The sequence below is a fragment of the Tanticharoenia sakaeratensis NBRC 103193 genome, from assembly GCF_000963885.1.
GTDB lineage: Bacteria > Pseudomonadota > Alphaproteobacteria > Acetobacterales > Acetobacteraceae > Tanticharoenia > Tanticharoenia sakaeratensis.
Genome location: NZ_BALE01000002.1, coordinates 1 through 107408, shown reverse-complemented (window position 1 = coordinate 107408; position 107408 = coordinate 1). Strand labels below are relative to the sequence as shown.

Annotated in this window: 101 protein-coding genes, 1 other RNA gene and 1 pseudogene; 58 read left to right on the top strand and 45 right to left on the bottom strand. The window is 65.3% G+C overall.

Annotation, left to right across the window (positions count from 1 at the left end; genetic code table 11):
- The 11 genes from B8446_RS00685 to rimI all read left to right on the top strand — a co-directional run.
- The coding region (locus B8446_RS00685; RefSeq protein WP_048846158.1) for an energy transducer TonB at positions 1 to 469 on the top strand (469 nt) is incomplete at its 5' end.
- Between the two features lie 215 nt (positions 470 to 684).
- The gene (locus B8446_RS00680; RefSeq protein ID WP_084711939.1) at positions 685 to 1749 is read left to right on the top strand and encodes a MotA/TolQ/ExbB proton channel family protein; all 1065 of its coding nucleotides are present in this window, start codon (positions 685 to 687) and stop codon (positions 1747 to 1749) included.
- A 3-nt stretch (positions 1750 to 1752) separates the two neighbouring features.
- Positions 1753 to 2181: an ExbD/TolR family protein gene (locus tag B8446_RS00675; RefSeq protein WP_048846155.1), complete on the top strand. Its 429-nt coding sequence runs from the start codon at positions 1753 to 1755 to the stop codon at positions 2179 to 2181.
- 120 nt (positions 2182 to 2301) lie between these two features.
- A complete protein-coding gene (locus B8446_RS00670) occupies positions 2302 to 2736 on the top strand; it encodes an ExbD/TolR family protein (RefSeq protein WP_048846152.1) in 435 nt (144 codons plus the stop codon).
- 2 nt (positions 2737 to 2738) lie between these two features.
- A complete protein-coding gene (locus B8446_RS00665; protein WP_241767564.1) occupies positions 2739 to 4010 on the top strand; it encodes a hypothetical protein in 1272 nt (423 codons plus the stop codon).
- 90 nt (positions 4011 to 4100) lie between these two features.
- Complete coding sequence (locus B8446_RS00660) at positions 4101 to 4874, top strand: response regulator (RefSeq protein ID WP_048846151.1); 774 nt, start codon at positions 4101 to 4103, stop codon at positions 4872 to 4874.
- A 77-nt stretch (positions 4875 to 4951) separates the two neighbouring features.
- A complete protein-coding gene (locus B8446_RS00655) occupies positions 4952 to 6283 on the top strand; it encodes an ATP-binding protein (protein WP_241767563.1) in 1332 nt (443 codons plus the stop codon).
- 124 nt (positions 6284 to 6407) lie between these two features.
- Positions 6408 to 6983, top strand: coding sequence for a NifU family protein (locus B8446_RS00650; protein ID WP_048846147.1), 576 nt, complete (start codon positions 6408 to 6410; stop codon positions 6981 to 6983).
- Between the two features lie 86 nt (positions 6984 to 7069).
- The gene (locus B8446_RS00645; RefSeq protein WP_048846194.1) at positions 7070 to 7681 is read left to right on the top strand and encodes a malonic semialdehyde reductase; all 612 of its coding nucleotides are present in this window, start codon (positions 7070 to 7072) and stop codon (positions 7679 to 7681) included.
- Entirely contained in the window at positions 7672 to 8331 is a 660-nt protein-coding gene (gene tsaB, locus B8446_RS00640; protein WP_158507504.1) for a tRNA (adenosine(37)-N6)-threonylcarbamoyltransferase complex dimerization subunit type 1 TsaB, read from the top strand. Before B8446_RS00645 ends, tsaB begins: the two co-directional genes overlap by 10 nt.
- A complete protein-coding gene (gene rimI, locus B8446_RS00635; RefSeq protein ID WP_048846145.1) occupies positions 8328 to 8783 on the top strand; it encodes a ribosomal protein S18-alanine N-acetyltransferase in 456 nt (151 codons plus the stop codon). The genes tsaB and rimI overlap by 4 nt, the downstream gene beginning before the upstream one ends.
- A gap of 42 nt (positions 8784 to 8825) precedes the next feature.
- On the opposite strand, the gene B8446_RS00630 is transcribed toward rimI, so the two are convergent.
- The gene (locus B8446_RS00630; protein ID WP_241767562.1) at positions 8826 to 9059 is read right to left on the bottom strand and encodes a sulfurtransferase TusA family protein; all 234 of its coding nucleotides are present in this window, start codon (positions 9057 to 9059) and stop codon (positions 8826 to 8828) included.
- Positions 9060 to 9145: 86 nt separating this feature from the next.
- On the opposite strand from B8446_RS00630, the gene B8446_RS00625 reads away from it, so the two are divergent.
- The 5 genes from B8446_RS00625 (at position 9146) to B8446_RS00605 (ending at position 13276) form a co-directional block, all read left to right on the top strand.
- Positions 9146 to 9553, top strand: coding sequence for a MucR family transcriptional regulator (locus B8446_RS00625; protein ID WP_048846141.1), 408 nt, complete (start codon positions 9146 to 9148; stop codon positions 9551 to 9553).
- A 133-nt stretch (positions 9554 to 9686) separates the two neighbouring features.
- Positions 9687 to 10190 (top strand): Fur family transcriptional regulator, encoded by a 504-nt coding sequence (locus tag B8446_RS00620; protein ID WP_048846139.1) that lies wholly within the window; start codon positions 9687 to 9689, stop codon positions 10188 to 10190.
- On the top strand, positions 10187 to 11116 hold the full coding sequence (locus B8446_RS00615; RefSeq protein ID WP_084711937.1) for a GNAT family N-acetyltransferase: 930 nt from the start codon (positions 10187 to 10189) through the stop codon (positions 11114 to 11116). Before B8446_RS00620 ends, B8446_RS00615 begins: the two co-directional genes overlap by 4 nt.
- A complete protein-coding gene (lnt, locus tag B8446_RS00610; protein WP_048846136.1) occupies positions 11109 to 12680 on the top strand; it encodes an apolipoprotein N-acyltransferase in 1572 nt (523 codons plus the stop codon). Before B8446_RS00615 ends, lnt begins: the two co-directional genes overlap by 8 nt.
- Before the next feature lie 92 nt (positions 12681 to 12772).
- Entirely contained in the window at positions 12773 to 13276 is a 504-nt protein-coding gene (locus tag B8446_RS00605; protein ID WP_084711936.1) for a helix-turn-helix domain-containing protein, read from the top strand.
- Between the two features lie 21 nt (positions 13277 to 13297).
- On the opposite strand, the gene B8446_RS00600 is transcribed toward B8446_RS00605, so the two are convergent.
- A complete protein-coding gene (locus B8446_RS00600) occupies positions 13298 to 13960 on the bottom strand; it encodes a tyrosine-protein phosphatase (RefSeq protein WP_048846134.1) in 663 nt (220 codons plus the stop codon).
- Positions 13961 to 14100: 140 nt separating this feature from the next.
- Between B8446_RS00600 and B8446_RS00595 the strand changes: the two genes are divergently transcribed.
- Positions 14101 to 14460 carry a hypothetical protein gene (locus B8446_RS00595; protein ID WP_148505774.1) on the top strand — a complete coding sequence of 120 codons (360 nt, stop codon included), beginning with the start codon at positions 14101 to 14103 and terminating at the stop codon, positions 14458 to 14460.
- Positions 14461 to 14499: 39 nt separating this feature from the next.
- On the opposite strand, the gene B8446_RS00590 is transcribed toward B8446_RS00595, so the two are convergent.
- The 5 genes from B8446_RS00590 to cysG form a co-directional block, all read right to left on the bottom strand.
- The gene (locus B8446_RS00590; protein ID WP_158507503.1) at positions 14500 to 16482 is read right to left on the bottom strand and encodes a S9 family peptidase; all 1983 of its coding nucleotides are present in this window, start codon (positions 16480 to 16482) and stop codon (positions 14500 to 14502) included.
- A gap of 5 nt (positions 16483 to 16487) precedes the next feature.
- On the bottom strand, positions 16488 to 18686 hold the full coding sequence (locus tag B8446_RS00585) for a histidine kinase dimerization/phosphoacceptor domain -containing protein (RefSeq protein ID WP_241767561.1): 2199 nt from the start codon (positions 18684 to 18686) through the stop codon (positions 16488 to 16490).
- Between the two features lie 654 nt (positions 18687 to 19340).
- Positions 19341 to 20750, bottom strand: a complete 1410-nt coding sequence (locus tag B8446_RS00580) for a class II fumarate hydratase (protein ID WP_048846128.1) — start codon at positions 20748 to 20750, stop codon at positions 19341 to 19343.
- A 118-nt stretch (positions 20751 to 20868) separates the two neighbouring features.
- Positions 20869 to 21201 carry a UrcA family protein gene (locus tag B8446_RS00575; RefSeq protein ID WP_048846125.1) on the bottom strand — a complete coding sequence of 111 codons (333 nt, stop codon included), beginning with the start codon at positions 21199 to 21201 and terminating at the stop codon, positions 20869 to 20871.
- Positions 21202 to 21387: 186 nt separating this feature from the next.
- A complete protein-coding gene (cysG, locus tag B8446_RS00570; RefSeq protein WP_048846123.1) occupies positions 21388 to 22764 on the bottom strand; it encodes a siroheme synthase CysG in 1377 nt (458 codons plus the stop codon).
- A gap of 160 nt (positions 22765 to 22924) precedes the next feature.
- On the opposite strand from cysG, the gene B8446_RS00565 reads away from it, so the two are divergent.
- The 10 genes from B8446_RS00565 (at position 22925) to B8446_RS00520 (ending at position 32720) form a co-directional block, all read left to right on the top strand.
- Positions 22925 to 23605: a phosphoadenylyl-sulfate reductase gene (locus B8446_RS00565; RefSeq protein ID WP_048846121.1), complete on the top strand. Its 681-nt coding sequence runs from the start codon at positions 22925 to 22927 to the stop codon at positions 23603 to 23605.
- A gap of 112 nt (positions 23606 to 23717) precedes the next feature.
- Positions 23718 to 24512 (top strand): sulfate adenylyltransferase subunit CysD, encoded by a 795-nt coding sequence (gene cysD / locus B8446_RS00560; RefSeq protein WP_048846186.1) that lies wholly within the window; start codon positions 23718 to 23720, stop codon positions 24510 to 24512.
- Positions 24513 to 24521: 9 nt separating this feature from the next.
- Positions 24522 to 26417 (top strand): adenylyl-sulfate kinase, encoded by a 1896-nt coding sequence (cysC, locus tag B8446_RS00555; protein ID WP_148505776.1) that lies wholly within the window; start codon positions 24522 to 24524, stop codon positions 26415 to 26417.
- Positions 26407 to 27432 (top strand): sulfate ABC transporter substrate-binding protein, encoded by a 1026-nt coding sequence (locus B8446_RS00550; RefSeq protein WP_048846116.1) that lies wholly within the window; start codon positions 26407 to 26409, stop codon positions 27430 to 27432. The genes cysC and B8446_RS00550 overlap by 11 nt, the downstream gene beginning before the upstream one ends.
- 5 nt (positions 27433 to 27437) lie before the next feature.
- On the top strand, positions 27438 to 28268 hold the full coding sequence (gene cysT / locus B8446_RS00545; protein WP_048846114.1) for a sulfate ABC transporter permease subunit CysT: 831 nt from the start codon (positions 27438 to 27440) through the stop codon (positions 28266 to 28268).
- The gene (locus B8446_RS00540; protein WP_048846112.1) at positions 28265 to 29122 is read left to right on the top strand and encodes a sulfate ABC transporter permease; all 858 of its coding nucleotides are present in this window, start codon (positions 28265 to 28267) and stop codon (positions 29120 to 29122) included. The genes cysT and B8446_RS00540 overlap by 4 nt, the downstream gene beginning before the upstream one ends.
- A complete protein-coding gene (locus B8446_RS00535; protein WP_048846110.1) occupies positions 29119 to 30153 on the top strand; it encodes a sulfate/molybdate ABC transporter ATP-binding protein in 1035 nt (344 codons plus the stop codon). The genes B8446_RS00540 and B8446_RS00535 overlap by 4 nt, the downstream gene beginning before the upstream one ends.
- A gap of 87 nt (positions 30154 to 30240) precedes the next feature.
- A complete protein-coding gene (locus B8446_RS00530) occupies positions 30241 to 30564 on the top strand; it encodes a DUF2849 domain-containing protein (protein WP_048846108.1) in 324 nt (107 codons plus the stop codon).
- Positions 30557 to 32233, top strand: a complete 1677-nt coding sequence (locus tag B8446_RS00525; RefSeq protein WP_048846106.1) for a nitrite/sulfite reductase — start codon at positions 30557 to 30559, stop codon at positions 32231 to 32233. The genes B8446_RS00530 and B8446_RS00525 overlap by 8 nt, the downstream gene beginning before the upstream one ends.
- Entirely contained in the window at positions 32220 to 32720 is a 501-nt protein-coding gene (locus B8446_RS00520) for a DUF934 domain-containing protein (protein WP_048846104.1), read from the top strand. The genes B8446_RS00525 and B8446_RS00520 overlap by 14 nt, the downstream gene beginning before the upstream one ends.
- A gap of 199 nt (positions 32721 to 32919) precedes the next feature.
- Here B8446_RS00520 and acs read toward each other — a convergent pair whose 3' ends face one another.
- From acs to B8446_RS00470, 10 genes are all read right to left on the bottom strand, one after another.
- Complete coding sequence (gene acs / locus B8446_RS00515) at positions 32920 to 34818, bottom strand: acetate--CoA ligase (RefSeq protein ID WP_053053584.1); 1899 nt, start codon at positions 34816 to 34818, stop codon at positions 32920 to 32922.
- Positions 34819 to 34859: 41 nt separating this feature from the next.
- On the bottom strand, positions 34860 to 35633 hold the full coding sequence (locus tag B8446_RS00510; protein ID WP_048846102.1) for an SDR family NAD(P)-dependent oxidoreductase: 774 nt from the start codon (positions 35631 to 35633) through the stop codon (positions 34860 to 34862).
- Positions 35634 to 35661: 28 nt separating this feature from the next.
- The gene (locus B8446_RS00505) at positions 35662 to 36762 is read right to left on the bottom strand and encodes an ABC transporter ATP-binding protein (RefSeq protein ID WP_048846100.1); all 1101 of its coding nucleotides are present in this window, start codon (positions 36760 to 36762) and stop codon (positions 35662 to 35664) included.
- A gap of 47 nt (positions 36763 to 36809) precedes the next feature.
- Positions 36810 to 37637 carry a carbohydrate ABC transporter permease gene (locus tag B8446_RS00500; protein WP_048846098.1) on the bottom strand — a complete coding sequence of 276 codons (828 nt, stop codon included), beginning with the start codon at positions 37635 to 37637 and terminating at the stop codon, positions 36810 to 36812.
- Between the two features lies 1 nt (position 37638).
- The gene (locus B8446_RS00495) at positions 37639 to 38523 is read right to left on the bottom strand and encodes a carbohydrate ABC transporter permease (protein ID WP_048846096.1); all 885 of its coding nucleotides are present in this window, start codon (positions 38521 to 38523) and stop codon (positions 37639 to 37641) included.
- 10 nt (positions 38524 to 38533) lie between these two features.
- The gene (locus tag B8446_RS00490) at positions 38534 to 39880 is read right to left on the bottom strand and encodes an ABC transporter substrate-binding protein (RefSeq protein ID WP_048846094.1); all 1347 of its coding nucleotides are present in this window, start codon (positions 39878 to 39880) and stop codon (positions 38534 to 38536) included.
- Positions 39881 to 39953: 73 nt separating this feature from the next.
- The gene (locus tag B8446_RS00485; protein ID WP_084711934.1) at positions 39954 to 41615 is read right to left on the bottom strand and encodes an FGGY-family carbohydrate kinase; all 1662 of its coding nucleotides are present in this window, start codon (positions 41613 to 41615) and stop codon (positions 39954 to 39956) included.
- A gap of 102 nt (positions 41616 to 41717) precedes the next feature.
- Positions 41718 to 43205 (bottom strand): mannitol dehydrogenase family protein, encoded by a 1488-nt coding sequence (locus B8446_RS00480; RefSeq protein WP_048846091.1) that lies wholly within the window; start codon positions 43203 to 43205, stop codon positions 41718 to 41720.
- 123 nt (positions 43206 to 43328) lie between these two features.
- The gene (locus B8446_RS00475; protein WP_048846088.1) at positions 43329 to 44213 is read right to left on the bottom strand and encodes a DUF3667 domain-containing protein; all 885 of its coding nucleotides are present in this window, start codon (positions 44211 to 44213) and stop codon (positions 43329 to 43331) included.
- The gene (locus B8446_RS00470; RefSeq protein ID WP_048846085.1) at positions 44210 to 46273 is read right to left on the bottom strand and encodes a hypothetical protein; all 2064 of its coding nucleotides are present in this window, start codon (positions 46271 to 46273) and stop codon (positions 44210 to 44212) included. The genes B8446_RS00475 and B8446_RS00470 overlap by 4 nt, the downstream gene beginning before the upstream one ends.
- A 202-nt stretch (positions 46274 to 46475) precedes the next feature.
- Here B8446_RS00470 and B8446_RS00465 point away from each other — a divergent pair, with 202 nt between their 5' ends.
- Entirely contained in the window at positions 46476 to 48692 is a 2217-nt protein-coding gene (locus tag B8446_RS00465; protein ID WP_048846084.1) for a hypothetical protein, read from the top strand.
- Positions 48693 to 48704: 12 nt separating this feature from the next.
- On the opposite strand, the gene B8446_RS00460 is transcribed toward B8446_RS00465, so the two are convergent.
- From B8446_RS00460 to B8446_RS00435, 6 genes are all read right to left on the bottom strand, one after another.
- Complete coding sequence (locus B8446_RS00460) at positions 48705 to 49670, bottom strand: glycosyltransferase family 2 protein (protein WP_048846182.1); 966 nt, start codon at positions 49668 to 49670, stop codon at positions 48705 to 48707.
- Between the two features lie 126 nt (positions 49671 to 49796).
- Positions 49797 to 51194, bottom strand: coding sequence for a chloride channel protein (locus tag B8446_RS00455; protein ID WP_048846081.1), 1398 nt, complete (start codon positions 51192 to 51194; stop codon positions 49797 to 49799).
- A 166-nt stretch (positions 51195 to 51360) separates the two neighbouring features.
- Positions 51361 to 52584, bottom strand: a complete 1224-nt coding sequence (locus B8446_RS00450) for a DUF1501 domain-containing protein (protein WP_048846080.1) — start codon at positions 52582 to 52584, stop codon at positions 51361 to 51363.
- Complete coding sequence (locus tag B8446_RS00445; RefSeq protein WP_084711942.1) at positions 52584 to 53912, bottom strand: DUF1800 domain-containing protein; 1329 nt, start codon at positions 53910 to 53912, stop codon at positions 52584 to 52586. The genes B8446_RS00450 and B8446_RS00445 overlap by 1 nt, the downstream gene beginning before the upstream one ends.
- Before the next feature lie 123 nt (positions 53913 to 54035).
- Positions 54036 to 54929: a cation diffusion facilitator family transporter gene (locus B8446_RS00440; RefSeq protein ID WP_048846078.1), complete on the bottom strand. Its 894-nt coding sequence runs from the start codon at positions 54927 to 54929 to the stop codon at positions 54036 to 54038.
- Positions 54926 to 56017, bottom strand: a complete 1092-nt coding sequence (locus tag B8446_RS00435; protein ID WP_048846179.1) for a cation diffusion facilitator family transporter — start codon at positions 56015 to 56017, stop codon at positions 54926 to 54928. The genes B8446_RS00440 and B8446_RS00435 overlap by 4 nt, the downstream gene beginning before the upstream one ends.
- A 144-nt stretch (positions 56018 to 56161) precedes the next feature.
- Here B8446_RS00435 and B8446_RS00430 point away from each other — a divergent pair, with 144 nt between their 5' ends.
- From B8446_RS00430 to B8446_RS00410, 5 genes are all read left to right on the top strand, one after another.
- Positions 56162 to 56554 carry a VOC family protein gene (locus B8446_RS00430; protein ID WP_048846075.1) on the top strand — a complete coding sequence of 131 codons (393 nt, stop codon included), beginning with the start codon at positions 56162 to 56164 and terminating at the stop codon, positions 56552 to 56554.
- A 288-nt stretch (positions 56555 to 56842) separates the two neighbouring features.
- Positions 56843 to 57217, top strand: a complete 375-nt coding sequence (locus B8446_RS00425) for a hypothetical protein (RefSeq protein WP_199484017.1) — start codon at positions 56843 to 56845, stop codon at positions 57215 to 57217.
- A gap of 214 nt (positions 57218 to 57431) precedes the next feature.
- Positions 57432 to 59036 (top strand): NAD(P)/FAD-dependent oxidoreductase, encoded by a 1605-nt coding sequence (locus B8446_RS00420; protein ID WP_048846175.1) that lies wholly within the window; start codon positions 57432 to 57434, stop codon positions 59034 to 59036.
- A complete protein-coding gene (locus B8446_RS00415; protein ID WP_053053582.1) occupies positions 59033 to 59734 on the top strand; it encodes a helix-turn-helix transcriptional regulator in 702 nt (233 codons plus the stop codon). Before B8446_RS00420 ends, B8446_RS00415 begins: the two co-directional genes overlap by 4 nt.
- A 105-nt stretch (positions 59735 to 59839) precedes the next feature.
- Positions 59840 to 60649: a DUF1295 domain-containing protein gene (locus B8446_RS00410; protein WP_048846073.1), complete on the top strand. Its 810-nt coding sequence runs from the start codon at positions 59840 to 59842 to the stop codon at positions 60647 to 60649.
- On the opposite strand, the gene B8446_RS00405 is transcribed toward B8446_RS00410, so the two are convergent.
- The 6 genes from B8446_RS00405 to B8446_RS00380 form a co-directional block, all read right to left on the bottom strand.
- Positions 60627 to 61046, bottom strand: coding sequence for a DUF2177 family protein (locus B8446_RS00405; protein ID WP_048846071.1), 420 nt, complete (start codon positions 61044 to 61046; stop codon positions 60627 to 60629). The two genes, B8446_RS00410 and B8446_RS00405, sit on opposite strands and share 23 nt — an antisense overlap.
- A gap of 27 nt (positions 61047 to 61073) precedes the next feature.
- Complete coding sequence (locus tag B8446_RS00400) at positions 61074 to 62177, bottom strand: PLP-dependent cysteine synthase family protein (RefSeq protein WP_048846069.1); 1104 nt, start codon at positions 62175 to 62177, stop codon at positions 61074 to 61076.
- Between the two features lie 140 nt (positions 62178 to 62317).
- Positions 62318 to 63595 carry a mechanosensitive ion channel family protein gene (locus B8446_RS00395; RefSeq protein ID WP_048846067.1) on the bottom strand — a complete coding sequence of 426 codons (1278 nt, stop codon included), beginning with the start codon at positions 63593 to 63595 and terminating at the stop codon, positions 62318 to 62320.
- Between the two features lie 338 nt (positions 63596 to 63933).
- Entirely contained in the window at positions 63934 to 65481 is a 1548-nt protein-coding gene (locus B8446_RS00390; RefSeq protein WP_048846066.1) for a carbohydrate porin, read from the bottom strand.
- A gap of 115 nt (positions 65482 to 65596) precedes the next feature.
- The gene (locus tag B8446_RS00385; RefSeq protein WP_048846064.1) at positions 65597 to 66211 is read right to left on the bottom strand and encodes a YceI family protein; all 615 of its coding nucleotides are present in this window, start codon (positions 66209 to 66211) and stop codon (positions 65597 to 65599) included.
- A gap of 91 nt (positions 66212 to 66302) precedes the next feature.
- A complete protein-coding gene (locus B8446_RS00380; RefSeq protein ID WP_048846062.1) occupies positions 66303 to 66851 on the bottom strand; it encodes an FMN-dependent NADH-azoreductase in 549 nt (182 codons plus the stop codon).
- 128 nt (positions 66852 to 66979) lie between these two features.
- Here B8446_RS00380 and B8446_RS00375 point away from each other — a divergent pair, with 128 nt between their 5' ends.
- The 3 genes from B8446_RS00375 to B8446_RS00365 all read left to right on the top strand — a co-directional run bounded on the left by B8446_RS00375 (position 66980) and on the right by B8446_RS00365 (position 69981).
- Entirely contained in the window at positions 66980 to 67366 is a 387-nt protein-coding gene (locus B8446_RS00375; protein ID WP_048846060.1) for a winged helix-turn-helix transcriptional regulator, read from the top strand.
- 149 nt (positions 67367 to 67515) lie between these two features.
- Positions 67516 to 68916, top strand: a complete 1401-nt coding sequence (locus B8446_RS00370; protein ID WP_084711941.1) for an amidohydrolase family protein — start codon at positions 67516 to 67518, stop codon at positions 68914 to 68916.
- Between the two features lie 132 nt (positions 68917 to 69048).
- Positions 69049 to 69981, top strand: coding sequence for a Dyp-type peroxidase (locus tag B8446_RS00365; RefSeq protein WP_048846058.1), 933 nt, complete (start codon positions 69049 to 69051; stop codon positions 69979 to 69981).
- A gap of 26 nt (positions 69982 to 70007) precedes the next feature.
- Here B8446_RS00365 and B8446_RS00360 read toward each other — a convergent pair whose 3' ends face one another.
- The gene (locus B8446_RS00360; RefSeq protein WP_148505772.1) at positions 70008 to 71267 is read right to left on the bottom strand and encodes an MFS transporter; all 1260 of its coding nucleotides are present in this window, start codon (positions 71265 to 71267) and stop codon (positions 70008 to 70010) included.
- 307 nt (positions 71268 to 71574) lie between these two features.
- Here B8446_RS00360 and B8446_RS00355 point away from each other — a divergent pair, with 307 nt between their 5' ends.
- The 8 genes from B8446_RS00355 to B8446_RS00325 all read left to right on the top strand — a co-directional run bounded on the left by B8446_RS00355 (position 71575) and on the right by B8446_RS00325 (position 78580).
- Positions 71575 to 73173: an APC family permease gene (locus B8446_RS00355; RefSeq protein WP_048846054.1), complete on the top strand. Its 1599-nt coding sequence runs from the start codon at positions 71575 to 71577 to the stop codon at positions 73171 to 73173.
- Positions 73174 to 73244: 71 nt separating this feature from the next.
- Positions 73245 to 74837 carry a flavin monoamine oxidase family protein gene (locus tag B8446_RS00350; RefSeq protein WP_048846052.1) on the top strand — a complete coding sequence of 531 codons (1593 nt, stop codon included), beginning with the start codon at positions 73245 to 73247 and terminating at the stop codon, positions 74835 to 74837.
- A complete protein-coding gene (locus B8446_RS00345) occupies positions 74830 to 75231 on the top strand; it encodes a c-type cytochrome (RefSeq protein WP_048846170.1) in 402 nt (133 codons plus the stop codon). The genes B8446_RS00350 and B8446_RS00345 overlap by 8 nt, the downstream gene beginning before the upstream one ends.
- A 34-nt stretch (positions 75232 to 75265) precedes the next feature.
- On the top strand, positions 75266 to 75721 hold the full coding sequence (locus B8446_RS00340; protein WP_158507502.1) for a c-type cytochrome: 456 nt from the start codon (positions 75266 to 75268) through the stop codon (positions 75719 to 75721).
- An 87-nt stretch (positions 75722 to 75808) separates the two neighbouring features.
- On the top strand, positions 75809 to 76474 hold the full coding sequence (locus B8446_RS16505) for a catalase (RefSeq protein ID WP_241767559.1): 666 nt from the start codon (positions 75809 to 75811) through the stop codon (positions 76472 to 76474).
- A complete protein-coding gene (locus tag B8446_RS16500) occupies positions 76471 to 76974 on the top strand; it encodes a catalase family protein (protein WP_241767558.1) in 504 nt (167 codons plus the stop codon). The genes B8446_RS16505 and B8446_RS16500 overlap by 4 nt, the downstream gene beginning before the upstream one ends.
- Positions 76971 to 77528: a cytochrome b gene (locus B8446_RS00330; RefSeq protein WP_048846051.1), complete on the top strand. Its 558-nt coding sequence runs from the start codon at positions 76971 to 76973 to the stop codon at positions 77526 to 77528. The genes B8446_RS16500 and B8446_RS00330 overlap by 4 nt, the downstream gene beginning before the upstream one ends.
- Before the next feature lie 56 nt (positions 77529 to 77584).
- The gene (locus tag B8446_RS00325) at positions 77585 to 78580 is read left to right on the top strand and encodes an aldo/keto reductase (protein ID WP_048846048.1); all 996 of its coding nucleotides are present in this window, start codon (positions 77585 to 77587) and stop codon (positions 78578 to 78580) included.
- 147 nt (positions 78581 to 78727) lie between these two features.
- Here B8446_RS00325 and B8446_RS00320 read toward each other — a convergent pair whose 3' ends face one another.
- The 4 genes from B8446_RS00320 to B8446_RS16190 all read right to left on the bottom strand — a co-directional run bounded on the left by B8446_RS00320 (position 78728) and on the right by B8446_RS16190 (position 80627).
- Positions 78728 to 79120: a VOC family protein gene (locus tag B8446_RS00320; RefSeq protein WP_048846046.1), complete on the bottom strand. Its 393-nt coding sequence runs from the start codon at positions 79118 to 79120 to the stop codon at positions 78728 to 78730.
- A 49-nt stretch (positions 79121 to 79169) separates the two neighbouring features.
- The gene (locus tag B8446_RS00315; RefSeq protein ID WP_048846044.1) at positions 79170 to 79703 is read right to left on the bottom strand and encodes an SspB family protein; all 534 of its coding nucleotides are present in this window, start codon (positions 79701 to 79703) and stop codon (positions 79170 to 79172) included.
- Between the two features lie 153 nt (positions 79704 to 79856).
- Positions 79857 to 80190: a transfer-messenger RNA gene (ssrA, locus tag B8446_RS00310) on the bottom strand.
- A 221-nt stretch (positions 80191 to 80411) separates the two neighbouring features.
- A complete protein-coding gene (locus tag B8446_RS16190) occupies positions 80412 to 80627 on the bottom strand; it encodes a hypothetical protein (RefSeq protein ID WP_048846042.1) in 216 nt (71 codons plus the stop codon).
- Between the two features lie 292 nt (positions 80628 to 80919).
- On the opposite strand from B8446_RS16190, the gene B8446_RS16670 reads away from it, so the two are divergent.
- The 7 genes from B8446_RS16670 (at position 80920) to B8446_RS00270 (ending at position 86894) form a co-directional block, all read left to right on the top strand.
- Positions 80920 to 81051 (top strand): hypothetical protein, encoded by a 132-nt coding sequence (locus tag B8446_RS16670; RefSeq protein ID WP_264921656.1) that lies wholly within the window; start codon positions 80920 to 80922, stop codon positions 81049 to 81051.
- A 68-nt stretch (positions 81052 to 81119) separates the two neighbouring features.
- The gene (gene thyX / locus B8446_RS00300) at positions 81120 to 82037 is read left to right on the top strand and encodes an FAD-dependent thymidylate synthase (protein WP_048846040.1); all 918 of its coding nucleotides are present in this window, start codon (positions 81120 to 81122) and stop codon (positions 82035 to 82037) included.
- The gene (locus tag B8446_RS00295) at positions 82006 to 82269 is read left to right on the top strand and encodes a hypothetical protein (protein ID WP_048846038.1); all 264 of its coding nucleotides are present in this window, start codon (positions 82006 to 82008) and stop codon (positions 82267 to 82269) included. The genes thyX and B8446_RS00295 overlap by 32 nt, the downstream gene beginning before the upstream one ends.
- A gap of 62 nt (positions 82270 to 82331) precedes the next feature.
- Positions 82332 to 82784, top strand: coding sequence for a MarR family winged helix-turn-helix transcriptional regulator (locus B8446_RS00290; protein ID WP_048846036.1), 453 nt, complete (start codon positions 82332 to 82334; stop codon positions 82782 to 82784).
- 559 nt (positions 82785 to 83343) lie between these two features.
- Entirely contained in the window at positions 83344 to 84573 is a 1230-nt protein-coding gene (locus B8446_RS00280) for an MFS transporter (protein WP_048846032.1), read from the top strand.
- Between the two features lie 90 nt (positions 84574 to 84663).
- The gene (locus B8446_RS00275; protein ID WP_048846031.1) at positions 84664 to 86013 is read left to right on the top strand and encodes an FAD/NAD(P)-binding protein; all 1350 of its coding nucleotides are present in this window, start codon (positions 84664 to 84666) and stop codon (positions 86011 to 86013) included.
- Complete coding sequence (locus tag B8446_RS00270; RefSeq protein ID WP_048846029.1) at positions 86010 to 86894, top strand: LysR family transcriptional regulator; 885 nt, start codon at positions 86010 to 86012, stop codon at positions 86892 to 86894. Before B8446_RS00275 ends, B8446_RS00270 begins: the two co-directional genes overlap by 4 nt.
- 225 nt (positions 86895 to 87119) lie before the next feature.
- Here the strand turns inward: B8446_RS00270 and B8446_RS00265 are convergent, their stop codons facing one another.
- Together B8446_RS00265 and crcB are read right to left on the bottom strand one after the other, a co-directional pair.
- A complete protein-coding gene (locus tag B8446_RS00265; protein WP_048846027.1) occupies positions 87120 to 88022 on the bottom strand; it encodes an MBL fold metallo-hydrolase in 903 nt (300 codons plus the stop codon).
- 52 nt (positions 88023 to 88074) lie between these two features.
- Positions 88075 to 89238, bottom strand: coding sequence for a fluoride efflux transporter CrcB (gene crcB / locus B8446_RS00260; protein WP_084711931.1), 1164 nt, complete (start codon positions 89236 to 89238; stop codon positions 88075 to 88077).
- Between the two features lie 181 nt (positions 89239 to 89419).
- On the opposite strand from crcB, the gene B8446_RS00255 reads away from it, so the two are divergent.
- Positions 89420 to 89884, top strand: coding sequence for a nuclear transport factor 2 family protein (locus B8446_RS00255; RefSeq protein WP_048846164.1), 465 nt, complete (start codon positions 89420 to 89422; stop codon positions 89882 to 89884).
- Positions 89885 to 90487: 603 nt separating this feature from the next.
- Here the strand turns inward: B8446_RS00255 and B8446_RS00250 are convergent.
- On the bottom strand, positions 90488 to 91669 hold the full coding sequence (locus B8446_RS00250; RefSeq protein WP_158507501.1) for a family 20 glycosylhydrolase: 1182 nt from the start codon (positions 91667 to 91669) through the stop codon (positions 90488 to 90490).
- 17 nt (positions 91670 to 91686) lie between these two features.
- On the opposite strand from B8446_RS00250, the gene B8446_RS00245 reads away from it, so the two are divergent.
- The gene (locus B8446_RS00245) at positions 91687 to 93270 is read left to right on the top strand and encodes a S53 family peptidase (RefSeq protein ID WP_048846023.1); all 1584 of its coding nucleotides are present in this window, start codon (positions 91687 to 91689) and stop codon (positions 93268 to 93270) included.
- 739 nt (positions 93271 to 94009) lie between these two features.
- Here B8446_RS00245 and B8446_RS00240 read toward each other — a convergent pair.
- The 6 genes from B8446_RS00240 to pqqA all read right to left on the bottom strand — a co-directional run bounded on the left by B8446_RS00240 (position 94010) and on the right by pqqA (position 97825).
- Complete coding sequence (locus tag B8446_RS00240) at positions 94010 to 94528, bottom strand: cupin domain-containing protein (protein ID WP_053053578.1); 519 nt, start codon at positions 94526 to 94528, stop codon at positions 94010 to 94012.
- On the bottom strand, positions 94525 to 95625 hold the full coding sequence (pqqE, locus tag B8446_RS00235) for a pyrroloquinoline quinone biosynthesis protein PqqE (RefSeq protein WP_048846021.1): 1101 nt from the start codon (positions 95623 to 95625) through the stop codon (positions 94525 to 94527). The genes B8446_RS00240 and pqqE overlap by 4 nt, the downstream gene beginning before the upstream one ends.
- Positions 95622 to 95936 (bottom strand): pyrroloquinoline quinone biosynthesis peptide chaperone PqqD, encoded by a 315-nt coding sequence (gene pqqD, locus B8446_RS00230; protein WP_048846019.1) that lies wholly within the window; start codon positions 95934 to 95936, stop codon positions 95622 to 95624. The genes pqqE and pqqD overlap by 4 nt, the downstream gene beginning before the upstream one ends.
- On the bottom strand, positions 95933 to 96682 hold the full coding sequence (gene pqqC / locus B8446_RS00225) for a pyrroloquinoline-quinone synthase PqqC (RefSeq protein ID WP_048846017.1): 750 nt from the start codon (positions 96680 to 96682) through the stop codon (positions 95933 to 95935). The genes pqqD and pqqC overlap by 4 nt, the downstream gene beginning before the upstream one ends.
- Complete coding sequence (pqqB, locus tag B8446_RS00220; protein WP_048846015.1) at positions 96679 to 97605, bottom strand: pyrroloquinoline quinone biosynthesis protein PqqB; 927 nt, start codon at positions 97603 to 97605, stop codon at positions 96679 to 96681. Before pqqB ends, pqqC begins: the two co-directional genes overlap by 4 nt.
- Positions 97606 to 97744: 139 nt before the next feature.
- Positions 97745 to 97825 carry a pyrroloquinoline quinone precursor peptide PqqA gene (gene pqqA, locus B8446_RS00215; RefSeq protein WP_048846013.1) on the bottom strand — a complete coding sequence of 27 codons (81 nt, stop codon included), beginning with the start codon at positions 97823 to 97825 and terminating at the stop codon, positions 97745 to 97747.
- Between the two features lie 218 nt (positions 97826 to 98043).
- On the opposite strand from pqqA, the gene B8446_RS00210 reads away from it, so the two are divergent.
- On the top strand, positions 98044 to 99357 hold the full coding sequence (locus B8446_RS00210) for an AI-2E family transporter (RefSeq protein WP_053053577.1): 1314 nt from the start codon (positions 98044 to 98046) through the stop codon (positions 99355 to 99357).
- 6 nt (positions 99358 to 99363) lie between these two features.
- Here the strand turns inward: B8446_RS00210 and B8446_RS00205 are convergent, their stop codons facing one another.
- Together B8446_RS00205 and B8446_RS00200 are read right to left on the bottom strand one after the other, a co-directional pair.
- The gene (locus B8446_RS00205; RefSeq protein WP_048846012.1) at positions 99364 to 99801 is read right to left on the bottom strand and encodes a prepilin-type N-terminal cleavage/methylation domain-containing protein; all 438 of its coding nucleotides are present in this window, start codon (positions 99799 to 99801) and stop codon (positions 99364 to 99366) included.
- Positions 99783 to 101378 carry a hypothetical protein gene (locus B8446_RS00200; RefSeq protein WP_148505770.1) on the bottom strand — a complete coding sequence of 532 codons (1596 nt, stop codon included), beginning with the start codon at positions 101376 to 101378 and terminating at the stop codon, positions 99783 to 99785. The genes B8446_RS00205 and B8446_RS00200 overlap by 19 nt, the downstream gene beginning before the upstream one ends.
- A gap of 635 nt (positions 101379 to 102013) precedes the next feature.
- Between B8446_RS00200 and B8446_RS00195 the strand changes: the two genes are divergently transcribed.
- The 4 genes and pseudogenes from B8446_RS00195 to B8446_RS16495 all read left to right on the top strand — a co-directional run.
- Positions 102014 to 104527 (top strand): glycosyltransferase, encoded by a 2514-nt coding sequence (locus tag B8446_RS00195; protein WP_158507500.1) that lies wholly within the window; start codon positions 102014 to 102016, stop codon positions 104525 to 104527.
- Complete coding sequence (locus tag B8446_RS00190; protein ID WP_148505768.1) at positions 104524 to 105429, top strand: sulfotransferase family protein; 906 nt, start codon at positions 104524 to 104526, stop codon at positions 105427 to 105429. The genes B8446_RS00195 and B8446_RS00190 overlap by 4 nt, the downstream gene beginning before the upstream one ends.
- A gap of 66 nt (positions 105430 to 105495) precedes the next feature.
- Positions 105496 to 106695, top strand: a complete 1200-nt coding sequence (locus B8446_RS00185; protein ID WP_048846004.1) for an aromatic amino acid transaminase — start codon at positions 105496 to 105498, stop codon at positions 106693 to 106695.
- A gap of 91 nt (positions 106696 to 106786) precedes the next feature.
- Positions 106787 to 107408, top strand: a pseudogene (locus tag B8446_RS16495) (IS630 family transposase); the annotation flags it as partial.

The window sequence follows — 107408 nt, the reverse complement described above, 5'->3', positions numbered from 1 at the left end:
GCCGCCGACGATCACGCCGCCGCCGCCGCCGTTCGTGCCGCCGCCGAAGATTCAGATTCAGCCGCCGCCGAAGGCGATCCAGCGCGTGACGCACGTCAAGCCGCCGGTGAAGATCCCGCCGAGCCCGCTGCCGCCGGCACCGCCGTCGCCGCCGAGCAACGCGCCGCCGTCGCCGCCCGTGCCGGATCACATCGCGGGTGCAACGCCGATCAACGGTGCGAAGGTGGAATATCCTGAGGACATGCAGGAGGAGAACCGGGAGGGCGTGGCCCACGTGCTGTGCGACGTGGAAGCCGACGGACACACCAGCAACTGTCACGTGACCAGCGTCACGGGTGGTCATGAGTTCGCCGAAGCCGCGCTCGATTTCGTCCGCCGTGCCCGGTATCAGCCGGCGGTTCGCAATGGTGTGCCGGTGCGGGAGGCCAATCACCCCTACACCATCACCTTCCGCCTGGGTGACGAGTAAGACCGCCCTGCTTCCTCCGCCTTCGGGCGGAGGGGGCGGAGCGACGAAATGATACGTGCCGGATATTGATGCGGGATCGTAATCCTGATTGGTTTTCGGCTACTATCGGTGTGACGGTTCGTAAGGCCCGACGTACCTCAACTTCTAACGTGACCCTGCTACGGGTGCGCAGACGAACGCCCGGCCACGGGTGGATTTCAAAGGAAATGGAGTTCATGACGAGACTGTTCCGCCTTCCCGTCCTCGCCGCGCCGGCTCTCGCCGCGACGCTGGGCGCCGCGACCCTTGGCATCGCAACTCCGGTGATGGCGCTGGCGCAGGATGCATCGCAGCCGTCCAGTGCGCAGACTGCTCCCGCGTCCCCGCCTGCCGCCGCTCCGGACGCATCCGCGTCGAACGCTCCCGCGCCTGGCGCCCCTGCTCCGGACGCCGGCGCACCGCCGGCCGGTCAGACGCCTGCGCCGTCGGGCGATGCAGGCTCGGCGCCCGCACCGTCGTCCACGCCCGCTCCGGATGCCGCTCCCCCCGCAGCGCCGGCTCCGCAGACCGCTGCGTCGTCCAACCCGTACGGTCTGGCGGCTCTGTGGGTCAACGGCGACATCATCGACCGTGGCGTGCTGCTGATCCTCGTCATCATGTCGGTCGGCACGTGGCTGATCATGATCCTGAAGTTCTTCGAGCAGGGCCGCGTGTTCTCGGCTTCGAAAGAAGCGGCAGCCAAGTTCTGGAACAAGAGCTCGGTTCAGGAAGGCGCATCGTCGCTCAAGGAATCGTCGCCGTTCCGTTATGTCGCCGAAACCGGCATCGTTGCTGCGGAGCACCATGAAGGTTCGATGCGTGACGCGATCGACCTGCATTCGTGGACGGCAATGTCCATCGACCGCTCGGTCGCCACGATCAACACCCGTCTCCAGGGCGGTCTCGCGTTCCTCGGAACGGTCGGTTCGACGTCGCCGTTCGTCGGTCTGTTCGGCACGGTGTGGGGCATCTACCACGCACTGACCGCCATCGCGATTGCAGGCCAGCCGTCGATCGACAAGATCGCGGGCCCGGTCGGCGCCGCGCTGATCAACACCGCAATCGGTCTTGCCGTCGCCGTCCCGGCAGTGCTCGGCTACAACCTGCTCGTCCGTCGCAACAAGGGCGCGATGGATCGCGTCCGCAACTTCGCGGCCGACGTTCAGTCCGTCCTGATTGGTGGCTTCCGCCACGGCGTTGCCCCGGATGAAGGTCGTATGGACGTTCCCGTCACCACCACCACCAGCCAGCGGATTGCCTGAACCATGGCCATGCAAGTCGGAGATAGTGGCGGCGAAGACGATGTGGTGTCTGCCATCAACACCACTCCGCTTGTCGACGTCATGCTGGTGCTGCTCATCATCTTCCTGATCACGGTTCCGGTCGTCACGCATACGGTCAAGGTTCAGCTTCCCAAGGACGCGAACCAGCCGACGCAGACGAAGCCGAACAACGTGGTTCTGGCGGTGACGGATAACGGACAGGCCTACTGGAACACGACCCCGCTGCGCGGGCACGCGGACCTGATGGAACGTCTGAGTCATGTCGCCACGATGAAGCCGCAGCCGCAGATCCAGATCCGCGGCGACCAGAAGGCGCGTTACGAGGCGGTCGGCCGTCTCGTGGCCGCCTGCCAGGAAGCGGGCATCGGGCACGTGGACTTCATTACCGAGCAGCCGCACAGCAGCCCGTAAGGTGCGTGATCCGGGCGGTCGTCCGGGACCTGCAAGAACGGTCCCGCGACTGCCGCCTTCTTCATTCTCGCCGTGCTTGCGCGCGGCCGGGTTTCACCCAAAGCCAGAAAGTGATGCGCCATGGCCATGAGCGTCGGATCAGACAGCACCTCGGAAGACGAGGGCATCGTCGATATCAACACCACACCCTTGATCGACGTGATGCTCGTGCTGCTCATCATGTTGATCATCACGCTGCCTCTGCAGACCCATTCGGTTGCGCTCGACCTGCCGCAGGGGAATCCGCCGCCTTCGACCACGCTGCCGCAGGTCGTGACGGTGGGTATCGATTTCGATAATTCGATTACGTGGAACGGTCAGCCGGTCACCAGCGAAGATGATCTGCAGGCGCATTTCATCAATGCGGCCCACCAGCCGGACCAGCCTGAAATGCATATCGATCCAAATCGCCTTGCCGACTACAAGACGGTGGCGCACGTTCTGGCTGACGCCCAGCGCCTCGGCATCCTGAAGCTCGGGATCGTGGGTCAGGATCAGTATATGGAAGGACAGTAATAGTGATTTTTTCGCGTCTGCGTCATGCGCCGCTGAGCGTGCGTCCGGCTCGTGCGCCGCTGCTCGCGGCGACCATCCTCGCCGCGACACTTTCATGTCATCAGGGCGCCCGGGCTGCTGACGAACTGAGCATGGCCGTGGGCAAACCGCTTCAGCAGGCGCAGACCGCGCTGGCGGCCCGTGACTACACAAAAGCCATGGCAGGCGTGAATGCTGCCGACGCGGTCGCGAAAAAGACCGATTACGAAAGTTACACGATCGCGCAGATGCGCGCGGCGGTCGCCGCCCAGTCCGGCGACACCGCGTCCGCGATCAAGGCGTACGACGTGCTGATCGCATCGCCGCGTACGCCGGCGGCCAACAAGCCGCAGATGCTTCAGGCCGAAATCTCGATGGCCTACAGCGCGAAAAACTATCCGCAGGTCGTGACGCTCGCGCAGCAGTACCTGAAGAAATACCCGGACACGACAGGTAATGTCGGGACGACCCTGGTTCAGGCCTACTATCTGCAGAACGACTACGCCAATGCTGCAAAAGCGCAGCAGGCGCAGATCGATGCCGAGGCCAAGGCCGGCAAGAAGCCGACCGAGAACCAGCTGCAGTTCCTCGCGACCTGCTACACGCGTCTGAAGGACAGCTCGAACGAGACGCACGCGTTCGTTCAGCTCGTCCAGTATTATCCCAAGCCGGAATACTGGGCGAACCTGATCCACGGGCTGATGGTCAACCCGAAGATCCCGCCCCAGCTCCAGTTCGATATCGAGCGGATCAGGCTGGCCACGGGCGTCCTGCGCAACCCCTCCGATTACATGGACATGACGGAACGTGCCGTACAGGCCGGTCTGCCGCAGCTTGCCCTGAAACTGATGAACCAGGGATACGCCAACGGCGCCCTGGGGCATGACGCAGGGGCCGATCGTGAAGCGCGCCTTCATGCCATGGTCATCCAGCGTGCTAATGCCGACCATGCCAAGCTCGACGCCAATGCCGAGGCCGCCAAGAAGGACCCCGGCGCGGGCCCGCTGCTGACGGCCGGCTATGACATGGTTCTCAATGGCCAGGTCGATGAGGGACTGGCGCTGATGCGGGAAGGCATGACGCGCCATCCGCTGCATCCGGAGATTGCGCAGCTTGACTATGGTCTCGCGCAGATGGACGGCGGCCGCACGGCTGATGCCATCAAGACGCTTCAGGCCGTTACGGGAGATAATGGTCCACGCGACATCGCCGCAATGTGGGCTCTGCTTCTTCAGCATCCGCCCGCGGCCCACTGAGAAAACGCGGCATGGTCGTCAGCACGACTTGACGACCATGTCATCGCGGTGTTGAGAGCGAGATGCAACACGTGATAGCGTTTTCGAATCATGACACCAAACCTCTCGGATCCTGATCTCCCCGCCCGTGTTCTTCTCGTCGAAGACGACCCGGGCATGCGCACGCTTCTCCAGCGCGCCCTTCAGGGCGACGGGTTCCGTGTTCGTGGCGCATCCAATGCGGACGAAATGTGGGCGGCCCTGCAGGTCGCCCCGGTCGATCTGATCATTCTCGATGTGATGCTCCCTGGCGTGTCCGGGCTCGACATCCTCCGCATCCTGCGCAGCGGCGACGCGCCTGTTCCTCCCACCGATCCCGGCGAGACCCCGGTCGTGTCGACGCCCGTCATCATGGTGTCGGCGCGTGGCGAGGAGCGGGACCGTGTGCTCGGCCTGGAACTGGGTGCGGACGACTATGTTGCCAAGCCGTTCGGCCAGCGCGAGCTCCTTGCGCGTGTGCGCGCCGTGCTTCGACGCGGAACGGCAGCGACGCCGCTCGATCGAACCCGCAAGGAGACCGTCCGCTTCGCAGGATGGACCCTCGACCTGCGACGTCGCGAACTGACGGATCCGTCAGGTGCTGCGGTCGATATCTCCGGTGCCGAACACGACCTGCTGTGCAGCTTCCTGGACAACCCGCAGCGTGTAATCGCCCGTGACCGTCTTCTGGAACTGTCGCGCACGCGCCTGGGCGATGTTTCTGACCGCAGTGTGGACGTGCTGGTGAGCCGTCTGCGCCGCAAGCTCGGCAACGATGCGGACATGTTGATCCGAACCGTGCGCGGTCTTGGGTATATCTTTGTGCCCGAGGTTGAACGCATCTGAAAACGAGCGCTACGTCACGGCGGCGGGGCACATCTGAACGACTGATCCTCCTCTGGCCGAGGGGTTTAGTCGGTCGTGTGAGTCTCGTGCTGCTCGCGGCCGTGCTGCTCGTGTTTCTCGGCAGCAGCGTGGTCTATGAGGAAGCCGAATCCTACATTGTGGACGACGCCCGGACGTCGCAGCTCGCCGAGGCGTTGATGAGCGACGCGCGCGTGCTTGCCGCCGCGCCCGTTGGGCAGCGGCCGGTTCTCGCCGTCATGCTTTCCACGGATGATCTTGCCCTGACATGGCGTGCCGAAGGTTCCGCGCCACGCAAGGTTCGCCTGCGTCAGGCGGCCGGCCTCGACGAGCTTCGGCTTGGCATGATCCACACGGAAAACGCGCTCGGTCACGCAAGACTGGTGCTGGGCGTGCCCGTCGCTTCACCTTCGGACGTCAGCGGCGAGATCATGCTGCCGGACGGCTCCTGGCTCGATTTCACCGCACCCTCCATGGTTGGCCGGCACCATGTCACGCGCGGGCTCGCGTCCGCGGCGATCACCGCTGGCGCCGTGAGTCTTGCCGCCGCGATGCTGGTGCGTGCGCTCTCGACCCCGCTTCGCGCTTTGTCGGATCTTGCGGACGGCGTTGCGAGCAGCCCGGACGACATCGGCGAACAGGTGCATTTTTCCGAGCAGGGCCCGCGGGAGGTGCGTGGCCTCGCGCGGGCGATCAATGCCATGCAGGCCCGAATCCATCGGCTCGTCGAGGACCGGACAGAGATGCTGGCGGCGGTCTCGCATGATCTGCGCACGCCGTTGCAGAGACTGCGTCTGCGCGCGGGCTTCCTGAATGATCCGGAAGCGCAGGCGGCCATAGAAGCCGACGTCGCCGAAATGGAGGCGATGGTCAGCGGCGTTCTGGCGTATCTCGCTGGCGACCGGGACCCCGAGCCGCTTCGGCAGGCCGATCTCGCTGCCATTCTGGCGACGCTGGTCGACGAGCGCGCCGATCGCGGATGCGATGTTCGCTACGAGGGGCCGGATCGATGCGCCATGGCGCTCAGGCCGCTCGCCATGCGGCGTGTCTTTGCGAACCTGATCGACAACGCCCTGACATATGGCGGCAATGCTGAGGTGATCCTGACCGCGACCCCGCGAGGGTCGCAGGTGTCAGTCACTGATGACGGGCCCGGCATTCCGGATGCCGATCTCGACAGGGTGACGACCCCGTTCTTTCGCCTTGAAGGGTCGCGTTCACGGTCGACCGGCGGGATCGGCCTCGGCCTTGCGATCGTCAAGCGTGAGACGGAACGTGCGGGCGGAACGCTTGAGCTCTGCCGGGCGGAAGGGCGCGGCCTGCGTGCCATCGTGCGTCTCCCGTATGCCGCGGATACCGCTGCCGATGATGCGGCATCGGACCGACGTTGAACCGCAACCCTTGCAGCGGCGGCGCGCAGGGTTCATCTGAGAGGCCAATGCCCTCGAAGGGGCTTCCAACCATACGGATCTTCGTTGCGAACGCACACGAAGCCACACAGGATCGTTGACTGCCATGTTCATCGAGACCGAGACCACGCCAAATCCGGCGACGCTCAAGTTTCTGCCGGGCCGTGATGTGACCGGCATAGCCGGAACGGCGGATTTTGCTGACGCGCAGGCGGCGAGCGGCCGTTCACGCCTGGCGGATGCCCTTTTCACCCTGGACGGCGTGTCGCGCGTGTTTCTGGGTGCGGATTTCGTGTCCGTGACCAAGACCGATGCGGCCGACTGGCCGGAGTTGAAGCCGCAGGTGCTCGCGGTGATCGAAGAGCATTTCCGTGCGGGCCTGCCGGCATTCGAACAGGGCGCTCTTTCGGTCGAGGACGACATTGCACCGGAAGATGCCGAAATCGTGGCACAGATCCGCGACCTGCTGGACACCCGCGTGCGTCCGGCCGTGGCCGGCGATGGCGGGGACATCGTGTTCCGTGGATATCGCGACGGTATCGTGCGTCTGACCATGCAGGGCGCCTGCTCGGGCTGCCCGTCCTCGCGTGCGACGCTGAAGCATGGCGTCGAGAACATGCTGCGGCACTATGTGCCCGAGGTCGTGGCGGTAGAGCAGGTTGATGACTGGGCCGCGGCCTGATGACATCGTCTGATGGTCTGTCGTCTGACATCGCGGCGGATGCGGCCCTTGTCGCAGACGCCCCCGACGCGGCAGTGAAGGGGACGATGTCTACCGGATCGGCTCCGCCTTCGGGGCCGATCGACGATGCAGCCCTCGACGCATTGTTTCGGCGCGCGCGGACGCCACGAAGCTGGGCGGACCGCCCGGTCGGCGCCGAAACGCTCGCCGCGCTTTACGATCTCGTGAAAATGGGACCGACGTCCGGAAACTGCATGCCGGCGCGGTTTGTGTTCGTCGTGAGCGAGGATGCCCGGGCACGTCTGCGGCCCGCGCTCTCGGCGGGAAACGTTGTGCACTGCCTGGCGGCGCCGGTGGTTGCCATCGTCTGCCATGACCCGCTGTTCTTCGAACATCTGCCCAATCTGAACGACGAGCCAGGGCTGCGGGACTGGTTCGCAGGCGACGTGGGACTTGCGGAGGAAACGGCTTTCCGTAACGGGACCCTGCAGGGCGCCTATCTTCTCATGGCGGCTCGGGCTCTAGGCCTTGCGGCTGCACCGATGTCCGGTTTCGACGCATATCAGGTCGAGGATGCGCTGTTGGCCGGAACCGGCTGGCGCGCGAATTTCCTGATCGCGCTGGGTTATGCGGGCGACGAGACCGAACGTCCGCGTGCGCCGCGGCTGGATTTCGACACGACCTGCCTGTGTCTGTGAGTGCTCGCGGCGGCGTGCTGGTGCTCAATGCAGCGCCAGCAGGCGCCGAGGCCGATGTGCTGGTGGCTCTCGTCGGTGCCGATGGCAGGGTTGAAGCAAGCGAGGAAGCTCACGGCCTCGGCGCGGCAGACGGGATTGCGATTATGGCGCGATCGGTTCTGAACGCGGTGCCCCCGCCGGAGCGTATCGTCGTTGTCACAGGGCCGGGGTCGTTCACCGGCCTGCGGGCTTCCATCGCCTTGGCGCATGGGCTCGCCTTCGGTCTCGATGTCGCTCTTCTCGGGGTAAGCGTCGGACGGGCCTGCGCGGCTGTGGACGAATCCGAAGCGCCGTGGGTGTGTTTGAGCCTGGCGCGTCGGGGCCGCGTCTTTTGTGAACGAAGCGAAGGTGCGGTTACCGCCTTCGCACCCGAGCGCGTCGTCGATCAGAAATGGCCGGCCGGAACCGTCATTCACGGAGACGCTCAGGCAATCGTGTCCGAGGAACTCGCTGCCGTACGCGGTTGGCGTCTCAGCGGCATCAGGCGACCGGATGCCGCAGCGATACTGCGCGCCGCAGATTACTGGCCGTCTTCCGACGTGGTGCCGCTTTATATCGATCCTCCGGAAGCCAAACCACCGGCTGCGGGCCTGCGTCCAGCCCCGGTATGAGCAGGGCCATCGTGCCGATGGGGGCAGAAGCGAACGTTGTCCTTGCTGCGTTGCACGCCGACGCCTTCGCGGAGGGTGACGTCTGGTCCGGGCAGGCGATTGCCGAATTACTCGCCGTACCGGGTACCACTGCGCTTTGTCTGTGTGACGGGACGAACCCGCTTGGGTTCGTCATGATGCGCGTCGCGGCCGACGAAGGCGAGATCCTGACGATCGCCGTTCTGCAGGGCGCCCGGCGCTCAGGTGTGGGTCGGGCGCTGATAAAGGCGGCAGTCAAGGCCGCCGCCCCATCAGGGGTGGAGCGCCTGTTTCTGGATGTCGCCGAAAATAACGAGGCGGCACGGGCGCTCTACGCTGCGACAGGCTTCCGCGAAGTCGGGCGCCGACGCCAATACTATGCGGATGGGGCCGACGCGCGTGTCCTCATGGCATCTCTGGAAGAAGACATCTGAGCAACCGGAAACCGTACCGGTTTCGGCTCGTTCATGGCTTGTCTATTTGCGGATGACCAACCGTGCCCGATTGCCGGGCAGGGATTCGTCCGCTTCGATTACATGGCCGAGTGCTTGGGCTGAAGCGGCCACGTTGCGGCGCGCGTCTCCATCATTGAGGATAAGGACCAGCTTTTCTCCCGAGGTCATGCGATCAAGCGCCAGCCGGGTATGTACAAAGGTCATTGGACAGAAAAAGCTGGTGATATCCAGTGTCTGATCTTGAGTAATGTCCACGGCTGTATGTGCCCATTCGCTGGTGGTTGCGATTTATTAAGAATAAAAGGTATAATGCACAACTAACAGTGGAGGCTCTCTCAAGCATGACAACGGAACCCAATGAGGACCAGATCCGCAAACTTGTCGCGCAGATTGTAACGTCCTACGTTTCCGGCAACGAGATCGCACCAGAAGCGCTGCCGGCTCTCATCCGATCCATCTACACCACGCTCTCCGAGGTGAACCAGCCTGCCGTGGTTCCCGTCGAGAAACCCACCCCTGCGGTCTCTCCACGCAAGTCGGTGTTTCCCGACTATATCGTGTGCCTCGAGGATGGAAAAAAGCTCAAGCTTCTGCGCCGCCATCTGAAGACGGCATACAACATGACGCCGCAGCAATATCGTGAGCGCTGGGATCTCCCGGCCGAATACCCGATGGTTGCGCCGAATTACGCCAATCACCGTTCGTCCCTGGCGCGCAAGATCGGCCTTGGCACCCGCCGCGAAGGCTGACTGATCTTGATCTGTAGCTCCGGTGCGTACTGCTGTCGCACCGAGCAAGCGCCCTTGATCCGCTCATGAGCCCGGCCCGCTTTCGATTGCCCTGCATGGACAACATACCTGCTTTTCGGCTACGCCGCACAGTATGGTAGCAGGCGCGAAAATTGCGGACTCTCCGATCGGGCGACTGTGCGTCGAACGGGGCCTGAAGATGACCGGGCAGCGCCGGGTGATCGCTCAGGTGCTGTCTGATGCGGAAGACCATCCGGATGTCGAGGAACTCTATCGGCGCGCCGCAGCGCTGGATTCCAGGATCTCGGTTGCGACCGTCTATCGTACCGTCCGCCTCCTTGAGGAGCAGGGTATCCTCGAGCGACGCGACTTCGGCGGCGGCCGTGCCCGCTACGAGGCAAGCGAACACGGTCACCACTACCATCTGATCGATGTCGACACTGGCCGGGTCATCGAATTCGAGGACGCGGAACAGGAAGCCCTGATGCGGCGTCTGGCCGAGCGTCTGGGTTTCGATCTCGTATCACATCGACTGGAGCTGTTCGGGCGACGGCGCAATGCCGAAGCGGCAGAGACCGCGCGTTCAGTGCCAAAGGCCGACGCGCAGCGCGACGTTCAGGAGAGAGGCGGAGCATGAGCAAGGCGGAAACACTCGCGGCCCTTCTTCAGGCGGTGTCGCCGGACGATCCGCAGGCCGGGGAGCGGCTGCGTGCGCTGGCCACAAGCGGGCGGGACGGTGCGACCCTCTCCACGCTTGCGCTGGAGCGCAACGGCTTCCAGGAACTGCGTGGCGGCAATCTTGGCGTCCGCATCGCGGCGAATGATGCCGAGCGCGAGGCAGCCCAGGCCCTGCGCTATCGGGTCTTCTTCGAGGAAATGGGTGCCCGTCCTGACGAACGTGCAGCCCGCTCCAGGCGCGATATCGACGAGTACGATGAGGTCGCGGATCATCTGCTGGTGATCGATCATTCGATCTCGTCCGGTGCGGCGGGTGTCGTCGGCACCTATCGCCTTCTGCGGGATGATGCGGCCGCCAAGGTCGGCAAATACTATTCCGGCAGCGAATACGACCTGTCGCCGCTGATCGAGTTCCCGGGCAAGCTGCTGGAAGTCGGGCGGTCCTGTGTCGATCGCGATTACCGTGGCCGCAGCGCCATGCAGCTGCTGTGGCGCGGTATTGCGTCCTACATCTTCCTGCATCGGATCGATGTGCTGTTCGGCTGCGCGAGCCTGCCCGGGACCAATCCCGATGCGGTCGCCAACGAACTGACCTATCTTTACCACAACCATCTCGCACCTCCCGTCCTGCGGGTGAGCGCATTGCCGGACCGTCGGGTCGAAATGCTGAGGACCGATCCTCATACGCTCGACTACCGTTCCTGCCTTGCCAGGCTGCCGCCGCTCATCAAGGGCTACCTCCGACTGGGCGGCTATGTCGGCGACGGCGCGGTCGTGGATCACCAGTTCAACACGACGGATGTCGCAGTGCTGGTGAAGAGCGAGCTTCTGGCCGACAAATACTACCGTCACTACGAACGCAGGCTGCGCGACGCCCTTGAATGATCTTGGCCGCGTCACGCGCGCGACTGCGTCATCAGCTGTAGCCGTTACGTCCGAGCCGCCGCTCGGCCCGTGGCGTCGAGCGGCCGTCCTGTTGCTAGCCGGCGCCTGTGCGGCGCTTGCGTTGCCGCCGCTCTATCTGGTCCCGGTTCTGCCCGTCATGTTGTTCGTGCTGCTTCGCTTTGCGGAATCGGCGCGATCGTGGCGTGCCGCGGCCCTGTACGGTTTCTGGTTCGGGCTGGGCCTTCATACGGCGGGGCTATACTGGCTCACGAATGCGATCCTGACCCGCGTGGACACATTCTGGTGGGTCGTGCCGATCGCAGCACCCGGCTGCGCGCTCCTGCTGGCACCGTTCGCGGCCGTGCCCGCTGTTCTCTGTCGACTGGCACCGTCGGGTTGGCCGCGTGTTCTGGTGTTTGCAGGAGCCTGGACGTTCGCCGACATGGGGCGGGTCTTCCTGTTCACCGGTTTTCCATGGAACCCGCTCGGCAGCATCTGGGAATGGCCGGGGCGCGCGGGCGATGTCCTCATGCAGCCCGCAAGCATCGTCGGCGTGGATGGTCTGACACTGTTCGGCGTCGTCGCGGCTCTGGGCGTCTGGCAGGGCTGGCGGGCCATAGCGCTCGTTGCATGCGCCTTCGTCGCGTGGGTCGGGTTCGGAATCTGGCGACTGGATTCGGTGCGGCCGGTATCATTCGTCAATCCGGTGGTCGTGCTGGTCCAGGGTAACGTTTCCGAAAGCGAGAAGCTGGCCCGGAGCGATCTGGTGGCCGTGTTCCAGCGCTATCTGGATCTGACCCGGCAGGGCATGGCGCAAGCGCAGGTGCGCTACCCGGGACGAGCCATTGCCTTTGCCTGGCCCGAGACGGCTTTTCCCGGTCTTCTGGATGAGGACACGCTCGATCGTCAGGCGATCATGCGGGCGGGCGAGGGGGCAACTTATGGTCTGATCGGCACGCTGCGGGATGACGGGCGCGGACACTGGTTCAACAGCGTCATGGCCGTGGACCCGCGTGGCGCGGTGGCCGCAGCCTACGACAAGAGCACGCTGGTTCCGTTCGGCGAGTATCAGCCGGCCTTCATCCCGTTCAACATCCTGCCGGCGCAGTTGACGCCAGGGGCGGGTCTCAAGACGTGGCATCTGCCGGGGATCGGCGCGGTGGCGCCTCTCGTCTGTTATGAAGTCATCTTCTCGGGCCATGTTGCCCGCCGCGATGCACGTCCCGACTGGTTGCTGAACGTCACCAATGACGCCTGGTACGGGAACAGTGCCGGCCCGCGTCAGCATCTGGCGAGTGTCCGGATGCGCGCCGTGGAAGAGGGGCTTCCCATCGCCCGGGCGGCCAATACCGGTATATCTGCGGCTTACGGGCCCACGGGCCATGAACTGGGGCGCCTGGGCTGGGGTGTGCCGGGCAGCCTTCCGATCGGCCTCCCGTCGCCGCTGCCGCCGACTGTCTTCGCCAGATTCGGGCGCCTGATACCGATACTGCTCTCGCTGCTCTGCATTCTGGCAGGAATTGCCATGAGGCCTCGGAAAACGTCTCGGTTGAAAAACTACTGAAAGGTTAACGTTGACAATCCGAGGTTGTTAAAGCAATCAGTCGCTCGCATATCTGGTGTGCGGGCGGCAGGAGAGACAACGTGAGCGACGGAATGCGGGGACAACCGGACGACGCAAAGCCGGCAAGCGCCTCGGCCGCGACACCGGGACCGACCGATGTCCATATCGGGAACCGGATCCGTCTTCGTCGGACGTTGATGGGGCTGTCTCAGGAGAAGCTGGGTGAGGCGCTTGGCCTGACGTTCCAGCAGGTTCAGAAATACGAGCGCGGTGCGAACCGGGTCAGCGCGTCGCGCCTGCACGATATCGCACGCGTGCTCGATGTGCCGGTCGGGTTCTTCTATGACGATATGCCGGGCACCACGTCCCGGCCGGTGATGCAACCGGCTTCCATGCAGCCGGTCATGGGATTTGCGGAGACGCAGGCGCAGTTCGGCGCGCCGTCGCCCAAATCCATGGCAGCCGGCCTGGATCCGGCCGATCTCGCGCTGTTCGCCCGCAAGGACGCCGTGGAACTGGTGCGGGCCTTCTACGGGATTCCGGATGCCGCCGTCCGCAGGAAGATGCTGGATCTGGTGCGGAGCATGGCGGGCTGAAGCTCTTGGGCAGGCTCGCCGCTATTCTCGCCGCAGAACCTGATCCGTCAGGAACGACGCCAGTTTTCCTGCCACGAAGTCGCGCTTGAGGGCCACTTCGTCATATTCGTCGCGCACCCAGTCCATGAAGGCAATCCGGCCTTCGCCCTGCGCGCGATATCGCAGAAAGAATGCATCCAGAATCCCTGTGCGGGAGCGGTTGAAGTGGCCATAGCGCCAGGACAGTTGCCGAAGCGCGTCCTGTGTGGTGCCGCCCTCGAACATCAGGACGAGCCCCGCCGCAAGCCCCGTGCGATCGGCGCCGGACTTGCAATGCATCAGCATCGGCATCCCGATCGTGCGATACATCGCCTCGAACCGCAGGATGCGATCCCGGTGCGGCGCGCCACGGCTTTCGAACGCCATGTCCAGATGGGCCAGGCCGAGATCGGCCGCTGCCCGGCGTGACAGCGCATCCGATCCGCAATCGCGTTTGCCGCGCAGGTTGACGAGTGTTTTGAGCCCGAGACGACGTGTCAGCCGGGCCAGCCGCGCAGGCGTCGGATGATTACAGCGATAGACGCGGCCCGGGATGACGACCTGAAGATTGCTCCACGGCAGCCGGAAGATCGCATGATCCACGAACAGGCTTTCGCGCCAGGCGCGCCTGCGCTGGGCCGGCGTCTCGACACCGCCTAGAAACATGGATGGTCAGCCGTCAGGGCGATGTTCACGGTACGAATGTCCTCGTGAGGCGATTGTCAGCGGGCGTTATCAGGTCCCAGGCGCAGAGCGTCAATCGCGCGTGCCTTGCGGCGCGGGGACGGCTTGATAGGATGGACCTCATGCAATGGACGAAAGTGACCTTTGTGCCGGGGATGGTGGCCTGCCTGTGGCTTGGAGCGTGCGGCAGCGTCCAACAGATGATGGGTGATGGCCCGGCCGACATGACGGAGCACCTGCCGCCGCAAGGCCGTCCGGACCGGCACCACCATGCCACTCCGGGGGATGAGCCCGACTATGCCGAAGGCGCGCCGCCGTCCATGCCGCATCATGGTCCCTCGTCGGGGCCGGACAATGGATCCGATGGCGGGTTCGGGCCCCAGGGCGGTCATATCTCGCTGGGCGGAAACGGGGCCGACGTGACTCCGCGTCCGGCGACACCGGATACGGAAGTCAGCTACGGGCAGAATGGCGGGGCCTGACGGACCCACCGCTTGATCAGCAAGCCTGGCCCGGCCAGCTCAGCGCGCAGGCACGTAGGGATGATCGAACCATCGGGCGAGCCACGCCATGCTGCGCCTGTTCGAATCCTCGGTATCGGCGTGCGACAAGCCATGGCCCTGGCCGGGATAGACGACGAATTCGACCGGCACGCCGATGACATGCATCGCATGAGCATATTCCTGGCTCTGCTGCATCGGGCACTCGTCGTCCCGCTCGCCCACAAACGCGAAGACCGGCGTGCGCACCGACTTCATGTGCAGGATCGGCGACTGATCGAGATAGGGCTTCGGATCGTCCAGCAGATAGGACCCGAACACGGCCCGGCTCGCGTTCGGAATGCCGTTCTCACCTTCGAGCGACAGCCAGTCCGAAATGCCGCCGCCCGAGATCGTCGCGCGGAAGCGGCTGGTCTGGGTCGGCGCCCACATCGCCATGTAGCCACCGTAGGAGTAGCCCACGAGCGCCATTTTGGTCTCGTCGACCGGATGGGCCGGATCGGCGGCGTGCGCGGCCGTATCCAGGCCTGCGAGAATATCGCGCATGGGGCCCCGCGCCAGATCGCCCTGAACCGCGGCGGCAAAGGCTTCTCCCTGTCCGAACGACCCGCGCGGGTTGGGCAGGAAGATATCGTATCCGGCGGCAAGCATCTGATGCGTCAGACCGATATCGGCGGGATGGGGCTCGTTGGCGGCCGAAGGCCCACCATGCACGGACACGATCAGCGGCCGCGCGCCCAGTTTCCCGCCCTGCGGTTCGAGAAGCCAGCCCTGCACCGTGTAGGGCCCGCTGTGCCAGTGCAATGACCGGACGTGCAGTGGAATTTGCGGTCCGGGCTCGCTCTCGATAACTGTGGAGAAGGGACCGGGGTGTCCATGATCGAGTTGCGCGGTCGTCAGACGCGCAGCACCGGTGAACCCGCTGGTCGACAACGCGATCCGGTTGCCGCTGCACGACAGCACGCCAACAGATGCGGCATCGGCGCCACCGGGCGAACGCCACAATGTCGGCGGAGTGGCGGACGGCCGGTCGAGCGAGACAAGCGCGTCATGGTCGTCCTGCAGGACAAGGCCTGTCAGGCCTGTGCCGCAGTGTGTCATTAGGGCGCTGACGCTGGCGTGCATCCCGGGCGTGAGATTGCGGGGTGATCCGGGCTGGTCGAGCGGCAGGCTGTAGGCGTCGCCGCCTGTCGAGCCGAAATCGCTCATCAGCCCCTGGATGAAGGCGACGCTGTGACCGTCCGGAGTGACGTGCGGATCAGCGATCTGTCGATTGCCCGGCGGCGTGTAGATGATGCGATCATGGCCGTCGCTCCCGATGACATGGAGTTTCGCGATCCACCAATTGGCATCGCCGTCACCATTCGCGGCCGTCGCGACGAAGCCATGACCATCCGGCCGCCAGTCGTATTCATAGACGAACAGGTCCGCAGGCGAGACGAAATGAAGCGCACCGTGATCGACCAGTGCAATCCGCTGCTCGTCGATCACGGTGCCGACCTCTCCGGTCTGCACGGCGCTGGCTTCCGTGGCTCCGCCGAGCTTGTGCGGTGCGGCCGTGGCGAGCACGGCAAGCTGTCCGTCCGGCGCGAATCTGGGTTCGGCCAGCAGACCCGGAAAATCGAGAATTACGGTCGGTTTGGCGCCGGTCCGGTCCGTCGCATAGAGGCTGGCGCTCATGCTGTGAGGATGGGTGATGGTGAAGACCAGAGTGCGCCCGTCCGGCGACCAGGTCAGCGACCGCGCGCGACATCCGTCCTGCCCCTGACAGGGAAGGGTCACGGTCACGGCAGCGCCCCCGTGCGTCGGGCGGAGAGACACGGTGGTGGGCGCGCGATAGCCCAGGGCTGCGTCATGCGTCGTGATCGCAATCATCTCGCCATCCGGCGAGACCGCAACATCATTGAAGCCTGTTGCGGCGGCGCCTGCGACGCCCGGGCAGGCCACGGCCGTGGCCAGGATCAGCGCGGGCCACGTCCGCCCCGCTTTGCGCGGGGCCTTCATCTTCATCAATGCGGCAGACCCGTTTCCATCCCGTTCGGGAGCGCCTCGATCGGCAGCGAAACCACGGCGCGCAGACCGGGATTGAGGCGGTCGTATTTCAGGACGCCGGACAGGCTGGAGACGACGGCATTCATCATCCGCAGACCGAAGCCGCTGCTCTGCGGATCAGCGTCATGCTGGCCCCTGTCCGAGACAGAGACGGCCAGACGATCATCATGCAGCGTCAGCGCGATGCTGAGCGGCCCCGGCGCGCCGTCATAGGCGTATTTGCTCGTGTTGATGACGAGTTCCGTCACCACGAGGCCGATATTGATCGCGCGATCGGCGGAAATGAGCGCCGGCGTCAGGGACAGCGTCAGCTGTCGTGTCCAGTCCTCGCCGATCGACGAGCACAGCTCCAGGCAGAGCTCCTCGAGATAGCGCGAAAGATCGATCACGCCGAACGTCTCGTCGCGGTACAGCCTGCGATGCACGAGGCCGATGGCCGCGATCCGGCGCTGTGCTTCGGCAAGCGACGTGTTGGTCTCGTCGTTCTTCGTGCTTCTGGATTGCAGCTTGAGGAAGGACGCCACGAGCTGCAGACTGTTCTGGACGCGATGGTTCACTTCGCGGATCAGGAAGTCCTTCTGTCTCAGAAGCTTCTCGCGCTCCGTAAGGGTCACGTTCAGCGTCTGGTTCAGCTCCCGCAGCTGCACCGTGTGATGCGTCTCCATGAGAGAGCGTCGCAGCCGTCGTGCGGTCTGAAGCTGTTCATTGTTCCAGCGGGCCGACTGGCCGCGCACCGTTTCGCTCCACGTTTCGAACGAGGTCCGTGGCTGCAGGGGCGCGCCGCTGGGTGCGTCCGTCTTTGCGTGCGGATTACCCGCCCATTCGATCGTTTCCACGACCTCCGCGCGGAGCCAGAGCAGCAGGATGGGCGTGGGCAGCGGAAGGCTCACGGCCAGAACGCCTGACCCGCTCTCCCTGAAGGCGCGCGCTTCCGGATAAACGGAAGCCAGGTTGGCGCTGCTGAACACGCCCGCATCGTTGCGCTGCTCGATCCACCGACCGAGCGCGGCCAACGCCTCGGGGCTGGGGCAGATGCCGTCCCGGCGGATGTCATCGCCCTGCAGCACGGCAAATCCGTGCGACGGGAACATCGCCCGCAGATCCGGTGTCAGCGTGCGGATGAGATCCCGGACCGACAAATCGGGATCGGTCCGTGCCTGCAGCATGTCCATCGCGTTGCGCAGGCGCAGACGCTCCTGATAGGTCGCAAGCTCTTCCTTGGCCCGGAGCTGGCGCGACATCACGCCGGCCAGCGTGTTGCACGCCGCCCGCGCCTCATTGCCGAGCAGGCGCGGCGTTGCGTGGTGACAGGCCACAAGCCCCCAGAGCATCCCATCGAGCACGATCGAGACGGACGCGGACGCCGCGACACCCATGTTGCGCATATACTGCATGTGGACGGGCGAGACGCTGCGCAGGCTGATGTCGCTCAGGTCGATACCATCGACGCCTGCATTTGCAGGGCGGATCGGGGCGGGAATGTAGCTGACGTCCGGGATCGTGCGGATGCGGTTGCGCACATAGAGCGCGCGGGCCTGCACGGGGATGTCAGTGGCCGGAAAACGGTGGTTCAGCAGCGAGCCCAGCTGATCGGAGCGGTCTTCCGCCAGAACCTCGCCGCTTCCATCCTCCAGGAAGCGATAGATCATGACGCGGTCGAAGCCGGTCAGGCGCCGGAATGCCTCGGCAGCCTGCCCGCACAACGCGGTCACGTCGGGACTGAGCTCGAACTGTTCAGCGAGACGATCGATTTCCGTCAGGATCGAAAGCGGCGACACCCCAAGCGGCGCAGGCGGCTCCAGCTCGACGAGGATGTTCTCGCCCTGCACGCGGCTCATGACATTGAACTGTTCGGCAATCCCTTTCACGTACGGGATGTCCGAGATCATGCTCGTTTTGCCGAACGGGGCGTCCGTTGGCCGCAGCCGTTCGGCCGGGATGCCGAGCAGCGTGTCGAGAGGCATGCCCTGCCATGTCTCACAGAGACGTCCCTCGATGTCGCCGGCGCCGGCCACTACGCGCAACGTGCGTGCATCGGCAATCAGTAGCAGGCCATAAGGCTGGATGGCATCAGGACGGTGGATCGGCTCGCGATCACAATCGGTAAGCGCAACGGTTTCGACGCCGAGCGCGGCCGGGGCAGAGCTGCGAAGCAAATTCACATCACCCGCGGGACAGGGTGCGATAGCGGTAGACGAACATGCTGACACTCTCCTGATCGCGGCCGGAGGATCTGGGTCACGGGCGGGCCGCCGCAACATGCGACAGCGTGACCGCCGACGCTTCCTAGGACATCGGCGGCGTCCAGTGACGTATGATCTCGAAGCGGGACATAGGGACCGCCGGAGCACCCGGCAACAGTGACCCTCGTCAGTTAGACCACATGGGCCAGGTTCATGATATGGACTACTCGGGAGTGCTGTCAAACACTTCCAGGAAACGGCGCAGGGTCAAGGCGCGCGCCGGGGCAGTCAAAATCCCGGCCCTCGAAGGAGACGCAGGCTGCGTGCCCAACAGAACGCGCGCTGTCACGCATTTTGACAGATGCGCCACCTCCGATATGGTGCCGCGCACCGAGACTGCAGGTCGTTTTTCCGTCGATATTGCCGGATCTCATGACGTTTCCTGATATCTGTTCGCAACAGGCAGGCGATAGTTCTATTCAGTCATCAGGGTAGGCAGCCAGCAGGCTGACGGCGATGTCCGCCGGAATGCGGTGTTGCCTTGACCGTCTGGAGCTCTTCTCCGGCGTCTCCGACTTCATCACGGCTGCTTGATCTGGCGTCCCGCGTGTCCGGCGGCGTGCGGCCTTACGCGCTGCCGTCGGTTTGCGCGCCGGTCATGGCAAGCGGATTGACCAGGCGATCGAACGTCTCTCCGTCCACCACGCCGAGGTCGATCGCGGCCGTGCGGGCATCGAGCCCATGCTCTTCGGCATGGTGTGCGACGCGGGAGGCGGCGTCGTAACCGATTTCAGGGCTGAGCGCCGTGACCAGCATGAGAGAGCGCGAAACCATGTTCTCGATCCGGGCGCGGTCCGGCTCCATGCCCTCGACGAGGAATCGACGGAAATTGGTCGCGCCGTCGCGAAGCAGGATGAGGGAGTTGATGATGTTGAACGCCAGCAACGGTTTGTAGACGTTCATCTCCAGCATGCCGGATGCCCCGCCGAACGTCGCTGCCACGTCATTTCCCATGACCTGAACCGCGATCATCGCCAGTGCCTCGGCCTGCGTCGGATTGACCTTGCCCGGCATGATGGACGAGCCGGGCTCGTTCTGCGGCAGCTTCAACTCGCCGATTCCCGCGCGCGGTCCGCAGGCAAGCAGCCGCAGGTCGTTCGCGATCTTGTAGAGACCGACGGCCACCAGACGCAGCGCGCCCGAACAGTCCACAAGCGCATCATGGCTGCCCTGATGCGCGATCTTGTTCGCAGACTCGGTAAACGGCACGCCCGTTACGCGTGCAATCTCGGCGCAGGCATGAGCCCCGAACCCGGGTGCCGCATTCACGCCGGTCCCGATCGCAGTGCCTCCCAGAACCAGCGGATACAGGCCTTCGACCGCACGTTTCACGCGTGCGATCGAGTCGTCGAGCATCCCGACATAGCCGGTCATTTCCTGACCGAGCGTCATCGGCACGGCATCCTGCAGATGCGTGCGGCCGATCTTCACGATTGAACGCCAGTCATGGGCGTTCCTGGCGAATGCGGCCCGCAATGCCTCCAGCGCCGGGATCAGGCCGCGGGTCGCCTCCAGCGTGCAGGCGATATGAATGGCTGCCGGGAACGTGTCGTTCGAGGACTGTGCCATGTTGACGTGGTCGTTCGGATGAACCGGTTTCTTGCTGCCCAGAGGCTCTCCCGCCATCTGGCAGGCGCGATTCGAGATCACTTCGTTGACGTTCATGTTGAACTGGGTGCCCGATCCGGTCATCCAGACATGAAGCGGGAACATGTCCCGATGCTGACCTGCGCGCAGTTCGTCGCAGACCGAGACGATCATGTCGCGAATCGTGCGATCGAGCCGACCGCCTGTGCAATTGGCGTCGGCGCTCGCATGCTTGATGAGGGCATAGGCCTCGATCAGTTCGGGCGGCATGAGGTCGCGCCCGATGCTGAAATGATGCAGCGACCGTTCCGTCTGTGCGCCCCAGAGCCTGTCGGCCGGAACCGCGATCTCGCCCATGCTGTCGCGTTCGATACGTGTGTCGGATCCCATCAGCCGCGTGCCTTCCTCAACTCGGTCATCCTGTCGGGACGACATAGCCTGACGCGGGGTGGAAGGCGAACGCGACATCTTGAAAGGCAGCCCGGGATGTCGCGTGTTCGATCGACCCTCAGTGCGCGTTGGAAGCGACTTCCGTGTAGGCATGCTGCTCAAGGGTCTTGTGCGTCAGTTCGCGGCGTGCATCCCGAAAGGCCTGACGCTGGCAGGCGAGGCGATCGTCGACGCTGTCATTCGCGCCAATCTTTGCGCAGATATGCTCGGCGGCGAGACCCAGGCGTGCTCGGGCTTCCGTCTGACCCTGTGCCGTTGCGAGGTTGAGGTCTGCCAGGCTGACGACCTGCGAGGCGCTGTCGTTCTGAACGGACTGGGCACGTGCCGGGACAGTGGCCGCAAGGGTCGCGCCGATGATGATCGCGGCGGTGCAGAAGAAGAAGCGTGTCATGGCAATGTTTCCTGTCGAAAGTGGACACAGGAGACATTGCAAGCGTCGTGCCAAATTCAGATTTCAGACGTATCCCATTCAAATGAAAGGGAAAAACTTCCGGAAGAATTTCGGCCTTTCAAATATTTCGGAAATGACACCACTTTATGACTTTACGGGCCGGGAGTTGGCGAAAAAAACCAAATATCACAAGACGACCCGTTTTTCGACAACCTCACCCACGATGATCAGCGCCGGGCTGCGTGCCTGTACCGCATGGTCGGGCAGGGTCTGGAGTGTTCCGGTGATGACCTGTTGGCCCGGCTGGGTTCCGCGCTCGACCACGGCGGCCGGCCAGCTGCCGGGTAGCCCGTGGGCCATCAAGGCCGCGCAGAGTTCGCGCAGACTGCTGAGACCCATATAGAAGACGACAGTCTGGCCGCGTCGCGCGATGCTGTCCCACGGCAGGTCGAGCGTGCCGTCGGCGCGGGCATGGCCGGTCACCAGCAGACATGCCTGGGCGCAGTCGCGATGGGTCAGGGGAATGCCGGCATAGGCTCCGCATCCGCTGGCCGCCGTAACGCCGGGCATGACGCGGACCGTAACCCCCGCTTCGGCCAGGGCCGCCATTTCTTCTCCGCCCCGGCCGAAGACGAACGGATCGCCGCCCTTCAGGCGCAGCACGCGCTGCCCCATCCGGGCACGCCGGATCATCTCGGCGTTGATGTCGCCTTGCGGCATGATGTGATGGCTCATGCGCTTGCCGACGAACACGCGCTCCGCATCGCGCCGTACACGCTCCAGAATCGGCTCCGGAATGAGCTGGTCATACAGGACGCAATCCGCGTTCTGCATCAGGCGTAGGGCCCCCAGTGTCAGCAGATCGGGATCGCCCGGTCCCGCGCCGACCAGCCAGACTTCTCCCTGTCGGGCCGCGCCCTGGACTGCGGCGGCAAGCGCTTGGTCGGCCTGTGCTTCATCGCCACGAAGGGCGGCTTCGGCGCCCGGACCATCCACGAAATCTTCCCACGCGCGTCGGCGTGCCGGGCCATCCGGTGCGGTCCGACGCATCCAGGGCCTGCGGGATTGCATAAACCGGGCGAGGGCTCCGGTCGCTTCCGGTACGAGGGTCTCGATCTGCGTGCGCAGGCGCCGTGCCAGGACGGGAGCTGCCCCGCCGGTCGAGATGGCGATCTGGACGGGATGGCGATCGACGATCGCCGGCGTGATGAATGTCGAAGGCTCGGGGTCGTCCACCGCGCAGACCGGGACATTGCTGTCTCGGGCAATGCGTGCCGCGAGCCGGTTGACGCTTTCGTCGTCCGTTGCCGCGAATACCAGCCGCATTCTGGGGATCAGGGTCGAGAGTGTTTCTGTTTCCGCTGCCTGCGCCAGATGGGAGAGTCTGCCCTGCTCGAGCCATTGCACGATCTCCGGCGCGAGATCAGGCGAAAGTACCGTGATATTCGCGGAACGGGGAAGCAGCAGGCGGATCTTGTTCGCGGCGACGTTGCCGCCACCTATGACGAGAACCGACGCGCCATCGAGGCGTAAGGCAACAGGCAGGTAGCGCGGTTCGGTCATGGGCGGCGGTCTCTGATGAATGACGGTTCGTCGTGATGGTATGGCTTATATGCGCACAGTCGCTAGCATATCTGTCGAATTGCTGTTGAGGGCGCGGTTACGCGCTGATACACACCCGACCCTGTGCACATTTGTCGGGCCTTAGGATACGCACTCTGCCATGAGTATCTCGGACACTGAATACGCGCGTCTGGCAGCGCTTCCGTCGAGCGCCCTTCTGGAAGGGGCGATCGCGTCCCTGCGCGGGCGTCTCGCCGTGGTTTCGTCGTTCGGCGCGGAATCGGCGCTGCTTCTGGCGCACGCGGCGGATATCGACCGCGACGTTCCCGTCCTCTTTCTCGAGACCGGCAAGCATTTCCCCGAGACGCTTGCCTATCGCGATACGCTGGTGGCGCGTCTGGGTCTGCGGGATGTCCGCTCCATCACGCCCGATCCCGCAGCCCTTCAGGCGCGCGATCCGCAAGGGCAGCTCTGGGCGTTCGATACCGACGCCTGCTGCGCGCTGCGCAAGGTGGAGCCGCTCGATCGTGTCGTGGTTCCCTTTGATGCGTGGATCACCGGACGCAAGCGGGCCCAGGCGGCCACGCGCGCCGCGATGCCGCTCGTCGAATGGGAGAAAGGTGGCAAAGTGAAACTGAACCCGCTCGCCAACTGGACGCCACGGGAGATCGACGCTGAAATGGCACGGCGTGACCTGCCGCGTCATCCGCTGACAGCGCGCGGCTACCTGTCGATTGGCTGCGCGCCCTGCACGCGTGCCACGGCGGAGGGGGAAGACCCACGTGCCGGACGCTGGGCCGGGCAGGAGAAGACCGAATGCGGCATTCACCAGCCCGCCTGAACCCCGTCATGTCCGACCTCGACCATCGCTCAACCGTTCCGGAAGGATCCCTCTCATGACCGCAGACCTTCTCACGGAAGCGCCCTTGCCGTCGTCCGTCTCCACCCGCCCGATGGATGATCTCGACCAACTCGAGGCGCAGAGCATCTTCATCCTGCGCGAGGCCTATCGGAAGCTGAAGCCGCTCGCGATGCTCTGGTCGCTGGGCAAGGACAGCAATGTCATGGTCTGGCTGGCGCGCAAGGCGTTCCTCGGCCGTGTGCCGTTTCCGGTCATGCACGTCGATACGGAGAAGAAATTCCCCGAGATGTATGCGTTCCGTGACGAATACACGAAGCGCTGGAACCTCGACCTGCTGCTCGGCTACTGCCCGCCGGTCGAGGAGATCGATCCTTCCCTGCCGCCGGCCGCGCGTTCGGCCGCACGCAAGACGGCGGGGCTTGCGAACCTGATCGAGAAGCATCGCTTCAAGGGCGTGATTGCCGGCATTCGGCGTGACGAGCAGGCCACGCGCGCCAAGGAACGCGTGTTCAGCCCGCGCGGCGCGTCCCATAAATGGGACGTGCGCAACCAGCCGCCCGAGTTCTGGGACCAGTACGCAACGCCGCATGAGGAAGGGATGCACATTCGCGTCCATCCGCTGCTGGCATGGCGCGAGATCGATATCTGGCGCTATATCGAGCGCGAGAACATCCCGCTGGTCGATCTCTATTTCGCGAAGAACGGCAAGCGCTACCGCTCGCTCGGTGATCAGGACATCACAAACCCGGTCGAGAGCAATGCCTCCACCGTGGCGGAAGTCATCGCCGAACTCGAAGGCAGCAACACGTCCGAGCGTGCGGGTCGCGCGATGGACCACGAATCTGAAGACGCGTTCGAGCGTCTGCGCGTAGCAGGATATCTCTGAACCATGGACATGAACGCGCCTCACTCCGCGCCGGCCCCTCAGGCGAATGCCCTGCGCCTGCGTGACGCCGCAACCCCGATCGTGATCGTGGGGCATGTGGACCATGGCAAGTCGACCCTGATCGGCCGCCTCCTGCATGACACCGGGAGCCTTCAGGACGGCAAGCTCGCGCAGATCGTGGAGAGCAGCCGCAAGCGCGGGCTCGCGGTCGAATGGAGCTTCCTGCTCGACAGTCTGCAGATCGAGCGCGATCAGGGCGTGACCGTCGATTCGACGCGTATTCCGTTCCGCATGGACGGCCGCGAGTTCGTCATCGTCGATGCGCCGGGCCATCGCCAGTTCCTGCGCAACATGATCACGGGCGCTGCCGACGCGGAGGCCGCCGTTCTGGTGGTCGATGCGCTCGAGGGCGCGCAGGAACAGACGCGGCGTCATGCGATGCTGCTGCGCCTGATCGGGATCAGCCACGTGATCGTGCTGATGAACAAGGTCGATCTGCTCGGCTACGATCAGGAGAAGGTCGCGGCGGCCGAGGCTTCGGTGCGCGCGCTGCTGGGCCAGCTCGAAATTCCGGTCGATGCCGTGGTGCCGGCGTCTGCGCGCGAGGGCGACAATATCGCCGAGCGTTCGCCCAACATGCCCTGGTATCGCGGCCCGACACTGACCGAGGCGCTGGCCGATGTGCCGGCACCGTCCTCGCGATCCAATCTCGCATTCCGCATGCCGGTGCAGGACGTCTATCGCTTCGACGACGTACGCTTCGTGGCGGGACGCGTGGAGCGTGGCCAGATCAAGGTCGGCGACACGGTTGTCATCGGCGCGCATCGCACGATGGCGCGGGTGGCTGAAATCGGGGCCTGGCATGCGCCGGTGCAGGCTGCGGCCATTGCAGGCCAGTCCACGGCGCTGCGTCTCGAACCCGATGTCATTCCCGACCGTGGCGATCTGCTGCATACGCCTGATGCGCCCCCCTTGCGGGCCGCGCGTATCCGCACGCGTCTGTTCTGGCTGCGCCAGGAGCCGCTGCGTGTGGGCGAGAGCTTCACCCTGCGTCTGGCAACCGCCGAGCATCAGGTCACCGTCGCCTCCATCGACGCCGTGGTCGACATGGACGACCTGACCGAGCGTCCCGCACAGGAGGTGCCGCCGGAAGGCATCGCCGAGATCACGCTGGCGGCGTCGGAAGCCATCCTGTTCGATCCGTTCTCGCCGGGTTCGAGCGACGGGCGCGGCGTGCTGGTCGATCGCCTGCAGCGGATCGTGGGCGGTGCGCCCCTGATCGGGCCGGCGGAGCTGGCGCCGGGCGAGCGTTCGATCCACCCGACGGCAAGCCGGATCGAGGCGTCCGACCGGGCGCGGGCACGCGGCCATGAAGCGGGCGTCTTCTGGATGACCGGCCTTCCGGGGTCCGGCAAGAGCACGATCGCGCGTGCCGCCGAGACGATCCTGTTCTCGCGCGGGATCGATGCCGTGGTACTGGACGGCGATACGTTGCGGGCCGGTCTGTGTGCGGACCTCGGATTCTCGGCTGAAGCACGGGCCGAAAACATGCGGCGCGCGGCGCATGTCTCGAAGATCCTCAGCGATTCGGGGCAGGTCGTGATTGCGGCTCTAGTCTCGCCATCCGCTGCCGAGCGGGCGGAAGTCGGCCGGATCGTGGGCGAGGGATTTGCGGAAATCCATGTCGCGACCGATCTTGCGACATGCGAGGCGCGCGATCCGAAGGGCCTGTATGCGCAGGCCCGGGTCGGGAAGATCCGCGACTTCACCGGGATCGATGCGCCGTATGACGCGCCGACGGCTCCGGCGCTGTCGATCTCGACCGCCGATGTCAGTGTCGAGGTGGCAGCAGCACAGCTCGCCGACTTCATCGAGCAGAAAGTGCGGGTGCGCGATGCCGGTTGATATCGGGCGGCGCGGCGCGCTCGCCGGCGGTCTGGCACTGGGCGCTGCCGGGCTTCTGGCCCGGCCGACCCCGGCGCAGGCCGCGACCATGCTGCTCAACGTGTCCTATGATCCGACACGTGAGCTGTACGCGGAAATAGACCGGGCCTTCATGGCGGACTGGGCGCGCGCTCATGGCGGCGAGGTCGTCATGGTCCGCACATCCAATGGCGGCTCGGGCGCGCAGGCGCGTTCCGTGCTGGACGGTGCACCGGCGGACGTCGTGACGCTGGGCCTCGGCTACGATATCGACATGCTGGCGGCCCATGGGTTGCTGGCACACGACTGGCAGCTGCGTCTGCCGCATCAGTCGACGCCGTTTTCCAGCACGATCGTGTTCCTCGTGCGCCACGGAAATCCGAAGAAGATCCATGACTGGGGCGATCTCATCCGGTCCGACGTGTCGGTCGTCACACCGAACCCGAAGACGTCCGGCGGCGCGCGATGGAATTTCCTGGCAGCCTGGGGATGGGCCGCGCGCCAGCCCGGTGCAAGTGCGCAAAGCGCTCAGGACTATATGAAGGCGCTGTTCGCGCGCGTGCCCGTGCTCGATACCGGTGCGCGCGGTGCGACCAACAGCTTCGTGCAGCGCGGCATGGGCGACGTGCTGGTTGCCTGGGAAGACGAGGCGCTGCTCGCCGTGCGCGATATCGGCAACGGCGCCTTCGATCTGGTGCGCCCGTCGATCAGCGTTCTGGCTGAACCACCGGTCGCGGTGGTGGATCGCAATGTGCAGGCGCACGGCACGCAGGCGCAGGCCGAAGGGTTCGTGCGTTTCCTCTACACGCCGGCGGCCCAGGAAATCGGGGCTAAGCATTATTTCCGCCCCAGCGATCAGGCCGTCGCCGCGCGGCACGCTGATGTCCTGCCGCCGATCGACACGTTCGACATTTCGAGCTTCGGCGGATGGTCCGCAGCCCAGGCGAAGTTCTTCGCCGATGGCGGTGTTTTCGACCAGATCTACACGCCTCATTGACGGCCATGGTCTCTCGGACGGCAGCCGGGCACCTGCCGGGCTTCCGGCTGGCGCTGGCGTCCACGCTCGTCTGGCTCGGTCTGATCGTCGCCTTTCCGCTTGCGGCGCTGATCGCCCGCCCGTTCGCGGGCGGGCTGCATCCGTTCATGCATGCGCTGTTCGATCCGCGCCTGCTCGCGGCCCTGCGGGTCAGCTTCGGCAGCGCATTCGTTGCGGCGGCGATCGACCTGCCGCTCGGCCTGCTGCTGGCATGGGCCGTGGTCCGCGCGAAGGTGCCGGGCCATCGCCTGATGGACGCCCTCGTGGAACTGCCGCTCGCCCTTCCCACATCGGTCAGCGGTATCACGCTTGCAACGCTCTATGGCCCGCGCGGCTGGTTCGGAGCGCCTCTGGCGCATCTGGGCCTCAAGGTGGCCTTCGCACCTGCGGGGATTGTGGTCGCCCTGATGTTCGTGGGTATTCCGTTCGTGGTCCGGTCAATCGCCCCGGTTCTTGCCAATGCGCCCGTGGAGCTTGAGGAAGCCGCGCAGACGCTGGGTGCGAGCCGGTCGCAGACGCTGTGGCGCGTCGTCCTGCCGCCGCTGCTGCCGGCTGGCCTGACCGCTTTCGGCCTCGCGTTCGCGCGTGCCGTGGGCGAATACGGGTCGGTCATTTTCATCGCAGGCAATCAGCCGTTCCGCAGCGAGATCGCACCGCTTCTGGTGGTCATTCGCCTGCAGGAATTCGATTACGCCGGCGGTGCCGCCGTCGGGTTGATCCTGCTGCTGGCGTCGCTTGTGATCCTGCTCGCCCTCGGTGCGCTGCGGCGACGGTTTCATCACTGGATCGCGGCATGAGCCGGGTGGATGCCGCGGCCGGCAAAGGCTCCCTGAATACAAAGGACGGCGTGAGCCGTGCCGTCGTCGCCGTGCTGGCCTGGGTGCTGGCGCTCGGGCTGCTCGTTGCGCCGGTCGTCCTCGTATTTGCCGAGGCCTTGCGTCACGGCGGGGCCGCGGCACTGGCGAGCTTTTCCGATCCGGACGCCTGGTCGGCCATCCGCCTGACACTCGTGATGACGGTCCTGGCGGTCGCGATCAACACGGCGTTTGGCATTCTCGCGGCGTGGCTCGTGACGAAATACCGCTTCTCCGGGCGCGGCGTCCTGCTGGCCATGATCGAACTGCCGCTCAGCATCTCGCCGGTCGTGGCGGGTCTTGCCTGGGTGCTTCTGTTCGGCCTGCAGGGCTGGTTCGGACCGACACTTGCCCGCTGGCATGTCGATATCGTCTTCGCGCCGCCGGGCATTCTGCTGGCGACACTGTTCGTGACCTTCCCGTATGTCACCCGCACGCTCACCCCGCTTCTGGAGGCCCAGGGCGCGCAGGCGGAGGAAGCCGCGAGCGTGCTGGGGGCGGGGATGTGGTCCACCCTGTGGCGCGTCACGCTGCCGGGTGCCGCATCGGCGCTGGCGTCGGGTGTCCTGTTGACGACGGCGCGTGCGTTGGGTGAATTCGGGGCGGTGTCGGTCGTCTCCGGCCATATTCCGGGGCTGACGGAGACCATGCCGCTGCATATCGAGACTTTGTATAACGGCTATCAGAGCGTCGCCGCGTTCAGCATGGCGGCCCTGCTGGCCCTGTTCGCGATCCTGATCGTTGCTCTTCGCGGCCTGGCAGGCGGCCGCAGGCCGATCGAGGATGGACTGGCATGAGCGTGCGTCTGGATGCCATCAGCCGCCGCAATGCGGCAGGCGGCCTGATTCTCGACGATGTCTCGCTCGAAATCGAAACGGGCGAGTTCGTGGCTCTCGTCGGCCCGTCCGGCGCCGGCAAGACATCGCTGCTGCGCGTGATCGCCGGGCTCGACGCACAGTCGGGCGGCACGGTCGAGATCGACGGACGCGACATGAGTGCGCTGCCGGCGCGTGCGCGGGGCTTGGGCTTCGTCTTTCAGAACTATGCGCTGTTCGGGCATCTGTCGGTTGCCGCCAATATTGCGTTCGGCCTGCGTGTCCTGCCTCGGAGCCTTCGACCGTCACGCAGTGAGATTGCATCGCGCGTCGACGAACTGCTGGACCTGATGCAGCTTCCCGGTCGGGGGCGCGACTTTCCGGCGCAGCTGTCGGGCGGCCAGCGTCAGCGCGTGGCCCTGGCCCGGGCACTGGCGACGCGACCGCCGGTCCTGCTGCTGGACGAGCCGTTCGGCGCGCTGGATCCAATGGTGCGCAAGAGCATCCGCACCTGGCTGCGCGATCTGCACGACAAGCTGGGCCTGACGACGATTCTCGTGACCCATGACCAGCAGGAAGCCCTGGAAATTGCGGATCGTCTGGCGGTAATGGCGGACGGGCAGCTGGTTCAGGCGGGCGCGCCCGATCTGCTGGAAGCGCGGCCTGCCACGTCCTTCGTCATGGATTTCCTTGGCGATACCGTGCGGATAGAAGGTGCCGTGCGCGGCGGTGTGTTCGAGCCGGAGCCTGCGTTCGCACTGCCGGTCGCGGTCAACGTCAGCGATGGCCCGGCGACGCTCATGATCCGCCCGCACGATATCGACCTCGTGACCGGCCCGGCCGTGCTCACGCCCCTGGCGACGCATGGCGGCTTCGCGCGTTACAGGGTGGGAGATGCCGTGACGGTTCATGTCCCGGTTCATGTTGCGGACAGGGTTCCCGTTACGGGGGCGGCGCTCGATCTCGGGCGCGGTCATCTGTTTCGTTCGGGAAAATCGATTAACACGATCTAATTTCGTGATTTGCGCCTTGTTACGCAGGCAGCGCCGTATTACATCAACTCCCCCTGACAAAAAAGGACGACGGAGCGACCGCCCTTCATGGCCGACAGAAGTGACCGACGCGACGCAGACGGCAGATCCGTCCTGACTGCCAACCGACTGCTGGACGGACGTATCGTCTGGCGGACCGATGCGGGTTGGACGGATGTGATCGACGCGGCCGACATCGTCTCGAATACCGATGTGGAGGATGCGATCGCGAAGGCACGGGCGCATGCGCAGGCGGATGGTGTGGTCGGTGTCTATGGCGTCCAGATCGGGGAGGATGGTCGGCCCGTCACGGTGCGCGAGCGTATCCGGGCATTCGGCCCCAGCACCCATCCCGCATTCGCGACCCTTGCGAAAGGCGATCATCATGTCTGAGACCCGACCCGTCGGCCATTATGCGTATGATTCGGTGGACCGGCGCTTTCTCGCCGAACGGATCGACGAATTCGCCGATCAGGTGCGCCGCCGCATCGACGGCAGCCTGACCGAGGACGAGTTCAAGCCGCTGCGCCTGATGAACGGCCTGTATCTCCAGCTTCATGCCTACATGCTGCGGATCGCCGTGCCTTATGGCATCCTCGATGCCCGGCAGGTCCGGATGCTGGCCGAGATCGCGCGCGACTACGATCGTGGCTATGGCCATTTCACAACCCGGCAGAACATCCAGTTCAACTGGATCCGCCTGGAAGACACGCCCGACATCCTGCGCAAGCTGGCCTCGGTCGACATGCATGCGATCCAGACCTCCGGGAACTGCATCCGCAACGTGACGTCGGACGAGTTCGCAGGGGCTGCCGCCGACGAACAGTGCGATCCGCGCGTTCATGCGGAAATCCTGCGCCAGTGGTCGACGCTGCATCCGGAATTCACGTTCCTGCCGCGCAAGTTCAAGATCGCGATTTCCGGCAGCCCGCAGGACCGGGTCGCGGCCCGGTTCCACGACATCGGCATCCTCGCCAAGCCCGGCGCCGATGGCCCGGTGTTCGAGATCTTCGTGGGCGGCGGCATGGGCCGGACGCCGGTCGTGGGACAGAAGCTGTTCGATGCCGTCCCCGAAGCCGACCTGCTGGCGACGCTGGAAGCGATCGTGCGCGTCTACAACGCCCACGGCCGGCGCGACAACATCTACAAGGCGCGCATCAAGATCCTCGTGCAGGCGCTGGGGATCGACGCCTATCGCGAGGCGGTCGAGGCCGAGCTGGCGCAGATGGATCGCGCCACCTATCACCTTTCCCCCGAGACGGTGGCCGCGATCCGGGCGCGGTTCGCAACCCCGGATCTTGCAGCGCCCGACGATGCCGCGGCAAAGCTCGCACGTGATCGGGCGGACGATCCGCTGTTCGATGCCTGGGTGCGTGCCAATACGCATCCGCACCGTGTGCCTGGCCGGATCAGCGCCGTCATTTCGCTGAAGCCCGCGGGCGGCATTCCAGGCGATGCGACTGATCGGCAGCTCGATGCGATCGCCGACCTGGCCGAGCGGTTCTCGTTTGGCGAAGTGCGTGTCACGCATTTGCAGAACGTGGTCTTCGGCCATGTCCGTCAGGACGAACTGCGCGCGCTGTGGCTCGCCCTGTCGGATGTGGGGCTTGCAACGCCGAATATCGGCCTGATCGGCGATATTGTGGCGTGCCCCGGGCTCGATTACTGCGCACTCGCGAACGCACGCTCCATTCCGATCGCGCAGAAGCTGGGCGCACGGTTCGCGGACATGCGGCTGCAGGCGGAAATCGGCCGGGTACAGATCAATATTTCCGGCTGCATCAATGCCTGCGGTCACCATCATGCCGGGCATATCGGCCTGCTCGGCGTGGACAAGCGGGGCGTCGAATATTTCCAGATCACGCTCGGTGGTCGCGCGGACGAAAAGGCGGCGATCGGCCATATCCTCGGCCCGGCATTGCGTGAGGACGAGACGGTGGATGCCATCGCGCGGCTGATCGACACCTATCTGGAAAAGCGTGTCCAGGGCGAGAGCTTTCTCGATACGCTGGACCGAATCGGCGATGCGCCGTTCAAGGAGGCCGCTTATGAAGCTGCTTGAAAACGGCGCTGTCGTGACAGACAGCTGGATCACGCCGGAGCAGGCCGAGGGCCCCTGGGCCGACGCGCCGGCCATTGTGGCCGTCGAGGAGTATGCGGCAGCGAGTGCGCAGAAGCGCAATCAGCCGGTGGGCGTGCGGCTGCAGCCGGATCAGGATCCTGCGGTCCTGAAGCCCTGGCTTGCCGATCTTCCGCTGGTAGCCGTGACATTTCCGATCTTTCGCGACGGCCGCGCTTTCACGCAGGCGCGTGCCTTACGCGAATACCTTGGATTTTCCGGCATCATTCGCGCCGAGGGACACATCCTGCCCGACCAGTATGGCTTTCTGCTGCGCTGTGGCGTGACCAGCGTGGCATTGCCGGATGATGCGGATGTCGGCGTCTGGGAGGCGGCTGCATGCCGGTTCGACATCGCCTATCAGCATGGTCTGAAGGACGGACCCGCAATCGGCGTCGGCCTGCGTCGGCACCTGCATCTCGTGGACTGAATCCGGGATCCAGTAATCAAGGCGACACTGGAAGCCTGAGGGGCTCTGCTCCAGACATAATCTGTCAGAACCGCGACGGCCCGGTCCGGGCACATCGCTATCACTTAGGCCCGAACTGAAGTGCCATTCGACAGGATGCCTGCTGACTGCGCCTGAGCGCAGTCACCGGATCGCGTGCTTTTAGTCGAACCCTCGATGTTCAGCCCAGGATTTTCGCGATCAGCGCCGGCACGAGCTCCGGATCGGCCAGCGTGGAGAGATCGCCCAGGCCTTCCGTTTCGTTGCAGGCGATCTTGCGCAGGAGACGCCGGACGATTTTGCCCGATCGCGTCTTCGGCAGGTCGGGCACGACGAAGACCTGCTCCGGTGCCGCATAGCGACCAACCCGCTTCCCGACGGCCGCGATCGCCTGCTTCGCAAGCGCCTCGGCACGTTCGGCATCGTCGGCGGCTGCCGTCTCCCGCGGCACGACATAGACCACGATGCCCTGACCTTTCAGGTCATGCGGAATGCCGATAGCCGCGGATTCTGCGAAAACATGTTCCGCCGCCAGCGCATCCTCGATTTCCGCCGATCCGATGCGATGGCCCGAGACGTTGATGACGTCATCGACACGGCCCGTGATCCACAGATCGCCGTCCTCGTCCCGTCGTGCGCCGTCGCCGGTGAAATAATAGCCGGGGTAGGGATCGAGGTACGTCGTGCAGAACAGCGCATCGTCACGCCAGATCGTGCGGGCCTGACCGGGCCAGGCATTGGTGATGCACAGGACGCCTTCGCCCGCACCCGTGATCGGCTGCGCGCGCTCGTCCAGAAGGATCGGCTGAACGCCCGGCAGCGGCCGCATGGCAGCGCCGGGCTTGGCGGTGCCGGAGCCCGGGATCGGCGCGATCATGATGCCGCCCGTCTCGGTCTGCCACCACGTATCGACAACCGGACAGCGTCCCTTGCCGATCACGGTCGAAAACCACGTCCATGCCTCGGCGCTGATCGGCTCGCCCACCGTGCCGAGAACCCGCAGCGCGCTGAGGTCGTGCCGCGCCGGCACATCGTCGCCTTCGCGCATCAGCGCACGGATCGCGGTCGGCGAGGTGTAGAGTGTGGTCACGCGATGCTTCTGCGCGACATCCCACCAGCGGCCCGGATGCGGGTGCGAGGGCATGCCTTCGAAGATCAGGATCGTGCCGCCATTGGCGAGCGGTCCATACGTCAGATACGAATGACCGGTAATCCAGCCGATGTCGGCGGTGCACCAGAACACGTCGTCCTCGCGATGGTCGAACGCCAGCGCATGCGTATAGGCGGCCCAGAGCAGATAACCACCGGTGGCATGGACCATGCCCTTGGGCTTGCCGGTGCTGCCGGACGTGTAGAGCAGGAACAGGTTGTCGTCGGCACTCATGGGCTCCAGCGTGCACGCGGCCGAGGCGACTTCGAGCAAGGGCGTGAGCGCGTGGTCGCGGCCCGGCGTCATGGGCGCGTCCTCGCCGGTCACGGCCACGACCAGAACGGTCTCGACGCTTTCGCCACGCAGGGCAATCGCGCGATCCATCGTGGCTTTCAGCGGGATCTGTTTGGCGCCACGGCGGCCCATGTCGGCGGTGATGACCAGCCTGGCTCCGCTGTCGGCCAGACGGTCCGCCAGCGCCTCGGCGGAGAAGCCGCCGAACAGCACGACGTGCATTGCCCCGATGCGCGCGCAGGCCAGCATGGCGATGACGCCTTCGGGAACCGATGGCAGGTGGATGGCGACCCGATCGCCCTTGCCCACGCCGTGGTCGCGCAGGACATTCGCCATCCGGCAGACCTGCGCATGAAGATCGCGATAGGTCAGGCGCAGGACCGTGTCTTCGTCTTCGCCCTGGAAGATCAGGGCAACCTTGTCGCCACGCGTTGCGAGATGCCGGTCAAGGCAGTTGGCGGAGGCATTCAGCAGCCCGTCGGAAAACCAGCCGCGTCCATTGCGGGCATGGCTGGGCGGCGCGATCCACTCCAGGCGCCGTGCCTCGTCGGACCAGAAGGTTTCCGGGTCACGGGCGGCGCGTGTTGTCAGGTCGGCAAAGCGGGCGGGGTCGAGGAGGGCGTTCATGTCGGACATGAATCCAGAACTATCATGAACGCCCGGAAGTGAAACAGAGCTTACCAGACGGTGAAACCGGCATCGACGTTGACGACGGCGCCCGTCATGAGGCTCGCGGCATCGGATGCGAGGAACTGAACGACGGATGCCACCTCATCCGGCTGTCCGACGCGCCCCATCGGCGTGCCGGCGATCCAGGCATCGTAGAGGGCCGGCTTGGCCATGCCGAAGCGCGTCAGCGTCGTGTCGATATAGGTCGGTGCGACGACGTTCGCGCGGATGTTGTGCGGGGCCCACTCCGCCGCAAGCGAACGGATATACTGATGAACGCCGGCCTTGGATGCGTTGTAGGCCGCCTGCTGCTGCGGACGGTTGACGATCAGACCCGACATCGACCCGATGGCCACGATCGCGCCGCGTTTGTGGGCGATCATGTCCCGGCCGAATGCCTGGCAGCAGCGGAACATGCCGTTGAGGTTGATGTCGATCTGCCGCGTCCACTGCGATTCCGTCATTTCCTCGGCCGGGACTTCGGAGATGCAGATGCCGGCGCTGCAGACGAGGATCTGCGGCGTGCGTCCCGAACTGTCGAGTGTCTCGACAGCGCGATCCACGCTTTCGCTGCTGGTCACATCCAGCACCACGCTGGACGCCTGGAAGCCCTGCGCCCGAAGTTCGGCCGCCGCTTTTTCGGCGAGCGCCTCATCGAGATCCGCGAGCACGACATGCGCGCCGGCTTCCGCAAGCGCGGTTGCGCTGGCGAGGCCGATATTCTGCGCCCCGCCCGTGATCACGGCGCGGCGCCCGTCGAGACGGAGTTTTTCCATATACATTGACGTCAGGTCCTTGAATGATCCGGAATCAGGCGAGGAGAGGGTGGCGGGCGTGGGCTGCGAGAGCCAGGCCGTCAGCGCCGAACAGATGGCAGTGGCGTGGCGGCAGGCCAACGGACACGCCGGAATCCAGCGGGTGGTCCGCCGCACCATCGCTCTGCGCGACAAGAAGCTGGCCATCGCGCAGGCGAATGTGGAACAGCGTCGCAGCCCCAAGGCGTTCGACGATCTCGACCTGTCCTGCGAGACCCGGCTCGTCGAGCGCCACATGTTCCGGCCGGATGCCGAGTGTCAGGGCCGTTCCGGCAGGCGTGTTCGAGCCGTCGACGGGAACATCCAGAAATGTCTCGTCAGGCAACCGCACGGTCACGCTCTCGGTCGATGACGTCTCCACGACGACCGGAATGAAATTCATCGGCGGAGACCCGATGAATTTTGCGACGAACAGGTTGCGCGGGTGGTGATAGAGCTCGAGCGGCGAGCCGACCTGTTCCACGACGCCGCCCTGAAGCACCACGATCTTGTCGGCCATCGTCATGGCCTCGACCTGATCGTGGGTGACGTAGATGGTGGTTGCGTTCAGGCGCCGGTGCAGTGTTGCAAGTTCGACGCGCATCTGGCCGCGCAGGGCGGCATCGAGATTCGACAAGGGCTCGTCGAACAGGAAGACCTTCGGATTGCGCACGATGGCGCGGCCGATCGCGACACGCTGGCGCTGTCCGCCCGAGAGCTGACCCGGCTTGTGGTGCAGATAGGGCTCGAGCTGAAGGATCCTGGCGACGTCGCGTATTTTCGCCGATCGCTCGCTGGCGGGCATGCCTGCGAGCTTCAGGCCGAACTCCATGTTCTTGTAGACGTCCATGTGCGGGTAGAGCGCGTAGGACTGGAACACCATGGCCAGCCCGCGCTTCGCCGGCTCGACATCGTTGACCCGCCGGCCGTCGATCAGCAGGTCGCCCGCCGTGATGTCCTCAAGTCCCGCGATCATCCGCAGCAGTGTCGACTTGCCGCATCCCGACGGACCGACGAACACCACGAACTCGCGGTCCTCGATGGTGAGCGAGACCCCCTTGATGATCTCGTCTTTCAGATATGTCTTGCGGATGTCCCGCAATTCAACAGTCGCCATCTAGCGGCTCCAGAGCGTCTTGAGTGTAGGACAAGGGTAGGCGGCGGTCATTTCACGGCACCGAACGTGAGTCCGCGGACGAGCTGCTTCTGGCTGAACCAGCCGAAGACGAGGATCGGAGCGACGGCAAGGGTGGACGCGGCCGAGAGCTTGCCGAAGAACAGGCCCTCGGGAGACGAGAACGACGCAATGAACGCGGCCAGCGGAGCTGCCTGCGACGATGTCAGGTTCAGCGACCAGAAGGACTCGTTCCAGCACAGGATGATCGACAGCAGCGCCGTGGAGGCAATGCCGGGCAGGGCGAGCGGCAGGAGAACCAGCGTCATTTCCTGCCAGCGCGAGGCGCCATCCATGCGGCCGGCCTCGAGGATCGGCGCCGGCACTTCGCGAAAGAACGTGAACAGCATCCAAACGATGATCGGAAGGTTCGTCAGCATGTCGACGATGCCAAGACCCGTCAGCGTGTCGAGCAGATGCGTATTGCGCGCCAGCAGGTAGATCGGGACGAGCACGCCCACCGGCGGCAGCATGCGTGTGGAGAGCATCCACAGCAGGGTGCCGCGCGTCCGCTGCGAGGGGATGAAGGCCATCGCATAGGCCGCGGGAACCGACAGGGCGAGGGCCACGATCGTGGCGCCGAGCGAGATCGCTACGGTATTGAGCGTAAAGTGCCAGTAATTGGCGCGGGCGAAGACCTCATGATAGCTCGCAAGCGACGGACGGAAGATGAATTGCGGCGGTGTCGCGATCGCATCGACTTCCGTCTTGAAGCTTGTCAGCGCCATCCAGGCGATCGGGAAAAACACCCAGCACGCAATGGCCCAGCCCAGGAGGCCGATGGCAAAAGTGTGGGATTTCGGGCGCTTGATGGCCATCTCACACCTCCAGATTGCGCGCTACAGCACGCACGAGGAACACGGCGACGATATTGGCGATGACGATAGCCGCCATGCCGCCTGCCGATGCGCCGCCCACGTCGAACTGCAGGAGTGCACGGGCATAGATCAGGAACGCGAGGTTGGTGGATGCGACACCCGGGCCGCCGGCCGTCGTGACCGAGATTTCCGCAAAGATCGTGAGCAGATAGATCGTCTCGATCATGATGACGACCGTGATCGCCCGCGCCAGATGCGGCACGATGATGTAGCGGAACCGGGCAACCGGGCCCGCGCCGTCCATGCGGGCGGCTTCCTTCTGCTCGCTATCGAGCGACTGCACGGCCGTCAGCAGGATGAGGACGGAGAAGGGCAGCCATTCCCAGGCCACGATCATCATCACCGTCGCCATGGGGAATTGCTGTAGCCAGTCGACAGGTGTCAGGCCGACCGCGCGCATCATCGATGAATACACCCCGTAGATCGGGTGCAGCATCAGGTTCTTCCAGACGAGGGCGGCAACGGTCGGCATCACGAAGAAAGGCGAGATCACGAGAACCCGCGCGATGCCGCGACCGAAGAATTCCTGATCGTAGAGCACGGCCAGCAGCGTGCCGATCCCGACGCTGACGAACAGCACGCCAGCGACGAGGACCAGCGTGTTGATCAGGGACGTGATGAAATCGGGATCGGTCAGGAGGTAGCGATAATTGTCGATGCCCGCGAAGCCATGCAGCGTGGGATCGACCAGGTTGTAGTTCCTGAACGAATACCACAGCGTCATGACCAGCGGGACGATCGACCAGATGAGCAGGATCACGACCGCTGGAGACAGCATCGCAAGTCCGGCCCGATCGACGCGTCCAGTTCTGGCAGCGGTCGTCATGACAGTCTCCTCAGCCTCCGAGATGCGTCTGCCGGGCCGTGCGGGTGACCGACGACTGCGCGGATTTCAGGGCCTGATCGACCGTCGTCTGGCCGGACAGGGCCGCCGCCACGATCTGGCCGACCTGGGTTCCGATCGCCTGGAACTGCGGAATGCCGACGAACTGCGCACCGGTATAGGGACGCGGGTTGGCGGTCTGTCCGTTCGGATCGGCGGTGTTGATCGCGTTCATGACGAACGACGCGAACGGCGCCGCCTTCTGGTAGGCCGGGTTCGCATAGGTCGAAGCGCGGGTGCCAGCAGGCACGGCAACCCAGCCCTTCTGCTGCGCCACGAGCTGCACGTATTCCTTCGACGTGGCCCAGGTGACGAATGCCTGAGCTTCGGCCTGGTGTTTGGAGCTTGCCGGAATGGCGAGGTTCCAGCTCCACAGCCAGGTCGGTCCCTTGCCGTACGGGCCCTTGGGGCTCGGCGCGAACCCGACTTCGCTTGCGACCTTCGACTGTTTCGGATCGAACAGGAGGCCGCCCGCCACGGTGGAATCGATCCACATGCCACAATGACCACTTGCGAAAAGGGCAAGGTTTTCATTGAAACCGTTGGAGGTCGCGCCCGGAGGGCCGTCTTCCTTCAGGCCCGAGACGTACCAGTTCACGGCGGCCTTCCAAGGCGCCGTATCGACCGTCGCCTTCCAGCCCTGTCCGAACCACTGACCGCCGAACGTATTCACGAGCGAGGTCAGATAGGCCATGTTCTCGCCCCAGCCCGGCTTGCCGCGCAGGCAGAGCCCGTAGATCTGGTTCGATTTGTCCGTGATCTTGTCGGCATATTGACGGATTTCATCGTAGGTGGGCTGCGACGCCATCGTGATCCCGGCCTTCTTGAACAGGTCGGTGCGGTAATAAGTCATGACGCTTTCCGCATAGAACGGCAGCGCATAGATCTTCTGGTCGACGCTGATGCCTTCGCGGACCGGCGGCAGGATATCCGACACATCATAGGCCGCATCGGGCGTGATCTGCGTCAGCCATTTCTGCTTGGCCCAGATCGGCACTTCATAGTTGCCGATCGTCATGACGTCGAACTGACCGGCGCTGGTGGCGATGTCGGTCGTCACGCGCTGCCGCAGGACGTTCTCTTCCAGCGTGACCCAGCGGATGTGGATGCCGGGATGGGTCTTTTCGAACTCCGGCGTTAACTGTTGCATGATGATCATGTCACCGTTGTTGACCGTGGCGACCGTCAGCGTGGTGTCGGCCCGGGCGGCGGCGCTCCCGAGGGCTGTGGACGCGGCGAGGGTCGCGAGCGTGAAGAGGCGAAAGCGAGACTTGTTCGCGTCCGAAACGAAAGCAGGCATAAGGGCAGTCCTTGATGGCGTCAGCCGATGGGCAGTAGGTCTGGTCGTGAAAAGACGAGGCGTGTTCCGGGGATCATCCGCTCGGATGTCGTTCGGCCTCCCGGATGTCGGCGCCCCGCGCGGCGCTGTTCATCATTTCGCGGTAGCGCAGCTGGTCGCGATGCAGGTCGCGAAAGACGGCCATCTTCGCCCGATGGAACGCATGAGCCTTCTCGTCAGGCCGGATGGTGTCTCCGGCATGGCTCATCCGCGCCATGGCAACGCCCAGGGACGGGTAGATCTTGGCGGCCATGGCGCCCAGAATGGCGGCGCCCAGCAGAACGGCATCCGGCTCCCTGGGCAGGATGATCGCACAGCCCGTGGCGTTTGCATGTTCGCGCAGGTAGAGCGGGTTTTTCGTCAATCCGCCCGTCGCCGAGATGGTCCGGATGTCATAGCCTTCGCGGTTGAGGACATCGAGAATGTCCCGCGTGCCATAAGCGAGGCCCTGGATCGTTGCCAGATACAGGCGTGCCAGATCGTCCACTGTTGCCGACAGCGGCAGGCCCACGACGGCGCCGCGTGCCGTCGGGTCGGCATAAGGCGAGCGATTGCCGAAAAAATCCGGCTGGACATGCAGGTTCCGCGATGACGTTCCGGCGATGGCGCCGGCTTCGAGCGCTTCGACCTGCGCGTTCAGTGCACGATAGATGTCCCCGGTCTCGGCGCGAAGGGCGGCTGCCGCGGGATGACTGTCGACGATGAAGTCGATAAGTGCGCCGGTTGCGGATTGGCCGGCCTCATTCAGCCACATGTCCGGCACCATGGCGCCGGAATAGGGGCCCCAGACGCCACGCACGAAACGCGGATTGCGCGAGACGGCCATGTGGCAGCTCGACGTGCCGCAGATCAGCGCGATGCTGCGGTTCAGGGCCGTATCGTCGTTGGTCAGGTCGCCTGAATGGACGGCGCCAAGCAGTGCGATGCCGCCGGCATGGGCGTCGATCGCGGACACGCCGACCGGCGTGCCTTCCGGCAGGCCCATCTCTTCCGCCGCGCGGGCACTTAGGCCCCGCCCGACATGGCCGCCCAGCGCACGGATATCCGTGCCGATCCGGCGGAACCCCTCGTCGACGAGCACGCCCAGACCGATCTTGCGGAAGAAATCGTCGTCCCAGCGCTGCTCGTGCGCGAGATAGGTCCATTTGCAGGTGGTTGAACAGCAGGAGCGGGCATCCGAGCCCGTGGCGCGCCAGGTCAGGTAGTCCGGCAGATCGAAAAACCGCTCGGCCTGCGCGAAGACGTCCGGCATGTGCCGCGACAGCCAGAGCAGCTTCGGCGTCTCCATCTCAGGGGAGATGACGCCCCCGACGTAGCGCAGGACGTCGTAGCCACCGGCATTGATCTCGTCAGCCTCGGCAACGGCCCGATGATCGGCCCAGAGGATGACATCCTGTTCCGCAGCGCCGTCGGGATCGACGGACAGCGGGGCGCCGCCGGGGCCGACGACCGCAAGCGAGCAGGTCGCGTCGAAGCCGATGCCGCACACGCGCGCGTCCGGCACATGGACCATGGCCTCACGCACGCCCCGGCAGACAGCCGACCAGATGTCCGCAGTGGATTGCTGGGCAAAATCGGCTTTCGGTCGCCAGGTTCTGGTCGACAGGACCGCGGTCGCCACCTTGCGCCCGTCGATCGAGAAGACACCGACCCGGGCGCTTCCCGTTCCGACATCGATTCCTATGACAACATCCATGACCCGAACCATGTCAGATTACATGGATGTCATCTTCGTCACCTATCGGGTGCGCGACAAGTCACCGCTCCGTGTGAAGCTGTCACACCAAGGTGATAGGAATTACTCAGAAGCGACGAGATCGTGCAACACGGCCATCGCGCCGCGCTTGCGCAGGTCCAGGCGGAACGCCACGACCTGCTCGATGAAGTCGTGATCGCCCGTTCCAAGGCCGAAATCGTGGAACATGCTCATGCGCAGTACCGCCGAAAGGTCCGCCTCCCGCGTCAGGGCGATCTGCTCCTCGGAGAGCTGCGGCTCGAACGGCGTGAAATGGCGGCCCTTGTCGTCGATCCCGAGAAGATAGCGGGCAAAACAGGCAATACCGAAGGCGAGTCGGCGCGTGTCGGTGCCGCGATGCAGGGCATGGGCGACGGTCGGGCCCAGGAATGTCGGCAGCTTGCTGCCGCCGTCTCCGGTGATACGCGAAAGCTGATCGCCGACCGTCGGGTTGGCGAATCGCGCCAGCAGGACCTGCTTGTAGGTCTCGAGATCCATGCCGGCCGGAGCCTGCAGTGTCGGAATGACGTCGCGGTCCAGGAACTGCTCCAGCAACGCGCGGATCTCAGGCTGCTGCAGCGCCTCCGAGACCGTTTCCAGCCCCGCCAGCAGGCCGGGATAGGCGAGCATCGAGTGCGATGCGTTGAGCATGCGAACCTTGGCAAGCTCATATGGATGGACGTCGCCCACCATCTGCACGCCGACTTCCTCCAGCGATGGACGGCCGTTGCAGAAGCGATCCTCGATCACCCACTGTCCGAAATCCTCGGCGATGACCGGCAGCTTGTCGTCGATCCCCGTCATGGCATCGAGCCGGGCCACCTCTTCCGGCGGGACGCCCGGCGTGATGCGGTCCACCATGCCGTTCGGGAACGTCGTGGTGCTGGCAATCCAGTCCGCGAGCGCCGGATCGAGCGCGCGGGCGTGGGTCAGCACGGCATCGCGCGCGACGCGCCCGTTATGGCGGAGATTGTCGCAGCTCAGCACCGTGAACGGCGGCGTGCCGGCAGCCTGTCGCCGCCGCAGGGCCTCCACGATGAAGCCGAATGCCGACAGCGGATGCGCGGGATCGGCCAGTTCCTGCTGCGTGACCGGTGCCTCGAGATTGTAGTTGCCGGTCCCCGGAGCATGGTTGTAGCCGCCCTCGGTGATGGTCAGGGAGACGATGCGGGTCGTGGGCGCGGCCATCCGCTCCAGCACGGCTTCCATCTGCTCGGGCGCATAGAGATATTCGGTCATGGCACCGATGACTTCATGGGTCGCCGCGCCGTTGGGCGAGAACCGGCTCAGGGTGTAGAGCCCGTCCTGTTCGGGGAACGCACGCGCCTTGAAGCGCTCGGCCGGCGTATCCATCAGGCCAACGCCGCAGATCGCCCAGCCTTCGTGTCCCGGCTGCGCGAGGACCTGGTTGAGATACCAGGCCTGATGCGCGCGATGGAAGTTGCCGACGCTGAGATGAACGACGCCCGGCGTCAGGTGGTCCCGGTCGTAGCCGGCCCAGCTGAGCTGTGGCGGCAGATGGGAAAGGGCAGCGCTGTTGAGGTCGGTCATGGTGGCGCGTATCCGCGAAGTTGCAGTTCGGAAGCGGCGCAATCTAGGCCGGGCGCCGCCTCGTGACGAGGGAACGCACCATGCCCACGAAGTTCATATCTATTTGAATGATTGTGATCGGAACTAATCGGCGCCGAGCTGCAGACCGATCAGGGTCAGCAGCATGATCAGGCCCAGACAGACAACTGCGGTCACGACGGCGAGCAGCACCATCCGCACGAGGGTGGCAACGACGCCGGCGCGATAGAAGCCTCTCATGTGCACGAACAGATGCGTGGCCATAAGACCCGCAAAGGCCAGGATCGCCAGTCCTTCCGCGCCGTCCGGCAGAACGGTCCGGACCAGTGTGAGGATCGTGAGCGCTAGGATCGCGACCGTCAGGGAGTGCAGTGCGAAGATGGCGTGATCGAACAACGGAACCGGACGCGGCACGGCGTGGAGAAGCCACAGGACGCACGCCGTGATCGGCAGGAGCAGCAGGACGAGACGCTCCGCCCATTCTCCCATGACGTGCTCGACCTCGCGCGGGTCATCGACTGCAGAGCCGACATGCGCGCGAAGCCATGCTGTCACGCGCGGGTGACCCGCCCAGGTGAGCTTCGCAAGGGCATGCGTGATCTCGTCGTGGTCATGCGTATCCGCTCCGGCCGTCTTGGCTTCGTCGTTGACCGCCACCGCGACGTTCATGGGGCCCGTGAAGGATGACAGCGTGAAGATGATCAGCAGCGAGACGAAGAACATCCGGACGGGCGGGATCTCGGATGCCCGACGGCCTTCGATGTAGTCGCGCGTCAGCTGCGCGGGGGCGAAGGCGAGCCGGCGCATCGTGCGGACGAACTTTCCGTCCGCGTGCGTGAGCATCTCGAGAACTTCCGCCCCCAGCTCCGGCAGGGAACGCGGTGCATGAAGCACATGCTGCCCGCAGGCGTGACAGAACGGGCCTGCGAGCAGTGTCTGGCAGTTCAGGCATGTTCCGTGCTGGTGGGCCGGCAGCGGCGCGTCGGTCACTGTTGGTCAATCCTTATCGAACTCAGGCCCACCCCGATCCATCGGGAGTCACCGGGCGGCTGCATAAGATCGGGGATTCGCAACGAAACGGCAACAATCGGCGTCGGGGTCTCGGGCAGGTCGATGGGCGCGCTGAACGTGACGTCGTGCCCCGGGACCATCCAGTGCGCGACCACCGTGCCGCCGACGATGAGATCGACCGGCTTGATGCCGCTCTCCGGTCCGGCCGCATGAAGGCGGACTGTGAGCACGATATGCCGCAGGCCTTCCGGCGGGCGGAGGGCAAGCTGCGCATTATGCCCCAGGCTCCAGGCACCCCAACCCTCGGGCGTCGCCCAGCCAGGGCCGAGCCAGAGCGCGCCCTGACCGTTCTGGCTGGTCGGCAAGCTCTGGCCGATCGGCATTTCCGGCAGGTCGTATTGCGGTAGGGCGCCGATCAGGGGATCGTTCTGGCGGCCGCAGACCATGTAGTCGCCGAGACGCCCGCAGCGCGCGCCGCTCCGACGCCATGTCACCATCCAGGGCCTGCTGAAACCCGGCGTGATGCCGAGGCCATTCGGCGGCAGGGGCGTGCTGGTGGTTCGCGCCTCCGGGCAACGCAGGGTCGCCGGATAGCGTGCGGCATACATCGTGTTGGTCGTCATGCCGCGCTGGGCCGCAAGCGCGAGCGGCATCATGAGGGAGGGTTTGATCCAGGCCGTGCATTCCTGCCGCGGCTCGGCCATCAGCATCGTGTAGTGATCCATGATCCTGCCGAGCGCGATCTGCTCGGGATAGGGCGCATTCATCATCCGCCGTTCGGACGAGGAATCGACAGCGCGCAGCGGGATCGAATCGACAAACTGCAGACCTGCGCAGGCCAGCAGGATCGTACCCGCGGCACGTGGCCAGGCGACCGGGCAGACGGCGATCAGGCCGAGCAGAATGCTGTAGGCCGGGATCCAGAAAAGCCGCCCGTTCGAGCGGAGCTGGCCCGCCAGCGGCGGCACCCAGTTCGTCCCCCACAGGCGCACATGCCCGGCAAAGGCCTGGTTCGACAGCGCAAAGAGAGTGGCCGCGATGCAGATCACGACCAGACCCGCATGTCGCCTGAGCCCCGCAAGACATGCGGCGCGCCCGGCGCGGCTCGCGAAGACCGCGACCATCAGGGCGATCAGACCGGCGCCGAGATACTGGTAGCCTTCGAAGGCCGATGCGCCGGTCGCGTCGATCTGGGCCGATGTCACCCAGGGCATGAAGAAGGACTGTGCCGGCCAGAACGGCGACAGGGCATTCATCGAATAGCTGCCGTATCCGCCTGATACGCCCTGCCCGAAATAGGCGAAGATCCAGCCCAGACCCACCATGCCGGCCCCGCCCGCCGCGACGGCACCGACGCCTTCGAGCGCGTCGGCATTGCGCCCGATGACGCGGGTCAGTGCACAGGCCGCCAGGATCAGGCCGACCATTGCCGCGAGGTAAGGGTGAAGCAGGAGCGATACCGGCGTCATCGCCGCCAGCCACCAGAGCCCGCGCCGCCGATGGGCGGGGGCGGCTGTCGTGTCGGTTGCCCGGAAATAGAAGCCGAGCGCGAACAGCAGCACGAAGTGTCCCGCGAGCGCCGTGTGCCAAAGACGGATCAGCCAGGTCGGCATCGACAGGGCAAAGATGGCGCCTGCGATCGCCACCGCGCCGCTGTGCGCGCGCAGGCCGCGCAGGGCGAACACGCATGCGACCGGCTGCAGGATCCACGAGAGGGCCTGATACAGCGTGATGCCCTGCTCGACCGGCCAGATACCGTGAACGAGCTTGAGCACGATCGCCTCGAGGGGCGCGCTGTCGGTGAAGGCGATGCTCGTCCCGTCCGGCGCGTCGAGCCGGTCGGCCCGCAGCAGGGGCCAATGCCAGGGCATGTTGAAGAAGTATCGCTGCCCGACCATGTGCTGCAGCGGATCGTCGAGATCCTGCGGCAGGAAGCGCGGCCAGCAGCCGAGCAGCATCGGCCATGGAAAGCACCATAGCGCCAGCGTCAGCCCCAGCAGGGCCGCAAGACCGTAAGCCGGGACGCGGCCTGCGGTCATGCTTGCTGAAAGGAAGCCACCGGCACGGCGGCGCGCGGTCTGGGAACGGAATTGTATCGGCACCGAGGTGTCTTACCACCGTAATCGCCGTCCGATGCAACCATGCCCATCCCTGGCCATGGCGGGAGCGGGCCCTTGGCAGCGACCGGCGCGCATGAGAGGGAAGGCGCTTGCCATATCTGACCCGGGAAGCGCCACGGCCTTGAGCATTATCGATACCCACCGTCCGCTCGAGCCCGAAACCGCTTCCCCGACCTCGACACCTGCCATCCGGGACGCGGCCCGGGCCCTGCGCGATGCGCTCGTGGTCAGGACGGCGGCTCCGCGTGCGCGCCTGTCGCGATGGGCGGCGTTCGGCGTCACGCCCATAGGGCTGCTCCTGCTCGTGCTGGCGTTTCGCCACGCTTTCCGCCGTCAGCCCACACAGCCGAACGATCTCGTTCCGGATCACGGATGGTGGGCCTGGTACGATCAGTCCAAGACGCTCGAGGCCCTGATGGCCTTCCGTGCCGGCGATTTCGGGAGCACGCATCAGTGGTATCCGCCGCTCTATGCCCTGATCGGCACGGCGTTCAGCTTTGTCACCGTCCGGCATCCCTTCTTCCTGCCCAATCTCGCCGGTCTTTTGTGCGCATTCTGGCTGACCGTGCGCATTGCACGGGCGATCGGCTTTTCGGCCATCGCGGGTGCGGCAATCTTCCTTCTCGTGACGATCGGTGCCGCGACCCAACTCGAGACCTGGATCGAGCCATGGAACACGGACCTCGCCAGCCCGCTGATCCTGCTCGGTCTGCTGGGCGCGATCACGGCCGTCAGTGGCACGACCCAAGGCCGGTGGGGCATGATCGGCTTCGGCGTGGCCTTCGGTCTGATGCCGGCGATCCGGCCGAGCGATGATCTGGCGCTCCTGCCTGCGGCGGCCCTGATCGCGGCGGGCCCGATCGGTGACTGGACGCGCGATCGGGCGACGGCACTGCGGGGGCTGGTCCGGCGCGCGGTATGGTGTGCGGCGGGCTTCGTGCCGGCAATCGCGGTGGCGTTGCTGATCCACATTGCCATCTGGGGCCTGCATCCGAGCGGCTACATGGCCATGTCGAAGCAGACCGGTTTCGAATGGCGCCTCATCCCGTTGCACTGGGTGACACTCGTCGCCGATCCGCGTCCCATGTTCTCCGTCGGTGTCGGGCTGATCGAGGTCTACTGGTGGCTGCCGTTCGCGTTCGCGGGCGTCGCCGCCGTGCTGTTCCTGGCCCTCAAGGGGCGGATCGAGGGCCCGCGCCGTCGCGTCCATGTCATGCTGATCGCGGCGGTCGCGCTGCACTGGGCGCTTTACCTGTCCTATCGCGATCTGCACCCGACTGGCCTGTGGTTCTACCACAACTACCATTACTTCCAGTGGACCATGCCGCTGCTCGGTCTCTACGCCGCGATCTATGCGCGGCTCGGGCTCGCGTTCATCGGGACATGGCTGTCGGCGCCTGCGCGTCCGCTGCGCGGGCTATGGTTGCAGGCAGGGTTGATCGGTGTTGCCGTCACGGTGCTGGCGACATGCTGGCGCGCCCAGTTGTCGCCGGTGGCGCTGTCACCCGACAAGACGCCGATCCTCGATCCGGCAAGCCATGAGATCGTCGTGCCGGGCGGGCTGTCCTCCATGCGCGACGTCCTGCTGATGCCGGTCGACGGTCCTGCGCACGAACTCTATTTCGGCCCGCATACGTTGACGGCGGATGGGCGTACGCTTCATCATTTCAGTGATTTCCGCGTGTTCATTCTCGCAGGCGGCGGGATGCTCACGCCGCTCCGGCCCCTGCCGCACACGCCTAGCACCGTGCATTTCTCTGGAGCGCTCGTGGCCGATCCCAGCGTGACGCCACGGGTCATGCGCATGAACACGGTCTTCGGCCTGCCGTGCTGGGTGCCGCGTCACATCCGGCCGGCCGTGTGTGCCGACGATGCGCCGCTTCCCGGACCGCGCCTGCCCGAGCGCCCGCAGATTGACTTCAACTCCCGCATGGAGCTTGCCTATCTCGTGCCCGGCGGCTGGAGCGAGCACGCGGATGGCCGCTGGACGCTGGGTTACAGCTCGGATGTGGTCCTGCGTCTGCGTGATCCGGCTACGGCGAAGGCAGGGTTTGCAATCGACGTCGAGGCGGCGGGCTTCATTCCGCGTGGAGCCGCGATGCTGCTGACGGAGGTCTGGGTCAACGGCCATCATCTCGATGACTGGCATGTCGGCACGACCGCCAACACCACGCTGCGGGTGGACGTTCCGCCGGGTCTGGTCGGCCCCGACGGGGCGGTCCGGCTGAGCCTGCGGGTGCTGAATGCGCGACGGCCGCGAGATTATGGAGTTGGTCCCGATACCCGCCTGCTGGGCCTGCGGGTGCGTGCGATCCGGGTCGTGCCGAAAGGGGCCTGAAAGCCTGATCTGTCAGGCGGCCGGATCGATCCGCGAGGGAATTGCGTCCCGCAGGATGTAGAGCGGGCGGTTCTTGGTTTCGTTGAAGATCCGGCCGAGATATTCGCCGATCAGCCCGAGCGTCATCAGCTGGATGCCACCCAGGAACAGAATGACGCTCATCAGGCTCGGGTATCCCGGCACCGGGTTGCCGAACAGCAGCGTGCCGAACACGATCTTGCCGCCGTAGAGGACGGACAGGACCGACACCAGAAGTCCGAGATAGGTCGCGACCTTCAGCGGCCAGACGGTGAAGGACGTGATGCCTTCGAGCGCGAAGTTCCACAGCGACCAGTAATTGAAGCTGCTGCGCCCGGCGGCGCGGGGCGCGCGGTCATACAGCACCGCCACGGCAGGAAAGCCGACCCAGGCAAACAACCCCTTCATGAACCGGTGCCGCTCGCGCAGTTGCAGGAGCGCATTCAGCGCGCGTCTGGAGATCAGGCGGAAATCGCCGGTGTCGGGCGGCATTGCGACCCGATCGCCCAGTCGCGCCATGACCCGATAGAACAGATGCGCCGTTACACGCTTGGCAACGCTGTCGCCCGTGCGCGCGCGGCGCTGGGCATAGACGGTGTCGACGCCGTCCGTGAAGGCCGCGACCAGGTCCGCGATGACTTCGGGCGGATCCTGCAGATCGGCATCGATCACGACGATGCCTTCCGTGGCCCGCGACAGGTCGAGCCCGGCTGTCAACGCGATCTCCTTGCCGAAATTGCGGGAAAGTCGGGCGATCGCCACATGCGGGTCCGCGGCCTGAAGCTGTGTCATCACGGCGAACGTGTCGTCGCCCGATCCGTCATCGACATAGACGACATCCCATGTCCGGCCGATCGTCGCCATGACGGCGCTCAGCCGGGCATGGAACGTTCCCAGCGTGTCGCGCTCGTTGAAGCACGGCACCACGACAGTGAGCGCGGGCGCAGTCGGCGCAGGCAGGTCGGACAAGCGAATGCTCCGAATCGTCTCGAATGGTAACGCAGCCATCCGTCGTGGAGCTTTGTGCGTGGTTTGTAACAACGCCTCAAGAGAGGAGGCGCGATACCTTTTTCAGGGCATGGTGGGTCAGGAGGCCGGAACGTGCGGCTCGACCGTGGCGGCAGCTTCTTCCGGCAACGGCTCGGCCGGCGCCACGGGTTTGTCCACACTTTCGAGGAAGCGGTCGGCCAGGGCACCGTAGAGCGGATGCGCGCAGATCGTGCGCGAAACACCGAACGCAAGGAACGAGGTGGCCAGCAGGGCCAGCGTCACCTGCTGGTTGTCGCACATCTCCATGACAATGACGGTGGCCGTCAGCGGCGCCTGAACCACGGCCGAGAAATAGGCGACCGTCCCGAGAAGCACGACCGCGCCGGCTGTCGTATGCGGCAGGAACTGCGCGATCCAGCCGCCCATGCCGGCTCCGATCGACAATGACGGCGCGAACAGGCCGCCCGGGATGCCGGAACAGTAGGACACGATGGTGGCGGCGAATTTGAGGACGAAGAACGACGCCGGATAATGCTCAGTCCCGTCGATGATCGCGCGGGCCTGTGCATAACCGGTGCCATAGGTCGCGCCATGGGTCGCAACGCCGATGATGGCCAGGACGAGACCGCAAAGGGCCGCGAAGCCGATCGGGTGCTGCATCACGAAGCGCCCGCTCGCGCCCGGCAGCCCGCGCGAGGCACGCACGAGGATTGCCGAGAACAGCCCCCCTGCGACACCGCCCACGATGCCGCAGGCCGGAACCGCGATCCAGGCGATGCCGAGCGGCACATCGACGTCCGTATGACCGAAATAGGAGTAGTTGCCGACCAGTGCGATTGCCGTGACGCCTGACAGGACCACGCCGGTCAGCATGGTGCCGCTCGTGCGCTGCTCGAAGGAATGCGAGAGTTCCTCGATGGCGAACACGATTCCGGCGAGTGGCGTGTTGAACGCGGCCGAGACGCCGGCAGCCCCGCCGGCCAGGATCATTGCGCGGCGCATCGCGATGTTCGCATGGCGCATGCGGCGCGAGAACGCATGCATGATCGCGGCCCCGATCTGCACGGTCGGCCCCTCGCGGCCGATCGAGGCGCCGCACAGCAGGCCGAATGTCGTCAGCAGGACCTTGCCGAAGGCGACCTTGAGCGCGAGCACACGATCGACGATCGCAAAGTTCTCGATATGCAGGGTTGCGATCGTCTGCGGGATACCGCTGCCCTGTGCCCCGCGAAAGAAATTGCGGGTCAGCCAGGTGGAGGCCGCAAGGCCCGCCGGCAGTACAAGCAACATGACGTAGGGATCCCAGTGGACCAGGCGCAGGCGCGTTCGCGCAGCCCAGTCGGCCGCTACCGCGAAGACTACCGCCACCACCCCGACCAGCACCGCGCCGGCCCAGACCGTCAGGGAGCGTCGCCATTGTGTCGTCGTCGCACGGGCGGACCGGCGCAGATGGAGGATGCGGTTGTGGCGACGCAGGGGCGTTGGTGTGCGCATGTCTCTCGGAATTTTTTCAGCCGTACGGGCAGGTTACCCTTCGTTTACGCGCCAACCGATGCTTCGGGTCAATGACAGCAGGCTACCGAATGCACTTCCCCGTGCAATCCCGGATCGTGCGCGACATTCCTGCAACGCTGTGTGATACAAAATCTTCGCGCGGCGATCAGGCATGCACGAGGCCGGAGGCGGGCGCGAGGCCGCCGCTGCCTGGGAAAACCTGGCCCAGGGCTGCGCGCGACAGGCCGAGATGATCGTGCAGAATGCCCATGGCGATGGCCCGGAGGTCGGTCGTGGGCGCCAGATCCCGGTTCTCGAACAGTTGGGCGGCGGCAAGGCCCGGCCATGTGCCGCCGATGCGTCCGCCGACCACGGCGCCGCCGAGCAGGAACGCCACTGTTCCCGTGCCATGGTCGGTCCCGCCCGTTCCGTTCATCCGCACGGTGCGACCGAACTCCGTCATGACCAGAACGACTGTGCGCGACCAGGCCGGGCCCAAGCCGTCACGAAGGGCGCCGAGGCCGCGATCGAGCTGTGTCAGGGGGCCGGGCAGACGACCCTTCTGGCCTGCATGCGTGTCCCACCCTCCGGCTTCGAGGGCTGCGATCCGTGGTCCATCGGGGCGTGCGAGCAAGGAACCGCAGGCACCCGCCAGAACCTGGAACCCGGAGGGCTTCGGTGCCGGACCGGACGGCATCCGACCCGGTGTGGCATCCCCGGCAACACCCAGCGCGTCGTCCGAGAAGCCGCGCGCGCGCAGGCCTTCGCGCCATGCCATGCCTGTCAGCGGGTCATGGGCATTGAGGGCTGTGATTTCGCCATAAAGTGCCGGGTCGGGACGGCGTCCGGACTCCGGCGCATAGGCGCCCACGGTCGCGGGCCCGCGCATCAGCAGCGGCACGGCGAGGCCGAGCGCGAGCCCGTTGCCGTCGGGGCCGGTATGGCGCGCGGGCAGGGCCGCGACGACGCGGTTGAGCCAGCCGCTCGTCAGCCGCTGGTCCGCGCCGCTTTCCATGTAATCCTGCGCCTCGAAATGGGACCGGCTGCGATAATGCCCCGCGACCGCATGGACCGGCAGGGCCGTGCCCTCGCCATAAAATCCGTGCAGACGTGTCAGGGCGGGGTGCAGCCCGAAATATCCCCCCAGATCCAGAAGACCGCCGTCGCGGCCCGGCTCGGGCAGCAGCAATCCTGAACGCCATTGCGACAATGCGCCGTCGCCATACGGCGTGACCGCCGCCATGCCGTCCAGCGCGCCGCGCAGGATGACCACGACGAAGCGCGCCTCGTGAGGCGTCGGGGCCGGAGCGCCAAGAGCCAGCGAGCTGCGACCCAGCATCCATGCCGAGGACAGGCCCAGGAGGGCGGTTCTGCGTCGGATCGAAACCATCAGCGCCTCTGGAATTCGGGGGAGGAAAACAGGATCGTCAATCCGTCCTGACGGCTGCCTGCGTGATGGATCGCGGTCATCGTGCGCGACGGCGCGGCAGCGCCGAGCACGGCTTCGGCAATGGCCACCGGGTCCACGTTCGTGGCATGCGCGCTGAGCCGGTAGGCCCAGTCGGTGCGCGCCATGATATCGGCGGGCTGGGCCCAGTCGGCGGCGCGGTCGCTCCATCCGTTCGGCAGCGGCGCAGTCCAGACCGGTTGCCCGAGAAATGCCATGGCGGCGCGTAGAAGGTGACCGGGCGTGTGATCCGGGTCGGGCGGCGCCGCATCTTCTGATGAACGGGCGCCGAGATCGAGCGCGCGCAGGGCGGCGACTGTGTAGTCCCACGGGGTCCGGAACTTGGTGCGCGGCATCCACGCCGCGCGTTGGGTCACGAGGGCTCTGGAGACCGCGCCCAGATCGCCGTCGCTGCGGACGAGTGCGGTCGCCAGCGCGGCAACGACCGAGGGCGGCGGCGTATCGGAGACGAAATGCACGGCCAACTGGGTCGCGATATGGCGATAGGTCGCAGGATGCGTGCCGAGGAAGGCGAGCGCCTGCACACCGCCATCCTCGCCTTCGGGAAAGGTTCGTCCCATGAGTGTCTTCGGGCCGGGCTCATGCGCCCGCGGCCGGAAGACGAAGCCCGGCTCGGTGGCATTCATGTCCACGCTCCAGCCGGTCAGGATCGCGGCGAACGACGTGACATCAGCCTGCGCGTAGCCCGCCGCGGGAGATACGGTGTGAAGTTCGAGACATTCGCGTGCGAGATTCTCGTTCAGGCCGCGATGGCTGCGAAGGCCGGCCGGGCTGTTCGGACCCACCGACCCGGCATTGTCCAGATAGAGAAGCATCGCCGGATGCCGCATCACGGCGAGCAGCATGTCCGCAAACCGGCCCGTCACATGGGGGCGGATCGCTTCGCGGATATAGGGACCGACGACAGCCTGCGTTCCGCCCTGTCTGATACTGACGGTGAAATGGTTGGCCCAGAACCAGACCAGACGCTCGCGAAACGGCTGATCGGTCGCAAGCAATGCCCCGAGCTGCGCACTTGCCTCGGCATCCAGAAGCGGTTTGACCAGCGGATTGCCGGGCAGCTTCTGCATGCGTTGCGCATGGAGTGCTCGCAGGCCGTCGGCACTGGTCCCTAGTGTAGTGGGAAAAATGATGCGATCCGGGCCGGTCAGTTGGTCGCGTAGCCAGCCCTGCGGATCGTCGGGCAGCGGCTCGGTGCCCCGGCGTCCCAGTCCGAACCGATCGACGGCAGTCATGGCCTGCGTGTCCATCATGTCCTCGCTTCCATCCGGGTCACCATAGCGGATGGCATCGGGCGGCAATTGGGCGAGAGTGTATCGGCGGCCGACCAACGGACAAGGAGTGTAACAGGGGAGAACCGGCAGGCCGGGACCCTAGAGCACGACGACCCCGTGATGTTTGGCCTTCTCCTCGGGCTCGATATGAATGTGGATCAGGGCCCGGCCGACCTGCGCGCGCAGCGCGTTTTCCACGCGATCGCAGATCTCGTGCGCATTGTCGACCGTCATGCGCCCCGGCACGACCAGATGGAATTCGATGAAGCTCGTGCGGCCGACGGTGCGCGCGCGCAAATCGTGGGCTTCCAGCGCGCCGGTCGCGTTGCGGGCGATCACGTCGCGGATCTGCTGGAGCGTCTGGCTGTCGGGCGCCTCGTCCATCAGGCCCGCGATCGAATGCTGCATCATCTGAAAGCCGTTGCGCAGCACGTTGAGCCCGATCAGGGCCGACAGGATCGCATCGATCTGCACGAGGCCCGTCAGCGGGATCAGCACGACGCCCAGCACCAGTCCGGCCGTCGTCCAGACGTCGGACATAATGTGCTGGCTGGAGGCGAGCAGGGCCGGCGAGCGACGGATCCGCGACGCGCGTTTGAGGTTGAGCGCCCACAGCAGGTTCAGGACGCCGGCGGCCAGATTGATCGCAAGGCCGCGCCACGGCTCGAGATGGGCCGCCGGATGCAACCAGGCCTTCCACGCGACCATGAAGATGCCGAGCGCCGTCAGGATGACGAGCACGCCCTCAGCCACGGCCGACAGATATTCGGCCTTGTCATGGCCGTAGGGATGGTTCTCGTCGGGCGGGGCTGCGGCGATCTGCAGTGCCCACAGCGCGCCGAGTGCTGCCACGACGTTGATGACCGTCTCGAGCGCGTCCGAATACAGCGCGCGCGAGCCGCTCACCGCCCATGCGGCATATTTCAGTCCAAGCGCCGCGATGCTGACGGCAAGCGAAGCCCAGGCAATGGCAGTTCGACCGTCCCGATTCATGCGGGCGAAGGACCGGCATGCAGGGCGCAGATGCTTTCGCACGGTGCCATTTCGAGCTGCAGCGTCACGTGCACGATGCCGAAGCGGGCGCGCAGCATGGACGACGCCGTACGCAGGAGGGCATCGAGCGCGTTCGACGCGAGCAGGGGATCATGAACGAGGTGCGCCGTCAGGGCGGTTTCGGTCGTGCTCATCGGCCAGATGTGAAGGTCGTGAAGGTCGACGACGCCATCCAGCCCGCGCAGGGCGGCGGCGACCGTCGGCTCGTCTAGGCCCGGCGGAACCGCATCGAGCGCCAGATCCAGACTTCCCCGCAGCAGCGACCAGGTCGAGACGATCACGATGCCCGAGACGACGAGACTGACGATAGGATCCAGCACGCGCCAGCCCGTCAGCATGATCACGAACCCCGTCACGACGACGCCGAGCGCCATGAGCGCGTCGGCGGCCATGTGGGTGAACACGCCGCGCAGGTTGAGATCGCCCTTGCTGCCCCGGGCGAAGAGGAGCGCGGTGCCGCCGTTCACCAGGATGCCGACGGCCGCCACGATCATCACGACGCGCCCAGCGACGGGCTCGGGATGCCACAGGCGCAGCATGGATTCCCAGATCACGCCGCCGGTGACGATGAGCAGGACGGTTGCGTTGCCAAGGGCCGAAAGAATGGTCGACCGGCGCAGTCCGTAGGTGAAGCGTGCCGAAGGCGCGCGGCGTGCCAGATGCTGCGCCACCCAGGCGGCCAGCAGGCCGAGAATATCCGACAGATTGTGGCCGGCGTCGGCCAGCAGGGCCATGGCGTGGGCCAGGACGCCCCAGATGGCTTCCGCGATCACATAGGCGACGTTCAGGGAGATCCCGATGGCGAACGCCGCGCCGAAATTCGCGGGCGCATGCACATGACCGGGGCCGTGGTGATGATGGCCGTGCCCATGATCATGCCCGTGGTCATGCCCGGAATCATCACTGTCATGGTCATGATCCGCATGATCATGGTCCGCGTGGCCATGCTCATGGTCATGTCCGTGAGAATGCTCGTGCGGGGTCTGCTCCAGAGAGGCAGGCCCCGGGGAAGGATGAGTGTGCGCCATGGTTCCGGGATCCGACAGGCCGTCTTGATACGCGAGGGGGTCGGCCACGTCCAATGAAGACGTGCCGCGATTTCGGAACATCTAGCGAACGAAGGCCGTTTCGGTTAGGTTATGACGGCCGCCCCGTTCAGGAGATCCACGCCCATGCGCCTGTCGCACGTCATTCTCTATGTGCCCGACGTGGCGCAGAGTGTCGCCTTCTATGGCCGCGCGTTCGGCCTGCCGCCGCGGTTCGTGCACGAGAGCGGGGCTTATGCGGAACTCGCAGCCGGCGAGGCGGCCATCGCCTTTGCCAGCGAAGTGCTCGCGCGGGAGAGCATGGGCGCGGATTTTGTCGCCGTCCGGCCTGACCGCGCGCCGCCGGGCATCGAAATCACGCTGACGACCGACGACGTCGCCCGCGCGTTCGACATGGCGATTGCAGCCGGCGCCGAGCCGGTCGCGCTGCCGCAGACCAAGCCGTGGGGGCAGATGGTTGCCTATGTGCGCGACGCCGATGGTTTCCTTGTCGAACTGGCAAGCCCGATCGGCGCATAGCCGGCCCGTCCGGGCTTAGCACTTGCCCGCGGGTTGGGTAGCGCAGCGATTGGTGCGCGTTTGCTGAAGGCCCGATCGAATGTCTGCGCCGTATCGTTCAAGCGTAGAGGCGCACGGCATCTCGCCCGCATTTGCATCGGGTTGAGGAGGGATCAGCCTGCGGGAGCTGATGGACTTTGGATTTCCGCCACCGGGCAGCTCAGGCCTCGGGAGCGCCCATGGGGTTGCGGCTCATGATCGGGATAGAGATAGAACGCCCTGCGAAGCCCATGTGCAGGAGACTACAGCGTGATCGTTCAGGATCATCTCTATTGCTGCGACATGCCTGACGATGTTCGTTACCTGAGGCCGAAAGAGCTCACGAGACCCTTCATCGAAAAGACGATCGTCTTCGTTATTCCCGATCGACTGAAGGATTTTCGCAGGAATCTCTGGCACGTCAGAAAGCGGAGCAACGAGGATGGCGCTGTGTATGCGCCGCTGTTTCGCGCCCGCTGCCTTCTCGCGTCCGATCCATATCCCGAAGGATATGTCGGCCCGCTGGACGTCTATCCTTTCTATACGAAGGTCGCCCGCAACAAACGGCACTATCTCGACTATTACATGCTGTTCCTGTTCGATAGCCAACCGGAGTATGCGAAGTTCCGCTCCCTGACTGGGTGACATCCTCGACGCCGCAATTATGGCCGGATCCAACGCCATAATCATGTTTGGTTGGTCCGAAGCGACCTCCCGGGCCACGCAAGGAACGGATGTGGTCGACAGGCTTCCTCGCGCGGACAGGTCCTGCGCCTGACGAGCAGTTTCGCAGGGCCGCAGCTTTGCGCCTGCTGTCAGAAATCTTGACTTTCGGCGGAGCATGCGCCTTCCACGCATCATGATCCGCGTCACAGAACTCAGGCTTCCCCTCGATCATCCGCCCGAGGCCTTGCAGGAGGCCGTCTGCGCGCGTCTGGCAATCGATCCCGACCGGCTGCGCGGCGTGACAATCGCCCGGCGCGGCTACGACGCGCGCAAGCGCGGCGCGATCGTGCTGGTCTACAGCCTGGATTGCGACGTGGTGGACGAGGCCGGGGTGCTGGCCGCACATGCGGGCAATGCCCATGTCGGACCGACACCGGACACCGGATATGTTCCGCCCCATGCAGGGCCCTGGCCGCAGGAGACGCCGCGCCCGGTCGTCGTCGGGGCGGGACCTTGCGGGATCATGGCAGCCCTCGTGCTCGCCCAGATGGGCCTCAGGCCGATCGTGATCGAGCGGGGCAAGCCCGTGCGTCCGCGCACGGTGGACACGTTCGCCCTCTGGCGCCGCTCGGAACTGACGCCCGAGAGCAATGTCCAGTTCGGCGAGGGCGGGGCCGGGACGTTCTCGGACGGCAAGCTGTGGAGCGGGGTGAGCGACCCGCGCCGTCTGGGACGCAAGGTGCTGGAGGAGTTCGTCCGGGCCGGGGCGCCGGAGGAAATCCTGTTCGTCTCCAAGCCGCATATCGGCACGTTCCGCCTCGTGCAGATGGTCGAGCACATCCGGGCGCAGATCGAGCGCCTGGGGGGCGAGTATCGCTTCGAAACGCGGGTGGAACGGCTTCTCATCGAGAACGGGCGTCTGCACGGCGTGGCCCTGTCGGATGGCAGCGTGCCGGAGGGAGCGCCGGTCGTGCTGGCGGTCGGTCACAGCGCACGCGATACCTTCGCGATGCTGCGCGAGGCGGGTGTCGCCATGCAGGCCAAGCCGTTTTCCGTCGGCGTGCGGATCGAACATCCGCAGTCGGTGATCGATGCCGCCCGTTTCGGGCCGCAGGCCGGCCATCATCTGCTGGGGGCGGCCGACTACAAGCTCGTGCATCACGCGAGCAACGGGCGCGGGGTCTATTCGTTCTGCATGTGTCCGGGCGGCACGGTGGTCGCCGCGACATCGGAGGTGGGCCAGGTCGTGACCAACGGGATGAGCCAGTATTCCCGGGCGGAGCGCAATGCCAATGCCGGCATCGTGGTCGAGGTCATGCCGGAGCGCGATTTCCCGGAAGACGTTCTGGGCGGGGTCGCGTTGCAGCGCCGTCTCGAGCGCGCGGCATTCGTGGCCGGCGGCAGCGACTATCGCGCTCCGGCCCAGCGCGTCGGTGACTTTCTCGCAGGTGTTGCATCGACGCATCTCGGCGCGGTGGTGCCGTCCTACAAGCCCGGCGTCACCCCGACCGACCTTGCAACCTGCCTGCCGGATTTCGCTGTGGAGGCGATGCGCGAGGCCCTGCCGCGCTTTGCCCGCAAGATCGACGGGTTTGCGATGGAGGATGCGGTTATGACCGGCGTCGAGACGCGCACGTCTTCGCCCATCCGGCTGCCGCGGGGGCGGGACGGGCAGAGCCTCAACGTGGCTGGCCTGTTCCCGGCAGGCGAGGGCGCGGGCTATGCCGGCGGCATCCTGTCGGCCGGGATCGACGGGATTCGTGCGGCCGAGGCGGTCGCCGCGGCGCTGGCCGGATGACCGGGGGACCGGATCGTCCCGGTATCATCGGACACGCCGACATCTGGCGCGCGCTCGACATGCTGGCGGCAGAGCGGGGACTGAGTGCATCGGCCCTGGCCCGGGCGGCCGGTCTGGATCCGACCGCGTTCAATCCGTCGAAGCGCCAAGCGACCGACGGACGCAGGCGCTGGCCCGGCACGGAAAGCCTGGTGCGGGCGCTCGGTGCGCTCGACGTGTCGCTCGAGCGCTTCGCTCATGTCGTCGAGCGGCGCGCCGAACCGTCGGCGGCATCTTCGTCATCGTCGGGCTCCGCGCCGCGCCCTTTGCGCGCCATCGCGTGGTCCGATCTCGGGCGCACCGATCTCTTCGATCGTGCGGGTCTTCCCGCCGGCAAGGCCTGGGAAGAATGGCCCAGCCCCTTTTCGGCAGGACCGCAGGCGTATGCCGTTCACATGGACGATGCATCCCTGCAGCCGGCGGCGCGGGCGGGTGCCGTGCTCGTTGTCGTCCCGACGGCTGCGATCCGGCCGGGCGATCGTGTCCTGCTGCGCGCGACTGCAGGGGCAAGCACATTGCCGCGCGCGGCAATCGTGCAAGGGATCGATGCCGATCGCGTCGTATTCGAGCCGATCGTGCCGACCTTGGGTGTGGCGCCGGGGCCGCATCCGATCGCCGATCTGCATATCCTGCACAGGATCGCGGCAATCTGTCTGTAACGGCTGCCGTCTTTCCCTGAGTCCGCGCGTTACCGCCCCCACAAGACATTCCAACCGGAGGATCGGTGCGATGATCGGAACCGCATCGCCCTGGGCAGGTATCTGATGCTCGGACCCTTTCTGACTGTCCTTCTGGCACTGTGCCTCGTCATGGCATGCGCCTATGCGATCCAGCGTTTCGTCGGAAATGCGGGTTGGGTAGACGTGTTCTGGACGTTCGGCACGGGGTTTGGTGGCGCGGTGCTGGCCACATGGCCGATAGCATCCGTCGATTCGGCGCCGTGGCGTCAGGTGATGATGGCGCTGCTGATGTCGTTCTGGGCACTGCGCCTGGGCAGCTACATCGCGCTCCGCGTGGCCCGCAGCGATGGCGAGGATCCGCGCTATGCACGCTTCCGGAAAGAATGGGGGCCGGATTTCGATCGTCGTTTCTTCCGCTTCGTGATCGTGCAGGGGCCGATCGCGGGTATTCTGGCTGGCTGCGTGGGCCTTGCGGGGCAGGTTCCGTCTGCCGCATTTGGTGCGGGCGATGCTTTCGGCCTTGCGCTGTTTGCCAGCGGGATCGCGATTGAGGCGATCGCGGACCGGCAGATGCGCAGGTTTCGGGCGCAGAAGATTGGCCCGGTCTGTAATGTCGGTCTGTGGTCGATCTCCCGCCATCCCAACTATGTCGGGCAATGGCTGCTGTGGTGCGGGGTCTGTGTGATCGCGCTCGGTGGCAGTGGCTGGGGATGGCTTGCGCTCTCCGGTCCGGTCCTGATGGGCTGGCTGCTGCGGTTCGTGTCCGGCGTGCCGCCGCTGGAGCAGGCGATGCTGGAATCGCGCGGCGACGCCTATCGTCGGTATCAGGCGGCGGTCCCGGCGTTTCTGCCGCTCCCGCCGCTTCTGCGCACTACCCGCCGACTGCGCGGCTGAGCCAGCCGCCGATCCACGCGCCGCCCAGTGTCGCGAGCGTGCTGGCGGTCGTGCCCCAGATCAGGTCCATGGCGACCAGCGACCCGGTCCAGGGGCGCAGCGTCGCATAATTCGTCAGATCATATGTCGCATAGGCCACGAAGCCGAACGCGGCGGCATAGGCGGCCATGGCGGACCAGCGGCCCTCATGAGGCAGGCCCGCAAAGACCACGAGCCCCATGGCATAGATCACGTAGAACGCAATTGCCGGCGCGAGCCTCGGCCGATCGTTCAGGATTCCGCCCAGCGTCGCCTTGAAATGCGGCATGGCGACGAGACCGAGAAAGACCGCATCGAGCGCCAGCATGACGGCGAGCGTGCAGATATAGACGCTAAGCGTCCGAAGGGAGAGCGGCATGGCAGCGAGTTCCGAGGCCGCCGCAGCCTAGTCCACGGACGCGCCCTGCTGCAGGAACGCGGTGAACGCCTCTTCGTGCCGTGCGACATCGAGGCCCGAATCCGCGATCCACACATCGTTGAAATACGTGCCGCGATAACGCTCGCCGGAATCGCACAGCAGGGTGACGATCGAGCCGGTTTCGCCGGCCGTCGCCATCTCTCCGATCAGGCGTGCGCAGGCCCAGGCGTTCGTGCCGGTCGATCCGCCGCAGGGACGCCCGATCCAGCGCGACAGTGCGCGGGCGGCGCCGATGCTGCGCGCATCGTCGATGACTTCGCAACGATCGATCAGGGCGGGCTCGAACGAGGCCTCGACGCGAGGACGGCCGATGCCTTCGATCACGCTGCCGCATCGTCCGACGCACAGGACGGTGCGATCGGCGAGATGCCGGTGGAAGGCGGAGCCTTCGGGGTCGGCCAGACACAGCCGCGTCGCGCCGCCGCGATAGCGGACATAGCGTCCGATCGTGGCGGACGTGCCGCCCGTGCCGGCGCCGCAGACGATCCAGCGCGGCTCCGGCGCCGGTTCGAGCTTCATCTGGCGAAAGATCGATTCCGCGATCGAGTTGTTGCCCCGCCAGTCGGTCGCGCGCTCGGCGTAGGTGAACTGGTCCATGTAATGGCCGCCGCACTCGCTGGCGAGGCGGATCGATTCCACATGGGCCTGGGAGGCGTCGTCGATCAGGTGGCAGGTTCCGCCCTGGAACCGGATGGCGTCGAGCTTTTCCGGCGATGTGTGCTTCGGCACGACGGCAACGAAGCGCAGGCCCAGAAGGCGCGCGAGATAGGCCTCCGACACGGCCGTCGATCCGCTCGATGATTCGACGATCGTGGTCTCCGGCCCGATCCAGCCGTTGCACAGCGCGAACAGGAACAGCGAGCGCGCCAGCCGGTGCTTGAGGCTTCCGGTCGGATGCGTGCTCTCGTCCTTCAGATAAAGGGAGACACCGGGGGCTGCGGGCAACGGGACGCGCAGAAGATGCGTATCCGCGGACCGGTTGAAATCGGCTTCGATGGTGTGAACGGCCTGAGCGACCCAGGTGCGGTCATGGCCTTCGAGATGAATAGTGGGAGAGGGCGCGTGAGACATGGCCCGGCGCTTGTCTCTTCCACGGTGTGTCCCACGCAAGCAGAATCTGGATTGGGCAGGCGGCGCAGCCCTGAGGCTGCGCCGTTGAAAGGAGGCAGCCCGCCGGACTCGAAGGCCGCGCGACAGTCGCCTTGGGGGAATTATTGTCCCTGCGTCGGGATCGGGGCACCAGGGCTGCCCATGGCGCCCGGCGCTGCGGAAGAACCCGGGCTGCCGGGAGATTGCGGAGCGCTGAAAGGCTGCGGCTGGGACGGCTGCGGACCACGACCGGGACGCTGGACCGGCGGCGAGATCAGTTCGTCCGGCCAGACGCTGTCGCCCGGCGCGCCCGGCACCAGAGCCGTGCGTCCACGCGGCAGGCATTCCGGATACTCGGCCCGGAGACGGGCCAGCAGGCGTTCGCGGATGTCGCAGCAGACATTCCACATCGGGTTCGCGCCAGCAGCGCCTGCAATGATCCGGATGGAAATCACCTGCGCATTGCTGTCGGCGACCTGACAGCCCAGCGTCTCGCCGTCCCAGTCGGGGCAATGCTTGATTTCCTCGTCGAGGATGGCCCGCAGCCTGTCCATGGGCGTCTGGTAGTCGAGCCACAGGAAGACCGAGCCGATGAGCGCGGGCGAACTGTGTGTCCAGTTCTGGAACGGGTTCTCGAGGAAGTAGGAAATCGGCACGATATAGCGGCGCTTGTCCCAGGTCCGCAGCACGACATAGGTCGCGTTGATTTCCTCGACATACGCCCAGTCGCCGTTGATGATCAGCATGTCTTCCATGCGGATCGGCTGGGTGATCGCGATCTGGATGCCGGCCAGTAGGTTGGTCAGCGCGGGGCGTGCCGACAGGCCGACGACGAGGGATGCCGCACCTGCGGAAGCGAAGAGCGATACACCGTATTTCTCGACCGTATCGAATGTCATCAATGCCGCGCCGACCGTGATGACGCCTACTGTGATCTCGATCAGGCGGCGCAGTACGCGGATCTGGGTCTGGTGGGACCGGACCGTGATGTCATCGACATTGTCGCGCCGCGACATCCGCTGGAGATAGCTGTCGGTCGCGATCCGGAATGCACGGATCAGGCCAAAGCCGACCGTCAGGATGAAGGCGACGCCGAAAAGCTTGCCGATCGCGTGATACGTGCCGGGTGACAGGCCGACGGCTGCCGCCGGAAGGGCCGCCGAGGCCGCGATGATCATCAGCAGCAGCCGGATCCACGGCCGCAGACGCGATACGACGAGGGAGACCGTCGGAATACGCTTCAAACCGGGCAGGCGCGGGATCGCATCGGTGATCAGACGGCTGAAAGCGAGCGCGATCAATGCTGCGATAACGAGGACCAGAAGGGATGCGACCGGGGCAGGCATCCAGACGAACCAGCCTCGCAAGGCGGACAGCGAGTTGACGTAGTCATGTTTCATCGGGCGGCTGTCCTCGCTGACCCGGCTGAACCGCCGGAAATTATTCGACCGGCGCAAAGGCCGGGCTTTCAGGAAAAGATCGTGCAGGGGGAGCGCAGGACTGGCGGCGAGGGTTCCCGATTTTCGGACATGATCCGACATGAAATCGCATTTACGTGAGGGCGTGGCCTGCCGCGGACGCTGGAAGCGTGATCAGTTCGTCTGAGCCAAGTATCAAAAGTCCGGCCTTCGTTTCAGCAGGCCGAGCACAACAGGGCACAGCTGACCGGTTCCTTTCCCGCGTCGCGAAAGGACGACGGTCCAGGGCCTTCGGCAACCGCTTTAGAAGGCGGTCCGCGTCAGAACAGAACGCTCGTGCGCATCCCGAAGACCAGTGCATTGTGGTAAGTCGAGACCGCGCCGGGGCGGACGATATACTGCACGTTGGGCATCAGCTTCGTGCCCGGCAGGACGGTGGCCGCATAATCGGCCTCGAAATCGATCTCGTTCGTCTGTGGAGCGACAGCCGTATTGCCCGCTTTGCGCTCCAGCGCATCGGACGCTTTCATGCGCGGATTGACCTCGCCGTAGAGTGCCAGAAAACTGACCTGGTCCATCTTGCGGCCCGGGATCATGCCGATCGAAGACAGACCGGCGAAGCCGAACCGCGTGATTTCGGCGGTTGCCGCGTCCGACCAGACATAACCGCCCAGCACGACGAGTCCGGACGTGTCCCCGGGGCCGAAGCGATGGACCATCTGGTCGGCCAACGCATAGATCTGCGTCTGGCCACGGTGCATTTTCGGCACCGCAATCGGGTTCACGCCAGCCAGCATCTCGTTCTGATACAGCATGTCCGGGTGGGACGCCGTATCGAACATGCCGCCGATCTTGTAATGACCCGGCAGACCATGGGCCCCCGCACCCGGCGTGAAGCCGATCTCGAAGGGAAACAGGACGCCGGTCGACTGATGCGTGCTCCAGTCCCAGCCACTGGCGCCGATCAGGGTCGAGTTCTGTTCCTCATAGGCGCCGCCCTGAACGTAGACGAGACGGGTGGGGCGCACGCGGATCCGTCCGCCCCAGGCGCTGTAGGGGAAGATCTGGAAGCCGCCGTTGCTGGTCCGGCTGTTCAGGAACAGCGATTCCGGGTTGGGGCACAGGCCGAGATTCTGGAAATTGCAGTACAGGTCGGAAGCCGCGAAATCGGTGCCTGCGAGCATGCGTCCGGCCATGATGTTGACCCGGCCGGCAAACAGGTTCTGTTCCATCGTGAAATACACGAGGCGCGCGACATCGCCGCCGCCGCCCCAGATTTCCTGCACGTCGAACAAATTGCCCATGGCGCTGGAGAGATTGTTGCCTTCGCGGTTGACCACTTCGATATGTGTGACCAGCCCCGCGACATGCGCGATCTGGAACCAGTCGATATCGGCGGCCAGCGTGACCTGATGCGCATAGGCGCCGGTCTGCACCTTGCCGCCGCTCGGATTTCCGGCCGCTTCCATCAGGTAATTGACGAATGGATGGATGCCGTTGCGCTCGAGCAATGGCAGCAGGCCGCCCCATTGTCCGAGGAGATGTGCCGTCTGATACGCGCTCGACCCGGGAACGACGAACGTGGACGGCTGCAACGGACGCGTCAGCCATGCCGATTGTTCGGCGCTCTGGACTGCCTCGTCCTGTTCTCCGGCCTTGGCCGTGGATTTGAAGAGATCCATGACCGCGTCATCAGCAGCGCGGGCAGGTTTTCTCGCCGTTCGTGCGCTGTGAGTGTCGGCCGGGGCATTCTTGTCGGGAACGGTTATCTGGGCATGCGCGGCAGGGGCCGTGACCGACAGCGCCATCGCGCCGAGGAGTGCGAGCCGGCCACAGAAAAGCCGGCGTCGCCCAGAGGTGTCGCGCATCGTTTCCGCATCGTCCCATGCCAGTGAGCGGAACGATTACGCGCCGTGCGTCGAAACGTTGCATGCCATCGTTGCGTCACCATGACGGATCATGAATCGCAACGATGTCGGGGCCTCAGTATTTCTCGAATGCGCCCGCAATGCTCAGCGTCACGCCGTCGCCCAGCACGGGCAGATATTTCGTGATGCCGAAATCGCTGCGCCTGACGGTCGTTGTGGCATCGAAGCCGATCGTTTCATGCTGGTCGATCGGGTTGATGCCGGCGCCCATGAAATGTGCTGCAAGTGTCACCGGCCGGCGGACGCCGTGCAGTGTCAGCGTCCCGTCGATCCGGGCCGTCGAAGGTCCTGTCGGCGTCACCTTCGTGGACACGAACGTCGCTGCCGCGTAGCGACCGGCATCGAACCAATCCGGACCGGTCAGTTCCTTGTTTAGGGTCGTGCTCGTGGTCATCACGGACGCGATGGGAATACTGACCGCGAGCTTGTCATGGGCTGGGTCGGTCTTGTCGAGCGCGAGCGTGCCCGAGGCCTGCGAGAAGATCCCCGTGTAGGGCGTGAAGCCCAGATGCGAAATCGTGAAGACGACCTGCGTATGTGTGGGCTCGATCGTGTAGTGGCCGGACTGCGCGGCCTTCGGATCGGACGATGCCGCGGTCTGGGCGAAACCTGTGGCCGGCAGGGTCGCGAGGGCCAGGGTCGCGGCCAGCGTGCGAAAGGGTGTCTTCATGGCGTGCTGTGTCTTTGCGTCTGCGGTCGGGAGGGGGTTCCCCATGCCGTACGTCAACGCGGCATGGGGCGCACGAGATGCGGACCGACCCTTACAGCGCCGCGATCTGGGCGCGGGCAGTCTCGAGGGCGCTTTCCCGCGCGTCCGGGCCCATGGCGATCCCCTCGGCCGTCACGGAATCGATCTGCTCGACACCGACGAAAGTGAAGAGCGAGCGCAGCAGGCTCTCCTGATGCTCGAAGGCGTGCGCCGGGGTGCCCGGGCCATACAGTCCGCCGCGTGACAGCGCGAGGATGACGCGCTTGCCGCCGGCGAGGCCCTTCGCCCCTTCGGAGGAATACGCGAACGTCCGGCCTGCGACGAGAATGCGATCGATCCAGGCCTTGAGCTGGCTCGGGATGCTGAAATTGTACATCGGCGCGCCGATCACGACGATGTCGGCTGCAAGGAACTCCTCGAGCGCATCTTCATGATCGGGCGGAAGCGTTGCGAGATGCGGGATCGGGTGGGTCGCGAGATCGCGCGTGACAACGTCAATGCCGGTATGGCGTGCGCGAAACTGGGCCACGATCTCGTGGGACAGGACGCGGCTCGTGGAATTGTCGCCCAGGATGCTTGAATCGACGTGCAGCAACTTCATGATAAGGTCTCCATGTGGTTCCGATTGGTAACCAGGGATGGATAAATGACGGACCGGGGTGTCGCGCAAGAAGGCACATCGTCCATACAAAGGCACATGGAAGGAACCGGCATGGAGAAGGAATTGGCATGGACATGAACTGCGCACTTCCCGATCGCGACAGCGGGCCCTGTCAGGCCGTCGAGGCAACGCTTTCGCGCATCGGCGACAAGTGGAGCGTGCTCGTGGTCACGCTTCTGCGTGGCGGATCGCGTCGCTTCAACGAAATCCGTCGTCTCGTGCCGAGCATTTCGCAACGGATGCTGACGTTGACGCTGCGGGGTCTGGAACGCGACGGGCTGGTCCTGCGCACCGTGACGCCCACGACACCGCCCCGGGTCGATTACGAACTGACCGAACTCGGCCATTCTCTCGCGGGGCCGCTGGATGCCCTGCGCGACTGGGCCGTTGCCCATCGGCCGGCCATGCAGGCGGCACAGGCGGCATTCGATGGGCGCCACGCCGAGGCCGCATAGCAGGGGGCGGAGCAGGTGCGGCGCGCTGCAGTGCGGTAGCCTAGGTCCATAACGGGATTGTGAGGCTGTCACGCTGGACGGGCTCATCGGTGTTGCGAATGATGTCGGCCCATTACGTTCGAGATGACATCATGATGATCGACCGCACCATGCACCCGTCCGCACGGCGACGCCTGCTCGCCGCGGTGCTGTGCGCCGCAGCCACGATACCGGCTGCATTGGCCCAGACCAGTCCCGTCCCCGCCGCTGCGGGCGAGGTTCTGTTCGAACATGCGCGCCTCATCGACGGGACGGGGGCCACAGCAAAACCGGACATGGCAGTCCTCGTGCGCGATGGCGCGATCGTCTCGGTCATGTCCCAGTCGGAAGCCTCGCGCGTTTCAGGGGCGAAGGTTGTCGATCTCTCGGGCAAGACGCTGCTGCCGGGCCTGATCTCGGACCACAGCCATACCGGACTCGTATCGGGCACGCAGGTGGGATCGAACAACTATACGCGCGAGAACATTCTCGCGGCCCTCAGGCAATATACGCAGTATGGCGTGCTGACAGTCATGTCGCTCGGGCTCAACAAGTCGCCCCTGTTCGACCAGCTTCGGCGCGAGCAGCATGCGGGCCAGAATCCCGGTGCCGATCTGTTCGGCGTCGATCAGGGCATCAGCGCGCCGAACGGTATTCCGCCCGCCAATACGTTCCACATCACCGACGACCAGATTTTCCGCCCCGGGACGCCGGACGAGGCGCGGCACGACGTCGACACGATGATCGACGAAGGCACGGATGTCGTGAAGCTGTGGGTGGACGACTTCCGCAACGACGTCGTTGGTGCCAAGGGTTATCCCAAGCTCTCGCCCGAGATCTACAAAGCCGCGATCGACGAGGCGCACAGGCGGCATGTGCGTGTCGCGGTTCATATTCACGATCTGGCCGTTGCCAAATCCGTCGTCGCGGCAGGCGCGGACATCCTGGCGCATGGCGTGAGGGACAAGCCGGTCGATCAGGCACTGATCGATGCCATGCGTGCGCACGACACCTGGTATATCGCGACGCTCGATCTCGATGAGGCGAACTATGTCTTCGCGCTGCATCCGGAATGGCTGAACAATCCGTTCCTGACCCGTGGCCTGAGTCCGGAACTGCGCGCGCAGTTTGCCGATCCGGCATGGCGTGCCAGGACGCTGGCCGCAGCGACGACGCCGGCCTCGCGTTACGCCGTGTCCGTCAACCAGCACAACCTGCTGCGTCTGTATCGCGCGGGCATCAAGATCGGGTTCGGCACGGATTCGGGCGCCGCGCCCACCCGCGTGCCGGGCTTTGCCGAACATCGTGAACTGGCGTTGACGGTCGGCGCGGGCCTAACGCCGCTTCAGGCGATCACCCTGGCCACGGGCCATGCGGCCGCCCTGATCGGGCTGAACGATCGCGGCATCATCGCACCGGGCAGGCGCGCCGACCTGCTGATCGTGGACGGTACGCCGGATCGGCAGATCCTCGACATCGACCGTGTGGCACAGGTCTGGCAGCGCGGCACCCTCGTCTATCACGCGGACTGAAATCCCCGGTCCGGCAGCGCGGCCGGACCGCGCGCAGTGTCGGGACGTTGACAGTCCGAACTCTCCTGTGGCCGCTGGCACGGTATGGCGCATGCATGCGCTCTATTCGAATGACAGGAGAGTCCCACCCCTATGGCCACCCCGACGCCTCAGGCTGTTGCAGCCCCCCTGACACGCGCCGCGATCTTCCTGGTGCTCACCATTTCACCCGGGGCCGAGGCCGAGCATGCCGTCAAGGATATGTTCGCAGACCTGTCGGCGCTGCGCCGCACCGTGGGATTTCGGGATCTCAACGGGCAGTTGTCCTGTGTGCTCGGTCTTGGATCGGCGGCCTGGGACCGCCTGTTTCCCGGCCGGCGGCCGAAGGAGCTGCATCCGTTCGTGGAACTGCACGGCGTGCATCATGCCGTTTCCACGCCGGGCGATCTTGTGTTCCATATCCGTGCGGTGCGGCAGGACATGTGCTTCGAGATGGCGGCACTCATCATGGAGCGATTGCGCGCCTTCACGACTGTCGTCGACGAGGTCCAGAGCTTCAAGTATTTCGATGACCGCGACCTGATCGGCTTCGTCGACGGCACGGAGAACCCGGAAGGCGCAGCCGCTGCTGCCGAGGCGGCCCTGATCAGCGATGAAGACGCGGACTTCGCGGGCGGCAGCTACCTCGTCATCCAGAAATACCTGCACGATCTCGATGCGTGGAACACGCTGCCGATCGAGACGCAGGAAAAGATCATCGGGCGGAAGAAGCTCTCGAACGTGGAACTCGCGGATTCGGCGAAGCCGCCATACGCCCACAACGTCCTGAATACCGTCACCCGGGACGGCCGGCAGATCAGCATCCTGCGTGACAACATGCCGTTCGGTGAGCCCGGCCGTGGCGAGTTCGGCACGTATTTCGTGGGATATGCACGCTCCGCCTCGACCACGGAGGAGATGCTGCGCAACATGTTCATCGGGAAGCCGGAAGGGAACTACGACCGTCTGCTGGACTACAGCCGCGCCGTCACCGGCTGTCTGTTCTTCGTGCCCACGGCGGATTTTCTGGACGCCGTGCAGGCCTGACGACCAAAGCGGGCCTGAATGCCGGTTCAGGCCCTGCGTTCCATCAGCCCCGAGCGACGCCCGAGAATCCCGACGGCGACCAGCAGCGTCGGGATCACGAGGAGGCTGAGATAGCCCGGGATCATGGGGTCATGCAGCCGCCGGATCGCCCAGGTGACGGCAGGCGTCGTCGCCCCTCCGAACACCGTGACCGCCAGCGTGTAGGCGAGGCCGAACACGAAGGCGCGTGATCCGGCCGGGATGGCCCCCAGCATGACGGAATACATCAGCACGGAAATGACAGCCGATCCGCTGAACATCGCGATGTTCAGCACGACCTGGCTGAACAGCCCCGGGCTGTGGACGGCAAATCCGTAGGCAGGGTAGGCGGCCAGGGCATAGAGTGCGCCGAACGGGATCAGGATCGCCCAAGGATTGAGGCGCAGGAACGCCCAGATCGAAAACGCGGTCGCGACGATCCCGAAGACCATACCGATGGCGCCTGTCGCCATGCCGATACGGGGCGACAGGTGCAGCGCCGTGATCGCATAGGAGACACCGAAGGTGCGCAGATAGGTCGTGATCGTGCCGCAGGTGACGATCAGGAACACGAGCGCCACGTTGACCGGGTCGATCCGGCCATGGGTGTGCGGCGCATGGGCAGCGTGATCGTCCTTCTGAGCGCGACGCAGGTAGATCCCGGCCGGGACGACCAGAAGGCCGCAGGCGAACGGCACACGCCAGCCCCAGGCATAGAGTGCGTCATGGTCGAGCCCGAATGACAGGCCCAGACCGATGCTGACGGCGACCAGGGAGGCGATCATCTGCGTCGTCGGCTGCATCGCGGCGTAAACGCCGGCCATGCGTCCCGATCCGAGGGAATACAGGAAATCCGTGGCCGGACCGACTTCACCCCCTTCGGAAAACCCCTGAATCAACCGGGCGAAAACGATCAGGGCCGGCGCCGCGAGGCCGATCGTCGAATAGCCCGGCGTGCAGGCGATGATCAGGGCGCCGCATGCCATCAGCGAAAGCGTCAGCGTCAGGGCCGCGCGATTGCCGCGCCGCTCCGCGTAGCGTCCGATCACGATGGCGCCCAGCGGGCGGGCGAGAAAGCCCGCACCGAACGCCATGAAGGCGCCCAGCAGTCGCGCCAGATCGTCATGCCCGGGGAAGAACGCGGCCCCGATCATGGAGGCGAAGAACGCGTAGGCCACGAAGTTGTAGAATTCGAGGAAATTGCCGACTGATCCGGCCGCAACCGACGATGTTTTCGACGCAATTTGTGTCCCGGCCGTGTCCGTCATTCCGAAATCCGTCCGTTCCGGCCGTGGAGAGGTTTCCCCGGCCGTCATGAAGTCAAAACGATACGTAGTCCTGTCCGGAGCGGTCAACGCATGAGCCGCGCATCCGGATCAGACTGCTATGCGCAAACGGAAGACGGGCGTCCGCGCCGCGAGCATCCTGTCATCGTCCGGCCGAAAGCTGCACGGGTAACGCTGCGTAAAGGCAATGGATTGGCACAACCCATCCGGACCGGCATGGTTGACCGGCTCGGTCGGCGCATGCGGTCCGCATCGAAGCGCGGATATGAACAGGGAGCCATACGAACGCATGGGCGAAGGACACATCGGATCAAACGGGCCGCAGGCGCCGGGCGCCCTGGTGCGTAGCGTCGGGCGCTGGCCGCTGCTGTTCACGGGGCTTGGCGCCATGATCGGGTCCGGCTGGCTGTTCGGGGCGGCCCGCGCGGCCGCGCTGGCGGGTCCGGCGTCCATGTTCGCCTGGGTAATCGGCAGTATCATTGCTCTCTCGATCGCGGCACTGGCGACGGAACTCGGGGCGATGTTCCCGGTCGCAGGCGGCATGGTGCGCTATGCGCAAGTGACCCATGGGCGCCCGTTGGGGTTCCTGACCGCCTGCGCGAACTGGATCGCGATTACGTCCGTCATCCCGATCGAGGCCGAAGCGTCGGTTCAGTACATGAGCGCCTGGCCGTATCCGTGGGCCCATGCGCTGTATCGAAACGGCACGCTGACACCCGAGGCGCTCGTCATCGCAGGCGCGCTGGTGGTCGTGTATTTCCTGGTGAATTACTGGGGCATGCGCATCTTCGCCCGCGTGAACGCGGCCGTGACCGTGTTCAAGCTGTTCGTCCCCTGCGCCACGGCGCTGACCCTGCTGGCGGTCGCGCTGCATGCAGGCGTGCATCCGATGGGACCGTTCCTGCCATACGGGGCGTCGGGCGTGCTGACGGCGGTGGCGACCTCGGGCATCGTCTTTGCCTATAACGGCTTTCAAAGTCCGTTGAACCTCGCGGGAGAGGTGCGCGATCCGGGGCGGTCCGTGCCGTTCGCGACACTCGGGTCAGTCGGCGTCGCGACAATCGTCTACCTGCTGCTTCAGGCGGCGTTTCTCGTGGCGGCACATCCCGGCGCCGGCGGGTGGGCGTCTCTCGATCTGGCCTCTCCGTTCGCCGATCTTGCGCTGTCGTTCCAGCTCAACGGGATCGTGGCCCTGCTGTATCTCGATGCATTCGTTTCTCCCAGCGGCACGGGGGCGACCGACATGGCGACGAGTGCCCGGCTGACACTTGGGATGCAGCGCAACGGCACGGCGCCTGCGGTGTTCGGTCGCACCCATCCGCTGTATCACGCGCCGCGTCCTGCCTTGTGGCTCAGCCTGATCGTCTCGTTCGTACTGCTGTATTTCTTCCGGGGCTGGTCGATCCTGGCAGGTGCGATCTCCGTCTCGGTCGTGATTTCCTATCTGATGATCCCGGTCTGCGCCGTGGCCTTGCGACGCAGGCTGCCGTCTCATCCGAGGCCGTGGCGGTTGCGCGGGATCGCGGTCATCGGCCCGTTGAGTTTCGTCTTCGCGTCCTGGCTCCTCTACTGGGCGTGCTGGCCCCTGAGCGCCGAAGTGATCCTGCTCGTGCTGGCCTGTGTGCCGCTCTATCTCTGGGTGCGGGCCAAAGATCCCTGGCGGGTGCATCGCGATGCGGTCCGCACGGCCCTGTGGTTCCCGGCCTACCTGATTGCAATCGCCGTCCTGTCGTTTGCCGGAAGTCCGCAGTTCGGCGGCCGCGGCTGGATTGCCTATCCGTGGGATCTCGCGGCCGTGGCCGCCGTGGCTCTCGTTTTCTTCCGCTGGGGGGTGGCGGCATCATTGAGCAATCCGGATCTGGAGTGCCTCATCGAGCCGGAAGTCTGAACCGGCGGGCTTGATTTCCGGGGGCGACCCGTGCCTGCTTCCAGATCGCAACGATTCCGCAAGGATGGGACATGACGGATCGAACCGGAACGCGGCGCGGTTTCCTGCGCAGGCTGGGCGCCGCGGCCGGTGCGTCCGCCGTGTATGACGCAATGCGCACGCTCGGGCATGCGGCCGAGAGCGACTTCACGCGCGTGCCGCCTCTGGCCAAGCCCGATGGGCGAACGTCGGTTGCGGTTCTGGGCGCGGGGCTGGCAGGACTGGTGGCGTCCTACGAACTGTCCCGTGCCGGATATGACGTGACCGTGCTCGAATATCAGGCGCGGATCGGTGGGCGGAACATCACCCTGCGGGGCGGCGACCGGCTGGTCGAGATGGGCTCGCCCGCGCAGGACGTGCATTTCGCGCCGGGCAATTACTTCAATCCCGGCCCGTGGCGCATTCCTTATCATCACGCGGGCCTGCTGCATTATTGCGCAACCCTCGGCGTTGCGCTCGAACCGTTCGTGGAGACGAACTACAACAGTCTCCTCCACAGCGCGGCGCATTTCGGTGGCAGGCCACAGCGATATCGCGACGTCGCAGTGGATTATGCGGGCTATACGGCCGAACTCCTGACGAAGGCCATCAATACGCAGGCCCTCGAGACCGGCCTGTCGCGCGACGAACGGCGTGACGTGCTGCAGGCCCTGCGCCTGACCGGTGCGCTCGACCCGTCGGGCCAGTATCACGCGAGCGACGCGATGGCGCTGACCCGCGGGTATGCGAAGGAGCCGGGGGCGGGAGAGAACGGTGCGCCGGTGCCATCCAGGCCCTTGCCGCGTGGCGAACTGATGGCGTCCGGCCTGTGGCAGGCGATTGCGTTTCATCAGACATATGAGATGCAGACCACGATGTTCCAGCCCGCGGGCGGGATGGACATGATCTCGCGCGCGTTCATCCCGCATGTCGGCCATCTGGTGCGGCTGAAATCGCAGGTTGCGGCAATCCGGCAGGATGAGCATGGCGTTTCTGTCGACTATACGCGTCTGGAAGATGGAACGCGCGCGACGCTGCATGCCGATTTCTGCATCTGTGCGCTGCCTTTGCCGATCCTCGATCAGCTGTCGTGTCAGGTCTCATCGGAACTGAAGGCGGCGATCGGCGGCATCGCCTACCATTCCTCCGTCAAGATCGGCCTGGAATTCCGGCGGCGGTTCTGGGAGCAGGACGACGCAATCTATGGTGGGATCAGCTTCACCGACCAGACGATTTCGCAGATTTCCTATCCGAGCCACGGCTATCTGTCCCGCGGGCCGGGCGTCCTGCTGGGCGGCTACATGTTCGGCGAAAGTGCGATGTACCTTGCCGGCATGACGCCCGCCGAAAGGATCGCGCTCGCCCGAAAGGAAGGTGCTGCGATCCATCCGCAATATGACAAGGAATTTTCCAACGGGGTGTCCATCGCATGGAGCCGCGTGCCGTGGACTCTGGGTTGCTGCAGCAACTGGAGCGATCAGGCGCGCCAGACGCACTACAGGAACCTCGTGCGGATGGACCGGCGTGTCGTCCTTGCGGGCGAGCATGCCTCCTATGTCGGCTGCTGGCAGGAAGGTGCTGTCCTGTCCGCGCTCAATGCCGTAACCCAGGTTAACGCTCGCGCGCATGGCGGCCAGCATGCGTAAGTCCGCAGCTCTCCTCGGACTGGTCTGCGCACTCTCCGCAGCCCCATCGGCGCGCGCCGACAGTGCGACCAGTGCAGGGGCCGCGACCGGAGCGCTTGCAACGTTGCGCGACGGCGGGCAGATCTATGCGCATGTCTGCCAGGGCTGTCATATGCGCGACGGACGCGGCGGACTGGGTGCCGGAGCCGCAATTCCGGCGCTCGCGGGGAACGGCAAGCTCGAGGACGCCTCTTATCCCGCCTATATCGTGCTGCATGGCGAGGGAGGCATGCCCGATCTCGATACCATGCTGACGGACAAGCAGGTCGCAGCGGTCGTGAATTACGTCCGCACGCATTTCGGCAATCACGCGCCGGATCAGATTGATGCTGCGACCGTTCACGATATCCGCTGACCCGCAGAAGAACTTGAAGAAGGATATCCACATCGTGAAACGTTTGCTGACGGCTGCCCTTGCGCTGTCCTTCATCTCGTCCGCGCATGCGGCACCTGATGGGGCCGCGCTGTATGCCGCGAAATGCGCCATGTGCCATCAGGCCGATGGCCGCGGCATTCCGGCCCAGTACCCGCCGCTCGCCGGTCGGGTCGCAACAATCGCGTCGAACGACCAGGGCCGCGCCTATCTCGGCCATGTGCTGATCAACGGGATGACCGGGATGCTCCGGATCAACAATGCGACCTATGTCGGATACATGCCGTCATTCCGGGCGCTGACGGATGCGGACATTGCTGCCGTCCTGACCCATGTCGCCTCGCTGGGTGCAACCGGGAACAAGGCGACAATCGATGCCGATACGGTTCATGCCGCGCGCACGCCGCCGCTGAGCCCGACGGCTGTCAGCACGGAACGGCGCGGGCTCGTCGCAGCCGGTATCGTGCCCTGACGCACGTCGAACGCGCGATCGTGTCTTGACGAAGACGTGTCTGCGCAATGAACGTGCGAGACGGTTCCGGACGCCGGACAGAATGGCGTGCCGGACCATGAGACCCAGATCATGGTCGATCCGCGTTCCCGTGCCATCCCGCCGCTCGATCGCAGGACGCTGCCGCGCCTTGCGCTGATCGCGGGTGTGGTCGGCGTGCTTTCGCTGGGCTTTGCGGCCGCGGCAGGCTGGCTTTCGCCGCAACGGCTTACGCCCGCGCGGGTCATGACCGTGTTCTATGACACGAGCGGCTATCATGCGGGCTTTCGACGCAATCACGCGCGCGGTGTCTGCGCCACGGGCTGGTTCGAGCCATCGGCTGCGGCGCGGACGCTCTCGCATGCGGACGTTTTTCGCCTGACCCGCACGCCGGTCGTCGCGCGGTTTTCGCTGGCCGGCGGCGCACCGTTTCAGCCCGATACGCCGAAGGATGTTCGCAGTCTGGCGCTTCGTCTGATGCCGCCCGATGCCGCTGAATGGCGCGCCGGAATGATCGTCCTGCCCATTTTTCCGGCGGCGAACGCGAAGGAATTTGCCGCCCTGACGAAGGCGACGGCCCCGCCCCCCGGCGGCGCGCCCGATCCCGGCCGGGTTCAGGCCTTTCTGGCGGGACATCCGACCGTGGCGGCGGCCCTTGGCTACATCAAGGCACATCCGCCGGGCACGGCTACCTTTGCCGACGGCACCTATAACGGCCTCGATGCCTCATCATGACGAATGCCGAGGGTGTCAGCGTGCCGGTACGCTGGACTTTCCGTGCCGATCCCGCCAACGCGACCACAGGGGCGCCGGCCACGGGGCTGGTTTTCCTGTTCGAGGATCTTCTGACAGCCCTGCGGGCGCATCCGCTGCACTGGCAGATGATGGTTACGGTGGCCGATCCGACGGATCAGACCGCCGATCCCAGCCGAGCCTGGCCCGACGACCGACGGCAGGTCGATGCCGGTGTCCTGACGATCAATGCGGCGCAGAGCGAGGATGGCGGCCCGTGTACCGGCATCACGTTCGACCCGTTGATCCTTCCACCCGGGATCGCGGCATCCGATGATCCGATCCCGTCCGCGCGCTCTGCATCCTATGCGCGGTCCTTCGCCCTTCGCTCCGGTGAGGCAAAGCCGCCGAGCGCCGTGACGCCTGCGATCGTCGCGGCCGCGACCGGACCATCGGGCGCTGACGCGGATACCGGCGCGACGACCCGGAGTCCTGCGCCATGAGGACTAATCGGACGCCCACGCGGTTCTCGGGGATCGCGCGACTGTTGCACTGGTTCATGGCCGCGATGATCCTCTGCATGTTGTTTCTTGGCGTCTTCATGGCGGGCACCGTCGGGCCGGCCTATGCCACCTCTGTTGCCATCCATCGGCCGGTCGGCATCGCCATTCTGGCACTCGCGCTTATCCGGCTGGTCAATCGTCTGATCGTCCCGCAGCCGGCGCTGCCTGCCAGCCTGCCGCGCGCGCAGGCGCTGGCGGCAAAAGCGTCCCATGTCCTGCTCTACACGCTGATGATTGCGATGCCGCTGATCGGATGGGGAATGCTGTCGGCGGGAGCCTACCCGGTCGTCATGTGGGGCGGCGTTCATCTGCCGCCGATCCTCCCGCATGATACGGCGTTGTTTGCAGGTCTGCGTCGGGCCCACACCGTGCTGGCCTGCACCCTGTTCGCAACCATCCTGGTCCATATCGCAGCGGCCCTGCTGCATGGCCTGATCCTGCGCGACGGCGTGTTTCCCGCCATGGCATCGCTTGGTTCCCGCCACCGGGCGTGACGAACCCTGCGCGTGATGCCTATGATCGCGCCTGATCGAAAAACAGGAGATGCGTCATGGATTATGTGAAACTCGGGCAGACGGGTCTGGATATCTCCCCGGTCTGCCTCGGCTGCATGACATTCGGTGATCCCGATGCCGGAGCGCATCCCTGGACGAAGCCGGAGGCGGAGAGCCGCCCGATCTTCCGCCATGCGGTGGAACAGGGGATCAACTTCTTCGATACGGCCAACTCCTATTCCGCAGGCACGTCCGAGGAGATGGTCGGACGGTTCCTGAAGGAGTTCACGAACCGAGACGAGGTCGTTCTGGCGACCAAGGTGTTCTTCCCGCCGGGTGCCCTGGGCGGCGAGCGTCGGCCGAACGGGCAGGGACTCTCGCGCAAGGCGATCTTTCAGGCCATCGACGCGTCACTGCGCCGGCTGGGTGTCGATTATGTGGATCTCTACCAGATCCATCGCTGGGACGCGGCGACCCCGATCGAGGAAACCATGGAGGCGCTGCACGACATCGTGCGTGCCGGCAAGGTGCGTTATCTGGGCGCATCGTCGATGTATGCGTGGCAGTTCGCCAAGGCGCAGAACGTGGCCGAGCGTCATGGCTGGACCCGCTTCGTGACCATGCAGAACTATCTAAACCTGCTGTATCGCGAAGAGGAGCGCGAAATGATCCCGCTTTGCCGCGATCAGGGCGTGGGCCTTCTGCCCTGGAGCCCTCTGGCACGCGGAAAGCTGACCCGCGACTGGGACGAGCAGACCCAGCGGGCCGAAACCGACCAATATGCGAAATCGCTCTACGCCCGCACGGACGATGCGGATCGCCGCGTGGCCGAAGCCGTGGCGAAGGTTGCTTCGGCTCGCGGCATCCCCCGTGCGCAGGTGGCACTTGCCTGGGTCATGCAGACGAAGGGCGTCTCCGCCCCGATCGTCGGGGCATCAAAGACAGGCCATATCGACGATGCGATCGCAGCTTTGTCGGTGCGTCTGACGCCGGACGAGATTGCGGCGATGGAAGCACCTTACGTCCCGCACGAAGTCACAGGCTTCGCCTGAGGCCCAAGTTCCCGCGTTTCGCTACACGTGAAGGCGCTCGTCAGGCCGAGCGCCGGGATGCCGGGGCGTTCATGAAACAGACGAACGGGCCGGGGTTGGTTGCGGCCCTGACCCGTTCCGCCTTGTTGATGCCTGCGACCGACGCGTTCAGCCCTGGTAGGAAGCGATCTCGACCAGATTGCGGTCGGGATCGAGGCAATAGACGGATGTGGTCGGCCCGAGCGCGCCCAGACGTGCGACGGGCCCTTCCACGACCTGCACGCCGCAGCTTTCCAGATGACGGACCACGTCGTCGCTCGCAATCGCCGTCACGAAGCACAGATCGCTCACGCCCGGGCGCGCCGCCTCGGCGGTCGTCCAGCCTTCGCTGCCTTCGGGACGGAGATTGAGCTTCTGCCCGCCAAAGCTGAGTGCCACGCGATTGTTGCGCCCGTATTCCTCGATTTCCATGCCGAGCACCCGTTGGTACCACGATGCGGAGATATCGCGGTCACGAACGGTCAGCACCAGATGATCGAGCCGGTCGACGGTGAAGCGCATGATGTCTCCTCAGGGCACGCGGGGCTTCGGATAGGAGCAGGGGGCGCGGTCAGTCGCGGCCCGGGGGCTTGCGGCGGAACGCATCGAGGCTGACGACCTGCGCGTCCTCGGGTGGCTCCTCGGGGGCTGGGCTTTCGGCCTCGACCTCGGGCGCGCCGTCATCCCCTTCGTCATCGAAATCGTCTGCATCGCCCTGAAAGCGCATGGCGACGCGCACGTGCGGATCGGCGAACGCCGTCACGGCCCGCACCGGGATCACGAGGATGCTGCCGACACCCCCGAAGGACAGGCCGACCGAGATCGTCTCCGCGTCACGATCGACCGCCAGGTCCCAGAACTGGTGCTGCAGCACGATCGTCATCTCGTGCGGATACTGCGCGCGCAGGCGCTGCGGGATCACCACGCCCGGCGCATCGGTCCGGAACGTCAGGTAGAAGTGGTGTTCGCCCGGCAGGCCGGCTTCGGCCGCGTGCTCGATCGCGCGGAGCATGACCTCGCGATAGGCATCCTCGACCCACTGGTCATAGGGGAGAAGGCTCTCCGGCACGTCCGCGTCGAACTCTGGGGGCTGGTCGTCGGTCATGCCTCGGTATCCATTGGTGCTCTCATGCCCGAAAGCCATGCGACAGATGTCGGGACGTGACAAGTCTCGCCGTGCTCAGGGCCCTGGATCAGAACCGCCGGCATGCCATGCCGGTTCCGCATTGCGTTGGTCGATGGAGAGGAAATGGATGAAAGTGGGAGGGCTTCTGTTGCCCGGTGCCCTCCCGAACCGCGCTTATCGCTTATGCAGCGACAGCGAGCACCTGCGAGTTATCGTTGGCACTTGTGATTTAGCCCGATGACGGTGGTACAATGCCGGGCAAAAGCTGCGTCTTTACCGTGCGCGTCGAGCCTGTTTCGTCCCCATGCTCCACGCTCCCCGAAGGGATTGCGGAGAATTTGGTGGAGACGCCGGGCACTGCCCCCGGGTCCGCAACACTTATTCCACACAACGTTTATCGCCATAGCCAGGGCTTGCGCCCCAGGCAGGGAAACATATAGGGCCCGGTCCCTCCCGGCGCAAGGTGCCCGTCGGACAGGTTATCGGCAGGGGTGCGCTGCGAACCGTGAAGCGCGGGGCTCCGCATGGGCCCGGTTGTCCTCCTATGAAGGCTGTATCGCTCGATGAGGACGTTCGCACTGATGTACACTGCTGAGAGGGCGTCAGTAACGGCTGTCACTCGCGTTCTGTCCGAGCCAGGGCATCTCCATGATCGTGAAACGACTGTTGCCCTGCGCGCTGGACGCGTCACCCGTCGTGCTCTGGTGAGTATGTCTGCCGCCGCTGGCTGCCGTTCGGCATCGGTGCGGCGCACTGGATACAGATCCGGGCAACGAGAACGCGGTGGCCGGGCGCTGCAAAGGCGTTTGCCGCCGACGCAATGATCTGGCGCGGCGTGGTCCCGAAGGTGCGCGGGAACGCGAGGAATTGCTGGACCGTCTTGAGGAGTGTGGCGACGAACATGCGCTGAAACCGGGTGCAGTCTCAGGCTCCTTGCCGCTGCGTGGAGAGTGCCGGCCGGTTGGGTGGATGCTGTCGATCCGTGGCGCACGCACGATTAGAGCGGTAACGGTCCCGACGGACTGAGGGACAGCATGCACAGGCACGGCGTGGCGGACCGCGCAATGTTGATCGCCGACATGCGCGCGTTGCCGTTTTGCGACGACCGATTCGACGGGGCGTCTCGCACCTGCGGTCCATCATATTGCCTGCGCCGAGGGGCATGGGCAGGCAGCCATGAAGATCGCGCGCGCCGGTGCCGGGCGACCGGATCCTGATCGAGGATATCAGCCACGCTGCCACCTGTGCTGCCGTTCTGCGCGAGCATGGATTGGCCGTGACGCTGGAACGCGGCCTGTCCGACCGGCTCCGGAGCGTGCCCAGGTGAAGCGCGACCTGACCCTTTCGCCTGCTGGCTGGATGGCGTGCGGCACCTCCTCATGTTAGGACGGCCCCATGCCGATCTCAGCCGAACAACGCGCCGAAATCGACGCACAGCGCGTCGCCCATCACACCACGCTGCGGCCGACCGTGCCCGCGTTGGAATCGCTGCTGTACACGCCGTTCGAGTTGCTCGATCACGGCTTTCTGCGCGTGATCGACTACATGGGCGATGACGGGGCGGTCGTGCAGGCGGCGCGCGTGTCCTATGGGCGCGGCACGAAGAAAGTGTCGGAAGACGCGGGCCTGATCCGATATCTGATGCGGCATCGTCATTCGACGCCGTTCGAGATGTGCGAGATCAAGTTCCATGTGAAGTTGCCGGTCTTCGTGGCACGTCAGTGGATTCGCCACCGCATGGCGAATGTGAACGAGTATTCCGCGCGCTATTCGATTCTCGATCGTGAGTTCTATCTGCCCACGCCCGAGCAGGTCGCCGGTCAGAGCCGCAGCAACCGCCAGGGCCGGGCGGATGCGCTGGATGCCGATACGGCGGCACGTGTGCTCGACATGCTGCGGGCGGATGCGACACGCTGCTTCGACGACTACGAGACGATGCTCGATCCGGACGGCATCGGGCTCGCCCGCGAACTCGCGCGGATGAACCTCACGCTGAATACCTATACCCAGTGGTACTGGAAGACGGATCTGCACAACCTGATGAACTTCATCGGGCTGCGGGCGGACCCACACGCGCAATACGAAATCCGTGTCTATGCCGACGTGATGCGCGATATCCTGCGGGCCTGGGTGCCGGCGACAGCAGACGCATTCGAACAGTACCGCCTAGGTGCTGCGACCTTCTCGAAGGGCATGCTCGCCGTGCTTCGACGCAGGCTGGCGGGCGAGACCGTGGCGCAGTCCGATTCGGGTTTGAGCAAGCGCGAATGGGAGGAAATGCATGCGGCCCTCGGGTTCTCCGCCGAAATCTGACAAGGCGCCCGCCTCCGATCTGCCCACTTCCGATCTGGACGAGGTGATGCGCGCGGGCGACCGCGTGCCGATACCGACCGGTCTGCCGAGCTTCCGCGCGCCCATTATCGCGGCCATCATGGCTGTCGCGATCTGGGGCGGGATCGCCCTGTTCTGGCCTGTCCCCAAGCGCGTGCCGCTGCGTCTGTGCAGGCATGACGTGCAGACCACGTCCTGCGTCGTCCACCACTGACGTCCTGACCAAGGCGCTTGACCAGCCATCAGATATGAAGGAAACCTTCTCAGGTTAGCTTCATGTCGAGGGCCCGCTGCATGATCGTCGATACCGAGCCGGCCGCCATCGCATCCGGCCTGCGCGCGGCACTCGGAGCCCTCAAGCGTCGCCTTCGTGCACAAGGTGCTTCCGACGATCTTTCGTCCGCACAGATCGCGCTGCTGAGCCGTCTCGATCGTGATGGACCCGCGACCGTGACCACGCTCGCCCAGGCCGAAGCCATGCGGCCGCAGTCGATGGGCGCGCATGTCGCGAGTCTGGAAGCGCGCGGGTTCGTGCGGCGTGAGGCCGACCCGCAGGACAGGCGCCAGTTTCGCATCGTGATCGAGCAGGCAGCCCGCGATGAACTCGCCCGGCAGCGTACAGCGCGCGAAGACTGGCTGGTGCAGCGGATTGCCGAAACCCTTTCGGAAAGCGAGCGGTCGGATCTCGCGCGGGCCGTTGTTCTCCTCGAACGCTTGGCCGGTATCTGAGGGTGGCGCATCAGGGAGATCATCATGTCGATCACGCTATTCGATGCTGCCAGAGCCTTTATGGTGCCGGTCCTCCGGAAGGGTGCTCATTCGATCCCGATGGCTTGTCTGATCAGCCGTGTCAGGACGGAAATCATACCGCCGGTGAAGGGATCCGATGTGCCGATCTGCCGGTCGTTCTTGTGACTGTGGTCGGAAGGCCGTTCGGGCGTCGCGATCGCAGCGACCGCGTTCTCTGTCCTGCCGAGCGGGCGGACAGTCCGGCCGGTCTGGACGAGATGCCGTCCGATTGTCTCATGCGGATGCGCGCAACTGGCGCAGGCAGCGGCACATATCGGGCTGCACGCGGCGTTTCTCGGATCGTGTCGACAGCTGTGGCGACCAGCGAAACGTGGAACGCCACGTTCCATGAGGCTTGCGCTCCGAATTTCACCATCGGATTGGCCATCGCTGTGGCGGCCGATTTCGATGTGACGATGCCGAATCACACGCTCATGCATCGTTTCCGGAAAATCAGCGCAGCGGAAGCGACCGACGGTGTTCTCGCGCTCCCGAAAGCATGTTCCCTCCAGTGAGCCGTCTGTTCCGCGCCCTTCACAGTCGAAATTTCCGGATTTGGGCTGCGGGCGCTGCCGTCTCCAATGTCGGGACGTGGATGCAACGCACGGCACAGGACTGGCTGGTGCTGACGGAGCTGTCGAATCACGATGCGACGTCGGTCGGTTTCGTCATGGCATTGCAGTTCGCGCCGCAGATCCTGTTCCTGCCTTGGACCGGGTATGCCGCCGACCGGCTTGACCGGCGTCGTCTTCTCATGACGACGCAGGGCTTGATGGGCGCGCTTGCAATCGGTCTCGGGCTCTTGACGGTCGCGGGCGTCGTCCGACTCTGGGAGGTGGATGTCTTCGCGTTCCTGTTCGGGACGGTGGCGGCATTCGACGCGCCGGTGCGACAGACGTTTGTGGCCGACCTTGTGGGCGAGGAGGACCTCGCCAACGCCGTCGCGCTCAATTCGACATCGTTCAACGCCGGGCGGATGCTCGGCCCGGCAGTCGCTGGTCTGTGCATCGCGGCGACCGGATCGGGATGGGCATTTCTGCTGAACGGCGCGTCATTCTTCGCCGTTCTCGTCTCCCTGCGCTTCCTGCGGGTGCATGAACTGCATGCGAGTCGGCAGGCGGCGCGCGGTGCATCGGGTCTGCTGGACGGTTTTCGCTATGTCTGGGCACGGGACGATCTGAGGGCGGCCACGCTGATGCTGCTCGTCATCGGCACGTTCGGGCTCAACTTCCAGATCTACATCGCGACCATGGCGGTCAGCGTGTTCCACGTCGGCGCAACACATTACGGCGCGCTCAACTCCGCCATGGCGGTGGGCACGATCTGCGGTGCGCTGATGGCGGCAAGGCGGGCCCGTGCGACCTTTGCCTCGCTGGCGGTCGGGGCGGCCGCGTTCGGCATCGGCTGCGGCTGTGCGGCCCTCGCACCGACCTATGTCGTCTTTGCGATCGTTCTCGCGGCGACCGGCGTTGCGACCCAGACCCTGACCACGACGTCGAACAGCTTCATGCAGCTTGCGAGCGCGCCGGCGATGCGGGGCCGCGTCATGGCGATCCGGCTGGCCGTGGCATTGGGCGGCACGCCCGTCGGCGCCCCGATTGCAGGGTTCGTGGCCGATCATTGGGGCCCGCGCTGGTCGCTCGCTCTTGCGGCCCTGTCCGGGATCATCGCGGCGGGGATCGCGTTGCGTCACCTGACCCGCCCTCAGCCGTCACGTTCATTCGATTGACGCGAACGTTTCGCCCGAACAGATGCGTTGGATGTTAAAGCGCATGACCTGTCAGTGTCGGGGCCGGTTCATTGATCGGTATGGAGCAGGATGATGACAGCGGACAAAGCGGAGATGCAGGCGGAGATCGCGATCGTGGGCGGTGGTGCCAGCGGCGTCTGCGTGGCGCATGCCCTTGCACGCCGCTACGGCATCCGCGCCGCGATCATCGAGCCTTCCGGGCAGCTTGGGCGCGGTCTCGCCTATGGCACGCTCTGCATGCGCCACCTGCTCAACGTCAACAGCGCAGGCATGAGTGCCGTGGCGGATGATCCCGATCACTTCGTGAAATGGTTGCAGAACAACGGTGATCCGCAGGCCCGGCCCGAGGGATTTGCGCCGCGTCATGTCTATGGGCGCTATCTCTCGTCGCTTGCGGCCGAAGCCGAGCCCGTTCATCTGCGGGCCGCGGCGATTGCGTGGGACCATGACGGGAATGCCGCGCGCCTCGAACTTTCGGACGGTCGCCGGGTCGCCGCGCGCCAGGTCGTGCTCGCGCTTGGCAATTTCGATCCGGCGCCGGTGGTGCGCGTGCCGGACGATGCGGCCCGCCTCTATCACCACAATGCTTGGGACGACGCGTTTTATGCCGATGTGAGGCCGGAGGACCCGGTCATTCTGGTCGGTACCGGGCTGACCGCCGTGGATGTCGTGCTGAGGCTGCGCGACAATGGTCATCGCGGCGTCCTGACCGGGATCTCCCGTCACGGCTGGTGGCCCGCGCGTCATGGCGATGGAGCGAAGCCCTCGGCAGCACCCGATATCGAGCCCGGAACCAGCCCACGCGCGGCATTGCGCGCCCTTCACAAGGCCGTTCTGGCGGGTGCTTCTCCCTGCGCTCTGGTCAGTGCGCTGCGCAGCCGTACGAATGCGATCTGGCTGTCTTGGGACGAGGTTCAGCATCGGCAGTTCCGCCGCCATCTCCAGCGTCGCTGGGACATCATGCGTCATCGCATGGCGCCTGACGTGGCCGATGCCATCGAGGCGGATCAGGCCTCGGGGCGGCTGGTCACGCAGCCGGGGCATGTCGTGGGCCTCGAAGCAGACGACGACATGGCCGTGGTCACCGCGCGGACCGTCGACGGGGAGGCAAAGTTCCGGGCGGCGCGGGTCGTCAACTGCACGGGGCCGAGCCTCAACTATGCGAAGGCCGGATCCCGCCTGTTGCAGACCATGCTGAACCAGGGCGCGATTGCTCCAGGTCCGCTGGGCGGGGGTTTGAACGCAACGCCGGAAGGCTGGCTGATCGCGCGTGACGGGACCGTGGCGACAAGGCTCGCGACGCTGGGGCCCGCCCGTCTGGGCGTGCTGTTCGAGTCCATCGCCATGCCGGAAATTCATGTGCAGGCGGCGGCGCTCGCCGACCGGATCGCGGAAAAACTACGGATCACCGGCACATGACACTGGAGCAGTTGCGTATTTTCGTGGCGGTGGCCGAGCGCGAGCATGTCACCCGCGCATCGGAGGCCCTGTGTCTGACGCAATCCGCCACCAGCCACGCGGTCGCAACGCTTGAGGCGGAATTCGGTGTGCCGTTGTTCAGCCGGGTCGGCCGCCGGATCGTGCTGACGGAGGCCGGGCGTCTCTTTCTGGATGAAGCACGCGCCGTTCTGGCGCGCGCTGCCAGTGCCGTCGAACGCCTGAGCGATTTCGCATCGCTGGGATCGGGCACGCTGCATGTGCATGCAAGTCATACCATCGCAAGTTACTGGCTTCCGGCGCGCCTTAATGCCTTTCGTGCCCGTCACCCGCGCATCGCGATCCGTGTGACGATCGCCAATACCGCCGCGGTCTGCCAAGCCGTGCGCGATGGCGATGCGTCAATCGGTCTGATCGAAGGCGAAAGCGCCGATCCGGTGCTCGAGAGCCAAATGGTTGCGACAGACCGGATGCTGCTGGTCGTGGCTCCTGATCACCCCTGGGCCACGCATCCGCCGCATCCTTCGGATTGGGCAGCCTGCGAGTGGGTCCTGCGTGAGCCCGGATCCGGGACGCGCGCCGTGTTCGAGACAGCAAGCCGGGCGATCGGAGCCGATCCGCAGGCCTTGCGGATCGCGCTCGAACTGCCGTCCAACGAGGCCGTGGCGAGTGCCGTCGAGACAGGGCCGGGGGCGACGATCCTGTCAGCGTCCGTCGTGGCCGGGCGCCTTGAAGCCGGATTGCTTCACGTCGTGCCGTGCATGCTGCCGGAGCGGCGGTTTGCGCTGGTGCGACATCGTGAACGTGTGCCCAGTCCCAGTGCGATCGCATTCGCGGCGCTGCTGAAGGACGCCGGGCCATAGCGTTTCCGAGCAGGCAGGGCAGTGGGTCGGACATCGCCGTTTCGGGACCCGTTCCTGCCCGCCGTGCCCCAAACCTTCTTCCCGGCAGCCCGGCGGGATATTTCCTGCTCGACGGTCTTGCGCAGCGACGAATGGTTGTGAGACGCGCGTCAGTCCCGCAAATGCCGTGTGCGGGCAGGGCCTTTTGCAGATTCCCCGCGCAGTGTCCGTCGAGGCGGGCCCGGCTCAGGAATCGGGATGAGGGCCGAGCGCGTTGAGTGGAATCTTCAGAAACCGGCGTCCCTTCGCATCGGAGACAGGCAGATTGCCAGCGTTGATGTTGACCTGAAGGGCATGAAGGATCAGGCGCGGCATCGGAAGTGCTGCATCGCGTGCGTGCCGGTGTTCGATGAAGCTGGCACGGTCGTAGGTCGTCCAGGGATTTTCACGGCGCTGCTGCGCGACCGTCGTTTCCCAGGCCGGATCGCGGCCACCGTGGCGATAGTCATGACCCGTGAACAGGCGCGTGTCGTCCGGCAGCGCCATGATGGCGGCGATACTGTCATACAGCACGCCCGCGTCTCCTCCCGGGAAATCGGCGCGCGCCGCGCCCGTGTCGGGCATGAACAGCGTGTCGTGAATGAAGGCGGCATCGCCGATCACATATGTGATCGAGCACAGCGTATGGCCTGCCGAAAGCATGATCCGGCCGGACAGCTTGCCGATCGTGAACGTCTCATCGTCGGCGAACAAATGGTCCCACTGGCGTCCGTCGACCGGAAAGTCCGGAATGTCGTAGATCTCGCGCCACAGTTTCTGGACCTCGACCACGCGCGCACCGATAGCCGTGGGGGCGCTGGTTTTTTCGTGCAGATAGGCTGCGGCCGACAGATGGTCGGCATGCGGATGCGTGTCGAGGATCCGGACCAGCCGGAGATTGTTCTTCGCGATGTGAGCGAGAAGGCGGTCTGCGGAATGATGCGCGATCGCCCCTGATTTCTCGTCATAATCAAGTACGGGATCGACCACGACGCAGTCACGCGTCTCCGGGCATGAGACGACATACTGCACGCTGCCGCTGTCGGCGACCCAGAATGCAGCAACATCGGGGGCAAGGCCGGGGACGGCCTGAATTTGCGAGCCAGTCATGCAGCGGGTCTCTCATGGCACGGGGTGTCAGGTCAAATGCACGTGAGGCGGATCAGATCGGCAAAAGCAGCACGGGAAGGGGAGCAGCCTCGAGCCAGTCCGCCGGCACGTCGCGTGGAGCTCGCATCATGACAAGACGGGCACCGGCTGCCTCCGCCTGCATCATGGCATCCTGAACCGTCGCGACCCGATCAAGGGATCGGGGCTGAACTTCGGTGAACGGCGCGGGCCATGTCGAAGGCGCATCTCCGACCGGGATTGCGACCGGATCGTCTGACCGTGCGATCCAGGAGGCGGCCCAGCTGAGCGTGTCGAGATCGCCGGTCCATGCGAGGGCGACCCGCGGGCCGATGGCAGGCTGGTCCGGACCAAGGAGCAGCACCGGGCGACGACCGCGCCGCAGGGCTGCCTCAAGGCGCACGCGCTCATGCATCCCGATCTCGGCACCGGTTTCCAGCATCACGAGCTGCGCCGTGCGCGCGCGCTCCAGAACGGCGGCGCGCCCGTCGCCCCGGATGTCGCGCCAGCGCGCATCATGCCCTGTCCGGCGCTGCGTCGCGATCCAGACATCCAGCGTCGCGCGCATCTGGCCGAGCCATTCGCTGCGGGCGGCGAGGAAAGCCTCGCGGTTCTGGGGGCGGACCAGGGCCTCCAGCGCCTCGTCGCCGGGAAGGGCGCCGGTATCGATCGCCAGAAGCTCGGCGCGGCCGCCAGTCCAGTCCAGAATGCGGCCGGTCTGGGCGAGCGTGTCTGCTGCGCGGGCCGGGTCATGCAGCGTGGTCAGTACCGCCATCTCGCCGTCGATCCAGGTCGGACGGGAGGCGAGCGTGGAGGTGCGCGTCGCCGTCGCAAGGGCATAGCCACAGGCGGTTGCTGCAAAGCACAGCACCATCGACATCGCCACGTTGGCAAATGCCGCAAGTGGGCGGGCGTCGCGCAACAGGTCGACGGTCTGCTGACTGAAAGACGAAAACGTGGTGAAGCCGCCGCACAGGCCGACCAGGATGAAGGCGCGCAGTTCCGGACTTGCCGCGAACCGGCTGTCGGCCGCTGTCAGCATCGCGGCATAGCCGATGACGAACGAACCCGTGATGTTGATCAGGATCGTGGCCCAGGGGAGCGACGTGCCGAACACGCCGGGCCCCCAGGCACTGATAGCCGCGCGCAGGACCGTCCCGATCGCACCTCCGATGGCCACGATAAGATAGACCAGCACCGATAGGCTCCTGTTGTGTCGGACATTGCTTTCGTGTCTCGCAAGGCGAGCGGTCTGGCGCAATAGTCTGTGGCCGCATCTGCGTGCGTTCCAGGCGAGGCGACGCCGTCGTCACGGGTATTGCCCCCGGCCGGGAGCCTCGTCTGATCGATAGAAAATTGACGAAGGCATGGAGAAAGAGATGTCGAAACCCCCAGTGCCCCCGTCCACGGACGAGACGGCGCGCCTCAGGGTCCGGGCAGCCGAGGATGCATGGAACAGTCGCGATCCCGTGCGGGTCGCACAGGCCTACACGCCGGACAGCATCTGGCGGAACCGCAGCGAGTTTCTGCAGGGGCGTGAGGCGATCGTGGCGTTCCTCGAGCGCAAATGGGCGCGTGAGCAGGATTACCGTCTCGCAAAGGAACTCTGGGCATTTCAACAGGACCGCATCGCGGTGCGGTTCGCCTACGAATGGCATGACGAGCAGGAGCGATGGTTCCGGTCCTACGGCAACGAGAATTGGGAATTTGCCGCCGATGGCCTGATGCGCTGGCGGCTGGCATCCATCAACGATGTGCCGATCGAGGAGAGTGATCGCAGGTTGCGCTGGGTCGGGGATCGCCGTCCCGACGACTACGCTTCATTGACGGCACTCGGTCTCTGACGCTGATCTGCGCTGTCGCTTCGAAGGCGACTGTGCAGGCGCTCCCTGTGATGTGGTTTGGCGGTCAGGAACACAGCCGGGTCGCGTGCGCGTCGGCGGCTCCGATGACGACCGTTCGGTAACGTCTTTCCGTGCCGACGCCAGGTAACCGATGTCACAGTGGTAAGAGAGCAGCGCATTGCGGCTTGTTACCCGGCGTTCTGGTCGGCTGGGGCCCGCGCCGTCCGTGGCATGCCTTCGTGTGTTTCGAACCGGACTTTTTTTGCTTCGTAAGTCTGCAGCAGGCTCGAAATAGACAAAGGCATTCTGCTGGGGCATCGACGGCGCGTCCGGCAGTGATGGGAACACTTCCGGAGACGGTGCCCTCATCATCTACGTGTGCCGGCCGCGCCTTGACGGAAGCGGTGAAGATGGCGGGGTCTGCTCATCCAGAATGGTGGGATCGCCCTGTAGCCCGGTCGGCATCGCGCATTGCGGAGGCAGATCCGATGCTGACCGGCGACGTCACATCGCGGGTCGGCACTGCAACATGAAACGGTCTCCGATCTGCAAGAACGATGTCGTCGCGTGCCTTCGTCGATACGAGGTGCCCCCGTCGATGCCTTACTCCAGCGGGCCCGGCTTCAGGATCGTGTTGATGATGGTCGCCCGGCGGGACGCATCGGATGCCGCACCTCCGGACCACATGGCATCCGCCGCCCGTACGTCCCCCGGGGAAACCAGTCCATCTGCCCCGGATGTGATGGCCGCGTGAGACGGCGTCCGAGGCGTATCGGTGACGATCATCGTGCCGCCGTCGCGCTTCAGGCGTGTCGCCAGCCGCTCGCGCAGCGCCGTTCGGGCCGGTTCCGGGGCGCTTCCGAGCGTCATGCCCGGGTCCAGCGCGTGACTGCCGAACAGGCGGCCCATCTCGCCGTACAGCACCAGCAGGAACTGGGCGGTTTCCGGTCGGGCGAGATCAATCGTGTCGTGGCCGAGGTCAGGATAGGCGCTCAGCAGCGTAGGCGATCGGCCGGACAGGTCGATTTCCGGCACTACATGCAGCCCACGTGCCGCCGCATAGTCGATGAGGGCGTGGATCTGCGCGTGCGTGTAGATCGTGCTGCCCGAACCCAGCTTCGGATAACGGCGGCTTTCCACGCGAAACACATCCCCGCGCGCCACGGTCAGGTGCAGGATGTTGAGGCCCAGCAGGGCAGCCGTGTCGATCCGGCGTTCGACGTCCGTCAGACTGAGAAAGCGCTGCGTCACATCCACGCGCAAGGCACGCCATCGCACTTTCGGGCACGCGCTCTGCGTGCCGAATGCCCATCCGCCGCTTCGTGCCGTCAGGGCGAGCGTGCTCATGGCGTGCAACGTACCCAGGGGGCCGGTCGCATGGAGTGCCAGGCCGGCCGCCGTAACGGAGATGCTGTAGCGTTCCGGAACCGTGCCCGGTAGCGCGTCATCCGCGAGACCCTCGCCGATCCCGTCATCCAGCGCCCGATCCTCGGTCACGTCGATCGGAGTCGGATTTTTCGAGCGTGTCAGGCCGTCGGCCGCCGCGCGCCGTGCAAGCGCCCTGTCGAGCCGGGCGAGCGCCGGGTCGAGCTGGGCAGTATGCGGCCCGTGCCAAACGGGGGCGAAGCCCTGGCCTTCGGGAAGCACCGCCGGCGTCTGTATTGCCGTCGCACTTTCTGCCGCGCACGGCATGAGCGCCAGCAGTGATGCCGCAAGCCGGAGGCGACGCATGCGCGCAGGAAGCGCAACCAAAATCCGGCTGGCCGGTTGAATGAGATCGAACATCGTGGGGAGCATTCGATATGACGGCGTCAGATACGGCAAGTCTCGTGATCCTCGAGGGTAGCCGTTACATTGCCCTGACACATACCCATCCGGATGCAACGTTCATGGGCGATCCGGGAGACGATCACCCGGTCCGCCTTCTCGTCATGCTCAAGCCGCGCACGCCTTTCGTCCAGCCGGTGCCCATCCTGAGCCGCGCCGACTACATCGAACGTCACGCGGCGCGCGAGGACATCATCGAGCGCGTATCGGAACTTGCGACACAGGCGGGTCTGACGGTCGAGCGCGCGGACGCTCCCGCGCAGCTTGTGGTTCTGACAGGGGCGCTGTCGAAGGCGCGCACACTGTTTCATCCGGAGCATATCGGGCTCTATCAAGTGGGAAAACGCCAGTGCCTGGGGCGTCACGGCGGCATCAGCGTGCCGCATGAACTGGCCTCCGAGATCGTGGCGGTCATGGGATATGACGAGCGGCCCGTGGCGCGCACGCATTTCCGACGCATCAAGGCCGATGGCGTCGCACCACGCGCGGCCGGCACCAGCTACACGCCGCCGCAGGTGGCAGCGCATTACGGCTTTCCCGGCACGACCACCGGCGGCAGCTCGGGCATCGGCGCGCATTTCCGCCGCGCCGATGCAACGCCGTTGGCGCAGACCATCGCGCTGATCGAACTTGGCGGCGGATACAAGACCGAGCAGATGGCTCAATATTTTTCCGCGCTCAAGGTCGATCGGACCGGCAAGCTCGTCGCGGTGCCGGTCGCCGGCGGATCCAACACGCCGGAGGGCAACCCGGACGGCGCCGACGGCGAGGTTCAGCTCGACATCGAGGTGGCAGGGTCCGTGGCGCCCGCCGCCGATATCGCGGTCTACTTCGCCCCGAACCAGAACACGGGCTTTCTCGAAGCCATTACGACCGCGACCCACGATACGGCCAACGCGCCCGACATCATGTCCATCAGCTGGGGCGGTCCGGAAAGCTCCTGGAGCACACAGGACATGACGGCGATGGATCAGGCATTCCAGAGCGCCGCGGCGCTTGGCATCACCGTGTGCGTCGCATCCGGCGACAGTGGCGCCGATGACGGAACAAGCACGCCCACGGCGGATTTTCCTGCATCCTCGCCTCATGTGCTGGCATGCGGCGGCACGTCGCTGCCGAAATCGGGTCCGGAAGTTGCGTGGAACGACGGTGCGGAAGGCGGTGCGACGGGCGGTGGTTACAGCACGCAGTTCGCGAAACCCAACTGGCAGGCGGGCAACACGCAGTCGATGCGCGGTGTGCCGGATGTCTCGGGCAATGCCGATCCGCAGACCGGATATCGGGTCACGGTGGACGGGCAATCGACCGTGATCGGCGGCACGTCGGCTGTTGCACCCCTCTGGGCGGCGCTGATCGCACTGTGCAATGCGCGAAGCGGCAAGAAAGCTGGCCTCGTGGCGCCAGTGCTGTATGCCAGCACGCAGGATCTGAACGACATCACATCGGGCGGCAACAATGGTTATGAGGCGGCGTCCGGCTGGGATCCGGTAACCGGTCTCGGGTCGCCGAAAGGCACGGCCATCGCCGCGACGCTGTCAGGCGCATCTGCGCAGGCGTAAATGCCGGGACGGGAGGGGCAGGGCTCCTGTTCCATTAACAGGCCTCTCTGGCCGTCGCGCCGCTTGGACATACGCTACATGTCTTGGCCGGGCGCGGTCGCCATCGCGAACCGGCCTCTCTGTGGCGGGCTTGTTTTGATTGATCCTGCACAGTCTGACTGAGTCGCGCCATTCGCCTTCGCTGATGCGATTATGACATTCGATCCGTGCGTGTCGCGGAACGACTTGCTTTTGCCAGTGCGGTTTGATGAGACACCGAAGTGCAAAATAGGCCATCCCGCACCGGCCGATGGCAACCGGCCCGTGCGCATGCCTTCGCCACCGCGCAGGGAGGTCCATGTTTCCGATGGGTCGAGGTCGTTGGCTTCCAGTTGCATCGGAAGTCGACGCGAGTGATTCTGAAAGCCTGCCAAGTAGCTTCATGCGGTGATGATACCATCAATCCGACGATCGGGCCTCGGCTGTTCGCCGGTGGCCGCCGCCTATTGCGTGCTCGGTCAAACGGTCGATTTGCCAGTATGATAAGGCAAGGGCGTCACTGAGGTCTGAAGCGTTTGAATTGCACACGTTTCAGAGCCCGTAAGGCGTGTCTGTCGGCAAGGCCGCAGCGGGTTAACGGTCTGAATTTCGTAAATTCACACCCGCCTGAGAGATCAATGTCGTACTCTGACATGGAGCTCTGGCAAAGTGACCGACGACCGCCCGGCATTTCTGTGCCGTGCGGCTCAGTCTCGAAAATCTACGGAGCGCGGCGGTTTTTCAGCATCGGCGTCGGGATTGGCTGGCCGTCGAAATATTCCGCATCGGTCAGGTAACCGTGACGGCCAAGAGCGCGGATCCCTATCTGTCCGCTATCCGGATAGGTGCAGATCTCGTTGGGCGAATTGCCGCCGATCGCCAGATACACGAGGTCTGCTTCGAACGGGTTGGCGATCTGATGCGCGATACCCGTCCCTGCCGGGCAGGAGATGCAGTCGCCAGGCCCGATTTCGTCGATATCATCGCCATACCGGAACAGGCCACGCCCTTCGAGCACGTAGAAGATTTCGTCGTCCAGCAGATGCGTATGGGCCGGGCAGGAACTCCGGCCAGGCGGCACACGGTTCAGACGCATGCCTAGACGACCGCCATAGGCACCAGGTCCTGCCGCTTTCATGGCGGGGGTCAGCGTCCTGGATGTATGTTTCCATGCATCGGGCACGTCAGGCGTTTCGCACGCGCCGTCGTTGATGTTCACGATCTGCGGGCGCGTGTTCAACGAACGGTCTCGAACTGCCGGAAGATCAGCTCCGGCGTGCGCTCTTCTTCCCGTGCCTCAAGCACGACGTCATGGAACGGCGAGAGCCCGCAGACCGGATCGGTATTGCGGGCGTTTCCCGTGAGCGCAAGCGCCTGGCAGCGGCAGCCACCCCAGTCGATCTCACGACGGTCGCATGAGGCGCAGGGCTCCGGCATCCATGCCGTTCCGCGAAAAAGGTTGAACAGCGCGGAATCGTTCCAGATCGCGCCGAGCGACTGTTCCCGCAGGTTCGGGAATTCGACACCGGGGATCGTCTCAGCTGCATGACAGGGCAGGACGCGGCCGGCGGGCGTCACGTTCAGGAATCGACGCCCCCAGCCGTCCATGCATGGCTTGGGACGCTCGAGGTGATAGTCCGGCGTCACGAAATCGATTGCAAGGCTGTCACCGTAGCGCGCGCGCGCGGCCGCCACGTCGACTTCCGACTGTTCGAGCTGCGCGCGCGACGGCAGCAGCGCCGCGCGATTGCGCAGGCCCCAGCCATAATACTGCGTGTGTGCGATCTCGACCCGGCCTGCCCCAAGTTGGGCGGCAAGATCGATCATCTGCGGAATACGCACGACATTTTCGCGATGAACGACGAAATTCAACGTCATCGGCATGCCGTCATCGGCAATCAGCTTCGCTGCGGCGAGCTTTTTTGCCTGCGCACCGGGCAGATGGCCGATCCGTTCGGCGCCAGCCGTTTCCACGTCCTGGAACGAGAGCTGGACATGATCGAGGCCGGCATCGCGCAGAGCTGTGAACCGTCGCTCGTCCATCAGCACGCCGGACGTGATCAGATTGGTATAAAGGCCGCGCTGCACGGCATGGGCGATCAGTTCTGGCAGATCTGGACGCGCCATGGGCTCGCCGCCCGAGAAATGCGCCTGAAGCACGCCCAGATCCGCCGCTTCGTCGAGCACGCGCAGCCAGTCGGCGGTCGAGAGTTCCTCGGACTTGCGATCCATCGCCACAGGATTGGAGCAGTAGGGGCAGGCGAGGGGGCAGCGATGCGTCAGCTCGGCCAGAAGGCTCATCGGCGGCGGGATGCGAGGCGACGGAACGGCATTCATATGGCGATCACCTTCTTGGCCATCAGTCCGGACAGCATCGCCTGCACATCGGCAGCGATGGCCGGGCGCGGCGCATCATAGGTGCTGGCCAGATCATCGATGATCGCATCGAGACTGCGCGCACCATCGATCCGCTGAAGGACACTTGCCGCCACGGGATCGGCGACGAACGCCTTCTCCGGCGCCTGGACCAGCCACAGATTGCGCACCTTGTCGTGCTGGAGGCGGTGCCCGCGCGTAAAGCGCGGAATGGCCGATCCTTCAATCATCTGGCCTGTCGAGGCTGCTGCAGGCGCCGCGCTGTCCGTCATGACGCGAATGCCCCCGGTGTCTCGGGGCCTGCGAACACGCCGGGGCCGCGGTAGCCCAACACATAGCTGTAATCGAGCGCGTCCAGCATCGACCACAGGACGTTGCACTTGAATTCGAGTGCCGCGACGACGGCCGCCTGCTGTTCGGCCGTCGTCGCATGGGTGCGGACATAGTCGAGCGCGAAATCGGAATCACGCGGTGCCTGCGTCAGGCGCGGCGTGAAATAGGCGAGCGTTTCCTCCGAGACAAAATCGTAGTGCCGCAGCATGCCGCTGACGCGCTCGGAAATGATGGTGGGCGAGAACAGCTCGGTCAGGGACGATGCGATCGCTTCCAGGATCGAGCGATCGCGCACGAAATGCACATAGGCTTCGACCGCGAACCGCGTCGTCGGCAACAAACCTTCGAGTGACGTCACGTAGTCGCGCGAAAGGCCCAGGCCATCGGTAAGCTTCAGCCAGCGTGCGACGCCGCCTTCACCCGGCGCGCTGCCGTCATGGTCCTCGATACGGCGACGCCATTCGCGGCGCAGTTCCGGTGTGGGCAGGCGGGCGAGCAGGGTCGCGTCTTTGGCCGGGATCTGCGCCTGATAATAATAGCGGTTCAGCGCCCAGGCCTGCACCTGCGTGCGGTCGAGCTTGCCGTCATGCAGGGCGCGGTGGAAGCGATGGAGATTATGGTATCGCGTGGCGCCCACGCCGCGCAGCTTCGCTTCCAGTTCGTCCGGTGACAGGACAGTCGTCATATCGAAATCCTCATGCCGTCTTCGGCGACGCGCCAGCCCGAGGCTTCGGCCTGCGCCCGCTCCGGGCTGTCTGCCAGAAGAAGCGGGTTGGAGTTGTTGATATGGATCAGCATCCTGACCGGCGCAGTACAGTCCTTCAGCGCATCCAGCACGCCTCCCGGCCCTGCCACCGACATATGCCCCATGCGCTGGCCGGTCTTCGCGCCATAGCCGCCGGCGATCATCTCGTCGTCGCGCCACAGTGTTGCGTCGAAGAACACCGCATCCGCATGGCGACTACGCGCGCGAAGATCCTCCGTCATGGTCGCGCAGCCCGGGACGTAGAGCAGGGTGCGCGTGCCATCGTCGATCGCAAGGCCGATCGTCTCGTCCTCGTTCTGCGATGCCGTCGGGTCAGCTGCGTCCTCGGCATAGAGCGGAGGCTTCCCGGGTACGGCAAACGCTTCCGCGAACAACCCGCTCGGACGTCCATCAGGCAGGGGAAGCATGATCCGTTCATTCAGGCGCAAGACGTCCCGCGTCACGAGATCACGATCGAGCACGGAGAAGATCGGGTTCTGGTCCAGCAGCGCGAATGTCGATGGCGTTGCATAAAGGCGGAACGCCTGCCGCTCGCGCATCGTCAGCAGGCCGGTCACGGTATCGACCTCGCCGCCCGTCAGCAGGACGCCGGCAATCGGCGTATCACGCAGGGAGCCCGGCCGCGGGTGCAGGGCAGGTTCCGCTATGATCTGGGCACGCAGGTCGGGAGAGGCGTTCAGGATGAACCAATGTTCCCCGTCGGCACTCATGGCGATCGAAGCTTGGCTGCGCAACATTGCCCGGGATTCGCCGTGGCGAGCCGCGACACAGGCGGGAGAGTTGGAATTCCATTGTGGCGAACCGCCACCGGCGGCACTGCCCAGGACTGCGATGTCAATCATCGCGCCAAATCTGGTCGCACCTGCGTCGATTGTCGAGGGTTATCGGCAATCAGAAGGTGTCACGGCACGCATACCGGGGTCGCGGACCTGGCCGTGAAGTGCACCGCGGGCACGACGACCCGCGGTGCGTGCAGCGAGCTTACTTCTTCTCGCCGCAGACGTAGGTGTTGATCTCCGCGCCCAGGGGGACTTCGGTGATCTTCGGTGTGTTCCAGGCCATGGCGGTTCTCCTTATCGAAGGGGGGCGGGCGTCACGCCCGGACCCGTGAACGCGGCAGCACGCGCCGCGATGCATTTCAGTTGACGCTCATTTTCCCGCTCTTTCAACGGCGAAATCCGCGCAGCCGATAGGATTGTGAACGCTCTCGCCGTCCGCGCGGATTCGTGTCATGCCTAGAAGCCTGCATCCTTGCCTATCTGGATCGTGACTCCGCCCGCATGACCGGCCCTGTCGACATACCCATCGCGACCGCGGCCCGGACTTCCGACGAAGCCGCCGAGCCGGAACGCGCGGCCGTCGATCCGCATGGCCCGGCCCAGGTCGTGCCGGAACCGGCCATCGATTCGGACCGGCCGGACGGTCAGCCGCCGACACTGGAAGGCTCGCCGCTGAAGGCGCTGGTCCGACCCGGACGCCTCGGACTGCGCGATGCGTGCATCCTGATGCTGACGGTGCTGGCGGTCCTGTATTCGCTGTATTTTGCCGCGGCCATCATCCTGCCGTTCGTTTTCGCGATCATCGTCAACCTGCTGATGGTCACCCCGATGCGGTTGCTTCATCAGCGTCTGCGACTGCCCAAGCCGATTGCGGCCTTGTTCCTGATCGTCGTCATGTTCGCGATGGTAGCGGGAATCGGAACCGCGATTTCCGTGCCTGCGGCGGGCTGGCTCTCCAAGGCGCCCGCGAGCCTGCCAGCTCTTCAAACCAAGCTCGCGGTTCTGCATGCGCCGATTCAGGCCGCGATCAATGCCTATGACCGTGTGTTAGGTGTTTTCGGCGGTGTGCGTCCGTCGCCGCTGCATGTCGAACGCCAGATGGCCACCGCCTCGGGCGATCGCGATCTGTCGAGTCTCGGATCGTCCGTGCTTCTGGGTACGCGCGCCCTGATGGGCGAGTTCTTCACGACCCTGCTGATGCTGTTCTTCCTGATGACGGAAGGCGACAGTCTCCTGCGCCGTCTGGTCGAGATCATGCCGACCTTCGCCGACAAGCGTCGCATCGTGCAGATCGCAACCCAGATCGAACACAACGTGTCGCTCTATCTCGCGACCATCACGATCATGAACCTGCTGGTCGGTCTGGCCAACATGGCGCAGTGCTGGCTGACCGGCATGCCCAATCCGCTGCTGTGGGGCGTGCTTGCGTTCCTGCTCAACTACGTACCGATCATCGGCCCGCTGACGGGTTGCGTCGTCTATCTGCTTGTCGGTCTCTTCAGCTTCCCTTCGATCGTCTATGCGCTGGTACCGCCGCTGATCTACCTGTGCATCCACATCATGGAAGGCGAGACCATCACGCCGATGCTGCTGGCCAAGCGGTTCACGCTCAATCCGGTGCTGGTCATGGGCTCGCTGATGTTCTGGGACTGGATGTGGGGCATTTCGGGCGCGTTCCTGTCGGTGCCGATGCTCGCCGTGTTCAAGATCGTCTGCGACAATATCGAGGCACTCGCCCCGGTCGGTCACATTCTGGGTGGCCCGGTCCGGTCGCGGTCTTTGCGCACGATCGGCGGTGCCTACCGGGCCGAGTGATGTCGGCTATCGCCGGGCGACGCGTCCGGTCAGTGGATCGACCGAGAGGCTGACCGACTGGCCGCCTTCGTCAAGGGTCAGGCTTGGAACCAGCGCCGTCCCGTCAGGGCGCAGCAGCCCGTGCCACCCCGTCGGCGCTCCGGAAACGCGCCCGAGGCCGAAACGTGACAGGCCGTGCGTGGTGGAGGCGACGAGGGTGTGGCCGTCCGGCAGGAGGAGGACGGTGCGCGGCATGCCGGACAGGAGGGCGTCGTCGCGGGCCAGACGGAGTGCGCCGCTCGCTGCCTCCCGGGCGGCATCCAGATCGGCGCGCGTCGAGTGCAGCGCCCCGCGCATGATGATCATGCCCGCGATCAGGCCCATGATCGCGAGCACGACGAGGATTTCGATCAGCGTGAAGCCGTCGGTGCGGCCTCCGGCAGGGTTCAGGGCGTTGCGTGACATAGCGACGACAGCGGCTGCTCGCGCGCCTGCGGTCCGAAGACGACCCGCATCCGGACGAGAACGAGGCACCGGTCCGGGGCAATGGCCGCCTCGGGCGCGAGCGTCAGATGCGCGGTGCCGCGCGGAAGCGGACGCAGGCTTGCGATCGCCATGCCGCCCGGCACGGGCCAGGCCTTGAAATCACCGTTGTAGGCCCAGACGCGGCCGCCCTGCTCGAGATGATGCGGCCCCATGAAGATGGGCATGAAATCGTCGGACGCGGCCGGCGGTGCATCGGTCGCGATAAGCAGCGCGCGATCCGGATGACGCAGCCCCGACAGGACGTCGATCCGATGAGGGGCGATGACATGCGCGGTCTGTTCAGCCAGCGGCAATGTCGAAACCTCCAGATGCCAGCACGCGGAAAGCGCGACCACTGCCATCGCGCCGAATGCGTGGCGATCGGTGTGCCTGCGGCAGGCCATCCAGACGAGTGCCACGGCATAGAGCCCGAGGATCGGGAACGTCCACTTGAAGTAATGGTAGTTGTGGTAACGCCACACCCCTTCCACGTGCAGGTCACGATAGCAGAGATACATCGCCCAGTGCAGCATGACGGCGCCGCCGACCAGCAGATGTCGCAGGGCTGCCCGCGTAGCCAGGAGGCTTGCGAGGATCCCGGCAAATCCCGGCAGGATCCACCAGAAGCGCCACGCAAGACCCGTTCCGGCCGCGCTGTGGAATGTGTCGGTGCCGAGCACCAGCACGACCCATTTGATCCCGAGCGCGCGCCATTCGAAGCCTGTGCCGAAGGATTGGCGCATATATTCGCTCGGTGCGAAGCCGAAGATCGCCAGATGGATGACGACGACGATCGCAAGCACCGCCAGCGCAGCGCCGATTCCGGCCGTCGCGACCCGTGCACGCGCCGAAACGGAGACTGGCGCACTCAAGGTGATTGCAGCACAGACAAGGACCGCAGGAAGGCCTGCCGTAAGCGCTTCCGTGGGGCGTACCATGACCACCAGTCCCCACAGTGCGCCGCACAGAGCGGCGCGCCCTGGCGTCACCCTGTCGCCCAGGCGCAGCGTTGCGAGCATGAGCGCCAGCAGGAGAGGGGCGAGCGGCGTGCTGGTCCAGGGCTCGACCCATGACAGCAGCGCATCCGACGACCGGACCGACGTGACGGTAAACGCAAGGGCGCCCAGCAGGCTCGCATAAGGAAGGTCGGGAAAAAGTCGCACCGCGAGGCGTGCGGTGAACCAGCCGGTCAGCAGAAGGGAGACGAGATCGGGGATGAGAAACGGATCGGAGGGCGTGACATAAATGAAGGGTGCTGCGAGCAGAACATAGCCCGGCAGGTACCAGTGTTCAGAGAGCCTGAGGTCGCCATGCGCCCAGGCCAGGGCCGCGCGCAGGTAACGTTGCTGGTCCGTCCAGCCGAAGATCCCGGCACCGGGCGTCGCATGTGGCGGGAAACCTGCGCCTACATGAACGTGATGAAACTTGAGTGCCGCATAGAAAAGCACCAGTCCAACAAGCGTGGTCTCTATCGTTTCGGTGAGACGCGCTGAAAAACGGGAAGAGATCGTGGTCAAACCGAGGCGGCCTTGCGAATACTGGCAAAGACCTGCTTGTAACGGATGTCTGGTGATCACGACACCCCGGGTGCCCGAGGTGCTCCAATCCTTTCCAGATCGGTTCCCCCGGTTATGATGCGTCCGGCTGCACAATCGGGGCCTCTGGCGCACTCATTTTGTGAACAGGCGGCCCGGCTCATCAGCGAAGCACCGTAAATCGGCATTTCTGGCGCAACGCGCCGTTTCCAGAAACGCAGACGATCTGGACCGTTGCTGAAACATCAGGTCGTGTTTCGAATAATGGCCTCTTCATATCCTGTCGCGCCTGCAGTCACGCATGGAGATGCCGGAACACCGGACGCGGGGATAGCCCCGTTCACCGGAGAGGATGCGGGGGAGCGAAGGGCGTTCCGCGTGCGGCATGGCCTTCCGCGCTTCGATACGGACTGTTGGCTACTCCAGAGGCAGCGTCGGGTTGTCTGGACCAACAGCGGCCGGCTGGCTGGTATTCATGGTCGATGCGCAAGGTATTTCGTCGAACCCGTGCGACCAGTGCATACGTCATGCGCGGTTCAGAGCGATGAGTAACCCTTTCGTGAAACGCCGTTATAGGCCATGAAACAGCTTTCGTGCCTCGCATGTCCGGAAGTGTCATGACGGAACCGTTTTTGTCGGGTCGGATAACGCGTATCGGCGTCTGTTTCGGTACAGCCATTCTCACGCCGCGCGGTGGTGTTGCCTGCGAACGGCTGGTGCCCGGCGATGTCGTGCTGACGGCATCCGGCGAAGAAGTCCGGATCGACGCGATCGAGACGTGGGACGCGACAGATGAAAACTGGCCGATCCTGATCTGTGCCCATGCCTTGGCGGAGGGTGTTCCGGCTGCGGACCTCTTCCTGGCTCCCGACACGGCATTGCTCGATCCGCAAGACGCCTCTTTGTCACCGACAGCAGCGATAGCCGCCCATGCCCTTTCAGGGCTGCCGACGGTGATCGCCAGCCACGGCGGGCAGGGCGCGTCCTATCGTGCGCTGCGCTTCGGTAATCCCGGCGTCACCTATCTCGCCGAAGGGTTGGCGCTTTGTGCGGACAGCGGCCAGCGCGCGGCAGACGCGACAGCCCTTCGGACCATGATCGATGCTCGCGCACCCTTCTCCGCAGGTCAGGTTCGTCGGGAGAGCCCGCAACCTGTTGGTCATCTCGACGAAGCCGGCCGCGAGCACGTGCGCGGCTGGGCGCGGTGGGAGAGCGATGGCGCAGCGGTCGGGATCAGGGTTGCCTGCAACGGCATGACCTTGGCGCATGGAGAGGCGACGGCGTTTCGCCCTGATCTGGCTGCGTGCGGTCTGGGAGACGGTCATTCGGGCTTCACGATCGCGCTGCCGGCCGGACTGGACCCGGCGCGCCATCACCTTATCCAGGCCTGTTGTGACCTGACCGGTACGGACCTGGCCGGGTCGCCGTGGTTTGTGCCCCGTGACGCGCAGGCGGCCTCCCTGCTCCCGGCCCGTCAGGCGGCTGATCCTCTTCCGGATGATCCGGGCCAGGGCCATCTCGATCAGGCGGAGCGGGGCAGGATTCGCGGTTGGGCTCGCCTGCGCGATCGGGACGAGCCCGCGGTGATCCTGATCCATGTCGACGGCCGGCCAATCGGACGGGTGGTGGCCAACGGGTTTCGCGCCGACCTGATGCATGCGGGGATCGGCTCCGCCCGGCATGGCTTCGATATCGAACTGGCGAGTCCCCTTTCGCCGTTGCGCGCCCATCTGGTCGAGGCGGTTTTTGCCGACACCGGTACGGCCCTTCCGGGCTCGCCGATCCGTATTCCGAAAGCCAGCGGTTTCGATGCCGCCCTCGCCGCGATACTGGAGGCGGCGCTGGACGCCTTGGATGACGAGTCGGCCCGCAATGCGGCGCTCGCGTGGCTGAATAATGCGCAGGAGCGCCTGCGACAGGAGATCGCCGACGTCCAGACGGACCGTGAGACGCGCGCGCGCAGCCGACGCCGACGCCGGACGCGCGGCGCCGTGGTGGAGCCGCCCAGGCCTCGTGTTCTGGTCATTGACGAATGTGTGCCTGTGCCCGGTCGCGATGCGGGTTCTCAGGCCCTGCTGTCGCATATCCGGTCGCTGCAGCGGCTGGGCCATGACGTCGGCTTCGTGGCGGCGACGGAAACCGCCATCGAGAGCGAAGTCCTGCGCGATCTCGGCGTTACCCAGTATCGTGAGCCGGTCTATCGGGGCGTCGAGGATGTCCTGCGGCGCCACGCGAACGGGATGGAGGTCGTGTATTCCCATCGCATGTACGCCGCCAGCGCTTATCTCACGCTGGCGCGGCGGGCCATGCCGCGTGCGCGCCTGATCTTCTCGGTCGCGGATCTGCACCACCTGCGGCTGGATCGGCAGGCCGCCGTTGAAGGGCGCCCCGAACTCCGCGCTGCCGCCCGTCGGGCCCGGCTGGAGGAATGCACGGCCATATGGCAGGCACATGCGACGCTGACGCATTCCTCACATGAGGCCGCATATCTGCGGCGCACCGTGCCGGGTGCGCGGATCGAAGACGTACCTTGGGAGGTGCCTCTGGGTGCCGCATTGCCGGATTGGAACGATCGAACCGGCATAGCCTTTCTCGGACATTACGCGCACGAGCCGAATATGGACGCCGCCGAATGGCTCGTGCGGTCAATCATGCCGCAGGTCTGGCGCGCCGCCCCCCGTCTGCGTTGCGTGCTCGCGGGAAGCGCCATGAACGCACGCGTGCGGGCGCTGGCAGGGCCCGATGTCGTCCTGATGGCGGACGTGCCCGACCTCGCGGATCTCTGGCGCAGCACGCGGCTGAGTGTAGCGCCCTTGCGTTATGGCGCCGGGGTCAAGGGCAAGATCATCGAGAGTTTCGCCGCCGGAATTCCGTGCGTCATGACGCCCGAAGGGGCGGAAGGGCTTGATCTGCCTGCACCCCTGCGCATGCTGGTCGCGGACGGCGCCGATGCATTGGCCGAGCGGATCGTGGCCCTGCATGGCGACGCCGTCGCCTGCGCCGAGCTGGCAGTCGCCGCACGAGAATACGTCACATCCCGCTTCAGCGCCGATGCGGTCGATGCCGCACTTGCCCGCGCCATTCGCCTGGCGCCTGCCCGAGCCACCACCCCGATGGATCGGCCGGCGTGATCCCCGCCTCCGCCGGGATGCGCCAGCGTCTCGAAATTTTGCATGAAATCGCCGGGCGGCAGATTTTCTTCGTCGGCGGTGCGCCTCGTTCCGGCACGACATGGCTGCAGCAGATGCTCAATGCCAATCCCGAAGTCAGTTGTGCAGGGGAAGGAATGTTCTGGCGCGAACTGATGGAGCCTGTGGAGAAGCTGGTCTTCGGGCGGCGCGCCGCGATCGAGGACAAGAACGCAACGCTGTTCCAGCATAGTGGCGGCTACCCCCTGCCGGACGCGTTCGACGCCGATACGCTCATCGGCGTCGGCGTGCTGCTAGGGTTCCAGCGCCAGATTGCGATGCGCGGCAATGCCGATGCGATCCGCGCCGTAGGAGAAAAGACGCCTGAAAACGTCTTCGTCTTTCCGCGTCTGCGTGGGTTGTTTCCCACTGCGCGGCTGATCGGGATTGCGCGTGATCCGCGCGATACTCTTGCCTCATCCTGGCACATGTTCTGTCGCGGTGTGCCGGAGGCCCGACAGGCGGCGGCGAAGGACGAACTCATCGCGCGCTCCCTGCCATCGATCGAACATGGTGCGCGCATGCTGATCGCCTTTCAGGAGCAGGACCCGCGGACCTGCGCGCTCGTGACCTATGAGCGTCTCACGGCCGATACGCCGCGTGAGCTGGCGCGGCTGTTTCGTCACCTCGGCGTTCGCGACGATGCCGGGACGACGGCCGGCTGCATCGCCGCGTGCGCGTTCGACCGCCAGTCGGGCGGACGGGCGCGAGGAGAGGCGGACTCGCGCGCTTTCCTGCGTCGTGGCGTGGTCGGAGACTGGCGTTCCACCTTCACCGAGGCGCAGGGAAAAATGATCACCGACCGCCTGGGATGGATGTACCCGTATTTCGGCTGGCGCTTGTGATCCGGCCGCGCTGGACGCCTGGGCATCACATCGGCTAACCGCCCTCCGGATGGAGGATCACGACCGATGAACGATGCACACCTGTTCGGCACGCTCGATGCGCCGGAGCCGGACGAGATCCTGCGGTCCAACCAGGCATTCGCCGCAGATCCGCGTGCGCACAAGGTCAATCTCGGCATCGGCATGTATTACGATGCGAACGGCCGCGTTCCGCTGATGCGCGCGGTGTCCGAGGCCCAGCGCCGTATCGTGGACGGGGGCGTCCCGTGGCCATACGGCCCCGCACTGGGCAGCGAGACGCTGCGCGCGCACCTTGCCGCGCTGGTCTTCGGCGAGGGAACGCCCGTTCCCGTCAGCGCGCAGACGCTCGGCGGCACCGGTGCGCTCGGCATGGGCGCGACCCTCCTGGCCGAAGCGATCGGTCCCGATGCAGTCGTCGCCCTGAGCACGCCGAGCTGGCCCAATCATGCGCCGATCTTCGCGCGTGCGGGCTTCACAATCCGCGGCTATCGATACCTGGATGACGCCGGAACCGCCTTTGACCGGGAAGGCATGCTGGCCGATCTCGCCGCCCTGCCACGCGGGAGCGTCGTCGTGCTTCACGCTGGCTGCCACAATCCGACCGGTGTCGATCCGGCGCCGGAGGACTGGCCGGCTATTGTCGAAATCCTGCGCGCGCACGGCCTGATCGCGTTTGTGGATGCGGCCTATCTCGGGTTCGGCGCAGGCTGGTCACAGGATTGCGCGCCGATCCGTCTGGTGCGCGACAGCGGTGTTGCGATGCTGTTTTCGCTGTCGTGCTCGAAATCGTTCTCGCTGTATGGCGAACGCACCGGCTGCCTCATGATCCCGCACCAGGATGATGCGGCGGCGCGCGGCATCGCGGCGCACGCGGCAGCCTATGCACGCACGCAGTATTCGATCCCGCCCGGTCACGGGGCCCGGATCGTCGAAATCATTCTCGGCGATGAGGCATTGCGGGCCGACTGGCTGGCGGAACTCGAGACCATGCGCGGGCGGATCATCGACCTCCGACATGCACTCGTGTCGACGCTCGCAGCAGAAGGTATGGGCGATCGGATGGGTCACCTCGGACGCCAGCATGGTCTGTTCAGCCAGTCCGGCCTGACCCGTGCACAAGTTGCCCGGCTGGCCGCCGAACATGCGATCCATGCCATCCCCGACGGTCGTATCTGCATCGCTGCCTTGAATGAGGGTAATCTCGGGCATGTCGCCCGTGCAACGGCAGAGGTATGTCGGCACTAGAGCGTTTTCTGCGCTGATTGAATCGTTTTAGGATTCTCAATTTGGCGGTGACCTGATTCAAGATAGCGGCCGGGATGGAGGTCGGCGCTGTATGTCGTCACGCACGCTGTCTCTGGATTTACGTAACCGTGTTGTCGCGGCCGTGTCGGATGGTCTGTCTCGCCGACAGGCGGCTGAGCGGTTCGGCGTCAGTCCGGCAAGTACGGTTCGCTGGTGCGCTCTTGCGGCCGAGCACGGAAGTCCTGCCGCCAGGCCGCGCGGTGGCGACCGCCTGTCACAGCGGATCGAGGCGCAGGCAGGACGTATTCATGTCCTGATCGCCGAGCAGGACGATCTGACATTGGCCGAGATCCGTGCCCGACTGGCTGATGATGGGCATCATTTTGCGATCGGCACGCTGTGGCGTTTCTTCGCACGTCACCGGATCACATGGACAAAAAAAGACCGCTCACGCGGCGGAGCAGGACCGACCCGACATCCTGACGCGCCGACAGGACTGGTTCGATGCCCAGCCCGATCTCGATCCTGCGCGACTGGTCTTCATCGACGAAACCTGGGCCTCCAGGACTATGGCACGGCGTTATGGGCGGTGTTGACGGGGCCAAAGACCGCGCTCCGCCGCGCCGCACGGCTATTGGAAAACCACGACGTTCATAGCCGGGTTGCTCGTTATACCAACGGCTATAGCTTCTGACCTGTGTGAGCCCATTGCC

What these genes read in the sequence shown, in the direction of transcription:
- B8446_RS00680 (WP_084711939.1), top strand. Translation starts at nt 685, where the DNA reads ATGACGAGACTGTTCCGCCTTCCCGTCCTCGCCGCGCCGGCTCTCGCC.
- B8446_RS00675 (WP_048846155.1), top strand. Translation starts at nt 1,753, where the DNA reads ATGGCCATGCAAGTCGGAGATAGTGGCGGCGAAGACGATGTGGTGTCT.
- B8446_RS00670 (WP_048846152.1), top strand. Translation starts at nt 2,302, where the DNA reads ATGGCCATGAGCGTCGGATCAGACAGCACCTCGGAAGACGAGGGCATC.
- B8446_RS00660 (WP_048846151.1), top strand. Translation starts at nt 4,101, where the DNA reads ATGACACCAAACCTCTCGGATCCTGATCTCCCCGCCCGTGTTCTTCTC.
- B8446_RS00650 (WP_048846147.1), top strand. Translation starts at nt 6,408, where the DNA reads ATGTTCATCGAGACCGAGACCACGCCAAATCCGGCGACGCTCAAGTTT.
- B8446_RS00645 (WP_048846194.1), top strand. Translation starts at nt 7,070, where the DNA reads ATGTCTACCGGATCGGCTCCGCCTTCGGGGCCGATCGACGATGCAGCC.
- rimI (WP_048846145.1), top strand. Translation starts at nt 8,328, where the DNA reads ATGAGCAGGGCCATCGTGCCGATGGGGGCAGAAGCGAACGTTGTCCTT.
- B8446_RS00625 (WP_048846141.1), top strand. Translation starts at nt 9,146, where the DNA reads ATGACAACGGAACCCAATGAGGACCAGATCCGCAAACTTGTCGCGCAG.
- B8446_RS00620 (WP_048846139.1), top strand. Translation starts at nt 9,687, where the DNA reads ATGGTAGCAGGCGCGAAAATTGCGGACTCTCCGATCGGGCGACTGTGC.
- B8446_RS00615 (WP_084711937.1), top strand. Translation starts at nt 10,187, where the DNA reads ATGAGCAAGGCGGAAACACTCGCGGCCCTTCTTCAGGCGGTGTCGCCG.
- B8446_RS00605 (WP_084711936.1), top strand. Translation starts at nt 12,773, where the DNA reads ATGCGGGGACAACCGGACGACGCAAAGCCGGCAAGCGCCTCGGCCGCG.
- B8446_RS00600 (WP_048846134.1), bottom strand. Translation starts at nt 13,960, where the DNA reads ATGTTTCTAGGCGGTGTCGAGACGCCGGCCCAGCGCAGGCGCGCCTGG.
- B8446_RS00595 (WP_148505774.1), top strand. Translation starts at nt 14,101, where the DNA reads ATGCAATGGACGAAAGTGACCTTTGTGCCGGGGATGGTGGCCTGCCTG.
- B8446_RS00590 (WP_158507503.1), bottom strand. Translation starts at nt 16,482, where the DNA reads ATGAAGGCCCCGCGCAAAGCGGGGCGGACGTGGCCCGCGCTGATCCTG.
- B8446_RS00580 (WP_048846128.1), bottom strand. Translation starts at nt 20,750, where the DNA reads ATGGGATCCGACACACGTATCGAACGCGACAGCATGGGCGAGATCGCG.
- B8446_RS00575 (WP_048846125.1), bottom strand. Translation starts at nt 21,201, where the DNA reads ATGACACGCTTCTTCTTCTGCACCGCCGCGATCATCATCGGCGCGACC.
- cysG (WP_048846123.1), bottom strand. Translation starts at nt 22,764, where the DNA reads ATGACCGAACCGCGCTACCTGCCTGTTGCCTTACGCCTCGATGGCGCG.
- B8446_RS00565 (WP_048846121.1), top strand. Translation starts at nt 22,925, where the DNA reads ATGAGTATCTCGGACACTGAATACGCGCGTCTGGCAGCGCTTCCGTCG.
- cysD (WP_048846186.1), top strand. Translation starts at nt 23,718, where the DNA reads ATGGATGATCTCGACCAACTCGAGGCGCAGAGCATCTTCATCCTGCGC.
- cysC (WP_148505776.1), top strand. Translation starts at nt 24,522, where the DNA reads ATGAACGCGCCTCACTCCGCGCCGGCCCCTCAGGCGAATGCCCTGCGC.
- B8446_RS00550 (WP_048846116.1), top strand. Translation starts at nt 26,407, where the DNA reads ATGCCGGTTGATATCGGGCGGCGCGGCGCGCTCGCCGGCGGTCTGGCA.
- cysT (WP_048846114.1), top strand. Translation starts at nt 27,438, where the DNA reads ATGGTCTCTCGGACGGCAGCCGGGCACCTGCCGGGCTTCCGGCTGGCG.
- B8446_RS00540 (WP_048846112.1), top strand. Translation starts at nt 28,265, where the DNA reads ATGAGCCGGGTGGATGCCGCGGCCGGCAAAGGCTCCCTGAATACAAAG.
- B8446_RS00535 (WP_048846110.1), top strand. Translation starts at nt 29,119, where the DNA reads ATGAGCGTGCGTCTGGATGCCATCAGCCGCCGCAATGCGGCAGGCGGC.
- B8446_RS00530 (WP_048846108.1), top strand. Translation starts at nt 30,241, where the DNA reads ATGGCCGACAGAAGTGACCGACGCGACGCAGACGGCAGATCCGTCCTG.
- B8446_RS00525 (WP_048846106.1), top strand. Translation starts at nt 30,557, where the DNA reads ATGTCTGAGACCCGACCCGTCGGCCATTATGCGTATGATTCGGTGGAC.
- B8446_RS00520 (WP_048846104.1), top strand. Translation starts at nt 32,220, where the DNA reads ATGAAGCTGCTTGAAAACGGCGCTGTCGTGACAGACAGCTGGATCACG.
- acs (WP_053053584.1), bottom strand. Translation starts at nt 34,818, where the DNA reads ATGTCCGACATGAACGCCCTCCTCGACCCCGCCCGCTTTGCCGACCTG.
- B8446_RS00510 (WP_048846102.1), bottom strand. Translation starts at nt 35,633, where the DNA reads ATGTATATGGAAAAACTCCGTCTCGACGGGCGCCGCGCCGTGATCACG.
- B8446_RS00505 (WP_048846100.1), bottom strand. Translation starts at nt 36,762, where the DNA reads ATGGCGACTGTTGAATTGCGGGACATCCGCAAGACATATCTGAAAGAC.
- B8446_RS00500 (WP_048846098.1), bottom strand. Translation starts at nt 37,637, where the DNA reads ATGGCCATCAAGCGCCCGAAATCCCACACTTTTGCCATCGGCCTCCTG.
- B8446_RS00495 (WP_048846096.1), bottom strand. Translation starts at nt 38,523, where the DNA reads ATGACGACCGCTGCCAGAACTGGACGCGTCGATCGGGCCGGACTTGCG.
- B8446_RS00490 (WP_048846094.1), bottom strand. Translation starts at nt 39,880, where the DNA reads ATGCCTGCTTTCGTTTCGGACGCGAACAAGTCTCGCTTTCGCCTCTTC.
- B8446_RS00485 (WP_084711934.1), bottom strand. Translation starts at nt 41,615, where the DNA reads ATGGATGTTGTCATAGGAATCGATGTCGGAACGGGAAGCGCCCGGGTC.
- B8446_RS00480 (WP_048846091.1), bottom strand. Translation starts at nt 43,205, where the DNA reads ATGACCGACCTCAACAGCGCTGCCCTTTCCCATCTGCCGCCACAGCTC.
- B8446_RS00470 (WP_048846085.1), bottom strand. Translation starts at nt 46,273, where the DNA reads ATGACCGCAGGCCGCGTCCCGGCTTACGGTCTTGCGGCCCTGCTGGGG.
- B8446_RS00455 (WP_048846081.1), bottom strand. Translation starts at nt 51,194, where the DNA reads ATGCGCACACCAACGCCCCTGCGTCGCCACAACCGCATCCTCCATCTG.
- B8446_RS00450 (WP_048846080.1), bottom strand. Translation starts at nt 52,584, where the DNA reads ATGGTTTCGATCCGACGCAGAACCGCCCTCCTGGGCCTGTCCTCGGCA.
- B8446_RS00445 (WP_084711942.1), bottom strand. Translation starts at nt 53,912, where the DNA reads ATGGACACGCAGGCCATGACTGCCGTCGATCGGTTCGGACTGGGACGC.
- B8446_RS00440 (WP_048846078.1), bottom strand. Translation starts at nt 54,929, where the DNA reads ATGAATCGGGACGGTCGAACTGCCATTGCCTGGGCTTCGCTTGCCGTC.
- B8446_RS00435 (WP_048846179.1), bottom strand. Translation starts at nt 56,017, where the DNA reads ATGGCGCACACTCATCCTTCCCCGGGGCCTGCCTCTCTGGAGCAGACC.
- B8446_RS00430 (WP_048846075.1), top strand. Translation starts at nt 56,162, where the DNA reads ATGCGCCTGTCGCACGTCATTCTCTATGTGCCCGACGTGGCGCAGAGT.
- B8446_RS00420 (WP_048846175.1), top strand. Translation starts at nt 57,432, where the DNA reads ATGATCCGCGTCACAGAACTCAGGCTTCCCCTCGATCATCCGCCCGAG.
- B8446_RS00415 (WP_053053582.1), top strand. Translation starts at nt 59,033, where the DNA reads ATGACCGGGGGACCGGATCGTCCCGGTATCATCGGACACGCCGACATC.
- B8446_RS00410 (WP_048846073.1), top strand. Translation starts at nt 59,840, where the DNA reads ATGCTCGGACCCTTTCTGACTGTCCTTCTGGCACTGTGCCTCGTCATG.
- B8446_RS00405 (WP_048846071.1), bottom strand. Translation starts at nt 61,046, where the DNA reads ATGCCGCTCTCCCTTCGGACGCTTAGCGTCTATATCTGCACGCTCGCC.
- B8446_RS00400 (WP_048846069.1), bottom strand. Translation starts at nt 62,177, where the DNA reads ATGTCTCACGCGCCCTCTCCCACTATTCATCTCGAAGGCCATGACCGC.
- B8446_RS00395 (WP_048846067.1), bottom strand. Translation starts at nt 63,595, where the DNA reads ATGAAACATGACTACGTCAACTCGCTGTCCGCCTTGCGAGGCTGGTTC.
- B8446_RS00390 (WP_048846066.1), bottom strand. Translation starts at nt 65,481, where the DNA reads ATGCGCGACACCTCTGGGCGACGCCGGCTTTTCTGTGGCCGGCTCGCA.
- B8446_RS00385 (WP_048846064.1), bottom strand. Translation starts at nt 66,211, where the DNA reads ATGAAGACACCCTTTCGCACGCTGGCCGCGACCCTGGCCCTCGCGACC.
- B8446_RS00380 (WP_048846062.1), bottom strand. Translation starts at nt 66,851, where the DNA reads ATGAAGTTGCTGCACGTCGATTCAAGCATCCTGGGCGACAATTCCACG.
- B8446_RS00375 (WP_048846060.1), top strand. Translation starts at nt 66,980, where the DNA reads ATGGACATGAACTGCGCACTTCCCGATCGCGACAGCGGGCCCTGTCAG.
- B8446_RS00370 (WP_084711941.1), top strand. Translation starts at nt 67,516, where the DNA reads ATGCACCCGTCCGCACGGCGACGCCTGCTCGCCGCGGTGCTGTGCGCC.
- B8446_RS00365 (WP_048846058.1), top strand. Translation starts at nt 69,049, where the DNA reads ATGGCCACCCCGACGCCTCAGGCTGTTGCAGCCCCCCTGACACGCGCC.
- B8446_RS00360 (WP_148505772.1), bottom strand. Translation starts at nt 71,267, where the DNA reads ATGACGGACACGGCCGGGACACAAATTGCGTCGAAAACATCGTCGGTT.
- B8446_RS00355 (WP_048846054.1), top strand. Translation starts at nt 71,575, where the DNA reads ATGGGCGAAGGACACATCGGATCAAACGGGCCGCAGGCGCCGGGCGCC.
- B8446_RS00350 (WP_048846052.1), top strand. Translation starts at nt 73,245, where the DNA reads ATGACGGATCGAACCGGAACGCGGCGCGGTTTCCTGCGCAGGCTGGGC.
- B8446_RS00345 (WP_048846170.1), top strand. Translation starts at nt 74,830, where the DNA reads ATGCGTAAGTCCGCAGCTCTCCTCGGACTGGTCTGCGCACTCTCCGCA.
- B8446_RS16500 (WP_241767558.1), top strand. Translation starts at nt 76,471, where the DNA reads ATGACGAATGCCGAGGGTGTCAGCGTGCCGGTACGCTGGACTTTCCGT.
- B8446_RS00330 (WP_048846051.1), top strand. Translation starts at nt 76,971, where the DNA reads ATGAGGACTAATCGGACGCCCACGCGGTTCTCGGGGATCGCGCGACTG.
- B8446_RS00325 (WP_048846048.1), top strand. Translation starts at nt 77,585, where the DNA reads ATGGATTATGTGAAACTCGGGCAGACGGGTCTGGATATCTCCCCGGTC.
- B8446_RS00320 (WP_048846046.1), bottom strand. Translation starts at nt 79,120, where the DNA reads ATGCGCTTCACCGTCGACCGGCTCGATCATCTGGTGCTGACCGTTCGT.
- B8446_RS00315 (WP_048846044.1), bottom strand. Translation starts at nt 79,703, where the DNA reads ATGACCGACGACCAGCCCCCAGAGTTCGACGCGGACGTGCCGGAGAGC.
- B8446_RS16190 (WP_048846042.1), bottom strand. Translation starts at nt 80,627, where the DNA reads ATGTTCGTCGCCACACTCCTCAAGACGGTCCAGCAATTCCTCGCGTTC.
- thyX (WP_048846040.1), top strand. Translation starts at nt 81,120, where the DNA reads ATGCCGATCTCAGCCGAACAACGCGCCGAAATCGACGCACAGCGCGTC.
- B8446_RS00295 (WP_048846038.1), top strand. Translation starts at nt 82,006, where the DNA reads ATGCGGCCCTCGGGTTCTCCGCCGAAATCTGACAAGGCGCCCGCCTCC.
- B8446_RS00290 (WP_048846036.1), top strand. Translation starts at nt 82,332, where the DNA reads ATGTCGAGGGCCCGCTGCATGATCGTCGATACCGAGCCGGCCGCCATC.
- B8446_RS00280 (WP_048846032.1), top strand. Translation starts at nt 83,344, where the DNA reads ATGTTCCCTCCAGTGAGCCGTCTGTTCCGCGCCCTTCACAGTCGAAAT.
- B8446_RS00275 (WP_048846031.1), top strand. Translation starts at nt 84,664, where the DNA reads ATGATGACAGCGGACAAAGCGGAGATGCAGGCGGAGATCGCGATCGTG.
- B8446_RS00270 (WP_048846029.1), top strand. Translation starts at nt 86,010, where the DNA reads ATGACACTGGAGCAGTTGCGTATTTTCGTGGCGGTGGCCGAGCGCGAG.
- B8446_RS00265 (WP_048846027.1), bottom strand. Translation starts at nt 88,022, where the DNA reads ATGACTGGCTCGCAAATTCAGGCCGTCCCCGGCCTTGCCCCCGATGTT.
- B8446_RS00255 (WP_048846164.1), top strand. Translation starts at nt 89,420, where the DNA reads ATGTCGAAACCCCCAGTGCCCCCGTCCACGGACGAGACGGCGCGCCTC.
- B8446_RS00250 (WP_158507501.1), bottom strand. Translation starts at nt 91,669, where the DNA reads ATGTTCGATCTCATTCAACCGGCCAGCCGGATTTTGGTTGCGCTTCCT.
- B8446_RS00245 (WP_048846023.1), top strand. Translation starts at nt 91,687, where the DNA reads ATGACGGCGTCAGATACGGCAAGTCTCGTGATCCTCGAGGGTAGCCGT.
- pqqE (WP_048846021.1), bottom strand. Translation starts at nt 95,625, where the DNA reads ATGAATGCCGTTCCGTCGCCTCGCATCCCGCCGCCGATGAGCCTTCTG.
- pqqD (WP_048846019.1), bottom strand. Translation starts at nt 95,936, where the DNA reads ATGACGGACAGCGCGGCGCCTGCAGCAGCCTCGACAGGCCAGATGATT.
- pqqC (WP_048846017.1), bottom strand. Translation starts at nt 96,682, where the DNA reads ATGACGACTGTCCTGTCACCGGACGAACTGGAAGCGAAGCTGCGCGGC.
- pqqB (WP_048846015.1), bottom strand. Translation starts at nt 97,605, where the DNA reads ATGATTGACATCGCAGTCCTGGGCAGTGCCGCCGGTGGCGGTTCGCCA.
- pqqA (WP_048846013.1), bottom strand. Translation starts at nt 97,825, where the DNA reads ATGGCCTGGAACACACCGAAGATCACCGAAGTCCCCCTGGGCGCGGAG.
- B8446_RS00210 (WP_053053577.1), top strand. Translation starts at nt 98,044, where the DNA reads ATGACCGGCCCTGTCGACATACCCATCGCGACCGCGGCCCGGACTTCC.
- B8446_RS00205 (WP_048846012.1), bottom strand. Translation starts at nt 99,801, where the DNA reads ATGTCACGCAACGCCCTGAACCCTGCCGGAGGCCGCACCGACGGCTTC.
- B8446_RS00195 (WP_158507500.1), top strand. Translation starts at nt 102,014, where the DNA reads ATGACGGAACCGTTTTTGTCGGGTCGGATAACGCGTATCGGCGTCTGT.
- B8446_RS00185 (WP_048846004.1), top strand. Translation starts at nt 105,496, where the DNA reads ATGAACGATGCACACCTGTTCGGCACGCTCGATGCGCCGGAGCCGGAC.